General features: G+C 71.5%; 104 protein-coding genes, 4 tRNA genes and 1 pseudogene (1 of these 109 running past the window's edge). 49 read left to right on the top strand and 60 right to left on the bottom strand.

The window, feature by feature from the left end:
- The 4 genes from ABZ272_RS23895 to ABZ272_RS23880 all read right to left on the bottom strand — a co-directional run.
- Positions 1-786, bottom strand: the 5' portion of a protein-coding gene (locus ABZ272_RS23895) for an electron transfer flavoprotein subunit alpha/FixB family protein (protein ID WP_355052135.1). The gene continues 174 nt to the left of window position 1, outside the view; the window shows 786 of its 960 coding nt (coding positions 1-786); its start codon is at positions 784-786; its stop codon lies off the left edge, out of view.
- Between the two features lie 15 nt (positions 787-801).
- Positions 802-1,581 carry an electron transfer flavoprotein subunit beta/FixA family protein gene (locus tag ABZ272_RS23890; RefSeq protein WP_355052134.1) on the bottom strand — a complete coding sequence of 260 codons (780 nt, stop codon included), beginning with the start codon at positions 1,579-1,581 and terminating at the stop codon, positions 802-804.
- Positions 1,582-1,768: 187 nt separating this feature from the next.
- A complete protein-coding gene (locus tag ABZ272_RS23885) occupies positions 1,769-2,182 on the bottom strand; it encodes a hypothetical protein (protein WP_355052133.1) in 414 nt (137 codons plus the stop codon).
- Positions 2,179-2,976: a GNAT family N-acetyltransferase gene (locus ABZ272_RS23880; RefSeq protein WP_355052132.1), complete on the bottom strand. Its 798-nt coding sequence runs from the start codon at positions 2,974-2,976 to the stop codon at positions 2,179-2,181. Before ABZ272_RS23880 ends, ABZ272_RS23885 begins: the two co-directional genes overlap by 4 nt.
- 42 nt (positions 2,977-3,018) lie before the next feature.
- Between ABZ272_RS23880 and ABZ272_RS23875 the strand changes: the two genes are divergently transcribed.
- From ABZ272_RS23875 to ABZ272_RS23865, 3 genes are read left to right on the top strand one after another with little or no spacing between them, the layout of a single operon-like run.
- Complete coding sequence (locus tag ABZ272_RS23875; protein WP_355052131.1) at positions 3,019-3,411, top strand: DUF202 domain-containing protein; 393 nt, start codon at positions 3,019-3,021, stop codon at positions 3,409-3,411.
- Positions 3,408-3,713, top strand: a complete 306-nt coding sequence (locus tag ABZ272_RS23870; RefSeq protein WP_355052130.1) for a DUF202 domain-containing protein — start codon at positions 3,408-3,410, stop codon at positions 3,711-3,713. The genes ABZ272_RS23875 and ABZ272_RS23870 overlap by 4 nt, the downstream gene beginning before the upstream one ends.
- A gap of 27 nt (positions 3,714-3,740) precedes the next feature.
- Entirely contained in the window at positions 3,741-4,157 is a 417-nt protein-coding gene (locus ABZ272_RS23865) for a PLD nuclease N-terminal domain-containing protein (RefSeq protein ID WP_355052129.1), read from the top strand.
- A gap of 49 nt (positions 4,158-4,206) precedes the next feature.
- Here ABZ272_RS23865 and ABZ272_RS23860 read toward each other — a convergent pair whose 3' ends face one another.
- On the bottom strand, positions 4,207-5,829 hold the full coding sequence (locus ABZ272_RS23860) for an acetolactate synthase (RefSeq protein ID WP_355052128.1): 1,623 nt from the start codon (positions 5,827-5,829) through the stop codon (positions 4,207-4,209).
- 93 nt (positions 5,830-5,922) lie between these two features.
- Positions 5,923-6,696, bottom strand: coding sequence for an enoyl-CoA hydratase-related protein (locus tag ABZ272_RS23855; protein ID WP_355052127.1), 774 nt, complete (start codon positions 6,694-6,696; stop codon positions 5,923-5,925).
- Positions 6,697-6,794: 98 nt separating this feature from the next.
- Between ABZ272_RS23855 and ABZ272_RS23850 the strand changes: the two genes are divergently transcribed.
- The 3 genes from ABZ272_RS23850 to ABZ272_RS23840 all read left to right on the top strand — a co-directional run bounded on the left by ABZ272_RS23850 (position 6,795) and on the right by ABZ272_RS23840 (position 8,306).
- Complete coding sequence (locus ABZ272_RS23850; RefSeq protein WP_355052126.1) at positions 6,795-7,274, top strand: DUF6232 family protein; 480 nt, start codon at positions 6,795-6,797, stop codon at positions 7,272-7,274.
- 181 nt (positions 7,275-7,455) lie between these two features.
- Positions 7,456-7,938, top strand: a complete 483-nt coding sequence (locus ABZ272_RS23845) for a DUF6232 family protein (RefSeq protein ID WP_355052125.1) — start codon at positions 7,456-7,458, stop codon at positions 7,936-7,938.
- The gene (locus ABZ272_RS23840; RefSeq protein ID WP_355052124.1) at positions 7,935-8,306 is read left to right on the top strand and encodes a hypothetical protein; all 372 of its coding nucleotides are present in this window, start codon (positions 7,935-7,937) and stop codon (positions 8,304-8,306) included. The genes ABZ272_RS23845 and ABZ272_RS23840 overlap by 4 nt, the downstream gene beginning before the upstream one ends.
- Positions 8,307-8,320: 14 nt before the next feature.
- On the opposite strand, the gene ABZ272_RS23835 is transcribed toward ABZ272_RS23840, so the two are convergent.
- On the bottom strand, positions 8,321-9,907 hold the full coding sequence (locus ABZ272_RS23835; protein WP_355052123.1) for an alpha/beta hydrolase: 1,587 nt from the start codon (positions 9,905-9,907) through the stop codon (positions 8,321-8,323).
- Positions 9,908-9,997: 90 nt separating this feature from the next.
- Between ABZ272_RS23835 and ABZ272_RS23830 the strand changes: the two genes are divergently transcribed.
- Positions 9,998-10,726: a hypothetical protein gene (locus ABZ272_RS23830; protein ID WP_355052122.1), complete on the top strand. Its 729-nt coding sequence runs from the start codon at positions 9,998-10,000 to the stop codon at positions 10,724-10,726.
- An 18-nt stretch (positions 10,727-10,744) separates the two neighbouring features.
- On the opposite strand, the gene ABZ272_RS23825 is transcribed toward ABZ272_RS23830, so the two are convergent.
- Both ABZ272_RS23825 and ABZ272_RS23820 read right to left on the bottom strand, forming a co-directional pair.
- The gene (locus tag ABZ272_RS23825; protein ID WP_355052182.1) at positions 10,745-11,641 is read right to left on the bottom strand and encodes a ribokinase; all 897 of its coding nucleotides are present in this window, start codon (positions 11,639-11,641) and stop codon (positions 10,745-10,747) included.
- Between the two features lie 10 nt (positions 11,642-11,651).
- The gene (locus tag ABZ272_RS23820; protein ID WP_355052121.1) at positions 11,652-12,494 is read right to left on the bottom strand and encodes an ABC transporter ATP-binding protein; all 843 of its coding nucleotides are present in this window, start codon (positions 12,492-12,494) and stop codon (positions 11,652-11,654) included.
- A 131-nt stretch (positions 12,495-12,625) separates the two neighbouring features.
- On the opposite strand from ABZ272_RS23820, the gene ABZ272_RS23815 reads away from it, so the two are divergent.
- Both ABZ272_RS23815 and ABZ272_RS23810 read left to right on the top strand, forming a co-directional pair.
- Positions 12,626-13,636, top strand: a complete 1,011-nt coding sequence (locus ABZ272_RS23815; protein ID WP_355052120.1) for an ATP-binding cassette domain-containing protein — start codon at positions 12,626-12,628, stop codon at positions 13,634-13,636.
- Positions 13,633-14,646 carry an ABC transporter permease subunit gene (locus ABZ272_RS23810; protein ID WP_355052119.1) on the top strand — a complete coding sequence of 338 codons (1,014 nt, stop codon included), beginning with the start codon at positions 13,633-13,635 and terminating at the stop codon, positions 14,644-14,646. The genes ABZ272_RS23815 and ABZ272_RS23810 overlap by 4 nt, the downstream gene beginning before the upstream one ends.
- An 84-nt stretch (positions 14,647-14,730) precedes the next feature.
- On the opposite strand, the gene ABZ272_RS23805 is transcribed toward ABZ272_RS23810, so the two are convergent.
- A complete protein-coding gene (locus tag ABZ272_RS23805; RefSeq protein ID WP_355052118.1) occupies positions 14,731-15,906 on the bottom strand; it encodes an ROK family transcriptional regulator in 1,176 nt (391 codons plus the stop codon).
- Positions 15,907-16,070: 164 nt separating this feature from the next.
- On the opposite strand from ABZ272_RS23805, the gene ABZ272_RS23800 reads away from it, so the two are divergent.
- The gene (locus ABZ272_RS23800; protein ID WP_355052117.1) at positions 16,071-17,525 is read left to right on the top strand and encodes a glycoside hydrolase family 3 N-terminal domain-containing protein; all 1,455 of its coding nucleotides are present in this window, start codon (positions 16,071-16,073) and stop codon (positions 17,523-17,525) included.
- A 234-nt stretch (positions 17,526-17,759) separates the two neighbouring features.
- Here ABZ272_RS23800 and ABZ272_RS23795 read toward each other — a convergent pair whose 3' ends face one another.
- Positions 17,760-18,422, bottom strand: coding sequence for a GNAT family N-acetyltransferase (locus tag ABZ272_RS23795; RefSeq protein WP_355052116.1), 663 nt, complete (start codon positions 18,420-18,422; stop codon positions 17,760-17,762).
- 170 nt (positions 18,423-18,592) lie between these two features.
- Here ABZ272_RS23795 and ABZ272_RS23790 point away from each other — a divergent pair, with 170 nt between their 5' ends.
- Both ABZ272_RS23790 and ABZ272_RS23785 read left to right on the top strand, forming a co-directional pair.
- Positions 18,593-18,778, top strand: coding sequence for a DNA repair protein (locus ABZ272_RS23790; RefSeq protein ID WP_355052115.1), 186 nt, complete (start codon positions 18,593-18,595; stop codon positions 18,776-18,778).
- 137 nt (positions 18,779-18,915) lie between these two features.
- The gene (locus ABZ272_RS23785) at positions 18,916-19,434 is read left to right on the top strand and encodes a hypothetical protein (RefSeq protein WP_355052114.1); all 519 of its coding nucleotides are present in this window, start codon (positions 18,916-18,918) and stop codon (positions 19,432-19,434) included.
- Positions 19,435-19,443: 9 nt separating this feature from the next.
- Here the strand turns inward: ABZ272_RS23785 and ABZ272_RS23780 are convergent, their stop codons facing one another.
- On the bottom strand, positions 19,444-20,175 hold the full coding sequence (locus tag ABZ272_RS23780) for a Clp protease N-terminal domain-containing protein (protein WP_355052113.1): 732 nt from the start codon (positions 20,173-20,175) through the stop codon (positions 19,444-19,446).
- A gap of 133 nt (positions 20,176-20,308) precedes the next feature.
- On the opposite strand from ABZ272_RS23780, the gene ABZ272_RS23775 reads away from it, so the two are divergent.
- Positions 20,309-21,124, top strand: a complete 816-nt coding sequence (locus tag ABZ272_RS23775) for a DUF72 domain-containing protein (RefSeq protein WP_355052181.1) — start codon at positions 20,309-20,311, stop codon at positions 21,122-21,124.
- Between the two features lie 9 nt (positions 21,125-21,133).
- On the opposite strand, the gene ABZ272_RS23770 is transcribed toward ABZ272_RS23775, so the two are convergent.
- Positions 21,134-22,966 carry a glycoside hydrolase family 15 protein gene (locus tag ABZ272_RS23770; RefSeq protein WP_355052112.1) on the bottom strand — a complete coding sequence of 611 codons (1,833 nt, stop codon included), beginning with the start codon at positions 22,964-22,966 and terminating at the stop codon, positions 21,134-21,136.
- 137 nt (positions 22,967-23,103) lie between these two features.
- Between ABZ272_RS23770 and ABZ272_RS23765 the strand changes: the two genes are divergently transcribed.
- Positions 23,104-23,529: a VOC family protein gene (locus ABZ272_RS23765; RefSeq protein ID WP_355052111.1), complete on the top strand. Its 426-nt coding sequence runs from the start codon at positions 23,104-23,106 to the stop codon at positions 23,527-23,529.
- Here the strand turns inward: ABZ272_RS23765 and ABZ272_RS23760 are convergent.
- Complete coding sequence (locus tag ABZ272_RS23760) at positions 23,512-24,615, bottom strand: FUSC family protein (RefSeq protein WP_355052110.1); 1,104 nt, start codon at positions 24,613-24,615, stop codon at positions 23,512-23,514. The two genes, ABZ272_RS23765 and ABZ272_RS23760, sit on opposite strands and share 18 nt — an antisense overlap.
- A 268-nt stretch (positions 24,616-24,883) precedes the next feature.
- Between ABZ272_RS23760 and ABZ272_RS23755 the strand changes: the two genes are divergently transcribed.
- On the top strand, positions 24,884-25,333 hold the full coding sequence (locus tag ABZ272_RS23755) for a hypothetical protein (protein WP_355052109.1): 450 nt from the start codon (positions 24,884-24,886) through the stop codon (positions 25,331-25,333).
- Positions 25,334-25,350: 17 nt separating this feature from the next.
- Here the strand turns inward: ABZ272_RS23755 and ABZ272_RS23750 are convergent, their stop codons facing one another.
- Both ABZ272_RS23750 and ABZ272_RS23745 read right to left on the bottom strand, forming a co-directional pair.
- Entirely contained in the window at positions 25,351-25,920 is a 570-nt protein-coding gene (locus tag ABZ272_RS23750; protein ID WP_355052108.1) for a kinase, read from the bottom strand.
- Positions 25,921-25,942: 22 nt separating this feature from the next.
- Positions 25,943-26,293 carry a nuclear transport factor 2 family protein gene (locus ABZ272_RS23745; RefSeq protein WP_355052107.1) on the bottom strand — a complete coding sequence of 117 codons (351 nt, stop codon included), beginning with the start codon at positions 26,291-26,293 and terminating at the stop codon, positions 25,943-25,945.
- A gap of 368 nt (positions 26,294-26,661) precedes the next feature.
- Between ABZ272_RS23745 and ABZ272_RS23740 the strand changes: the two genes are divergently transcribed.
- The gene (locus ABZ272_RS23740; RefSeq protein ID WP_355052106.1) at positions 26,662-28,818 is read left to right on the top strand and encodes a DEAD/DEAH box helicase; all 2,157 of its coding nucleotides are present in this window, start codon (positions 26,662-26,664) and stop codon (positions 28,816-28,818) included.
- Between the two features lie 239 nt (positions 28,819-29,057).
- Here ABZ272_RS23740 and ABZ272_RS23735 read toward each other — a convergent pair whose 3' ends face one another.
- The 4 genes from ABZ272_RS23735 to ABZ272_RS23720 all read right to left on the bottom strand — a co-directional run bounded on the left by ABZ272_RS23735 (position 29,058) and on the right by ABZ272_RS23720 (position 31,721).
- Positions 29,058-29,744, bottom strand: a complete 687-nt coding sequence (locus ABZ272_RS23735) for a pentapeptide repeat-containing protein (protein WP_355052105.1) — start codon at positions 29,742-29,744, stop codon at positions 29,058-29,060.
- Positions 29,745-29,816: 72 nt separating this feature from the next.
- On the bottom strand, positions 29,817-30,887 hold the full coding sequence (locus tag ABZ272_RS23730) for a hypothetical protein (protein ID WP_355052104.1): 1,071 nt from the start codon (positions 30,885-30,887) through the stop codon (positions 29,817-29,819).
- 394 nt (positions 30,888-31,281) lie between these two features.
- Positions 31,282-31,357 (bottom strand) — tRNA-Lys (locus ABZ272_RS23725).
- Between the two features lie 67 nt (positions 31,358-31,424).
- A complete protein-coding gene (locus tag ABZ272_RS23720; protein WP_355052103.1) occupies positions 31,425-31,721 on the bottom strand; it encodes a DUF6582 domain-containing protein in 297 nt (98 codons plus the stop codon).
- 155 nt (positions 31,722-31,876) lie between these two features.
- Between ABZ272_RS23720 and ABZ272_RS23715 the strand changes: the two genes are divergently transcribed.
- A complete protein-coding gene (locus ABZ272_RS23715) occupies positions 31,877-33,067 on the top strand; it encodes a DUF1996 domain-containing protein (protein ID WP_355052102.1) in 1,191 nt (396 codons plus the stop codon).
- 44 nt (positions 33,068-33,111) lie between these two features.
- Here the strand turns inward: ABZ272_RS23715 and ABZ272_RS23710 are convergent, their stop codons facing one another.
- From ABZ272_RS23710 to ABZ272_RS23700, 3 genes are all read right to left on the bottom strand, one after another.
- Positions 33,112-35,802: an RICIN domain-containing protein gene (locus ABZ272_RS23710; protein WP_355052101.1), complete on the bottom strand. Its 2,691-nt coding sequence runs from the start codon at positions 35,800-35,802 to the stop codon at positions 33,112-33,114.
- Between the two features lie 324 nt (positions 35,803-36,126).
- Positions 36,127-39,111: a glycoside hydrolase family 3 C-terminal domain-containing protein gene (locus ABZ272_RS23705; protein WP_355052100.1), complete on the bottom strand. Its 2,985-nt coding sequence runs from the start codon at positions 39,109-39,111 to the stop codon at positions 36,127-36,129.
- Positions 39,112-39,308: 197 nt separating this feature from the next.
- The gene (locus ABZ272_RS23700) at positions 39,309-39,779 is read right to left on the bottom strand and encodes a S26 family signal peptidase (protein ID WP_355052099.1); all 471 of its coding nucleotides are present in this window, start codon (positions 39,777-39,779) and stop codon (positions 39,309-39,311) included.
- A 162-nt stretch (positions 39,780-39,941) separates the two neighbouring features.
- Between ABZ272_RS23700 and ABZ272_RS23695 the strand changes: the two genes are divergently transcribed.
- The 6 genes from ABZ272_RS23695 (at position 39,942) to ABZ272_RS23670 (ending at position 45,955) form a co-directional block, all read left to right on the top strand.
- A complete protein-coding gene (locus tag ABZ272_RS23695; protein WP_355052098.1) occupies positions 39,942-40,487 on the top strand; it encodes a MauE/DoxX family redox-associated membrane protein in 546 nt (181 codons plus the stop codon).
- Positions 40,488-40,553: 66 nt separating this feature from the next.
- Positions 40,554-41,078 (top strand): TlpA disulfide reductase family protein, encoded by a 525-nt coding sequence (locus tag ABZ272_RS23690; protein WP_355052097.1) that lies wholly within the window; start codon positions 40,554-40,556, stop codon positions 41,076-41,078.
- Positions 41,075-42,889 (top strand): ABC transporter ATP-binding protein, encoded by a 1,815-nt coding sequence (locus ABZ272_RS23685; protein WP_355052096.1) that lies wholly within the window; start codon positions 41,075-41,077, stop codon positions 42,887-42,889. Before ABZ272_RS23690 ends, ABZ272_RS23685 begins: the two co-directional genes overlap by 4 nt.
- Before the next feature lie 20 nt (positions 42,890-42,909).
- Entirely contained in the window at positions 42,910-43,656 is a 747-nt protein-coding gene (locus ABZ272_RS23680; RefSeq protein ID WP_355052095.1) for a BTAD domain-containing putative transcriptional regulator, read from the top strand.
- Positions 43,657-43,831: 175 nt separating this feature from the next.
- Positions 43,832-44,050: a hypothetical protein gene (locus ABZ272_RS23675; protein WP_355052094.1), complete on the top strand. Its 219-nt coding sequence runs from the start codon at positions 43,832-43,834 to the stop codon at positions 44,048-44,050.
- Between the two features lie 246 nt (positions 44,051-44,296).
- Positions 44,297-45,955, top strand: coding sequence for a Na+/H+ antiporter (locus tag ABZ272_RS23670; protein WP_355052180.1), 1,659 nt, complete (start codon positions 44,297-44,299; stop codon positions 45,953-45,955).
- Positions 45,956-46,016: 61 nt separating this feature from the next.
- Here ABZ272_RS23670 and ABZ272_RS23665 read toward each other — a convergent pair whose 3' ends face one another.
- Positions 46,017-46,574 carry a hypothetical protein gene (locus tag ABZ272_RS23665; protein ID WP_355052093.1) on the bottom strand — a complete coding sequence of 186 codons (558 nt, stop codon included), beginning with the start codon at positions 46,572-46,574 and terminating at the stop codon, positions 46,017-46,019.
- 123 nt (positions 46,575-46,697) lie between these two features.
- Positions 46,698-49,766 carry a VWD domain-containing protein gene (locus tag ABZ272_RS23660; protein ID WP_355052092.1) on the bottom strand — a complete coding sequence of 1,023 codons (3,069 nt, stop codon included), beginning with the start codon at positions 49,764-49,766 and terminating at the stop codon, positions 46,698-46,700.
- Between the two features lie 167 nt (positions 49,767-49,933).
- On the opposite strand from ABZ272_RS23660, the gene ABZ272_RS23655 reads away from it, so the two are divergent.
- On the top strand, positions 49,934-51,139 hold the full coding sequence (locus tag ABZ272_RS23655; protein WP_355052091.1) for a DUF418 domain-containing protein: 1,206 nt from the start codon (positions 49,934-49,936) through the stop codon (positions 51,137-51,139).
- 25 nt (positions 51,140-51,164) lie between these two features.
- Here the strand turns inward: ABZ272_RS23655 and ABZ272_RS23650 are convergent, their stop codons facing one another.
- Positions 51,165-51,824, bottom strand: coding sequence for a PIN domain-containing protein (locus ABZ272_RS23650; RefSeq protein WP_355052090.1), 660 nt, complete (start codon positions 51,822-51,824; stop codon positions 51,165-51,167).
- 4 nt (positions 51,825-51,828) lie between these two features.
- Positions 51,829-52,359 (bottom strand): helix-turn-helix domain-containing protein, encoded by a 531-nt coding sequence (locus tag ABZ272_RS23645; protein WP_355052089.1) that lies wholly within the window; start codon positions 52,357-52,359, stop codon positions 51,829-51,831.
- 172 nt (positions 52,360-52,531) lie between these two features.
- Between ABZ272_RS23645 and ABZ272_RS23640 the strand changes: the two genes are divergently transcribed.
- A complete protein-coding gene (locus tag ABZ272_RS23640) occupies positions 52,532-53,401 on the top strand; it encodes a hypothetical protein (protein WP_355052088.1) in 870 nt (289 codons plus the stop codon).
- Here the strand turns inward: ABZ272_RS23640 and ABZ272_RS23635 are convergent.
- Together ABZ272_RS23635 and ABZ272_RS23630 are read right to left on the bottom strand one after the other, a co-directional pair.
- A complete protein-coding gene (locus tag ABZ272_RS23635) occupies positions 53,391-53,636 on the bottom strand; it encodes a DUF4326 domain-containing protein (protein WP_355052179.1) in 246 nt (81 codons plus the stop codon). The genes ABZ272_RS23640 and ABZ272_RS23635 overlap by 11 nt on opposite strands.
- A 206-nt stretch (positions 53,637-53,842) precedes the next feature.
- Positions 53,843-53,918 (bottom strand) — tRNA-Lys (locus ABZ272_RS23630).
- A gap of 188 nt (positions 53,919-54,106) precedes the next feature.
- Between ABZ272_RS23630 and ABZ272_RS23625 the strand changes: the two genes are divergently transcribed.
- A complete protein-coding gene (locus ABZ272_RS23625; RefSeq protein ID WP_355052087.1) occupies positions 54,107-55,378 on the top strand; it encodes an Ig-like domain-containing protein in 1,272 nt (423 codons plus the stop codon).
- A gap of 252 nt (positions 55,379-55,630) precedes the next feature.
- Entirely contained in the window at positions 55,631-56,911 is a 1,281-nt protein-coding gene (locus ABZ272_RS23620; protein ID WP_355052178.1) for an Ig-like domain-containing protein, read from the top strand.
- Between the two features lie 126 nt (positions 56,912-57,037).
- Here the strand turns inward: ABZ272_RS23620 and ABZ272_RS23615 are convergent.
- Together ABZ272_RS23615 and orn are read right to left on the bottom strand one after the other, a co-directional pair.
- Positions 57,038-57,113: transfer RNA gene (locus ABZ272_RS23615), tRNA-His, on the bottom strand.
- Positions 57,114-57,221: 108 nt separating this feature from the next.
- Positions 57,222-57,812 carry an oligoribonuclease gene (gene orn / locus ABZ272_RS23610; RefSeq protein WP_308195323.1) on the bottom strand — a complete coding sequence of 197 codons (591 nt, stop codon included), beginning with the start codon at positions 57,810-57,812 and terminating at the stop codon, positions 57,222-57,224.
- Positions 57,813-57,885: 73 nt separating this feature from the next.
- Between orn and ABZ272_RS23605 the strand changes: the two genes are divergently transcribed.
- Positions 57,886-59,163 (top strand): glycosyltransferase 87 family protein, encoded by a 1,278-nt coding sequence (locus ABZ272_RS23605; protein ID WP_355052086.1) that lies wholly within the window; start codon positions 57,886-57,888, stop codon positions 59,161-59,163.
- Positions 59,164-59,274: 111 nt separating this feature from the next.
- On the opposite strand, the gene ABZ272_RS23600 is transcribed toward ABZ272_RS23605, so the two are convergent.
- The 3 genes from ABZ272_RS23600 to ABZ272_RS23590 form a co-directional block, all read right to left on the bottom strand.
- Complete coding sequence (locus ABZ272_RS23600) at positions 59,275-60,147, bottom strand: hypothetical protein (protein ID WP_355052177.1); 873 nt, start codon at positions 60,145-60,147, stop codon at positions 59,275-59,277.
- Between the two features lie 151 nt (positions 60,148-60,298).
- Positions 60,299-61,030: a YcnI family protein gene (locus tag ABZ272_RS23595; RefSeq protein ID WP_355052085.1), complete on the bottom strand. Its 732-nt coding sequence runs from the start codon at positions 61,028-61,030 to the stop codon at positions 60,299-60,301.
- A gap of 17 nt (positions 61,031-61,047) precedes the next feature.
- Positions 61,048-62,712 carry a copper resistance protein CopC gene (locus ABZ272_RS23590; protein ID WP_355052084.1) on the bottom strand — a complete coding sequence of 555 codons (1,665 nt, stop codon included), beginning with the start codon at positions 62,710-62,712 and terminating at the stop codon, positions 61,048-61,050.
- A 202-nt stretch (positions 62,713-62,914) separates the two neighbouring features.
- Between ABZ272_RS23590 and ABZ272_RS23585 the strand changes: the two genes are divergently transcribed.
- From ABZ272_RS23585 to ABZ272_RS23570, 4 genes are read left to right on the top strand one after another with little or no spacing between them, the layout of a single operon-like run.
- Complete coding sequence (locus ABZ272_RS23585) at positions 62,915-63,505, top strand: sigma-70 family RNA polymerase sigma factor (RefSeq protein ID WP_355052083.1); 591 nt, start codon at positions 62,915-62,917, stop codon at positions 63,503-63,505.
- Positions 63,506-63,537: 32 nt separating this feature from the next.
- Complete coding sequence (locus ABZ272_RS23580; protein WP_355052082.1) at positions 63,538-64,062, top strand: MauE/DoxX family redox-associated membrane protein; 525 nt, start codon at positions 63,538-63,540, stop codon at positions 64,060-64,062.
- Positions 64,055-64,771 (top strand): thioredoxin domain-containing protein, encoded by a 717-nt coding sequence (locus tag ABZ272_RS23575; RefSeq protein WP_355052081.1) that lies wholly within the window; start codon positions 64,055-64,057, stop codon positions 64,769-64,771. Before ABZ272_RS23580 ends, ABZ272_RS23575 begins: the two co-directional genes overlap by 8 nt.
- Positions 64,768-65,856, top strand: coding sequence for a hypothetical protein (locus ABZ272_RS23570; protein ID WP_355052080.1), 1,089 nt, complete (start codon positions 64,768-64,770; stop codon positions 65,854-65,856). Before ABZ272_RS23575 ends, ABZ272_RS23570 begins: the two co-directional genes overlap by 4 nt.
- A 113-nt stretch (positions 65,857-65,969) precedes the next feature.
- On the opposite strand, the gene ABZ272_RS23565 is transcribed toward ABZ272_RS23570, so the two are convergent.
- The 4 genes from ABZ272_RS23565 to ABZ272_RS23550 are packed head-to-tail and all read right to left on the bottom strand — an operon-like array spanning position 65,970 to position 68,645.
- On the bottom strand, positions 65,970-66,728 hold the full coding sequence (locus ABZ272_RS23565) for an ABC transporter ATP-binding protein (protein ID WP_355052079.1): 759 nt from the start codon (positions 66,726-66,728) through the stop codon (positions 65,970-65,972).
- The gene (cbiQ, locus tag ABZ272_RS23560) at positions 66,725-67,495 is read right to left on the bottom strand and encodes a cobalt ECF transporter T component CbiQ (RefSeq protein WP_355052078.1); all 771 of its coding nucleotides are present in this window, start codon (positions 67,493-67,495) and stop codon (positions 66,725-66,727) included. Before cbiQ ends, ABZ272_RS23565 begins: the two co-directional genes overlap by 4 nt.
- Positions 67,496-67,509: 14 nt before the next feature.
- Entirely contained in the window at positions 67,510-67,929 is a 420-nt protein-coding gene (locus ABZ272_RS23555; protein WP_355052077.1) for a PDGLE domain-containing protein, read from the bottom strand.
- Positions 67,926-68,645, bottom strand: a complete 720-nt coding sequence (locus ABZ272_RS23550; protein ID WP_355052076.1) for an energy-coupling factor ABC transporter permease — start codon at positions 68,643-68,645, stop codon at positions 67,926-67,928. The genes ABZ272_RS23555 and ABZ272_RS23550 overlap by 4 nt, the downstream gene beginning before the upstream one ends.
- 232 nt (positions 68,646-68,877) lie before the next feature.
- Here ABZ272_RS23550 and bcp point away from each other — a divergent pair, with 232 nt between their 5' ends.
- The 4 genes from bcp (at position 68,878) to ABZ272_RS23530 (ending at position 70,985) form a co-directional block, all read left to right on the top strand.
- The gene (gene bcp, locus ABZ272_RS23545; protein WP_355052075.1) at positions 68,878-69,354 is read left to right on the top strand and encodes a thioredoxin-dependent thiol peroxidase; all 477 of its coding nucleotides are present in this window, start codon (positions 68,878-68,880) and stop codon (positions 69,352-69,354) included.
- A 31-nt stretch (positions 69,355-69,385) separates the two neighbouring features.
- Positions 69,386-70,321 (top strand): HNH endonuclease signature motif containing protein, encoded by a 936-nt coding sequence (locus ABZ272_RS23540; protein WP_355052074.1) that lies wholly within the window; start codon positions 69,386-69,388, stop codon positions 70,319-70,321.
- Positions 70,286-70,368, top strand: a tRNA-Leu gene (locus tag ABZ272_RS23535). The genes ABZ272_RS23540 and ABZ272_RS23535 overlap by 36 nt, the downstream gene beginning before the upstream one ends.
- An 89-nt stretch (positions 70,369-70,457) precedes the next feature.
- On the top strand, positions 70,458-70,985 hold the full coding sequence (locus ABZ272_RS23530; RefSeq protein WP_355052073.1) for a GNAT family N-acetyltransferase: 528 nt from the start codon (positions 70,458-70,460) through the stop codon (positions 70,983-70,985).
- Positions 70,986-71,062: 77 nt separating this feature from the next.
- On the opposite strand, the gene ABZ272_RS23525 is transcribed toward ABZ272_RS23530, so the two are convergent.
- The gene (locus tag ABZ272_RS23525) at positions 71,063-72,097 is read right to left on the bottom strand and encodes an expansin EXLX1 family cellulose-binding protein (protein ID WP_355052072.1); all 1,035 of its coding nucleotides are present in this window, start codon (positions 72,095-72,097) and stop codon (positions 71,063-71,065) included.
- A gap of 96 nt (positions 72,098-72,193) precedes the next feature.
- Positions 72,194-73,012: an MOSC N-terminal beta barrel domain-containing protein gene (locus tag ABZ272_RS23520; protein WP_355052071.1), complete on the bottom strand. Its 819-nt coding sequence runs from the start codon at positions 73,010-73,012 to the stop codon at positions 72,194-72,196.
- A 247-nt stretch (positions 73,013-73,259) separates the two neighbouring features.
- On the opposite strand from ABZ272_RS23520, the gene ABZ272_RS23515 reads away from it, so the two are divergent.
- The gene (locus ABZ272_RS23515; protein WP_355052176.1) at positions 73,260-74,213 is read left to right on the top strand and encodes an LCP family protein; all 954 of its coding nucleotides are present in this window, start codon (positions 73,260-73,262) and stop codon (positions 74,211-74,213) included.
- 106 nt (positions 74,214-74,319) lie between these two features.
- Complete coding sequence (locus ABZ272_RS23510; protein WP_355052070.1) at positions 74,320-75,846, top strand: sugar transferase; 1,527 nt, start codon at positions 74,320-74,322, stop codon at positions 75,844-75,846.
- 47 nt (positions 75,847-75,893) lie between these two features.
- On the opposite strand, the gene ABZ272_RS23505 is transcribed toward ABZ272_RS23510, so the two are convergent.
- Positions 75,894-77,357 (bottom strand): glycosyltransferase, encoded by a 1,464-nt coding sequence (locus tag ABZ272_RS23505; RefSeq protein ID WP_355052175.1) that lies wholly within the window; start codon positions 77,355-77,357, stop codon positions 75,894-75,896.
- A 1-nt stretch (position 77,358) separates the two neighbouring features.
- Positions 77,359-79,164: a hypothetical protein gene (locus ABZ272_RS23500; RefSeq protein WP_355052069.1), complete on the bottom strand. Its 1,806-nt coding sequence runs from the start codon at positions 79,162-79,164 to the stop codon at positions 77,359-77,361.
- 407 nt (positions 79,165-79,571) lie between these two features.
- Between ABZ272_RS23500 and ABZ272_RS23495 the strand changes: the two genes are divergently transcribed.
- Positions 79,572-81,278: a hypothetical protein gene (locus ABZ272_RS23495; protein ID WP_355052068.1), complete on the top strand. Its 1,707-nt coding sequence runs from the start codon at positions 79,572-79,574 to the stop codon at positions 81,276-81,278.
- A 16-nt stretch (positions 81,279-81,294) separates the two neighbouring features.
- Here the strand turns inward: ABZ272_RS23495 and ABZ272_RS23490 are convergent, their stop codons facing one another.
- The 7 genes from ABZ272_RS23490 to ABZ272_RS23460 form a co-directional block, all read right to left on the bottom strand.
- Positions 81,295-82,764 (bottom strand): oligosaccharide flippase family protein, encoded by a 1,470-nt coding sequence (locus ABZ272_RS23490; protein WP_355052067.1) that lies wholly within the window; start codon positions 82,762-82,764, stop codon positions 81,295-81,297.
- Positions 82,761-83,825 (bottom strand): glycosyltransferase family 4 protein, encoded by a 1,065-nt coding sequence (locus ABZ272_RS23485; protein ID WP_355052066.1) that lies wholly within the window; start codon positions 83,823-83,825, stop codon positions 82,761-82,763. The genes ABZ272_RS23490 and ABZ272_RS23485 overlap by 4 nt, the downstream gene beginning before the upstream one ends.
- Positions 83,822-84,886, bottom strand: coding sequence for a glycosyltransferase (locus tag ABZ272_RS23480; RefSeq protein WP_355052065.1), 1,065 nt, complete (start codon positions 84,884-84,886; stop codon positions 83,822-83,824). Before ABZ272_RS23480 ends, ABZ272_RS23485 begins: the two co-directional genes overlap by 4 nt.
- A complete protein-coding gene (locus tag ABZ272_RS23475; protein WP_355052064.1) occupies positions 84,883-86,037 on the bottom strand; it encodes a glycosyltransferase in 1,155 nt (384 codons plus the stop codon). The genes ABZ272_RS23480 and ABZ272_RS23475 overlap by 4 nt, the downstream gene beginning before the upstream one ends.
- Complete coding sequence (locus ABZ272_RS23470; protein WP_355052063.1) at positions 86,034-87,260, bottom strand: glycosyl transferase family 1; 1,227 nt, start codon at positions 87,258-87,260, stop codon at positions 86,034-86,036. Before ABZ272_RS23470 ends, ABZ272_RS23475 begins: the two co-directional genes overlap by 4 nt.
- Entirely contained in the window at positions 87,233-88,243 is a 1,011-nt protein-coding gene (locus ABZ272_RS23465) for a glycosyltransferase (RefSeq protein ID WP_355052062.1), read from the bottom strand. Before ABZ272_RS23465 ends, ABZ272_RS23470 begins: the two co-directional genes overlap by 28 nt.
- A gap of 122 nt (positions 88,244-88,365) precedes the next feature.
- The gene (locus tag ABZ272_RS23460) at positions 88,366-89,748 is read right to left on the bottom strand and encodes a hypothetical protein (RefSeq protein WP_355052061.1); all 1,383 of its coding nucleotides are present in this window, start codon (positions 89,746-89,748) and stop codon (positions 88,366-88,368) included.
- A gap of 186 nt (positions 89,749-89,934) precedes the next feature.
- On the opposite strand from ABZ272_RS23460, the gene ABZ272_RS23455 reads away from it, so the two are divergent.
- From ABZ272_RS23455 to hutH, 6 genes are read left to right on the top strand one after another with little or no spacing between them, the layout of a single operon-like run.
- A complete protein-coding gene (locus tag ABZ272_RS23455) occupies positions 89,935-90,786 on the top strand; it encodes a MurR/RpiR family transcriptional regulator (protein ID WP_355052060.1) in 852 nt (283 codons plus the stop codon).
- Positions 90,787-90,800: 14 nt separating this feature from the next.
- Entirely contained in the window at positions 90,801-92,450 is a 1,650-nt protein-coding gene (gene hutU / locus ABZ272_RS23450; RefSeq protein WP_355052059.1) for a urocanate hydratase, read from the top strand.
- Positions 92,451-92,461: 11 nt separating this feature from the next.
- Positions 92,462-93,682: an allantoate amidohydrolase gene (locus ABZ272_RS23445; RefSeq protein ID WP_355052058.1), complete on the top strand. Its 1,221-nt coding sequence runs from the start codon at positions 92,462-92,464 to the stop codon at positions 93,680-93,682.
- The gene (locus ABZ272_RS23440) at positions 93,673-95,040 is read left to right on the top strand and encodes a formimidoylglutamate deiminase (RefSeq protein ID WP_355052057.1); all 1,368 of its coding nucleotides are present in this window, start codon (positions 93,673-93,675) and stop codon (positions 95,038-95,040) included. The genes ABZ272_RS23445 and ABZ272_RS23440 overlap by 10 nt, the downstream gene beginning before the upstream one ends.
- Complete coding sequence (gene hutI / locus ABZ272_RS23435; RefSeq protein WP_355052056.1) at positions 95,037-96,221, top strand: imidazolonepropionase; 1,185 nt, start codon at positions 95,037-95,039, stop codon at positions 96,219-96,221. Before ABZ272_RS23440 ends, hutI begins: the two co-directional genes overlap by 4 nt.
- Positions 96,218-97,756: a histidine ammonia-lyase gene (gene hutH / locus ABZ272_RS23430; RefSeq protein WP_355052055.1), complete on the top strand. Its 1,539-nt coding sequence runs from the start codon at positions 96,218-96,220 to the stop codon at positions 97,754-97,756. Before hutI ends, hutH begins: the two co-directional genes overlap by 4 nt.
- A 61-nt stretch (positions 97,757-97,817) precedes the next feature.
- Here hutH and rdgB read toward each other — a convergent pair whose 3' ends face one another.
- The 11 genes and pseudogenes from rdgB to ABZ272_RS23375 all read right to left on the bottom strand — a co-directional run bounded on the left by rdgB (position 97,818) and on the right by ABZ272_RS23375 (position 107,067).
- Entirely contained in the window at positions 97,818-98,435 is a 618-nt protein-coding gene (gene rdgB / locus ABZ272_RS23425; protein ID WP_355052054.1) for an RdgB/HAM1 family non-canonical purine NTP pyrophosphatase, read from the bottom strand.
- Positions 98,432-99,160 carry a ribonuclease PH gene (gene rph, locus ABZ272_RS23420; protein ID WP_355052053.1) on the bottom strand — a complete coding sequence of 243 codons (729 nt, stop codon included), beginning with the start codon at positions 99,158-99,160 and terminating at the stop codon, positions 98,432-98,434. Before rph ends, rdgB begins: the two co-directional genes overlap by 4 nt.
- A gap of 9 nt (positions 99,161-99,169) precedes the next feature.
- Positions 99,170-100,339: a glycosyltransferase gene (locus ABZ272_RS23415; RefSeq protein WP_355052052.1), complete on the bottom strand. Its 1,170-nt coding sequence runs from the start codon at positions 100,337-100,339 to the stop codon at positions 99,170-99,172.
- Positions 100,336-101,481, bottom strand: a complete 1,146-nt coding sequence (locus tag ABZ272_RS23410) for a glycosyltransferase family 1 protein (protein ID WP_355052051.1) — start codon at positions 101,479-101,481, stop codon at positions 100,336-100,338. The genes ABZ272_RS23415 and ABZ272_RS23410 overlap by 4 nt, the downstream gene beginning before the upstream one ends.
- A gap of 119 nt (positions 101,482-101,600) precedes the next feature.
- Complete coding sequence (locus ABZ272_RS23405; RefSeq protein ID WP_355052050.1) at positions 101,601-102,344, bottom strand: MBL fold metallo-hydrolase; 744 nt, start codon at positions 102,342-102,344, stop codon at positions 101,601-101,603.
- 226 nt (positions 102,345-102,570) lie between these two features.
- Complete coding sequence (locus ABZ272_RS23400) at positions 102,571-103,536, bottom strand: cysteine synthase (protein ID WP_355052049.1); 966 nt, start codon at positions 103,534-103,536, stop codon at positions 102,571-102,573.
- A 137-nt stretch (positions 103,537-103,673) separates the two neighbouring features.
- Positions 103,674-103,973 (bottom strand): annotated as a pseudogene (locus ABZ272_RS23395) (MoaD/ThiS family protein); the annotation flags it as partial.
- A gap of 66 nt (positions 103,974-104,039) precedes the next feature.
- Positions 104,040-104,528: a M67 family metallopeptidase gene (locus ABZ272_RS23390; RefSeq protein ID WP_355052048.1), complete on the bottom strand. Its 489-nt coding sequence runs from the start codon at positions 104,526-104,528 to the stop codon at positions 104,040-104,042.
- Between the two features lie 52 nt (positions 104,529-104,580).
- Entirely contained in the window at positions 104,581-105,081 is a 501-nt protein-coding gene (locus tag ABZ272_RS23385; protein ID WP_355052047.1) for a DUF2017 domain-containing protein, read from the bottom strand.
- On the bottom strand, positions 105,078-105,368 hold the full coding sequence (clpS, locus tag ABZ272_RS23380; protein WP_039905549.1) for an ATP-dependent Clp protease adapter ClpS: 291 nt from the start codon (positions 105,366-105,368) through the stop codon (positions 105,078-105,080). The genes ABZ272_RS23385 and clpS overlap by 4 nt, the downstream gene beginning before the upstream one ends.
- Positions 105,369-105,516: 148 nt before the next feature.
- Positions 105,517-107,067 carry a hypothetical protein gene (locus ABZ272_RS23375; protein ID WP_355052046.1) on the bottom strand — a complete coding sequence of 517 codons (1,551 nt, stop codon included), beginning with the start codon at positions 107,065-107,067 and terminating at the stop codon, positions 105,517-105,519.
- Between the two features lie 197 nt (positions 107,068-107,264).
- Here ABZ272_RS23375 and ABZ272_RS23370 point away from each other — a divergent pair, with 197 nt between their 5' ends.
- Genes ABZ272_RS23370 through ABZ272_RS23355 form a run of 4 tightly spaced genes read left to right on the top strand, consistent with a single transcriptional unit; the run spans position 107,265 to position 113,150 of the window.
- Positions 107,265-109,943, top strand: a complete 2,679-nt coding sequence (locus tag ABZ272_RS23370) for a LuxR C-terminal-related transcriptional regulator (RefSeq protein WP_355052045.1) — start codon at positions 107,265-107,267, stop codon at positions 109,941-109,943.
- Positions 109,944-109,959: 16 nt separating this feature from the next.
- Positions 109,960-111,246 (top strand): nicotinate phosphoribosyltransferase, encoded by a 1,287-nt coding sequence (locus tag ABZ272_RS23365; protein WP_355052044.1) that lies wholly within the window; start codon positions 109,960-109,962, stop codon positions 111,244-111,246.
- Positions 111,247-111,277: 31 nt separating this feature from the next.
- Positions 111,278-111,859, top strand: coding sequence for an isochorismatase family protein (locus ABZ272_RS23360; protein ID WP_355052043.1), 582 nt, complete (start codon positions 111,278-111,280; stop codon positions 111,857-111,859).
- 40 nt (positions 111,860-111,899) lie between these two features.
- Positions 111,900-113,150, top strand: a complete 1,251-nt coding sequence (locus tag ABZ272_RS23355) for an MFS transporter (protein WP_355052042.1) — start codon at positions 111,900-111,902, stop codon at positions 113,148-113,150.
- The last annotated feature ends 309 nt before the right edge of the window (positions 113,151-113,459 follow it).

The following is a 113,459-nucleotide window of genomic DNA, read 5'->3' as shown; positions in this document are numbered from 1 at the left end:
CGCCACGTAGAGCTGCGGGGAGACGGTCTTGCCGGTCTGACCCACCTGGAACTGGTGCGGGTAGAAGCCGGAGTCGACGGCCGCGCGGGACGCGCCGACGGCGCCACCGAGCAGGTCGGCCAGCTCCTCGACCAGCTTGAAGTTGTCGGCGTTGCCGACGCCACGACCGCCGGAGACGACGATGCCGGCCTCGGTCAGCTCGGGCCGGGAGCCCTTCTGCTCGGCGACCCGCTCGACGACCTTCGCCAACTTGTCCGCCTCACCCACCGCCACGGCGAGCTGCTCGATCGCGGGGCTGGCGGCGGCCGGGCTCGGGGTGACCGAGTTCGGCCGCACGGTGACCAGCGGCAGGCCCTTGGTGACCTTGGACTTGACGATGGTGGAGCCGGCGAAGGCGACCTGGGTGGCGGTGCCGTCGGCGTCCAGGCCGACCACGTCGGTCAGGATGCCGTTGTCGAGCTTGACGGCGAGCCGGGCGGCGATCTCCTTGCCCTCCTGCGCCGACGCCAGCAGCACGGCGGCCGGCTCAACCCGCTGGACCAGCTCGGCCAGCACGCTCGCCTTGGGGGCGACCAGGTAGCCGTCGATGTCGTCACCCTCGGCGGCGTAGATCTTCTGGGCGCCGTACTCGCCCAGCTTGGCGCTCAGCGCCTCGGCGGCCCCGGGTCCACCGAGCACCACGGCGCTCGGGGTGCCCAGCTCACGGGCGAGGGTGAGCATCTCGAGGGTGACCTTCTTGACGCCGAATTCCTTGGTGGCTTCGACGACGACGAGAACCTCAGACATGTCTCAAAGCCCCTCTCACACGAACTTCTCGGTGGCGAGGAACTCGACCAGCTTGACGCCGCCCTCGCCCTCGTCGGTGATCTTGGCGCCGCCGGAACGCGCCGGGCGCTTGGTGTGCTCGACGACGGCGCTGGTCGCGCCGTCGAAGCCCACCTCGGTCGGCGCGACGCCCAGGTCGGCCAGGGAGTACGTCTGCACCGGCTTCTTCTTCGCGGCCATGATGCCCTTGAAGGAGGGGTAGCGCGGCTCGTTGATGGTGTCCCAGACGGAGACCACGGCCGGGGTGGCGGCCGTGACGACCTCGTACCCCTCCTCGGTCTGCCGCTCGACGGTCAGCGTCGCGCCGTCGACGGTGAGCTTGCGCGCGCCGGTGAGCGCCGCGACGCCGAGCCGCTCGGCGATCATGTGCGGCATGACCTGCACCCGGCCGTCGGTGGACTCCGCCCCGCAGATCACCAGGTCGGCGTTGAGCTGCCCGAGGGCGGCGGCGAGCACCTTTGACGTCGCCACCGCGCAGGAACCGTGCAGGGCGTCATCCACCACGTGCACGGCCTTGTCGGGACCCATGGAGAGCGCCTTGCGGATCGACTCGGTCGCCCGGTCCGGACCCATGGTCAGGATGGTGACCTCGCCGCCATGCGCCTCCTTGATCTTCAGCGCCTCCTCGATGGCGTACTCGTCCATCTCGTTGATCACGTTGTTCGCCGAACCGCGGTCGACGGTGTTGTCGTCACTGCGCAGGTTGCGGTCCGCGCCCGAATCAGGCACCTGCTTGACGAGTACGACGATATTCATCGCGCTTCGACGACCCTCCTGTGTGGTGTTGCGATTGGCTCGCCCGGTCTGGGCCGCAGCCTCGCGTGTCGGTCGACGCCCGGTCAACCGCGGGCTGCTGTGCAGTTGCCCACGCGGCAATGTTACCTGCCAGTAGGTTACCGCTGCCGGGCACACAGAGTGACACAGGTCACCGGCGTGGCGCAGGTCAGACGGACTCGGCCAGCGCGCCCCGGATCCGGTCGATGACCGCGGCCTCGGCCCGGGCCACCCCGTCGTGCGCGTGAGCCACCCGGTCCGCCGCGTTCAACACCACCGACCGGTACGCCTCGACGTCGTCCGGCGACTTCTCCCGCAGGATCCGCACCGCCCGACCGAGCGCCGGCAGCACCACCGACTCGATCTCCAACTGGGAGTCCCGGGGCAGGCGGGGCAGCGGGCCGGTGGTCAGCGCCTCCTTGACCACGCCACTGGCGTCGGCCAGCGCGCCCGAGGCGGCCACGCTTTCGCGGATCACGCCCAGCATCCCCGGGTCGGCGTTCGAGACTAGGAAGACCGCGCCGAACGCGCCCGTCTTGAGGGTCAGGCGCTCCTCGTCCGTCAACCGCTGCTCCATGATCACGGAGTGTAGACGTACGGCGTGGTGGTGGTGACGGCTACGAGACCGAGTCGCTGGAGGATCGGCCGGCTGTCCTCGGAACAGTCGACCTGCACGAGCGTCCGACCCCGCTGCTCGGCCAGCCGCGCCCGGTAGTTGACCAACGCCCGGTAGATGCCCTTACGCCGCCACTGCGGCAGGGTCGAGCCGCCCCAGAGGGTGGCGAAGCCGGTGTTCGCCAGGTACCGCACCCAGCCGGCGCTCACCACCACCCCGTCCGCCTCGGCCACCACCACGGTGATCGAGTTCGGGTCGGCGTCGATCTCCTTGGCCAGACCCGTCACCAGGTGCGAACGGTCCGCCTGCCAGACCTCCTCCTCCATGGCGGCGATCCGCTCCAGGTCCTCCCGGGTGGTCACCTCACGCAGGCGTACCCCCTCGGGAACCACCGGCAGCGCGGCGGCGAGCGGCGCGACCGGCCCGACCACGACGGTCTCCCGGTCTTCCGGCACGAACCCGGCGGCGCGGAGGCGGTCCGCCAGGTCGGCGGGCTCGTCGTGCTCGTTGAGCTTCCACTCGACCGACATGCCGCGCTCGCGGAAGAACCGCACCTGCCGGGCGATCAGCTCGTCCAGCGCGTCGCCGGTCAAGCCGCCCAGATCGCGGTACGTGAGGAAACCGCCCGCGTCCAGCCCGATGATGCGGACGAGCGGTCCGTCCCGCTCCACGGTCACCCCGGCCGGGACCGGGTCGGGGATCTCCGGGCGGATCTGGTTGTCGTAGGCGGCGCGCAGCGTGTTCACATCAAGATCGGTCACCTGACCAGGCTAAGCGGCGAGGGAAGCGGATAATCTCCCAGCGTGTGGGAAGCGATCAGGCGGTGGTTCGACCCGGCGGAGGCGCGCGCCGTCGGTGAGCGACCGGACTACCGGTTCTCCCTCGCCAACGAGCGGACCTTCCTCGCCTGGCTGCGCACCGGTCTCGCGCTGGTCGGCGGCGGGCTGGCCGCCGCGCAGTTCCTGCCGCCGCTGCCGATGAGCCACCTGCGGGAGGTCATCGCGGTCGCGCTGCTGCTGCTCGGCGGCGCCGTCGCCATCCGCGCCGTCGACCACTGGGCGCGTACCGAACGGGCCATCCGGCTCGGTCAGGAGCTGCCCGCCTCCCGCTTCCCCGCCATCCTCGCCCTCGCCGTGGGCGCGGGGGCGATCCTGCTGGTGCTCGCGGTCCTGGCCCGGGCGATCGGGGAACGGTGAGCGCCGTACGCGACCCGGGGTTGCAACCGGAGCGGACCCGGCTGGCCTGGCGGCGCACCCTGCTGACGCTGACCGTGGTGACCGCGCTGGCGGTCCGGCTGGCGTCGGACGGCGGCCTGTTCGGCGCGCTCGTCGTCGGCGCGTCCGTGCTCGTCTGGGGCGGCCTGCTCGTGCTCTGCTGGCCGCGCGCCACCGGCGTCGGCGCGGCCCGTACCGGCGGCCGGACGCTGCCGCTGGTCGCGCTCGGCACGGTCGGGCTCGCGCTGCTCGGCGTGCTGCTGACGGTTCGCGGACTACGCTGACGCGACGCCGTGCGCCATGATGGGTGCATGGCCCGGCTGTACGTTCTCCTCTTCCTGGCGCAGATCGTCCTCGCCGTCTGCGCGCTGATCAGTTGCCTGTCCGCCGAGGAGGGTCAGATCCGTGCCCTGCCCCGGATCGCCTGGGTGCTGATCATCCTGTTCTTCCCCTTGGTCGGGTCGATCGCCTGGTTCGTCGCCGGGCGCGAGCCCGGCACCGCGAACCGCACGGTGTGGCCGGGTGGCCCGAGCGCCGCCGAGCGGCAGCCGCGCCGTCCACTCGCCCCCGACGACGACCCGGAGTTCCTCCGCTCGGTGCAGGACCGCGCCAAGCAGCAGGACCAGGAACTCTTCCGCCGCTGGGAGGAGGACCTGCGACGGCGTGAGGACGACCTGCGCCGGCGCGACGGTGAGCCGCCCCGCGAGGGCGACCGGCCGGAGGTGTGACAGCGCCGCCGTCGCCCCGCACGGGACGGCGGCGGCTGCCGGCTCGGACTCAGGCCAGGTTCGACGAGCGGGGGTACGCGTCGGTCGGGTCGGTGAGCACGTTGACCAGGTACGGCACGCCGGAGTCGAAGGCCCGTTGCAGCGCCGGCTGAAGGTCAGCGGCCTTCGCGACCGTCTCCCCCGCACCACCGAGCGCGCTGACCACCGTGTCGTAGCGCAGCTCCGGCTGGAGGTCGGCGGCCACGTCATAGCCGTACATGGCCCGCATCGGGTGCTTCTCCAACCCCCAGATGCCGTTGTTGCCGACGACGATCACGACGGGCAGCTTCTGGCGGACCAGCGACTCGACGTCCATCAGCGAGAAGCCGGCCGCGCCGTCACCCATCAGCACGCAGATCTGCCGGTCCGGGTGGCTGACCCGGGCCCCCATCGCGTAGCCCATGCCGGTGCCGAGGCAGCCGTACGGGCCCGGGTCCAACCAGGTGCCGGGCTGCGACGGCTCCAGGTAACGGCCGGCGTACGAGACAAAGTCACCGCCGTCACCGATGGTGATGGCGTCCGGGGCGAGCGCCCGGCGCAGCTCGCCGTAGATCCGGGCCGGCCGGATCGGGTCGGTCTCGGCGGCCATCTCGGCGGCGTCCCGGGCCTTCGCCGCGTCCTCGGCGACCCGCAGATCGGCGATCCAGTCGGCGTGGTCGGCCCGGTCGCCGGCGTGGTCGGCCAGCGCCGAGAGGATCAGGCGCAGGTCGCCGGCCGGGGCGACGGCCGGCTGCACGTGCGTGGCGCGCTGGCTGGGAGCGTCGACGATGTGCACGACCTTGGCGTCACCGAAGTCGCCGAAGCTGAGCCGGAAGTCCAGCGGCGTGCCGACCACCACGACGACGTCGGCGCCGGAGAGCGCGGCGCGGCGGGCCTTGGCGAAGGCGAGTGGGTGCTCCGGCGGCAGCGAGCCACGGCCCATCCCGTTGGTGAACACCGGCACCTGCAACGCCTCGGCAGCCTCGCGCAGCGCGGCCACGGCGTTACCGGCGTACACGTCCGAACCGGCGATGATGACCGGCCGCTGCGCGCCGGCGATCAGGGTGGCGGCGCGGCTCACCTCGTCCGGGTCCGGCTCGACCGCGTCGACGCCGGCCGGCGTGGGCAGGTCCGCGTCGGCGACCGAGAAGACCGTCTCCAGCGGGAAGTCGAGGAAGACCGGACCACGGTGCGGGGTGAGCGCGGCGGTGAGGGCGGCCCCGACCGCGCGCGGGATGTCGTCGGTGCTGAACACCGTCTCGGCGTGCTTGGTGACCGGGGCGACCAGCGGCAGATGGTCCATCTCCTGGAGGCTGCCGGAGCCCCACCGGAAGGCGGGCGCGCGACCACCGAGCACCAGCACCGGGGAGGCGTTGAAGAACGCGCTGGTCAGGCCGGAGATGCCGTTGGTGACACCGGGGCCGGCGGTGAGCACGGCGAGGCCGGGTCGGCGCTGGAGCTTCGCCACCGCCTCGGCCGCGAAGACCGCCGACTGCTCGTGCCGGACGTCGTAGATCGGGAAGTCGGCCTTGTGCGCGGCGTCGTAGAGCGGAAAGACGTGGCCACCGGAGAGGGTGAACATCTCCCGCACCCCGTGCGCCCGCAACGCCGCGAGCGCCAGTTCCCCGCCGTGACCTTCGATCCGCTCCGTCATCGCCGCTCCTTTGGTCGCAGATGGCCGACGTCACACGTTACTGGCCGGTAGGCAGAATGTGAACCGTTCTCGGTTCGCCCTCGGCCCGACCGATCAGCGGCCGGTGAAGTCCGGCTTGCGCTTCTCGACGAACGCGGTCATCCCCTCGCGCCGGTCGTCGGTCGCGAACAGCGCCGCGAAGAGCTGACTCTCCCAGGCCAGGCCCGAGTTGAGGTCCATGTCCAGGCCGCCGTCGACCGCCAGCTTCGCGGCGCGCAGGGCCTGCACAGGACCCCTGAGGTACGGCGTGACGAGCGCGACGGCCGCGTCGTACACCTCGGCGGCCGGTACGACCCGGTCGGCGAGACCGATCCGCAACGCCTCCTGGGCGTCGACCATCCGCCCGGACATGATCAAATCCTTCGCCCGCGCCGGACCCACGAGACGCGCCAGCCGCTGCGTGCCGCCCGCACCGGGAATGACGCCCAGCTTGATCTCCGGCTGGCCGAGCTTGGCGTCCTCGGCGACCACCCGCCAGTCACACGCCAACGCCAGCTCGCAGCCGCCGCCGAGGGCGTACCCGGTGATCGCCGCCACCACCGGCTTCGGGATGCGGGCGATCGCGCCGAGCGCGCTGGACAGGGCCGCAGCCCGGTCGGCCATGTCCACGTAGGACATCTCGGCCATCTGCTTGATGTCCGCCCCGGCGGCGAAGACCTTCTCCCCGCCGTACACGATGACGGCGCGGACCTCGGGATCGGCGGTGGCCGCCGTAGCGGCGGCGCGCAACTCCTCCTGCACCTGCGTGTTGAGCGCGTTCATCGGCGGCCGCTCCAGCCGGATGGTGCCGATGCCGTCAGTGGTCTCCAGCCGAACGAACTCGCCCACGCTGCCCTCACTTCCTCGTCGAAGTCGCGTGCCAACCTTACGACCCGGGTCGTTGGGGTAAGTAGTGTGGTGTCAGCCCCGCGGGCGGGAGTCCAGCCATGATCACTTTCTACGACGACAGGTCGGTACGGGTCACCTCCAACGCCGTCCAGGTCGACGGGCGCAGCTACCCCCTGGCCGAGATCACCATGGTCTGGCACCGCCGTGGCAGCCGCTCCTGGCGGGTGCTCGCCGGGCGGGGCGCGATCGGCGCCGCCCTGGCCGGCCCGCTGGTCGCTGCGGTGATCGGCATCGGCGTGGCCGTCTGGCTGCACCGCTCACCCACCGTCACGATCGCGATCGTGGGCGCCTCGGTGCTGGTCGGGCTGGCCGTCGGTCCGGTCGCCGACTTCCTCTTCGAGCACCTGGACCGTTCGTACGCCAGGGGCAGCCGCCAACTGGAGATCTGGGCCCGCTGGCGGGGCCAGCCGGTGCGCCTGCTGCACACCCGCGACGCGCTGCGCTTCGGCCAGATCTACCGGGCGGTCCAGCGGGCCATGGAGGCCAGCCAGCCCGCCCACCCCGCCACCCGCCGCTAACCCACCCCACCCCACCCCGCCCCCGCCCCCGCCCTCTGCCCCCTGCCCCGTCGATCTTGCACTTTCTGTTGCCACTAGGGGCGGCTATGCCCCTTATGCCGCAGCAGAAAGCGCAAGATCGACGGGGCAGGGTGCGCGGGACAGGACGCGCGGGGTTGCCTGGCGGTGGTTAGGCTTAGTGATGACCCTCTATTACCGGGACGACGCGGTGCAGGTGACATCCGAGTCGATCCGGGCGGGCGGTCAGGTGATCGCCCTGCCCGACGTGACGTTCGTCTGGCACCAACGGGGGCCGAAGACGCTCGCCGTACGCGGCCGGGTGCTGGGTCGCGGTGTGCTGGTCCTGCTGCTGTCGCTGCCGCCCCTCGTCGCGCTGGTCTGCGTGGTGTCGCTGGCGTGGTCGGCGCAGGACCGGGGCAACTGGCAGTTGGCGCTGATCATCCTCGCCGCCTGCGCGGTGGGGGCGTTGGCGTTGGCGCCCTTCCTGGAGATCCCCCTCGGCTGGCTGGACCGCTCCTACGAGCGCGGCAGCCACGTGCACGAACTGTGGGTGCAGCACCACGGTCAGGAGCACATGCTCCTGCGTACGCCGGACGCGCTACGGTTCGGGCAGATCTACCGGGCCGTGCAGCGCGCCGTCGAACAGCAGGGGGACCATCGATGACCACCCGACACGGCGAGGCCGTCGGCTTGGCCGGGCTGCTCGCCGCGGCCGGCGTCACCCACCTGCTGCGTCCCGGCTACTACGACCCGATCGTGCCTCGTACGCTGCCCGGTCCGGCCCGCTTCTGGACGTACGCCAGTGGCGTCGCCGAACTGGCGGTGGCGGCGGCGGTGGCGCACCCGGCCACCCGGCGGACCGGTGGGCGGGCCGCAGCCGCGCTGTTCGTCGCCGTCCTGCCGGCCAACGTCAAGATGGCGGTCGACTGGCGACACCGGCGGCCGGCGAAGCGGGCGATCGCCTACGGCCGGGTGCCGATGCAGGTGCCACTGATCTGGTGGGCGCTGCGCGTCGCCCGCGCCACCCGCTAGAGCCCAGCTCCAGGTCAGGTCAACGGCAGGGTGGTGGCGATCGGCCAGCCCAGCAGTGCTGCGCCGACGACGGCCGGTAGCCAACGCGGGGGCGCATACCGACGCAGGACGGCGGCCCACAGCACGTGCCAGCCGAGCAGTACGGCGAACAGCGGCACCACCAGCAGCACGAACCCGGGCGCCAGGCCCACCACCGCCGCCGTGCTCAGCACGACCACGGTGACCGCGACGACCAGCGCGCGACGCCACGTCCGGCCGGCCGCGACCAGCTCCACGCCCAGCAGGAACAGCAGGCACGCACCCAGCACCAGCGGAAGCAGCCACCAGCGGGCGCCGGCCGGCCGCGCCGAGGTCAGCCCGAGGTGGATCGGAAGCGCCACGGCGAGAGTCGCGTACGCCGTCAGCGCCACCGCCGCGACGGTGGTCCGGGTCGGTGTTCGCCTGGCGACCTCCGCGTCGACGGGCATCCGTGTGCCGGCCGGCAACCAGCGTTGGCCGCCGATCGTCAGGATGCCGGTGACCAGCAGGAAGCCGGTGACGTAACCGCCCACCGCGAGCGGAAGGCGGCTGGTCGGCAGGACGACCGCGACAGCCGCGGCGAGACCGCTGGCGACGACGGCGAGCCCGAGCAGGGCCCAACCGCGCAGCGCCGGCCCCACCGGCACCCGTTCGGCCCCCGGAGGCGCGACCGCGTACCGCCCGCCCGAAGCGTGCGCCGGAGCACCGCGTCCGCCGAGCGCGGGCGCCACGGCAGGCCGCCGACCCAGGAGCAGCGCCGCCAGCGGCACCAGGCCGACGGCGAACGCGACCAGCAGCAGCGCCGCGCCGGTGAGGCGGGCGAACGGGCGGGGCTGGCCGTGCCCGTCCACGCTGGGCAGCCAGCGCGCGATCTCCTCGTGGGTACGCGGGGCGAAGAGCACCGAGATGTGCTCCACCCCCGGCACCACCACGGCGGGCCGGCGACCCACCGTCGCGCCCCGCCGGGCGGCGTCGTCGGCTGCCCGCCGGAACCCCGGGAACTCCGCGCCGCCCACGATCAGCAGCAGGTCGCTCGGCCGACCGGGGGGCAGCTCGCCGGCCTCGGGCAGCGAGATCGCCACGGTCCGGGCGATCTCCGGATGCCCGGCCGCGTAGCGGGTCACCGCGCCGGCGCCCATCGAGTGGCCGACCAGCATGATCTGGGTCGGGTCCACGTCCGGTTGGGTACGCAGGTGTCCGACGGCGATGTCCAGGTCGGCGGCGAGCGTCGGGGGCGACATGCCGGTGCCGAGCCGGGCCGGGTTGGCACCGTGCCCGGCGAAGTCGAACACCAGCGCGACCGCTCCGCGACGGGCGACGGTGTCGGCGATCGGACGCATCAGCCGTGCCGAGCCGGCGAAGCCGTGTGCGATCACCACGCCGGGTCGCCGGACGTCCGGGTTCGGCGGGCCGGCGCGTACCTCGGTCATCGGCACCCCGTCGACGGTGATCTGCCGCACGGTGAGGCCGGCGTCGGCGCGTACCAGCACCGCCGTGCCGAGCGCGGCGGTGACCGCCGCGAGCACGGCGAGCAGGACGGCGATCCGGGTGCTCGGTGGGTGGCGCGGCGGTACGGCCGACATGCCGGCACCCTACCGCCGAGCATCCCGTCCCGGACCGGGCCGACAGCCGCGAACGAGCGGTTGTGGCAGGACCGACGCACACTTGGTCCCATGGCGCTTCCCCTCCCCACACCAACCGCCGTGGTCGGCCTGACCCGCTCCGCCCTCGACCAGGCGCTCGGCTCGGCCGCCTCGTTCGCCGCCGTGCCCGCCCGCGCGTTCGCGGTTCTGGACGGGGTGGAAGCGCTGCTGGCCAGGATCAACGGCGTGGTCGATCGGATCGAGACGACCCTGGACCGGACCGATGGGGTACTCACCGACGCCGAGACGGCGGTCCGTGAGGTGGCGGTGATCAGCGCCGCCGCGACCACCGCCGTCGACACGGCCACCGAGGTGGCCGCGGCCGCCGCCGTGGTGGTGAACGAGGCCGACAAGGTCGCCCGCGTCGCGGGCACGGTGGTCACCGAGGCCGACGCGGTGGCCGGCAACGCCGCGGTCACCGTGGACACGGCCGCGCGGGCCGCGGCCACGGCGGCCGAACTGCTGGCGGCGTACGAGCCGGCGCTGCGCCGGGCCGCGCCGATGGCCGACAGGTTCGTGGCGGAGCTGAGCCACGAGGAGATCACGGCGGCGATCCACCTGATCGACGAGTTGCCCAAGCTCAAGGAGCACCTGACCGCCGACATCCTGCCGATCCTCGCGACCCTCGACCGGGTCGGGCCCGACCTGCACGACCTGCTCGACGTCACCCGTGACCTCAAGCTCGCCGTGGCCGGCATCCCCGGCCTCGGCATGCTGCGTCGGCGGGGCGAGAAACTGAGCGACGAACCGGTCGACTGACCGGCGCGGAACGGGCGGTCAGCCCGGCGCGTACAACGCGTCGATCTCGGCCCGCTGCGGCAGCGCCACCGAGGCGCCGAGCTTGCGTACGCAGGCCGCGCCGGCCGCCGCCGCCCAGCGTACGGCGTCGACGACGTCCCGCCCCTCGCCCCAGCCGACCGCCAGCGCGGCGGTGAACGCGTCGCCGGCCGCCGTGGAGTCGACCACGTCCACCCGGATGGCGGGCACGTGCACCTCGGCGCCCTCCCGGTCGACGTACCAGGCCCCCGCGTCACCGAGGGTGAGTACCGCCCGGGGCACCAGGTCGAGCAGCGCCCTCGGGTCGTCCCGGCCCCGGCCGGTGAACGCCTGCGCCTCACCCTCGTTGACGACGAGCAGGTCCACGGCTTCGAGCAGCTCCGGAGGAAGGTCCCGGGCCGGTGCGGCGTTGAGGACGACCCGGGTGCCGGCGGCGCGGGCGGCCAGCGCCGCGGCGGTCACCGTGGGCACCGGGATCTCCAACTGGGCGACCAGGACGTCCGCCTCGCGCACCGTGGCCAACTCCTCGTCGGTGAGGCCGACCAGCGCGTCGTTCGCGCCGGGGGTGACGACGATGGCGTTCTCCCCCCGGCCGTTCACCATCACGAGCGCCACGCCGGAGGTGCCGTACACCACCCGCAGGTGACCGGTGTCCACGCCGGCCGCCGTGATGCGGGCACGGAGCGTCACGCCGAACGCGTCGGAGCCGATCGCGCCCAGGAAGGTGCAGGAGGCGCCGGCCCGGACGGCGGCGATGGCCTGGTTGGCGCCCTTGCCGCCGGGCACCATCACGAAGTCGGTGCCGAGCATGGTCTGGCCCGGCCGGGGCAGCGAGGGGGCCATCGCGACCAGGTCCATGTTGGCGCTGCCCACCACCACCACCCGCGTCGGCGACATGGTCACCCGCTCAGGCGGCGCGCGCGGTGTAGCGGTCGCCGGAGCGCTCGACCACCAACGGCAGACCGAAGGTCTTGGAGAGGTTGTCGCCGGTCAACGTCTCGGCCAGCAGGCCCTGGGCGACGACCGCGCCCTCGCGCAGCAGCAGCGCGTGGGTGAACCCGGGCGGGATCTCCTCCACGTGGTGGGTGACGAGCACCATGGCGGGGGCGTCCGGGTCGTACGCCAGCTCGGCCAGCCGGCCGACCAGGTCCTCGCGGCCACCGAGGTCGAGCCCGGCGGTGGGCTCGTCGAGCAGTAGCAGCTCCGGGTCGGTCATCAGCGCCCGGGCGATCTGGACGCGCTTGCGTTCGCCGTCGGAGAGGGTGCCGTAGCGGCGCTCGGCGAGGTTGCCGACGCCGAGCTGGCTGAGCAGCGCCCTGGCCCGCGCCACGTCGCCGTGCTCGTAGCTCTCCCGCCAGCGTCCGACCACCGACCACGCTGCGGTGACCACCACGTCGCTGACCTGCTCGTCGGCGGGCACCCGCGCGGCGAGCGCGGCCGTGGTGAGCCCGATGCGGGTCTGCAGCTCGTTGATGTCGGTGCGCCCGATCCGCTCACCGAGGACGTACGCGACGCCGGTGGTGGGGTGCAGCCGGCCGGCGGCCAGGTTGAGCAGGGTGGTCTTGCCCGCGCCGTTGGGGCCGAGCACCACCCAGCGCTCGTCCAGCTCGACGCGCCAGGTCAGGTCCTGCAACAGGGCGTTGTCGGAGCGGCGTACGCCCACGCTGTCGAGGCTGACCACCAGATCCGGGTCCACGGGTGCGGCGGCAGGCGCGGCGCCGGCAGCGCCGGGGATCAGGTCACCAGTCACCCGACCATCCAACCACGCAGGAGTGGCGTGCCCCCCACGGGCGGCGCTCTGGCCATAGGGTGAGGCACCGTGTCGTTGATCACCACACCCCAGGGACGGCCCATGCCCGGTCGAGGTTTGGCGCCGCGCGGATGAGCGCGGTCATCGAGATCGAGGGTCTGCGCAAGACCTTCCGCAGTCTGCGCAGCGGCAGGAGGGTGGCGGTCGACGGGTTCGACCTGCTGGTCGAGGCGGGACAGATCCACGGTTTCCTGGGGCCCAACGGCTCAGGTAAGACCACCACGTTGCGCGCCCTGCTCGGGCTGGTCCGCGCCGACAGCGGGCGGATGACGGTGTTCGGCGAGCCGTCGCCGGAGCTGCTGCCCCGGGTGGCGGGCCAGGTCGGCGCCATCGTGGAGAGTCCGCAGTTCTTCGGCAACTTCACCGGCCGTCGTACGCTGCGACTGCTGGCCCGCGCCGGCGGGGTGTCGATCTCGCGGGTGGACGAGGCGCTGGAGCTGGTGGGCCTGCGCGACCGGGGCGACGAGCGGGTGAAGGGCTACTCGCTGGGCATGAAGCAGCGCCTCGCGGTGGCGTCCGCGCTGCTGAAGGATCCGCGTCTGCTCATTCTCGACGAGCCGGCGAACGGCCTCGATCCGGCGGGCATTCGCGAGATGCGCGACCTGATGCGGTCACTCGCCGCGGCGGGGGTGACCGTGCTGGTGTCGAGCCACATCCTGGGCGAGATCCAACTGATCTGCGACCACGTCACGATCATTTCGCGGGGGCGTCGGGTGGCGACCGGCCGGGTGGACGAGGTGCTGGCTGGTCACGACCGGCACGAGTTCCTGGTCCGGGTGGCCGAGCCCGAGCGTGCCGCCGACGTGCTGCGCGCGGCGGAGCTGACGGCCGCCGTCGAGGGCGAGACGCTGGTGGTGAGCGGGGCGACCGACCCGACGGTCATCAGCCGCGCCCTCGGTGAACAGGATCTGTGGGTCGCCGAGCTGACGCCGCTGCGACCCGACCTGGAGAGCGTCTTCCTGGAGCTGACCGGGGCCGGGGAGCACCCCTCGGTGCCCCGTCAGGTCGACGAGGCGGCACGACCGGTGGACGCCGACGGCGCGCCGGTGATCGATCTCGACGTTCGGGGAGTGGACGCGTGAACCTGGTCCGGGCCGAGTTGGAGCGGCTCTCCGCACGCCGCTTCGTGCAGCTCATGATCGTCCTGCTGGTGCTGGCGTTCGGCATCACGGCCGCGACCACGCTGGCCGGGTCGCATCAGCCGAGCGCCCAGGAACTCTCCTCGGCGCGGCAGCAGGCCATCGAGGCGCGGCGGAGCATGGAGGTCAGCTACCAGCAGTGCCTGGCCCGGCGGGACGGGATCTCGACCCCCGACACCCAGGACTACCTGCCCGCCGACTGTTCCGACATGGACCCGGCCCAGCAGGACCGGTTGCCGATCGCGTCCGACTACCTGTCGGGGGTGTTCAACTTCGCCGAGCAGGCCAAACCGCTGCTGTTCTTCCTCATCGCGTTCCTGGTGCTGTTCGGTTTCCTGGTCGGCGCCTCGTACATCGGGGCGGACCTGAACTCCGGTGGGGTGGTGAACCTGCTGCTGTGGCGGCCACGCCGGCTGACGGTGCTGGGCACGAAGCTGGGCACCCTGCTGGCCGCCATGTTGGCGCTGGCGGTGGTCGCCTCGGTGGCCTACCTGGCCACCTTCTGGGTGATCGGGCAGACCGCCGGGCTCGCCGGTCGGCTCGACGGTGACTTCTGGAGCTCGCTGGGCGCCATCCACGGCCGGGGCCTGGTGCTGGTGCTGCTGGCCACCGCGTCTGGTTTCGCCATCGCGACGCTGGGCCGGCACACGTCGGCGGCGCTCGGGGTGGTCGCCGCGTACGCGGTGGTGTGGGAGCTCGGCGCCCGGCTGGTGCTGGCGATCGTCGACGCCCGGCGGCCGGAACAGTTGATGCTCTCCACGTACGTCGGGGCGTGGCTCAGTGGCGAGGTGCGGATCTGGGATTCGCAGCTCTGTCGGCGCAACTTCAGCGGCACGTCCTGCGAGGGCTTCTACACCCTCACCTGGAGGCCGTCGCTGGCGGTGCTGCTCGCGGTCGCCGGTGGGTTGACCGTGCTTGCCTTCGCCGCCTTCCGCCGCCGTGATCTGAACTGAGGGGGCAGCGGCCGCCCGGCGGCAAGAGCTTGCAGCCGGGCGGCCAGCGGTGAAATATTCCTTCACATGACCGCCGCAGCGGGCTCAGCCGACGGTGGAGCCGAACACCTCGTCACGAACGGCGTTCAACGCGGTACGCAGGGCGCCCCGCAGGATCGGCTCCTCGGTGAGGCCGGTGGGCACCACCCGCGGCCGGACCAGGGTGATCGCGGCCACCTCCCGCTGCACCCGGTCGGCGAGCGCCGCGCCGCCGGCCTGGCCGACCTCGCCGGCCAGCACGACCAACGGCGGGTCGAGTACCACGCAGGTGCTGGCCACGCCCAGCGCGAGCCGGCGGGCCAACTCGTCGAGCATCGAACCACCGGCGGCGCCGGCCGCGACCGCCGCCCGCACCGCGCCGGCGGCGTCCGGCGCGGAGAAGCCGTGCTCACGGGCCACCGAGCGCACCGAGTCACCGCCGATCACCTGCTGGAAGGCGGGCTTCGCGCGCCGCGAGACATCGCGTGGGATGGGCGCGCCGGGCACCGGCAGGTAGCCGATCTCGCCCGCCGCTCCGCTGCTGCCGTGGTGCAGCCGCCCACCCAGCATGATCGCCAGGCCGACACCGGCGCCCACCCAGACCAGGACGAAGTCCGCCACGCCCTGCGCGGCGCCGGACTGCGCCTCGGCCACCGCGGCCAGGTTGACGTCGTTCTCGAAGACCACCGGGGTGTGCAGGTCGTCCCGCAGCGCGGCCAGCAGACCGCTGTGCCAGCGCGGCAGGTTGAAGGCGAAGGTGATGTCGCCGGTCTGCGGATCGACCAGGCCCGGCGTGCCGAGCACGATCCGTCGGACGCTGCTGAGCTGCGCCTGGGCGCTGCTGGCGGCCTGCACCACGGCGTTGTGCACCACGCCCACCGGATCGTCGGTGTCCCGCGTCGACTGCTCCACCCGGCCGATGACGGCACCGGTGATGTCGGCGCAGGCGGCCACCACCCGGTCCGGCCCGACGTCCACCCCGACGACGTGCGCGCTGCTCGCGCGTACGGCGTAGAGCTGGGCGTTCGGCCCACGCCCGCCGGCCTGCTCGCCGACCCGGCTGACCAGACCGCGCTCCTCCAGGCGCTCGACGAGCTGCGAGGCGGTGACCTTGGACAGGCCGGTCAGCTCGCCGAGTCGGGCCCGGGTGAGCGGCCCACGCTCGAGGAGCAGTTCCAGCGCCGCACGGTCGTTGAGCGCCCGCAACAGGCGGGGGGTGCCGGGCAGCCGGGTCGCACTCATGCCACGTCCTCTAGTTTTAGTAAACTTTGCTAACTGTAACCGACCTGCGAACGGGTAGCCGTAGCGTAACGGTCACCCGGAGGCAGAGCGCTCGGCCAACCCGGCAGGGCGACGACCACCGCGGGTACACGTTCGTATCCACGGGAAGCGAAGGGGGAAATCTCGTGGGGCTCGATCCAGGACTGCGCCGGCTCGCGCTGGGCACGTTGCTCGCCGCGTACCCGGGAGCGGTCCCGCCGCAGTGGGCGGTCGACCTCGTGGCCGACGGCCTGGCCGGGCACACCCTCTTCGGCACGAACGTGCACGACCCCGCGCAGGTGGCGGCGAGCACGGCGGCGCTGCGCGCCGGACGGTCGGACGTGCTGATCGCCATCGACGAGGAGGGTGGCGACGTGACCCGGCTGGCCCACGCCACCGGTAGCCCGTACCCCGGCAACGCCGCCCTCGGCGCGGTCGGCGACGTGGCGCTCACCCGCCGGGTCTACCAGTCGATCGGCGCAGAGCTGGCCGCGCTGGGCGTCACCGTCAACCTGGCCCCCACGGTCGACGTGAACACCGCCGACGACAACCCGGTGATCGGCACCCGCTCGTTCGGCGCCGACCCGCTACGGGTGGCCGCGCACTCGGCCGCCGCCGTCGGTGGCCTCCAGGCCGCCGGTGTGGCCGCCTGCGCCAAGCACTTCCCCGGACACGGCGCGACGGTCACCGACTCCCACCACGAGCTGCCCACGGTGGACGTACCGCTGGAACTGCTCCGCCAGCGCGACCTGCCGCCGTTCGCCGCGGTCGTCGCGGCCGGCACGCAGGCCGTGATGACCGCGCACATCCGGGTGCCGGCGCTGACCGGCGACGGGCCGGCAACCTTCAGCCGGGCCGTCCTGGTCGACCTGCTGCGGGGCGAGTACGGCTTCACCGGCACGGTGATCACCGACGCCCTGGAGATGAAGGGCGCGGCGGTGGCCGCCGGGGGCGTCGGGCCGGCCGCCGTACGGGCGCTGTCGGCCGGCGCCGACCTGCTCTGCATCGGCGCACAGGTCGACGCCGCCCTGGTCGAGCGGGTGGCCGCCGAGATCGTCGAGGCGACCACCGACGGTCGACTGCCGCTCGCGCGGGTCCAGGAGGCGGCCGGCCGCGCCGCCGCGCTCGCCGCCTGGACCCGGGCCGCCGGCCGGTCGTCGGCCACCCCCGATCCCGATCTGGGGTACGCGGCGGCTCGCCGGGCGGTGCGGGTGGAGGGACTTCTCACCGGCCTGGACCAGCCGCTGGTGGTGCAGTTGCACACCGAGTCCACGATGGCCGAGGGCCGGGTGCCGTGGGGCCTCGGTCCGCACCTCGACGGTGGACGCGAAATCCGTGTCGTGGCCAGCGAGACCGATCAGGCGGCCGTCCGCGAGTTGGCCGGGGACCGGCCGATCGTACTGGTCGGGCGGCACCTGCATCGGCTGCCCGGCGGCCGGGAACTGGTCGACGCGCTGGCCGCCGCGCATCCGGTGACCGTCGTGGAGATGGGCTGGCCGGGGGCGTGGCGACCGTCCGGCGCACGGGCGTTCGTCACCACGTACGGCGCGAGTCACGCCAACGGACGGGCGGCAGCCGAGGCTCTCGGCCTGGCGGGCTGACCCTGCGTTACCGATCGGCTCACCAACGTCACCGTGCTTCGTCGCAGGTCAAGTCCACTATTCGACACTCCGACCCGACTGCTCGCATCTTGCAGCTTGCAGTTTCGATACGTAGCGTGATCGATATCGGATCGGCGCGTCAGTGGTACGGCCGATCGGAGAGAGCCGGGGCCTGGGGGCAGGTTGCGGACCGTGGATCCGGCCCGGGATCCACGGTCCGCGCACTGAGCCCGTTCAGCGCGGATACACCCCGTACGCCCGCCAACCCCGGTCCGGGAAGCCCGCCGCCTCCGCCACCCGGGCCGAGGCCTGGTTGTCCCTCTCGTGCAGGTAGGTCGGCACCGCGCCCTCGTCCAGGACCCGCCGCGCCGCCTGCGCCACCAGCCGACGTGCGAGGCCACGGCCGCGGGCCGCCGGCGCGGTGCCGACGGCCAGCTCGTGCCCGTACGCGTCGTGGCGTTTGATGGCGGCGCCCGCCAGGTAGGCCCCGTCGACATCGCGCACCACCAGCACCGGCCTGTCGAACAGCCGCAGCCAGGGCGGCAGCCCAGGGGTCGTCGAGGCGACCCACTCGCCCACGTCGGGCAGGGGCGCGGGCGAGAGAGTCCAGCGGAAGGGGCCGTCGTGAATGCAGAAGGCGGGCTGCCCGACGGCCTCCGGCAGTACGGCAAGCAGCCGTTCCGGCGCGCGCTCGATCAATGCCCGGACAGCGGCGACCCGGTCCGGCGCGACGGAGAGCACCCCGCTCCTGCCGGTGTCCACGGCGAGGGCCGGGCGCAGCCGGCCGTCCCAGGCCGGCAGGGCCCGTCGATGCGAGGCGACCACGTGCAGCCCGGGCCCGGACGGCCACTGGCCGAGCCAGGAGGCGAGATGCAGTTGCAACCGCCGGTCGAGCATGCGTACCTCCCGTCGCCCCACACGTCGTGATCACCGTACGCCTGGGCGGCTCGACCGGGCGGACCATCGCTCCAGCGTGGGACGCTGCCCGAGATCCGGGAATCAGCTCGCCACATCGACCGTCATAGGTATTTCCATACCTGGACACCTTTCTCTGCCACGGTATGGGCATGCCGATTCAGCCGAACGACCGTTTCCACCAGCACCCCGCGCGACTCTGGCGAGCAGGCGAGGCCGCCACGGACGCCCCGACGCAGGCGGGGTACCGCGTGGTCCGTGCGACGGGCGGGCTGCCCTGGGCGGCGCTGAACGAGCTGCCGGCCAGCTCCGGCCGGCACGGCCTCAACCGGCGCTGAGCACACCGACGCGGCAGCTGCGACGGACAGCGTCGGGGACGACACACCGCAGGAGGACCAGCGACGGCATTCGCACACCTGTCGGGTAATTTCTTGCAGGTCCGGCACCCCGGCCTACGACAGGAGAAGCTCCGCGCATGGGCAAGAAGACGATCCACGTCTCCGACTTCACCGGCACCGTTCTGCAGCAGGACGACGAGGTGGTTCGTGTCGTCGTCCTGGAGCACCCGGACCTGGTCGCCGGGCCCGTGCAGCTCGACGCCACACCGGGCGAGGTGGAGAACATCGACGACGCCGCGCTGGACGTGGCGGTGGTCGAGATCCACGACCGGCACGGCGGGGGCGAGCCCCGACGGGTCGTTCTGACGGCGAGCGAGTTCGACGCGATGGCCACCGATGTCCCGATGGCGCAGTTGTTGAAGACGGCCGAACGGGTCCGCCCGCCCAAGGCCCGCAAGAGCGCCGACAAGATCGACTATGGCACGTTGGAGCACGCCGGCAAGCCGCACCGGGGCCGCGTCACCGAGGAGGAGGCCCGGCTGGTCCGCGAGCAACTCGACGAGGTCAACAAGCGGCTCGCGGACGCGGGCGTACGCCAGATCGACCCGGCCGATCCGGAGCACGCCCTGCGCTACGGCTTCCCCGAGGCGCCCTGACCCCGGTTCCTACTGCTGGGCCACTGCGGCGGCGAGGGCGGCGGACAGGTCGGCTTCGACCGCCGCCTTGTCCAGGCCGAGGTCGGTGAGCACTCCGGCGCCGTCCTCCTGCTCCAGCAGGGCGAGCAGGATGTGCTCGGTGCCGATGTAGTTGTGCCCGAGGCGCAGCGCCTCCCGGAAGGTCAGCTCCAACGCCTTCTTGCCGTCGGCGTTGTAGGGGATCAGGTCGGGGACGTCGCCGGTGGCGGGCGGGAGGACGGCGCCGATGGCCTCGCGCACCGCCTCGGGGGTCGCGCCCCGACCGACGAGCACCCGGGCGGCCAGGCCCTCCGGCTCGGCCAGCAGCCCGAGCACCAGGTGCGCGGGGCCGATCTCGGGGTTCCCGGCGGCGCGGGCCTCCTCCTGCGAGGCCATGACCACGTTGCGGGCTCGCGGCGTGAACCTTCCGAAGCCGGCGTTGGGATCGAGCGCCCCCGCGTCGCTGGAGCCCTTGGCCACGAAGCGCTTCTGGGCGGCCTGCTTGCTGACCCCCATGCTGCGGCCGATGTCGGTCCACGACGCACCAGAGCGCCGGGCCTGGTCGACGAAGTGCCCGATCAGGTGGTCGGCGACCTCACCGAGATGATCGGCGGCGATCACCGCGTCGGTGAGCTGGTCGAGCGTGTCGGTGTGCGCCTTCTTGATCGCTTGGATCAGGTCGTCGAGCTTGACGTGGTTGCTCATCTGGAATGGTTCGGTCATGCGTCAACCATAGGTTGACGCATGCACTTCGTCAACCTATGGTTGACGACATCGATCGCCGAGCTGCCCGCTAGGGTGGGCGCGGCCGCACAGCGGAGGAGGGGCCGGCATGCGTCTGCACGTGGGGTGCGCCATGTGGAGCCACCGGTCGTGGCCGGGGCACTCGCTGCCGTCCGGAGAGCGCCTCCGGCACTACGCGAGCTGGTGCGATGCCGTGGAGGGCAACACCACCTTCTACGCGACCCCGACCCGGGAGACCGTGGCGTCCTGGGCCGCGCAGACGGATGCCGACTTCCGATTCGTCCTCAAGTTGCCCAAGGTCGTCACGCACGAACGTCGGCTCACCAACGCCGACGAGCCGCTGCACGCCTTCCTGGACGCGATCGAGCCCCTCGGCCCACGCGTCCACGCCCTCTGGATTCAACTACCGGGGTCGTTCGCGCCGACCGACGTACCCGTCCTCGGTCGTTTTCTCGCGCAGCTCCCGGCTTCCCACCGCTACGCCGTGGAGGTCCGCCATCCCGCGTTCTTCACCGAACCCCGCGCGACCCGGCTGCTCGAGGAGACCCTCACCGGGGCGTCGGCCGAGTGGATCCCCTTCGACACCACCGCGTTCTTCAGCCACCCGCCGACAAGTGACGCCGAACGCGACGCCTGGATGAAGAAACCCCGGGTGCCGCTGCGGTCCGTCGCGCTGACCGACCGCCCGATCGTGCGTTACCTGGGCCGCGACGACGACACCCGCACCGTCGAGGGGTGGCAGCGTTGGGTCCAGGTCACCGCCGGCTGGCTGCGCGAGGGGCGCTCCCCCACCATGTTCGTCCACACGCCGGACAACGCCGACGCGCCGCGGCTCGCCCGGCGGTTCCACGACGAGGTACGCGCCCACGTGCCGGGCCTCGACCCGCTGCCCGCCCCGATACCCGTCGAGCCGCTGACCCTTTTCTGACCACCCACGTCACGGCTGTCGGTCGAGCAGCGCGTCGAGGTGATGGGCGGTGCTGATCAGCGAGAGGTGACTGAACGCCTGCGGGAAGTTGCCGATCTGCTCGCCGGTGGGGGCGATCTCCTCCGAGTAGAGCCCCAACGGCGTGCTGTAGGTCAGCATCTTCTCGAACGTCAACCGGGCGTCGTCGAGCCGTCCGGACTGGGCGAGGGCCTGGACGTACCAGAAGGTGCACATGCTGAAGGTGCCCTCGGAGCCGACGAGCCCGTCGGGCGAGGCTTTCGGGTCGTAGCGGTAGACGAGACTGTCCGAGACCAACTCGTTGTCGATCGCCCGCAACGTCGACAGCCACATCGGATCGTTCGGCGCGATGAAGCCGACCCCGGGCATCGCGAGCAGCGAGGCGTCGGTGATGTCGCTCCCGTAGTGCTGCACGAAGGCCTGCCGTCCCGGATGGAATCCCCGAGCGACGACCTGCTCGTAGACGGCGTTGCGTTGGTCCGCCCACCGGGTGATGCTCGCGGGACGGCCCCGGTTGTGCGCGATGCGGATGGCACGGTCGAACGCGAGCCAACACATCATCCGTCCGTAGGTGAAGTCCTGCCGGCCGGACCGGGTCTCCCAGATGCCGTCCTCGGGCTGGTCCCAGTTGTCGCAGAGCCAGTTCATCAGGCCGGCCGTCTTGCGCCACCCCTCGTACGACGTCATCAGTCCGCTCTGGTCGGCGAGGTGCAGCGAGTTGAGTGCCTCGCCGTAGATGTCCAGTTGTAGCTGGCCCGCCGCGCCGTTGCCGATCCGCACCGGCGCCGAGCGGCGATACCCCTCCAGGTGGGGCAACACCTCCTCGGGGAGGTCCGGCGAGCCGTCGATGCGGTACATGATCTGCAGCGGCAGGCCGCCGTCGTGGGCCTCCTGGATGCGTGCTTCGAGCCACGACAGATACTTCTGGGCCTCATCGGTGAAACCGACGCTGAGCAGCGCGTGCACCGAGAACGAGGCATCGCGGATCCAGGTGTAGCGGTAGTCCCAGTTCCGCGGCCCGCCGATCTGCTCCGGCAACCCCATCGTCGGCGCGGCGACCAGGGCGCCCGTCGGGGCGTACGTCATGAGCTTGAGGGTCATGGCCGATCTTTCGACCATCTCCCGCCAGCGACCGGTGTAGGAGGTTCGTAGGGCCCACCGCCGCCAGTGGTCCCGGGTTTCGGCGAGCAGATCGCAGGCCTCTGTCGTGGTGAGCGCCCGGGGTGGGTGGGGACAGGCCGTCTCCAGCACGACCCCACCGATGTCGCCCTCGTGCAACTCGTAACGGACGCAGACTCCCTCCGCGTCCCGGTGGATCGCCGCGTCGCCGAAAAGCCGTCTCGCGTCCTTGAACGGGGTCAGGGTGAGCGAGAGGGTCGAGCTGCGAAAGACGTCGCCCTCCGGATGGACCTCCAACTCGTACGGGTCTCGCCCGTAATTGAACCGGGGCCGGCAGTCGAAGCGGAAGCGCATGCTTCCCCGAACCATCCGGACCAGCCGGATCAGCCGGTGCCGGTCGGTGGCCTGTTCGCCCGTCACAGGCATGAAGTCCAACAGCTCGCCCACGCCGTCGGCACTGTGGAAGCGGGTGATCAGGATCGGCGTGCCGGGTAGGTAGAGCTGTTTGCTCGAATACTCGATCTCGTCGGGCGAGAGTTGGAAGTGTCCGCCCTTGTCGCGGTCGAGCAGGGCGGCGAAGACACTCGGCGAGTCGAAGCGCGGCGCGCAGAACCAGTCGATCGTTCCGTCCCTACTGATCAGCGCGGCGGTCTGCATATCGCCGATCAGGCCGTGTTCCTCGATCCCCGGATATCGCGTCTGCACACTGACCCCTCTCGTCAGGCTGACGGCGACTACCCGGGAAACCGCCCGCTACACGAACGCCCACCCGACGTCCGGGCGAAGGTGTCGGTGGCCGCCGATAGCGTGACCGTTCGACGACATCGACGAGAGGACACCGGATGAGCCTGCGCGGATTCGCCACCCTCAACATCTGGGCCGACGACGTGGCGGCGGCCACCGACTGGTACGCCCGATTCCTGGACCAGGAGGCCTACTTCTCGCGGCCCGGCCCGGACGGGCGTCCCGCCTACACCGAGTTCCGCCTCGGCGACTACCAGGCGGAGTTGGGCATCATCGACCGCCGGTACGCGCCCCCGGGCACGGCGAGCGGGCCCGGCGGGGCGGTCATGCACTGGCACGTCGACGACCTCCCCGCCACCGTGGAACGGCTCCTGGCCCTGGGCGCCACCGAGTACCAGCCGATCACGCCTCGCGGAGACACTGGTTTCGTGACGGCGTCGGTGGTGGACCCCTTCGGCAACGTGCTGGGCGTCATGACCAACCCGCACTACCTCGACATCCTCGCCTCACTCCGGGCGGCCTGAGCTCGGCGTCCCCGTTTCCGCCGCTCCATCCTGGTAGCCCTGATCCACCGCCTGTCGCACCAGCGCAGCCGCCTCCTCGGCCTCCAACCCGCTGGAGATGAGCAGATCGTGGGCGGCCGTCCGGAACTCCCCCACCGCGATCATCCCGGAATAGCCCAGACGATGGGTGTGCGGGCGGGTCGGATCCCGTACGACGCCCTGCGCGCGTCCGACCAGCTCGACGCCCGCCAGAATCTGGTCGCGGGCCTCCGAGGGCTCCCCGTCGAATTGGATCACCCGGCGCAAGGTAAGCAGTGCGCAGGCCAGCAGGTCGATGCCTTGCGGAAACACCTCGGGAATGGGTTCGTCGTCCTTCAGCGCGGTCGTCAGTCGCCGACACAACGAACGGCAACTGTGCAGGCTTCGTTCCAGGTGCCGGATCGACGTGGTGTGAAAGGCCAGGGAGTCGCGCTCCCGCCAGCGCAGGGGCGCCAGCCGCGCCACCTCCTGCGCAGCACTGAGCCCCTCGTTGAGGCCGACCACACGAGGGCCGAGCTCCCGCAAGCTGCGCAGGCTCCGCTCGGCGTCCGCGAGATTACGCACCCGCAGCGCTGCGGCCAGTTCGTGGATGGCGTCGGCCGCCGGCACGACGACGGGCTCGGCCAGCCGCAGCAGCGTCCGCTGCGGGTGGATGGGCACCAGCAGCAAACCGACCGCCAGCCCGACCAGCCCGCCGACCGCCGCGTCGACGAAGCGCGGAACGGACAGTTCGCGTACCGGTGGCTCCAGCGTGGCGATGAGCACCGCGGTGCCGCCGGCCTGGGTGAGCAGCGAACCACCACCCTTGAACAGGATGGCGACCACGACCGCCAACACGACGACCACGCCGGTCTGCCAGGGTCCGATGCCGAAGAACGGCATCAGCGTGTCACCGATGGCCAGCCCCAGGGTCACACCGACCAGCAGCTCGATGGTGCGCCGCAGACGCGACCCCATCGAGGCGGCCACGATGCCGACCGCGGTCGTCGGCGCCAGGACCGGGGAAGGGTTGTCCAGGAATTGGTACCCCACGAACCACGCGATCGCCGCCGCGATGCCGGCCTGCACCGCGAGCAGACCGAACAGACGCAGCCGCCAGGCACGCGAGCGCAGGCCCTCGCGTGCCCGCGCCCGTACACGGTCGATCCGGGAGTCGCGATGGTCCGCCGGCTCGCCGGCAGCCGCCGACTCCTGGTGGGCACACATCCGCGCCGCATACCCGGCCAGCGGGAACCTATCCGGCTAGGCCATCGCCCGCTCGGAATCAATAGTTGTCGACGTCTGCTGTACTCGACAGCGAGGATTTCCCCCGGCCCTCGTCGAAGGAGGCACTGCCATGTCCACCTCCGAGTTCAGCCCCGACAGCCTGCGTACGCTGATCCGCGCCGGCGCCTGGGTCGGCCGTTCCGACACCGAGAAGGCCGCCGTACACCTGCTGACCTTCACCAAGCTGCCGGACCAACCCGGCTTCGCCGAACTGGTCGAGGTCGTGCAGATCCCCGAGTACGACGACGGCCACGACATCCAGGTGGCGGTGATCCGCGACTGGCCCGCGCTGCTCGCGCTACCGGCGGTCGAGCACCTGTCCGCCGACGACCAACGGCTGCTCGCCCTGGCCGGCAGCCTCGCCACCGGGCAGCCGGTCGACCTGGCCGCCAACGCCGCCGTCAAGGGCCACGAACACGCGGCGAAGGTCGCCGAGGCGATGGTGATCGCCGCCGGCTACCACCTGAAGTACGAGGTCACGGCAACCGAGCGACTCACGACGAGGTTCGCCAAGGCCTAGGAGCGTTGGGGGCACCTTCACGAGTACGGCGGGCCGGGTAGCACGTCGTCGTCGCGTCCGGTCTGGGACAGCCCGGACGCAGCGGCGATGGCGTCGACGGCCTCGTCGAGTCCGGTCGTCTCGGGCAGGACGAGTTCGTCAGGCCAGCCCAGGACGTCGTGTGCGGCGTACCAGCCGCTCATGTGCTCGGCGGTGAACTCACTGGCCTGCGGGCGGGCGAGGTGCCGGCGCAGGGTCTCGGCCAGCGACACGTCTAGGTAGCAGAACAACGACCGGCCACGGTGGTCGTCCCGCAGCGCGGTCAGCATGCCTCGGTAGCGGCTGGTGTGCATGATCCCTTCCAGGACCACGTGGTAGCCGTGGTCCAGCGCGAACCGCACGGTCTGCCCGATCAACGCCGGCGCTGCCCCGCCGGGCTTGTCCCGCTCGCGCAGCAGGATGCGGCGCAGGTAGTCCTGCTCGACGAGGGCACAGCCCCGACCGTGCCGCCGGCGTAGCTCACGACCGATGCTGCTCTTGCCCGAGCCGGAGTTGCCCCGGATGCAGACGAGGATCGTGTCCGGACTGCCGGTGGGCTCAGCGACCACGATGCCTCCTCGGCTCCTCACGTCACTCCCGGATCTCCATCTCGGCCACCAACCCCCGGTCGAAGCGGTACACATGCGTGACGGTGTGGTTGGCGATCTTCGCTCCGGCCTTGTCGTGTACCACCTGATGAACGGTGACGGCAATACGGCCGTCGGCCTCCGTACTGAACGCGGTCGGCGTGACAGTGGGTTCGATCTGCTCCCACTGTCGCCGCCAGTAGGCACCCACCATCTCCCGGCCGTGGACCACGCCTCCCTCCCATCCGTTGGGCCAGGAGACGTCCGGCTTCAGAGCCGTTAGCAGGGTGGGGATGTCACGCGCGTTGAAGGCCGCGTAGAGGTTGGTGAGAAGGGCCTGTGCTGGCGAGTCCATGGAACCAGCATGGCCGGTGGACCGGACCTCACCCCGTCCTCTTCGCTGTCGGCAGAAGGGCGCGAATGCCGGCCCGGGAGGACCTCAGGGCAGGGGCAGTCGTCCAAGACGCGGGCCAACTCCATGCCGGCGCAGTCGTCGTGCCTGACAGGCTGGCCGGGCGACCTCGGGGACCGAGATGATGCTTGTCTATCACCGTTCTGACACCGCGCCGTCGTTGTCTTCGCCTGCTGGCGTGACGGAGGGTGGATGCTGCGGGAGGGAGCGGACGCTTGGGCCAACGGGAGGCGGCGCGACCAGAGCCCCGAGACGCGACAGAGACATCCTTCGATCGACAAACCGCACTCGACGTGTGGCGTCGTGGACACTTGCTGCACGAGCAGCTCACTGCCTTCGGATCGGCTCGAACAGCCGCCGAGCTTGAGGCGGCAGAGCAGTACCGCCAACGACAGCATGATGCCGTGATCGAGGGATTGCGGGGCACGCCGGTCCAGGAACTCCGATCCGTACGGCCGGGTCTGCGACTCGCGCCAAGCCTGGAGCGGCGAGGTTATCGCACCGTCCTGGACGTGTTGCTAGCACCGCACGGTGATCTCCTACGACTGCCCGGAGTAGGAAGCCACAGCGCTGCGGCCATAGCCGATGCGGCGCAGACGCTCCGGCGCATTTTCGAGCAGAGCGCCGCAGTGCGCGTGGATGCCGACCGCAAGAACCCGGCCTTGGAGCCGCTGTTGCGGGCTCTGTGGGTGCTTCGCATTGTCACCGAGTTGCACGCCGATGGCAGCGCCCGCCTGGGTTCCCTCGCTGACGATCTGGACGACGCTTTGCGTAGGGCGAAGCGCGCCACACACAGGGGCGGGCTGCTGTTCGCTCGGGCAGCCACCAAGGCGGCGGCGTGGTCAGCGGTAGCGGAGGTGGAGCGACTGCTGAGTAGTCGCCAGGCAGAGGCAGCGGCGAGGCTTCTTGCCCGATGGGGCCAACTGAGCACCCAGGCGCCAACTGTCGGCCGGGATGCCCTGTGGGCCGACTTCGCACGCCACGCCGCGGTCTACAACACGCTGCTTGAGCGGGTCAGCGGTAGCACGACAGACGGTGCCGCTGCCCATGGACACCTGCCGCAGGCTCTTCAGAACCAGGCCGGGCAGATCGGGCTGGACCTGAGGAGGTTACGCGTCACGTTGCGCGGCTATCAGGCTTTCGGAGTCCGGTACGCGCTCCTGCAACGGCGTTGCATCCTCGGTGACGAGATGGGGTTGGGCAAAACGATCGAAGCCATCGCGGTCTGCGCCCACCTCGCTGCCGCCGGAGGGCGGCACTTCCTCGTCGTCTGCCCGGCCAGTGTCATCGTGAACTGGCTCAACGAAATCGCCTCCCACAGCACACTGCCCGCCCACCGGCTACACGGCCCGCAACGCGACGAAGCGATTCGCCGATGGCACGCCGACGGCGGAATGGCGGTCACCACCTTCGAAACGTTGAGCCGGCTGTCGTTACCCCAAGATCTCCGCCCCGGAGTCGTCATCGTGGACGAGGCGCAACTGATCAAGAATCCTGCGGCCCAGCGGTCCCAGGCCGTCGCCGTGCATCTCGCCCACGCGCCCCGAGCCCTGTTCCTGACCGGCACACCAATGCTGAACCGGGTCGAGGAGTTCCGAAACTTGATCCGCTACCTGAACCCCGCAGTGGCGGCCACGATCAACGTCACGGACGGATTGGCCGGTGCCGCCAGCTTCCGCCGCAAGGTCGCCAACGTGTATCTCCGCCGCAACCAGAAAGACGTCCTCGACGAACTTCCCGATCTGATCGAGGTCGCAGACTGGGTCGAGATGGGTCAGGCAGAGACGCGCACCTACCAGCGGGCGGTCGCGGCACGGCGGTTCACCGACATGCGTCGTGCCGCCGTGGTCGCCGACGGATCACGAATGCCTGCGAAGGTGGAGCGCCTGCGCGAGGTCGTCCAGGAGGCCGCGGACAACGGATGGAAGGTCGTGGTCTTCTCCTACTTCCTGGAGGTCCTGAACCGCGTACGCGTGAGCCTGCAAGAAGGCACGCCGACGTTCCTGCTTACCGGGACCGTCCCCGTCGCCGCTCGGCAGCAGGTCGTGGACGACTTCAGCGGTACGGACGGTCACGCGGTCCTGGTCAGCCAGATCGGCGTCGGCGGGGTGGGTATCAATCTGCCAGCGGCGTCGGTGGTCGTGCTCGTCGAGCCGCAGCTCACCCCGGCACACGAGGAGCAGGCCATCCGGCGGTGCTACCGGATGGGTCAGACCCGCGGTGTACGGGTTCACCGCCTACTGGCCAGAAACACCGTGGATCAGCGGTTGGTGGAGATGCTCGGACGCAAGAGCGCCCTGATCCGCGCGTACACCCACGACAGCGTTGCGAAGATGGCTGACCCGTCGGCGACTGACGGCAGCTACGTCGACCACGAACTCCTCGCCGATGAGGCGATCCCGCTCGACCGGCGGATCATCATGGTCGAGCGTCAGCGGCTTGGCCTCGACGAACGGCGGGCGTCCTGACGGCGCGGCGTTGCCGGATCCGATACCTCCTAAGTTCTGAAGCCAGGCCAGCGAGCGATCCGAGGTGATGGTGTTGGGGTGGCGCGAGGAACTCTGTTCCGTGGTCGACGTCCGGCGGTCGACGGTAGGCGGTGGTAGGTGGTAGTTGGCCGGTGGAGCCGTGAATCCTGTCTCCGGCGACCAGGCCAGTCGCTCGGTCTCATAACTTCTATCGCAACGAATGGCAGCCCGTCCCGGCGTCAACGGTCATGCCCCCGCGCTGCGTCTGTGCGGACGTCGACACTCAGAGCGTGAACCACCATCCGGGTCAGCTCGGGCAACTGCTCCCCGGTGAGGGTGACACCCCGCAGGTTGTCCAGTGGTGCCGTGAAGGCGTGCAGTCGACTACCCCGAAGGTCAGCGCCGTCAAAACGGCACGATTCCAGCTCCAGATCGCTGAGGTCGCACGACCGCAAGACAACTCCGGAGAGCCGGCAGGATGACCAGGTGCCGTGGACGAGGGTGCAGTCGGTGAAGGCCACCGAACCGGCCGCGCTGACGCGGTTCAGGGTGGCGTAGTCGAACCGGCAGTTGTCGAACAGAACGTCTTTCAGGCGAACGTCAATAAGCCGGGCTCCGGTGAAGCGTGAGCCGGTGACCGAGCACCGCTCGATGCTGACACCGGTGAGGGCCGCTCCGGACAGGTCCGTCTGGACGATCTCACAGCCGTAGAGGGCACCGCCCTCCCAGGTGATCTCACCGAGATCCGCCCCGGTGATCCGACAGCCTCGGATACTCCAGTCGGCGATCTGTCGACCTCGCCAGGAAGCGTCCTGCACGAGGCCGTCGTGAAGGTCGTCGTCGGGTAGGTCGTTGACATGGTCGAGGTCCTCCGGGTCAAGGTCGGGCAGGAGGATCGCCACGTCGCCCACGGTGGTCGTACGCATGTCCTTCCAACCTGTTCGGGCGCGGGGTGGCCACGCCACCCCGCGCGTCGACTCGAGCCGCCGGTCGGCGGGCTACTTCTTCTTGTTCCAGTTGTCCCAGCCGCGGTATGCCTTCACCGTGTCACCGAGCCAGGTGTATGTCCCGGAGAGGTAGAACAGCAGCCGCTTCGCCGGGAACCTGAACGCCACGTTGGTATCCTCGTCGCCAGCCTGGTCGAACAGCCGAAGTGCCTGATCAACGGCCGACCGCGCCTGTTCGGTGGAGCCCATCCGGGCCAGAGCACGCGCCCGGCCCGCCGCTGCCAGGGCACCCGACGACGATGCCTTCGGCGTGACCGCCAGAGCCGCGTCAGCTAGAACGACGGTTTGAGCTGGATCCCCGAAGTAATACGGCAGCATCGCCGCCTGGGCCCGCACAAGCACCCTGAAACGAGCATCCCCGCTGTCGTCTGCCGCATGGATCCCCGTGCCGTACCACCGTCGAGCCTCGGCGACATCTCCGAGCCTCATCAAGGCGTCAGCGCACATCGTCGCCAGTAACGCCGCTACCCCGGACAGCCGGAATTGGACCGCCGCCGGCTGCCGCCGAAGCGACAGCGCCTGAACCTCTCGGCAGTCGGCGGCCAGCAGCGACAGCATGATCTGCGGCGAAGCCGAGGGGTAGACCGTCATGTGCTCGCCCGCAGCTTGTTCAATCAGCTCAAGCTGCCGGGGAGCGACACTCCCCGCTGCAAGAGCCTCGTCCAGTCCCAGTCGGAGTCTGACCAGATTGCTGACCTCGACGCGCGCGGCGACACCGGCCGGCGATCGGTCCGCTTCACCATCCACAGCCAGGCGGTCGGGGTCGCGAGGCACAACGATGTCCTCGTCGCGCCCGAGTCCCATAGCCGGACGCGGAATGTTCAGACCGGCTGCGATCCGTTCCAGAACCTCGTAGGCCGTGACCTGGCGGAGGCCTTTGGCGATTTCAGCAGCGCGGTTGGGCGAGACGCCAACAAGAGTTGCAATCCGGCCGTATGACACGCCCCTGGCGTGGAGGAAGTGGAAGACCGCAGTGATGTCACGCCGCCGCAGAAACTCAGTGATCGGTCGACCGTTCCAAAGCCCCGAACGCCACCACTCGGGATCCACCTGCGCGGCCACGAGCACCTCCGACCGGACGACGACCACCTGTCAGCACAGCGCATCCGCGCCGTCACATCAAGTCAATGACGGCCGAGTCGACAGCCCATCCAGAGTCGACGCGCGGAGAAGCATCCGGAAGACCCACGATGAGCCCTCACGGTGTTCTGACGGGATCGAGCGCAGGCTTCGGGGCCGCCCCACCGCACGAGCGCTACCGCGAGAATCCAGCCCTACCTCGTCCGGTACTCGGTCGGTGGACCGGGTGGGCGAGAGCTCCCGTATCGGTGAATCGCTGAGCCATCGACTGCCCGCCTTGGGATCCTGCGGGCACCTAGCGAGCGACCGCCCACCATCGCCGTACGTGAAGAAGGCCCCAACCCGGTGTGAACCACCAGGTCAGGGCCTTGATCGTTGGTGCGCCGCCAGGGACTCGAACCCCGAACCCGCGGATTAAGAGTCCGCTGCTCTGCCAGTTGAGCTAGCGGCGCTCGCTGACAACGACGAGCACGCTAACACGCCCGCGAACCACCCTCGGAACCCATCCCCGGGCCGGGCTCAGTGCGCGGGGTTCGGCGTGTGCGGCAACTTGCCGAGTTGCTTCCAGTTCGTCTCGGCGACGTCCACGCCGTAGTGCTTGGCGGCGGCGAGGATGTTCTGAAAGGCCAGGTCGCGGTCCGCGTCGGTGACGCTCTGCACCTGGTCGAAGCGGGCGATGGCGTTGCGGACGTGGCTCGCGTCGGTCATCGGCTCCTTGCGCTTGCCGGGGAAGGCGAAGACGGTCTCCGGCAGCTCGCGCTTGTCCTTGTCGGTCAGGCCGCCGTGCTTCTCGTGGGGCTTCCAGGTCGACTTCATCCCGCACCATTACCCATTTTTCATCCAGACGTACGCCCGGACCGGCTTGATTAAGAGTGTTTAAAGACCATGTCCGACACGCGCGGCGAGTGCCTACCATACGGCGGCCCGTGACCGTTTGGGTCAGCCTGTCGTGTGTTCGTTGGGAGTGACCCGTGTCGTACGAAGGTCCGCCGCCGTCACGTCATCGCTCTCCGGGGTGGCTCGCCCACCGGAAACTCAGCGTGGTCGCGGGCGCGGTCGTCGTGCTCGTCGTCGCGGCCGGGGCCGTGTACCTGGGCAACGGCGCCGCGCAGCCCGAGCCGTCGAACGCGGCCAACGCCCTCGAGTATCCGTCGCCGTCGGCCGGGCAGGCGGAGTCGCCCGGATCAGCGGTGTCGGCCCCCACGACACCTTCGGTCTCCGCGACCCCGTCGACCGCTGCGACGCCGTCGACCGCTGCCGCACCGAAGGCCCCCACCACCGGCTGGGTTCCGATCGACCGGGCGGTCTGGAAGGCGCAGGCCGACGCGTACCAGGCGCTGAAGATCGACCCCGCCCCGGCCGGTGTCGGCGACCTTCCGGAGTTCCGGGCGGACTGCCAGTACAGCCACCGACTGCCGGACGATCCGATCGTCGCTCCCGGCCTCCCGGGCGCCTCCCACATGCACTCCTTCGTCGGCAACAAGGCCGTCGACGCGAGCACCGTCGCCGGAGACCTGACGAAGTTCACCGCCACGTCCTGCAAGCCGATCCAGGATCACTCCGCGTACTGGGTGCCCACGCTCTACGACAACGCGACCGGTAAGCCGGTCGAGACCACCGGCTTCCGGGTCTACTACCGCTCGCTCGCGAAGAACTCGACCGGCCAGATGCCCATGCCCAACGGCCTGCGCATGATCTCCGGGGACGCCAAGAAGAAGCAGCCGACACCGCGCGGGGCGACCGGCCAGTTCTACTGCGCCTTTTACGGTCCCGGCGACCTCGACGGCGTCGCCCGCAGCACCAACGGCAACTGGCCGATCTGCGGCGGGACCGCGACGCTGCACTTCATGCTGCAGTTCCCGGACTGCTGGGACGGCAAGCACCTGGACAGCCCCAACCACAAGGACCATGTGGCGTACGGCAGCGGCGGCACCTGCCCGCCCGGCCACCCGGTTCGGATCCCGGCGATCACCTTCGACATCCAGTACCCGGCCAAGGGCACCCCGGCGGGCTACTACCTCTCGTCCGACAAGGCGGGCAAGAGCGCCTCGTCGATGCACGGCGACGCGTTCGTGATGTGGGACGTCGACACGATGAACAAGCGCACCAAGAACTGCGTCCTGGGACGCCGGACCTGCGACAACTACGGCTACCAGAAGTAGCCGGGGCCGGACCGAAGAACGGCCCGGCCCCGGCTGACGACCGCCTAGCTACGCAGCGTCCACTGCTGGTTGGCGCCGCCGTTGCACGACCACAGGATGAGCTTCGTGCCGTTGGCGCTGGCCGCGCCGTTGGCGTCGAGGCAGAGCCCGGACTGGCCGTTCGTGATGGTGCCGTTGCTGTTGATGTTCCACTGCTGGTTGGCGCCGCCGTGGCAGTCCCAGATGATGACCTGGGTGCCGTTGGCCGTGCCCGCCCCCGAGGCGTCCAGGCACTTGTTGCCGTACACCATCAGCTGCTTGCTGGACGTGGAGGTCCACCGCTGGTTGGTGCCGCTGCCGCAGTCCCAGAGCTGCACCTGGGTGCCGTTGGTGGTCGAGGAGTTGGGGACCTCGACGCAGCGGCCGGACTGGCCGCCCACGAGCTGGCCGCCCTGCTGGGTGCCGCCGCCACTCTGCTGCCGGACGAGGGAGGTCGACTCGGCCGAGCGGTTGCCCTGGGCGTCGACGACGTAGAGGCGGTACTCGCCCTGGGTCGACGGCACGGCGATGGACGTGGCGTTACCGGCCGCCCGCGTCATCGTCGCCCCGGCCGTGAAGGTGGTCGTGCCCAACGGGGCCAGCCAGACCGACTTGCTCGCGTCGCCGGTGCTCCGGATCGGGATCGTCGCCGTGGCGCTGGTGACGTACGTGCTGGCCGGCAGCACGTAGTTGGAAACGGAGAACCTGCTGGCCGGGATGATGTCCCGGTAGGCGTCCTCAAGACCGGAGTTGGCCGCGATGCCGTACGCCGCCGCCGGCCAGACGTAGTCGGAGGAGACGAGGATGTCGGCGACCGTGCTGTTCGGCAGGTTCTTGTTCGACACCTTGTTGATCGGGCCGTAGATCTGCGTGATGCTCAGGTCGTGCTTCCGACCGAAGTCGTCGGAATTGATCATCCAGGTGACGTTCTTGTCGATGCTCAGGACGTTGTCCCGGAAGGTGATGTACGCCGAGCCCTCGTCGGGGTGGAGTCCGTACTTGTGGCCCGAGGGCACGCCCTGGAGGTAGTTGTTGGTGATCGTGGTCCCGGGCTGGCTGCCCAGCGTGTAGATGGGCGCCGTGTCGCTGAGGCGCTGGACCGTGTCGATGATGTGGTTGTAGCTGATGGTGTTGTTCCGCGCCGTCGTGGTCGGCCGGTTGGGCGCGATCGAGCCCGATGACCCGTCGAAGTTCCACCAGCCCCAGCCCATCGTGATGCCCGACCAGGGGGCCTTCTCGATCCGGTTGCGCTGGATCGTCAGGGTGTCGACGAAGTACGCCGAGATGGGGCTGTGCCCGTTGAACAGCACCGCGCTGTCGTACAGGTAGTTGTTCTTGATCTCGATGTTCTTCGGCAGCCCCTCGACCTGCGGGAGGTACTTCTCCCGGTTGCTCGACGTGCCGTCTCCGATGTAGACGTGCTGGGGATGGCCGACGTCGATGGCGGAGCCGGCGATGTCGTTCGTGTAGTTCCCGATCAACTGCGAGTTCTGCACGTCGTTGACCATGCTGATGCCGTCGGCGCCGGTGTGCTGGACCCGGTTGCGTTGCAGGAGGATCCCGTCGGCGTTCTGCACCTGGACGATGCCGGGCGTGACGTCCACGTTGCGGTAGTAGTAGACGTGGAAGTTGCCCTTGGCGTACGCCTGCGCGCCGAGGTTGCCCTGCTGCGCCTGCTTGAAGGACGAGCCGGCGACGTTGAACAGGTTCCAGTCGGAGTGCTGCACGGTCAGGCCGGAGAACGTGATGTTGCGGGCGTGGCTGGTAGTCGAGGTGCCGGCGACCCGCAGCACGGTGGTGACGTTGTTCGGCGCGTACACCGACGCGTTCGTCATGTCCTCGGAGCTGGCCTTGTAGTAGTAGACCGTCTTGGTGCCCTTGTCGAAGAAGAATTCACCGGGGGCGTCCAGGAACTCGTACGCGTTCATGAGTTTGTGGCTGCCGTTGATCTGGGCGTTGCCGTTGAACGCGCCCTGCGCGATGGCCGCGCCCGGCTGCTGGAACAGGGCGACCCGGTTCGAACCGTCGGTGGTCACCTGACGGACCCCGACGATGGCCGTGGTCCAGGTCGTGCCCGTCTCGATCTCGATGTCGTCCTGGTTGCGGGGGATGGCGGGGAAGTCGTTCTGGCTGTACTTCGCGCCGTCGCACTGGGAGCCCGACTCCCACGCCCAGGACGCCTGCCCGGCGGTGACGTTGTACGTCCCGTAGCACCCCGCCGAGCTGACGGTCTTGGTCGCCATCTGCGCCCGCTTGTCATTGACGTACAGCGTGCGCAGCTTGGTGCTGCGATCCAGCGGCGCCTTCCAGATGTTGCCGCTGTGCTGGGTCCATCCGGTGACCGGGACGCCGCCGTCGAGGATGGGGGTCTCACCGGGATAGGCGGCGTAGCTGATCCGGTACCCGTTGGTGCCGGAGTCGCTGGCACCGAACTCGACGGTGCTGGTGACCGGGTATCTGCCGCCGCGCAGGTACACGTTGATGTCGCCGGACATGTTCGCGTTAACAGTACGGACGACGTCCCGCGCGCGTTGCACCGTCTTGAACGGTGACGCCTGCGTGCCGGCGTTGGAGTCGTTACCGTCGGGGGCGACGTAGTACGTCTCCTGGACCGCGGCCGAGGCGGGCGATTGACTGATCACCACGGCCGGCAGCGTGGCGGCGACGAGCGCCGCCGCGAGCAGTGCCGTGCGGGTGGTGGATACGGCTGGTCTCACGTGCTGTCCTTTCTCACTTGTCGTCGACGTGGTGCCTGGGACGTGCATCGAGCGACGAGCAGGGAACAGCGACGCCACCAAGGATCGGCGGGGGGCGCGTGGTGCGGCCCGACCGCACTCTTTTGCCAATCGCTACGAAGTCTTGGGCGGAGCGTATGTCAGACGTGTGACGAATGCAATACGAGATTGGGTCTCATCTATGTCTAAATGCCGATCAAAAGTGCAAAGCAGACGGGCAGCCCGAGGCTTGATCACCGGTCATCTGATGAATCCGCAACCGGGTCGGGCCGGGGCGCACCAGCACCCCGGCCCGAGCCCTCCGGATCAACGCAGCGAGAAGTCCGCCAGCCGCAGTGGAGAGTCGAACACCAGGTAGACGTCGTGGGTCCCGGCAACCCGGGCAACCTCGGCACTCACGCTGACGTACCGGTAGTCGTCGCCGGTGCTCGGCACGGTCGCCGTACCGAGCAGTCGGCCGGTGGGCGAGCCCAGCCGAACCTGGATCGTGCCGGTGCCCGCCGTGGCCTTGGCGACCCGCGCCGTGAAGGTGTGGCCGCCCGGACGCAGGGCGGACTTCCCGAAGGAGATCCACTGACCGGCGGCGGTGGCACCCACGGCCGTACCGCGTACCTTCGTCTCGTCGACGAGCCGGACCCCCGCGTACCCGTCGAAGTTCTCGGCGCGGGTCGTCCGGGTCAGGTCCCGGGCCGGGATCGTCTCACCGCGGACCGTGACCGCCGTGCGGGCCCGGACATCGGTGGCGCTCGCGCCGACCGTCAGGTCGTACGCGGACGACTCGACCACCCACCGACTCCGGGTGACGTCCCAGTTCGCGAGGTCGGCGGCGCGCACCCGCAGTGTCACGGTGCGGGTCTGCCCGGGGGCGAGGTCGACCCGCTGGAACGACCTGAGCGCCCGGATCGGCGTCTTCACCCGCGAGGTGCGTTGGTGGCTGTAGAGCTGGACGACCTCGGAGCCGGCCCGGCTCCCGGTGTTGGTCACGTCGACGCGGGCCGTGATGGTGCCGTCCGCCGCGACCGAACGGGCGTCCGCGCGGAGCTGGCCGTACCGGAAACCGGTGTACGACAGCCCGTGGCCGAACGGGTAGAGCGGCTTCGCGGTGCTGTAGAGGTAGGTCTGTCCGGACGAGATGATGTCGTACTCGAGCAGATCCGGCGGTAGTTGCCGGTCCGAGCGGTACCAGGTCTGGGTGAGCTTGCCGGACGGGTTGCGGTCGCCGAACAGGACGTCGGCGACGGCGTGACCCGTCTCCGCGCCCGCGTGGGTGGTCCAGACGATGGCCGGCACATGCTCCTGCTCCCACCCGATCGTGACCGGGTAGCTGGTCTGCAACACCAGCACCGTCCGCGGGTTGGCCTTGGTCACGGCCTTGACCAGCGCCTCCTGGCTGGCGCTCAACGCCATCGAGGTGCGGTCGTGGGCCTCGCGCCCGTTGATGAACGGGTTGCTGCCGACGACCAGGACGGCGGTGTCGGCCGCCTTGGCCGCCGCCACGGCACGGTCGACCCCGCTGCTGATCAGCTCACGCTGGAAGTGGGTCGCGTCCGCCGCGGTGGACGCGCCGAGCTTGAGCGCGCCGTCGTCGCCGACGGTGACGTAGGTGTTGACGCCGAACCAGCTCTCCGTCGTCTCGTAGCCGGCGTAGCGCACCGCGACCGTCCCGTCCGCCTGCGGCTCCAGCGTGAACTGCTGCTGGACGTACCAACCGTTCGGCTGCTCGTCGCGGGTGACGAACGGCCCCCAGTTGTAGCCGAGGTAGCGGCCGTTGGCGGCGTTGCGCATCGTCACCACGTTCTGTCCCCAGTCGACGCTGTCGAACTGGGCCGCGAGCGAGGCGTCGGTGCCGATGGCGGCGACCGGGTCCGCGTCGGTGGTGCCGGTGGCCGTCACGTACCGGCCGGTGGACGGGTCCTTCAGGGCGATCCGGTCCGCCCCGTCGAGCCCGTCGACGCTGGCGGAGCTGCCCAGCCGCTCGCGGATGCCGTCCAGCGCGGTCACCTGGTACGGCAGGTCGGCGCCGTACCAGTCGGTGTAGAGGGTGTCGGCGAGCGGACCGAGCACGGCCACCTTGCGGGTCCGGGCTGGGTTCAGCGGCAGCGCCTGCCGCGAGTTCTTGAGCAGCACCATCGCCTCGCCGGCGGCCTGACGGGCCAGCCGCTGGTGTTCCGGGCTGTTGATGACGTCCGGGGTGATGCCGCCGTACCGGCCGCCGCCCGGGTCGAACTCACCCAGGCGGAAGCGCAGGTTCAGGATCTCGGCGATCCGGGCGTCGATGTCCGCCTCGGTGAGCAGGCCGCTGCCGAGGGCCTGCTTGATGGCGGTGACGGTCGGCTGGGCGTTGGTGTCGTCGGTGATGAAGCTGTTGAGGCCGGCCTTGATGATCGCGGCGTTCCCCTGCGCCTGCGTCGGGTAGTAGCCCTGCGAGGCGACGAGGTTGTTCGGCGCCCAGGCGTCCGTCACGTTCATCAGCGGCTGGTCGGTCCAGCTCCGTACCACCGTCGCCAGGTCCGGGTCCACCGTCGCCGGGCGGCCGTTGACCAGGTTGTAGGAGGCCATCACGCCGGTCGCCGCGTCGGCGGCGATCGCCGGCTTGAAAGCGGCCCGGTCGTACTCGTTGAGCACCCGCGGCGGGACGTTCGACGAGGTGACGTCGCGCCGGACCTCGTTGTTGTAGGCCAGGTAGTGCTTGAGGGTCGGTGCGCTCTTGAGGTGGTCCGGGTCGCCGCCGGTCATCCCCGAGCCGTACGCGGTGGAGATCTTCGCGGTCAGCAGCGGGTCCTCCGAGTAGCCCTCCTCGTTGCGACCCCAGCGCGGGTCACGGAGCAGGTTGACCACCGGCGCCCAGAGGTTGAGACCCCAGACCCGCGGATTCTGCGCGTGGTAGCCGCGCGCCTCGTCGCCCACGGCCGACCCGACCCGCTGGATCAGGTCGGGGTTCCAGGTGCTCGCCATGCCGACCGGCTGCGGGAAGGATGTGCCGCGCGCCTTGACCACCGCGCCGTTGTTGTCGATGTCGGTCGACCAGGCGACGCCGTGCAGCGCCTCGGTGCCGGTCTTGAACAGGCCGATGCCCAACCGGGGAACGGCCGGCTGGTACTGGTGCAGCCAGGAGATCTTCTCGTCCAGCGTGAGCCGGCCGAGCAGGTCGTCGACCCGGACCTGGACGGGCAGGCTGGGGTCACGGAACGGGTAGGTGGGGTCGGCGTGTGCCGCGCCGGGGACGGTCGGCAGGGCGAGCAGGGCGAGCGCGAGCGCGGTGATTCCGCGCCGAAGGCGCCACTTCCGCATGCGATTCTCCTCATGTCGTACGACGGGCGCGATTCAGCGCCAAGACCGGCGTGGCCAGGCTCGACACCCGGCTGACGGGCCTGAACGACGAATCGTCGAAGCGCTTCGACGACCCCGCCGCGCAACCACGGCCATGAATGTGGTGATCGCGCAACTATAGAAGCGCACCAATGTCGTCGCAACACCGTCGGCACACCTCAGGCGCCGGTAGCCCCCAGCCGCCGGACCATCACGCCCTCGATGTCGCGCAGCGGAACGAAGCCGAACCGGCGCGAGTCGACGCTCTCCGCGTGATCACCGAGTAGCACGGCCATGCCGGCCGGGACCTGGCCCGCCCGACCGCCGACCGCGGCAACGACGGCTGGCGGAACCCGATCGCCGGGCAGCGCGGCGACCCGCTTGACGAGCCAGGCGGACGCCTCCGACCCCGCGACGGCCTCCCGGCGCCCGCCCTCCTGGTGGTGTGCGACGACGATGTCGCCGACCCGGAACCGGCGCGTTCGACGTACCAGCAGGCGGTCACCGTGGGCGAGACTCGGGACCATGCTGTCGCCCGCGACGCCGACGACAAGGAAGCGTCGCCGCGCCACAAGGGCCGCGCCGACGAGCGCCAGAAGCGCCACGAGGACGCCCGAGACGGCGAGCAGGAATTGTGATTCGTCGGTCATACACACCCTCCCGCTGTATTGCTCTCATCTTTACGCCACCGAAGCAAGCCGTTGACAACATCGTCACACGCCGATATCCTCGGGATTCCCAGCGGAGGTTTGTGGGGCCCGCGCGAGTCGCGCCCCCTCGATCAACGAGCGCTACGGGAAACGGGGGAAATCGTGAGTGTCGCTGTTGTCGCGGCAATTTTGACGCTGGCCGGGGCTCTTGCGATATCCATCGTCGGCAAGGTCCGCAACCGGGCGAGCTTCGAGACCTTCGCCCATGCCGTCAGCGAACTGCGGGTCACCTCCACCCGCCGGTCCCGCCCGGTCGCCGCTGCCTCGATCACGGCCGAGGCCGGCGTCCTCGCTCTCGTCCTGTGGCCGGAGACGGCGACCATCGGTCTGGCAGCAGCGGTGCTGCTCTTCGGCGCTTTCGCCGTCGCGCTCACGCATGCCGTCCGGCAGGGGTCCACGTCCGGATGCCACTGTTTCGGCCCGACGAGCGCGACCGTCGCGTGGCGGCACGTCGTTCGCACCGGCCTCCTCGCCGCCGCCGCGGCAGGCGCCCTCTGGGGGGCCACGACCCTGCCCACCGTGTCACTCGGCATGCTGCCGCCAGCGCAATTCCTGGTGGCATTCACGATTGCGGCTTTCGTCACCACGACCCTGGTCAGACTCGACGACTTGGCCTGGCTCATAAATGGAGTGGCACACACTCGCTGACACTCTCACAATCGCATGCGCACCAACGCCCACCGGGCTTCCGGTGCGCCGATTAAAGGAGCCCCTGTGGTATTTCTGTCCACCGCTGTCGCCATTCTCGCGGCACTCGTCCTCGCCGATCTCGCGCTGACCGCCGCAGTTGTCCGGCGGCTGCGGGAGACGGAGATGAAACTGATTGACATGAACTCACCACCCGCTTCGGGGCTGCCGCTCGGCGCGGCCATTCCCGAGTTCACGGCACCCGGCGGCCAGATCTCCCGTGCCGATCTCGTGGGCAGCCCGACCTTGATTGGCTTCTTCTCCGCCGGCTGCCGACACTGCCCCGGCCAGGCCGCGAAACTGGCCGACCGGGCAGAGGAGATCGCCAGCGGCGGCGTACGGGTGATCAGCTTCCTCACCGCGCCCGAGGAGTCGACCGAGGACCTCGGCCCGACGCTGCGTAAGGCCGGTCTCCTCGTCATGGACGACACTCCCAGCGCGGTGATGGCCGCCTTCCAGGTGCAGGGCACCCCGACGTTCGTGATGTTCGGCGCGGACGGTCGGCTCGCCGCGCGCAGTCATGACCTGGGCGAGGTGTTGAGCAGCCGATGAGGCGCTCGGCGACGTTGTTGCGGCGCGCCTTCGGGATCTACTTCGGCGCGGCGCCCTGGGCCGCGGCGGTGGGGGTCGTGATCATGGTGGTTGGCGGCCTCACGGCGGTCGCCACCGCCTGGTTCACCCGAGCGGTCATCGACGGGCTCTCGGCCGGCGAGCGGCAGACGATCTGGCTCGGCGTCGTCGGGTTCGGCGCGCTGGCCATCGTGTCACCCGTCGTCCTGCACGTCTCCGAGTACGCGCAGCGGGACGCGGAACGTCGCGTCACGATACGAACTCAGCAGGAACTGTTCAGCGCGGTGTCGGCGCACCCGCGCCTGACCGAACTGGAGGACAGCCGGTTCCACGACCGACTCCGGCTCGCCCACGAGGCGAGCCGCTTCGCACCGACCCAGCTCAACAGCATGATCCTGGGCATCGGGCAGGCGTTGATCACCATCGCGGCCTTCGGCGTGACGCTGGTGCGCTGGTCCCCGTTGGTGAGCGCGCTGGTCATGCTGGCCGTACTGCCCACGTTGGTGGCCCAGATCCGGCTGGCCCGGATGCGGGGCGCGATGCTGGAACGCACCGTCCCGATGTTCCGCCGGCAGACGTTCTACGCGTCGCTCCTGCTGGACATGCGCGCCGCGAAGGAGATCCGACTGTTCGGGCTCGGCGCGTTCTTCCAGGGCCGCCTTCTGCGTGAACTCCGGGCGGCCCAGGCACAGGAGCGCCATCAGGACCGGCTGGCCCTGTGGGTCGACAGCGCTCTCGCGGCACTGACCGGCATCGTGTCCCTGGTCGCGCTTGCTGTCTTCGTCGCCCGGGTCGCCGACGGACACGGTTCCGTCGGTGACCTGGTGGTCGTGATCGCGGCGCTGGCCGCGTTGCAGGCATCGGCGTCGAGCCTGGTCCGGCAGATCGCCATGCTCGGCGAGACCATGATCGTCTTCGGCCACTACGTCGACATCACCGCGGTCATCGGCGAGGCCAGGCGCGCCGTCGCGCTGCCCACCGTGCCGCCGCTGAGGCAGGGCGTGGAATTCGACGACGTCTGGTTCCGGTACGCGCCCGACCACGACTGGGTCCTGCGCGGCCTCACGATGCGGATCCCCCGCGGCTCGTCCCTCGCGCTGGTTGGCGACAACGGAGCCGGCAAGTCCACGGTGGTCAAGCTGCTGTGCGGCTTCTACGTGCCGGTTCGAGGTGTCATCCGCTGGGACGGCGTCGACATCAGCACCATCGACCCGGCATCGTTGCGCGCCCGCCTCGGGGCGACCTTCCAGGACTTCATGACGTACGAGTTCTCGGCCCACGACAACATCGCGGTCGGCGACCTCAGCGCGCTCGACGACCGGGCGCGGGTACGGGCGGCGGCCTCGACCGCAGATCTCGACTCCACACTGGATGCCCTGCCGAACGGGTACGACACCATGCTGACCCGGGCCTACAGCGACGGCGACGTGCCCGGTGTGGGGGTCGTGCTCTCGGGGGGACAGTGGCAGAGATTGGCTCTGGCCCGAGCCGCGCTCAGGGAGGGCGCTGACATGCTGATCCTCGACGAACCGTCGTCAGGACTCGACGTGGCGACCGAACACGAGATCAACCGGCGTCTGATGGCGCTGCGCCGCACCCACACCAGCCTGCTCATCTCGCACCGCCTCAACACCGTCCGCGAGGCGGACAGCATCGCGGTCCTGTCCGGCGGGCGGATCCTCGAACAGGGCAGCCACGACGAGCTGATGGCATCGGGAGGCCGCTACGCGGAACTGTTCCGCCTCCAGGCGTCGGGCTACCACGACACGGTCACCACGCGGACCTCGATGTGAACGCTCACACCCTGCTCCGCGTGTCGTTGCTGGGCCCCATCGAGGCGACCGTCGGCAACCAGCCGATGCCCATCGGCAGCCCGGGACGACGCGCGATGCTGGCAGCCCTCGCCTTCAACCTGGGCGCCGTCGTCGGAGTAAATCGTCTCGTCGAGGTCATCTGGGACGAGCAACCACCGATGACGGCGACGACGAAGCTCCAGGGGCACGTCTCCGCCCTGCGGCGAAGCCTCGTCCGGCTCGGCGGCGCGGAGGCCGTGGACATCTTGCAGACCCGTCCGCCGGGCTACCTTCTCTGCGCTCGCCTCACCTCGACCGACCTCGCTCGCTTCGACGACCTGACGCAGCGTGCCGCCGCCGCGCGGCTCCCCACCGGAGCCATCGACCGGGTCACGACTCTCACCTCGGCACTGCGGCTCTGGCGTGGCGACGCCTGCGTCGACGCTCGGACCGCCGGGGTGGCGGCCCTGGCCGCGCCACTGGACGAGCGCCGATGGCGGGCGATGGAGGACCTGGCCGAGGCGCAGCTCGTCATCGGTGACCACAACTCGGTCATCGACGCGATGGAACCTCTGGTGCGGCAGTGGCCGTATCGGGAACGGGCCTGGGAGCACCTGATCGAGGCGCACATGAGGCGCGGCGACGTCGCATCCGCCCTGGCCATCCATGATCACCTTTGCCAGATCCTGGCCACGGATCTCGGCGTCAAGCCGGGTCGACGAATCAGCCGATTGATCGACATAATTCGTACTCCGAGCCAGCACTGACAGCCCACTATTGCCTACCGGCAGCCGTCCACCCGACTGCGGTCGTATTGCGCCCAGGAACAGGCACTACCGGGCCGCACACGTATTAGCGCGCCGTTAGTGCATCGTAAGTCGTCGATGAAATTCTGGACCTCGTCGATGAACCGCCGCAGGGGCGGAGAAGGAGAGAGGTCCGATGATTATCAATCGACTGAGCGACAAACTGCTGGCCGCGTTGCTGCCGAAGGCCACGGCGTCGGCGTGCAACGTCTGCTCCCTCGCCTACACGGGGTGTGGCGGCCCCTTCTGTTACTACTACTACAACAAGGTGGTCGCGGGGCAGGTCCGCTGCTACGCCAACACGTCCCGGGACTGCAACGCGTCCTACGTCAGCTACACCACCGGCTGCTGCTGATCGTCGACGGTCCGACCGCCGGCCGGATCACGCCATCCGGCCGGCGGTCGGACCGTGTGGCAGCCCGACGCGCTCGCGGTCGACGACGAGCGGGGGCGTTGATCTAGCCGGTAGGCTCGTACGTGCCGTCGCAGCCCGCGCCGCTCGTTCGTGCTCGCTGCGCCACCACCGATCGGGTACGACAGGCGGCCGACCCGAGACCCGCGCGCCGATCCAGGGGGACGACACCAGGTGAGCGCCCATTCGATGGTGTTGTTCGTGCTCGCCGCCGTGGCGGTCATCGTCGCCGTCCGGTGGGTCGCGTCCCGTACCGGCCTGCCGGCGGCCGCGCTGCTGCCGCTCATCGGCATCGTGTACGCGCTGCTACCCGGCCCCAACATCGGCCTCGACCCGGAGTTGGTGCTCATGGTCGTGCTCCCGCCGCTGCTCTACAGCGCCGCGTTGGACTCCTCACTGCTGGACATCCGCCGGAATCTGCGCATCGTGGTCAGCCTCTCGGTGGTGCTGGTGCTCCTCACCGGGCTGCTCGTCGGCCTCGGGTTCCACCTGTTCGTCGCGGGCGCGACCCTGGCCGCCGGAATCGCCGTCGGCGCCGCCATCGCCCCGCCGGACCCGGTGGCCGCCCTCGCGGTGGGCCGCCGGGTCAACCTGCCGCCGAAGATGGTCACGATCATCCAGGGCGAGGGGCTGCTCAACGACGCGACCGCGCTGACGATGCTCAGCGTCGCGGTGGCCGCCGCCGTCGGTGGCACGTTCTCGTTCCCCGCCGCCGTGGCCCAGTTCGTGCTGGCGGCGGTCGGTGGAGTCGCCGTCGGCGTCGCCGTGGCCTGGGCGAAACGACTGGCCCGCCCGCTCACGGCGGACCCGCTGCTGTCCAACGCGATCTCGCTCGCGACACCGTTCGTGGCGTACCTGCTGGGCGAGGCGTTGCACGTCTCCGGCGTGCTCGCCGTGGTGATCGCCGGACTGATCGTCGGCCACCAGACGCCCCAGGTCGGGTCCGGGGCCGCCCGACTCCAGACCAACGCGGTGTGGCGACTGGTCGACTTCCTCCTCGAAGGCTTCGTCTTCCTGCTGATCGGCCAGCAGCTCCCCGAGGTCGTCAAGGGACTGCGCCAGTACGACACGTCGACGATCGTCATCGCCGTCGCGGTGTCCGTGGGCGTGGTGCTGCTGCTGCGTCCCGCGTGGCTGGTGCTGACCCAGTCGCTCCCCCGGTCCCTGCACACCCGCCTCGGCGGTGTCTCCGAGCAGGACGACGCCGACGAGCCGAACACCGCCCGGCAGGTCGCGCGGGCCGACCGCAACGCCCGCCGGCTCAACTCCCGCGAGGTGGTGGCGCTGAGCTGGTCCGGCACGCGCGGCGTCATCAGCCTGGCCGCGATCTTCACCCTGCCGCTGACCACCGACGACGGGTCACCCTTTCCCGACCGTGACCTGCTGCTGTTCTGCACCTTCGTGGTCGTGCTCGTGACACTCGTCGGTCAGGGTCTGACCTTCGCGCCGCTCGTGCGGATGCTCGGCCTGCGCGCCAACGAAACCGACCAGGCCCGGGTACGCAACGAGGCCCGCTCCGCGGCGGTCGAGGCGGCTCTGGCCCGCCTGGACGAGGTCGCCGCCGCCGAGCCGGACAGCGCGGTGGCCGTCAACACCACACGTACCCAGTTGCTGGCCCGCCTCGCGCGCTACCGCGGCCGGCTCGACCTGCTTGAGCAGAGCGGGTCGACGGAGATGCCCACGTCACCGGAGTACGAGACGGCGCTACGGATCCGCCGTACCGCGCTCGACGCGCAGCGCGAGGAGTTGGTGCGCTGGCGCGACTCCGGGCGGCTCCCGGACGAGGAGCTGCGCGTCCTGGAGCGGGAACTCGACCACGAGGAACTGCTGCTCCCCAAGCGGCAGTAGCCGTACCACGGGGCGCACCAGTGGTCGGCCGACGGATCCGGACCTCGCCTGGCCGGCCCGATTACGAGCCGGCGCCGACCGGTGGCATCGGCCGCACGGACGCCTCGGTGGCCAGCCGTGCGGCCAACCGCTCATCGAGGTACGCCGTCACCCGCGCGTCCTCGGCCGGCGTCAGTGTCGTCCGGCACAGGTAGCGAGGCTGCTTGTCTGCGCAGTCCAGACGGTACGCCTCCCGCATCCGAACGGCGTGCGTGATCGCTGTCCAGGGCAACCGCAAGGCCACATGGGCGGTGTGCCACTCGATGGCCTCCGCGGTGAACACGTACCGCACCGGCGCGCTCAACTCGGCATGGCGTCGCAGGTACGCCGAGCCGCTGATCAGCCCTGCGACGAACAAGATCACCCCGAACGGGAGGCCGAACAGCCCGGCGAGGAGCCAGCCACCATCGGCCGTGAACGTGCCGAGACTCGTGATCGACAACAGCAGGCCCGAAATCACGAGCAGGAAAATCAGCGGCCGCAGATCTCGTCGCCGCGACCGCGTGTACCGGACGTCGGGGGTGACCAGCAGGTCGAACCCGTCCCCGACGCCCGCATCGTCGATCTTCTCGTCGCCCACCCCGTACCCCCGCCGTCGTCGACACCAACCGCGAAGAATTTAGACCCGTGCCGCCCGAGGAGTCGATCGGTGGCTGCTCAGCAGCACGCCGCCCGGCGTGTCGTACCGCTCAGCAGCCACCGATCACCGCAGCGCCAGCGTCACCCGGCCGGTCGCGGGCCCGGACGGGTCCACCAGCAGGGTGTACTCCCCGGTTGCCAGCAGCGTGGCCGCCGTGATCCCGCCAGCCCCATTGATCACGCAGCCGCTGGTGATCAGGCTGTTGTCGGGGGCGCGCAACTCCAGCACACCGCACTGGTCGGGCAGGTCGGAGGCGGTCGCGGTCAGACTCACCGACGTGCCGGCGGCGGCGGTGAAGCGGTAGCTCGTCACCGCCCCGGGCCGGTCGACGGTGGCGACGACCGGCGGACCGCCGACCGCGATCGTCGCGTCCCGGTCGCGGCTGCTGACCAGCCGCAGTGTGGTCGTGCCGGTGGTGCGTCCGGTCGGATCGACCACCACCGTGTACGTCCCGTCGGCGGACAACAGCGTGCCGTCGATCTCGCCGACGCCGTTGATCAGACAGCCGCTGCTCAGCAGCCGGTCTTCGGTGTCGCGCAGTTCCAGCGGGGTGCACTGGTTGGGAAGTGTGCTCGTGGCCACCTCGACGAAGACGCGCTCACCCTGCTGCCCGGCGAACCGGTACCGGGCCGCCGCACCGGGCTGTTCCAGGGTCGCGGTGACCTCCGGGCCGTTCGCCTGGAGCGTGCCGTCGACGTCCCGGGCCGCGTACACCCGGACGGCGGCTCGTCCGGTGTCGCCGGGCGCGGCGGTGACCCGCACGGCGTACGTGCCGGTGGTGGTGAGGTCGACGCGGTCGATGTACCCGACGCCGCCGATGACGCAGCCGGCTCCGATCAGCCGGTCGGTCGGGTCGGTGAGCACGTACGGCGAGCAGCGGTCGGCCATCCCCGGCGCGGTGACGTCGACGAAGACGGCGTCGCCCGCGCGACCCGTGAACGTCAGCGGCTCACCGCCCGGCGTGAGGCTGGCCGCCGCGATCGGAACAGCGGTGATCGACGGGACAGCGGGAGGGGCGATCCGTTCGGTGGTGGCCCCGGCGACGGCGAACTCACCACGCCCGCTGACGGCGACGTCGAAGACGCAGTCGGCGAGCGGGCCCGCGGCGGTGACGCCGGCCCACCGGCAGATCCGTTCGGCGGCGGCACGCCGGGCCGGGTCGAGGTCGGTGACGGTCACCTCCCGCTCGGGGAAGGTCCGGTCGGTGAACGTGCCGGTGTCCTCGCCGTCGCCATAGGCGAACAGCGAGCGGCCCTGGGTGAGCCGCCAACTGTCCGCGTACGACGGGTAGAGCGTGGCGAACGGCACGGGCTGGGCGAGGGCCGCGCCGCCGGCGGGGGCGATGTCGTCGGCCGGGTCGCCGTCGAAGTCGCCGAGCAGGCCGCGTACCTTTCCGGCCCGGCCGTCGGCGAGCCGGACGAGCACCCGGTAGCCGTAACGGCCGATCTGGTCCACCGCCGCCGCCGAGCCGTCCGGCCACGTCACGTCGTACCCCTCGGTTTCTCCGGTGTCGGACGGACGGCGGGTGAGGTTGCCGCCGCCGGGCAGGTCGGTCCGTTCCGGCGGCGCGGCGACGGGCGTGCCGTCGACGTGCACCCGGGTGGCGCCGTCGGTGAGGGTGAGCGCGACGCGGTGGACGCCGACCCGGAACGCGACCGCCGAGTTGACCGAGGCGGAGCGGGAGCCCGCCATCGGCGACTGCCGGACCTGGACCTCCAGCGGGTCACCGCCCGTGGCGGCGACCAGGGTGAACTCGCCGACGGCCTGGAAGTCGTAGGCGACCCGGTCGAAGGTGACCAGGTGCGGGTCGCCGTTGCTGCCGCCGCAGTCGGCGCCGTCCTCGCACATCTTCACCGGCCCCTTCGGCGGGGGCGTCTTCTTCGGCGGCTTCTTGCACTCGTCGAGGCTCTTCGGCAGCGGCTTGCCCTTGTAGTCCTTGCGCGGCGGCAGGCCCTTCGCCGCCCGGTAACGGTTCTCCGCCAACGTCGCCCGCACCTCGGCGGTGGGAATGCCGGTGCTCCCGCACTCACCGGGTGGCACCGCGTCACGGGAGATGTCGTCGGCGTGGTTCAGCTCGTGGTAGAGCGCGGCGCAGGGATCCCGGGCCACCCCGTCCTCGTACGGGTCGGTGGAGGTCGGGTTCCAGGTGACGGTGGACGAGCCCTTGCCGTCGGGGCCGTCCGGCGTCTCGAACGCGCCGGACCCACCCGGGGTGGGGATGATCCGCACCTTCGGGCTCTTCTTGTCCTTGAGCCGGGGCAGGATCCCGGACGGATCCCCGCCCGGCGCGGCGAACCCGCTCAGACAGCCGTCCACGGCGGCCTGGAAGTCGACGCCTTTGATCGGCACGCCGGAGGTCGGGTCGACCGTGTAGTCGGCCCGGGCCGGTCGGGCCCCGCCGCCGACCAGCGCGCCGACGGCTACCAGCAGCAGGACCACGGTCGCGGCGGTCGGCCGGCGGCGGACCCGCAGCAGGATCACCAGCGCGGCCAGGAGCAGCACCAGCAGCAGTCCGCCGACGGCCGGCCAGAGCCAGCGGCGACCGGACGCGCCGCCGTCGCCGACCGTGAACGTGGCGCTCCGCAGGGCCGTCGCGCCCGGGCAGGGGTCGACCGCGCCGCTGACCGGCAGAGGCACGTAGCCGGCCGTCACCTCGTACCTTCCGGGAGCGCCGACCGGCCACAGCGAGTCGAGACCGCCGCCGTCCCCGGTGGCGGCCACCGAGCGGAGCACGACCTCGCCGGGCGGGTCACCCAACCGGATCCCGGTCAGCGTCACGATCGCGGTCGCACCAGGCTCGACAGTGGTCAGACCGGCGGTGGCCGCCGCGGCGATCCCGTCGTCGTGGAAGCTGCGGGCGAGCGTGGGCGTGAGATCGCGCCCGTCTCGGCGTACCCCGGTTATCTGGACGGTGCCGACGGCGGTGGTGGGCAGCGCGCACGCCGACCCGGTGGAGTTCGTGACGGTGAGGTCCAGGCGGACCTGGTCACCGGCGCGGTAGTCCGCCTGCCCGGGCCGCAGGGCCAGGCCGAGGCCATCGCCGTCGGGCGCCGCGGCGGCGCTCGCCGCCCCGGCCACCAGGGCCGTCACGAGTACGGCGAGTCCGGTAGCCGATCGAAGCGTCCACCTCATGGTGGGGACTGTAGGGGCGCGGCGACGGGATTCCCGTGCTCTGTCGGGGACCGGTCGCTGCGGAGGTAGGGCCTGCCCCACCGGCGACAGTCCCGCTCACCGGCTGTCACCTGGACTCGCCGCTTCATAGCCTGCGAATAGGTTCTCTGTCGCTTACGGGGGTAGTCGTGAAGTTCACCAGCAAAGACCCGCCAGTCGTGCTCGCGGAGCTGCCCGGGACCTCCTCCCGGATCGCCGACGTCGACGCCCTGCGCGCCGTGGCGCTGCTGCTCATCCTGCTCGTCAACATCGCCTTCCTCGCCTCCGGCTACCCCTTCCACCTGGTTCCCGACCCCGCCCACGACTCGTGGGGTGACCAGGCGGCACTGTGGTTGGTCGAGCTGCTGTTCGCGATGAAGGCGTACCTGCTCTTCGCCTTCCTGTTCGGCTACAGCTTCACCCTCCAACTCGACTCCGCCGCCCGGCGCGGCGTCGACATCGTCCCCCGGTTCCGGCGACGACTGGTCGGGCTCTTCGTCCTCGGCGCCCTGCACGCGGTGCTGCTGTTCCAGGGCGACATCCTCACCACGTACGCGCTTCTCGGCCTGGTGCTGCTCGCCATGCGACGAGTCGCGGTCGGGACCGCGCTGCGCGCAGCCGTACTGCTGACCGCCGGGATCGGCTTCGCCCTCGCGCTCGCCGCCGTCGGCGGAACCGAACTGGTCACCGACCCGGCGGCGGCGCTCGCCGCGGGGCAGCGGTCCACCGAGGCGCTACAGGGCGGGCTCGGATCGGTGATCGCCGAGCACGTACGCCAGCTGCCGGCGATGGTCGGCACGCTCCTCGTGCAGGGGCCGCTCGCCCTCTCGGCGTTCCTCTTCGGGTACGCGGCGGGACGTCGCCGGCTACTCACCGACATCGCGGGAAACCGGCAGTTCCTGCGCCGGGTGCAGCGCGTGGGCTATCCGGTCGGCCTGGCCGGCGCCGTGGTCTTCGCCTCGGGTGGAGGCACCGGCAACCTGACCGGAGTGACGGTGGGCGTCCTGACCGCGCCGCTGCTCGCGGCCGCGTACGCCGCCACGCTCCTGGAGTTCTTCGCGACCGACCGGGGACGACGGCTCGTGACCGTGCTCGCGCCGGCCGGACGGATGTCCCTGTCCAACTACCTGGGTCAGTCGGTGCTCTGCGTACTGGTCTTCACCGGCGTCGGCCTGGGCCTCGCCGGTGCCGTCGCGCCTCCGGTCGTACTCCTCGTCGCGGTAGTGATCTACGGTGTGCAGGTCGCCGCCAGCGCGGCGTGGATGGCACGGTTCCGGTACGGGCCGGCGGAGTGGCTGTTGCGGGCCTGGACCGAGCAGCAGTGGCCACGGTTGCGAGTCGCCGACCACGTATGACGGACGGTACTCGCGCCTTGCTTGGTCACTTCGCAGCCGATCCGCGGGCGTCAAAGTGCGTCGCCGGCTCGCCAACCCGAGGTTGCGGAGGCGGCACCAGCAGATCGACCGCCGCCTGTCGCATCATCTCGACCGCAGACGTCATCCCGTAGCGGCGGTCGAGAATTTCCAAGATGTCCTCTTCGGCCTGAACCCGACCCAGCCTGCCGGAACGTTTGGCTATGGCAGCCACGGCAGCGCAGGCTCTAACCGGATCAAGGGAGACGGTATTGGCTGCGAACTCTTTGGGCGAGAGCACCTGCAACCCGCGAGGCAACTTACCCGGAGGCAGGTCCCGCACGTTAAGCGTAATGACAGCGCCGGCGTTGGCGACAACCGCGGCAGCAACGAGATGCTCATCGTCGGGGTCGGGCAGGCCGTAGGTACCTTCCAGACCCTCCCACCCACCGACCTCCGCATCGTCGAAATGCTGTCTGATCTGCTCGATGAGGTGCTGTGCTCGCTTGGCGGCCTCGTCAGCTTCATGGCCTCGCTCGATCAACTTTGCTCTCTGCTCGTATTCCAACTCCTCAAGCACGACCGAATTCCACACAGGCCGATACAAGCCCTCGATCGCAAGGGATAGAAGAAAGTCGCGTTGCAGGTCTGGCCAGAGAACACAGGTGTCGAGAAGGGCCGTGAACACTGGTCTATTCTGTCAGGCCCTTGCGGCGTCGTGCGACTGCGCGACGCGTTTCGCGCAGTCGTCGCGTCAACGCGTCGAGGTCTTCCTCGTCATCAATGTCCACTGAGGTTGCTTCAAGCGCGGCGTACTGGTCAGCCCTGCGCTGCGCCCGGTACGCAAGCAGGTCGGGGAGAAGGATGCGTCGGTGAGTCCCCAATCGCTCAAACGGAACCTTGCCCTCGTCAAGCAACTTGACGACCGTCGGTCGACTGACTCCGAGCAGGTCGGCGGCTTGCTGGGTTGTCAGCTTCAGCGTCCGCGGAGCCACAGTCACCGCAAACCCCTGCTGGAGCGCCTCGACAACCTGGCGAAGCACCCCGTAGACCTCGGCTGGAAGCTCGACGCGGTCACCTGGGGTGGCTCCGGCCAGGAAGTAACGTGGTGCCACCGGCCCCCGTCCCGTCCGCTCGTGGGCCTGGATGAAGTCGTGGACCTGGGCAACCTGCCCATCAGCTTCTGGCAGGTACGTCTCTTCCTTCAGTGCAGCCGCAGTCATGACGCCTCCTAGTCGAAATCATCGTAACCACCTTCGTTTCTTTCGTCCACGAAACGGATGAGACAGGCCGAGGGCAACCCGCGATGGACTAGCGCCAGATCCGCCGAACATGAGACTGTCTATGTGACTCAGTGCGTTCCTATAGCTACATCTAGCGATGTAGGTGGTTTCGATGGAACAGCTTCCGTTGTGGGGACCGAGCACCGACGACGAGCCAAAGTCAGTCCTGGCACGACCAGCAAGACTTCGCCTCCTGATCACAGTGAAGGCGGCCCCCAACCCCTCCGCCCGGTACGGGGAGACGGTTTGCGTCGGGGCACTGGGCCTGGACCCGCCCTGGACGGGGTGGATCCGCCTCTATCCCGTGCACTACCGGGATCTCGACGACGACAGCAAGTTCCACAAGTACGACGTCATCCACGTTGAGGCGCTGCCAGCCAGGCAAGACCAGCGGCGCGAGAGCTGGAAGCCGATCGTGGACACGATCACGACCGAGCGGCATCTTGCCAGTCGGCAATCGCGTCGGAGTCTCCTCGATCCACTCGTCGAAGACTCCATGTGCCGGCTCAACAAGCAGATCCGTGAGGATCCGAGCGGGCGATCGATCGCGTTGATTCGCGCGGTTGACATCTCAGCTCTACAGGTCAAGCGACATCCCGGCTGGTCAGCGGAGGACCGCAAGAAGATCGAGGGCTACCTCAACCAGCTCGATCTGCTGGAACCGACCAAGCGCAGCGCACTTCAAGCACCACGCTTCACTGGTGCGTACCGCTACCGTTGCGCGGACCGCCATTGCCGCGGCCACCAGCAGACTCTCTGGGACTGGGAGTTCGTCGCCCTACAACGCAGGCTGAACCGACTCACCGACGCGGAGGCTGCGGAGCAGCTGAGAGACAAGTTCCTCAACCAACTCTGCGGGGCTGACCGCGACGTCGCCTTCTACGTAGGCAACCAGGCGGCACGACCGCAATCCTTCAGCATCGGCGGTGTCTACGCACCGAGACGGCCCGCAGCTCGACACCGATCGCACGTCAACCGATGAGTTCGGCCAGCACGTCGGCATGGCACGGGTCCTCAGTGCGGCACCAGCACGCCAACTGCTTCCCCGTGAGTTCCCGCCGCGCTCGATCAACAAGAGCAGGCTGCCCCACAAGCCATTGCCGATAGAGGCGTAACGCCTCCGCCCGATCATGCTGCCGCAGGCTGAACGGATTGGCCCACGGAGAACGTCGCAACCCGAACCCCTGCCGTCCGACGTACACGGCGCCAGGCGGCACAACCGGGTGGTAGAGGTCTCCCCGCACGCGAACCCGCCGACATCCCCCCACGCCACCACCGTAATCGTCGACACCCGGCCCTCGCGAGAATGCTCGAGGAAAGTCGGTCGCTCCGGTCCATCGACTTTTCGACCCGTGCCCACCGCCCGTCGCACGCGAAAAAGGCCCCGACCCGGTAAATCAACCCGGTCAGGGCCTTGCTCGTTTGGTGCGCCGCCAGGGACTCGAACCCCGAACCCGCGGATTAAGAGTCCGCTGCTCTGCCAGTTGAGCTAGCGGCGCTCGTTCGGCAACGGAGAGAACATTAGCACCCCGCCAAGGCGGGCTCCAATCCGGTTACCCGACTCCCCCCTTCGGTCGAGCTTAACGCGCATACAGCCACAAACCAGACCTCGGGGCTGGGACGGGGGCGTGGGTCCGGCCACTGATACGGCACGATGTCCGCCAGGTACGCGAGAACAGAGGTGGGGATGGCACGGTTCACGCGAGCCGGGGCGGTGGTGGGCGCTCTGACCCTGGCGGCGTCGCTGGCACTGACCGGGTGCGGCGACGAGCAGAAGAAACCGGAATTCGTCGGCGGGACGTCGGCGGATGCGGGTACCGCACCCGACTCGGCCGCGCCGTCGACGAGCGGCGAGCCCAGCGCGCCCAGCGGGCCGGCGCTGACGCTGAGCCCGGCCGACGGCACGAAGAACAAGCCCGTGAGTACGGAGATCAGCGCCAAGCTGCCGAGCGGCGGGAAGGTGTCCGCGGTCACCCTGACCGCGGCCAGCGGCGCGACCGTGGAGGGCAAGCTCCGCGCCGACGGCTCGGCCTGGGTGCCGTCCGCGCCCCTGAAGTGGGGTACGAAGTACACGGCCACGGTGACGGCGAGCACGCCGGACGGCACGAGCAGCCAGGGCACCAGCTCCTTCACCACGATGGCCAAGCCGAAGTCGACGATCGGGTCCGGCCTGTACCTCTTCGACGACAAGAGCTACGGCGTCGCGATGCCGGTGGTGACCGAGTTCCACCCGGGCATCCCCAAGAAGGACCGGGCGGCGGTGCAGAAGCGGATGTTCGTCAAGACCGACCCGCCGCAGCCGGGCGCCTGGCACTGGGTCGACAACGGCACGCAGGCGTACTACCGGGCGCCGGAGTACTGGAAGCCGGGCACCACCATCAGCGTCCGGATCGCGTTGGCCGGGGTGCCGTTGAGCAACGGCAGGTACGGCGACATCGACCGCAAGGCCACCGCCAAGATCGGCCGGTCGTTGGTGATGAAGGTCGACAACGCCACGAAGAAGATGTCGGTGTACGAGAACGGCGCTCTGACGCGCACCATCCCGGTGAGCCTGGGCAAGAAGAGCACCCCGTCGTCCAGCGGGACGATGGTCGTGATGGAGAAGAAGGAAGCCACGGTCTTCGACACCCGTGACGATCCCGATCCGGCCAACCGCTACGTCACCGACATCCAGTTCGCCCAGCGGCTCACCTGGGGCGGCGAGTACATCCACGCCGCGCCCTGGTCGGAGCATGTGCAGGGACGGCAGAACGTCTCGCACGGCTGCGTGAACGTGTCGACGGCCAACGCCAAGTGGCTGTTCGACAAGACCCGGATCGGCGACCCGATCACGATCAAGGGCACCGAGCGCAAGATCGCCGCCGGCAACGGCTGGACGGCGTGGAGTCTGAGCTGGTCGGAGTTCATCAAGGGCAGCGCGCTGCCGGTGCCCAAGGGTGGATCCGGCCCGGCGCTCTGACCGTCCGGCGTCGTCGCGCCGGCCCTGCCGATGGCACGGGCCGGCGCGTACCCTTGCACTGCCCGCGACGTGACGACGGCGGCGGAGACCCTTCGGCTTCGGCAGGAAGACGAGCCTCAATCACGAAACGCCGGATAGTAACAAAAATCCGACATCGTGCCCGGCGTGTTCCTGCCCACCCTCGGCAACCAGGACCGGTTCTGGCACGTCTCTAAGAGACGATGGGTCAGCGACCACGACTGTGAGGACATCATGCGAGCTAGCCAGGACCAGCTGATCCGGCCCCGCGGACGACGCCGCGTGCTCGCGGCGGGGCTCCTCGCCGTGGCGTTGGCCTTCACCTCCGCCTGCACCGACGGCGACGGCGGCGGCAAGCCGTCCTCGTGGCAGGGCGGGGCCGAGACACCCGCGCCCAAGGCGGCGGCGACCATCGCCGAACCGGCGGCCGACGCTAAGGACGTCCCCGCCTCCACCGGCATCACCTTCACCACGAAGGACGCCCAGGAGACCGCCGTCGAGCTCAAGGACGCGGCCGGCAAGGCGGTCAAGGGGACCCTCGCGGCGGACGGCAAGTCGTGGTTGCCGAGCGAAGCGCTGGAATACGGCACCAGCTACACCGCCACGGTCACGGCCACCGGCGACGATGGTCTGCCGGCCACCGCGACCAGCACCTTCACCACGATGGCCAAGCCCGACAAGCAGATCCGGGTGAGCAGCTTCCTCGGCGACAACCAGCAGGTCGGTGTCGGGATGCCGTTGATCGTGAAGTTCAGCCGGGACATCCCGGAGGACTACCGCGACGACGTGCAGCGCCGCATGACGGTGACCTCGACGCCCGCCCAGGAGGGCATCTGGCACTGGGTCAGCCCGACCGAGGTCCGGTACCGGCCGAAGGAGTTCTGGAAGGCGAACAGCAAGGTCTCGTACCGCGTCCAGGCGGGTGGCCTGCCGATGGGCGACGGCTACTACGGCCGCGCGGACCTGTCGGTGGACATCAAGATCGGCCCGAAGTTGCTGATGACGGTGGACAACAAGACCAAGCGGATGACGGTGACCCGCGACGGCAAGGTGATCAAGACGATCCCGGTCAGCCTGGGCAAGAAGAGCACCCCCTCGTCCAGCGGCACCATGGTCGTCATCGAGAAGCTGCGCAAGACCGTCTTCGACACGTTCGAGGAGTTGGGCCCCGAGGACGGCTACCGCACCAAGATTGACTTCGCGCAGCGCCTCACCTGGGGCGGCGAATTCATCCACGCGGCCCCCTGGTCCGAGGGCCAGCAGGGCAGCGTCAACGTCTCGCACGGCTGCGTGAACGTGTCGATGGCGAACGGCGACTGGCTGTTCAAGAACACCGAGGTCGGTGACCCGATCACCGTCAAGGGGACCGAGCGCAAGCTCCAGAACGGCAACGGCTGGACGGACTGGAACATGAGCTGGGACGAGTACGTCAAGGGCAGTGCCCTGCCGTACGACCCGGACGCCCCGGCGGCCCCGGACGCCGCCGGCACCCCGTCGCCCACGCCGACCGCCTGATCCAGACCGACAGCGGCTTCGAGGAATCCGGGGCGTCCCCGCTGACAGGACACCCCGGATTCCTCGAAACGGAGTGATCAACCCCTGCGACGACTCAGGCCCCCTCCGAGGAGGGGGCCTGAGTATTGGGGTGACTGATGGGAATTGAACCCACGACAACCGGGACCACAACCCGGTGCTCTGCCAACTGAGCTACAGCCACCATGCCTCCGACACCAGGTCTGTCGCCCCGGGCGTCGTGCGGACCAATAATAGCCCCACCACCGCGCACGGCGTCCAGCGGGTTCCCCGCCGGCCGAGCGGCGCCGGATCAGAGCTCGGCGGCGATGCCCTTGGCGGTCTCGACGTCCGGGCCGGGCAGCGGCACGAAGATGGTGCGCCGGTAGTACTCCAGCTCGCGGATGCTCTCGCGGATGTCGGCGAGCGCCCGGTGCGCCAGGCCCTTCTGCGGCTGACCGAAGTACACGCGGGGGTACCAGCGGCGGCAGAGTTCCTTGATCGACGACACGTCGATCATGCGGTAGTGCAGGTGCGCGTCGAGGCGGGGCATGTCCCGGGCGATGAAGCCGCGGTCGGTGGCGATCGAGTTGCCGCACAGCGGCGCGGTGCGCGGGTCCTTCACGAAGGTGCTCACGTACTCCAGCACCCGGTCCTCGGCCTCGGCCAGGGTGACCGCCGACCGACGGACCTCCTCGGTGAGGCCCGACTTGGCGTGCATCGTCTGGACGATCTCCGGCATCGCCTCAAGCGCCGCCTCGTCGGCGTGGATCACCACGTCGACACCATCACCGAGCACGTTGAGGTCGGGGTCGGTGACCAGCGCCGCGACCTCGATCAGCTTGTCACTGCCGAGGTCCAACCCGGTCATCTCACAGTCGATCCAGACGAGGAGGTCAGCCACCGGGACAGCCTACGCGCAGCCCACGCCCCGCTGGTGCGCGCTCCGAAGGGGGTGGACCGCTAGGGTTTCTCAAGTGCCAGCCGAACCCATCGCACCGCCCGCCGTCACCGACGACGACCCCGGTGGCCGTACGGTCCGTCGGCTGGTCGCGATCGTGGCGCTGGTCGCCGTGCTGCCGGCGCTCTACCTGCGCAACCTGGTGCACAACTTCTTCGACCTGAAGATCTACATGTCGGCGATGGACTGGTGGACGGCCGGTCACCCGCTCTACGACTACGTCCAGCCGGACCGGGTGCAGGGTGAGTTGTACTTCACGTACCCGCCGTTCAGCGCCCTGTTGTTGTGGCCGTTCGGACTGCTCCGGCTCGGCGTGACCGTGACGATCTTCACGGTGCTCACGGTGGCGGCCGTGGTACTGACCACCAGGTGGCTGGTGCTGCCCGTGATCGTCCGGCACGACCTGCCCCGCACGTTCACCCTGACCGCCGCCGTGCTGCTGGTGCTGGCCGTGGAGATCACCCGCGAGACGATCACCCTCGGGCAGATCAACATGCTGCTGGTCGTGCTGATCCTGGCGGACCTGTTGTTCGCCGTACCGCAGGCGCGGCGCTGGGCCGGGGTCGGCATCGGGCTGGCGACGGCGCTCAAGCTCTTCCCGGGCATCTTCATCGTGTACCTGGTCGCCACCCGCCGGTGGCGGGCCGCCGTGGTGGCGAGCGTGACGGCCGCGGCGGCGACCCTGCTGGCGGCGGCGGTCGCCCCCGGGGACTCCTGGCGGTTCTGGACGCAGGAGTTGTGGGACACCGACCGGGTGGGACGCACCGACTATGTCGGCAACCAGTCGGTCTTCGGTCTGCTGAGCCGGTTTACCGCGCCGGAGAAGCCGGACCGGCTGCTGTGGTTGGTGATCGTGGCGGCGGTGGCCGGCTACGGGCTGTGGCGGGCTGCCCGGGCCGCGCGGGCCGGTGACGCGTTGACCGGCCTGACCCTGACCGGCCTGGTCGGTGCCCTGATCAGCCCGATCACCTGGACCCACCACATCTATTGGTTCGTGCCGGCGGTGGTGCTGCTCGCCGACGCCGCGCTCAGCGCGCATCGCCCGGACGAGGCACGCCGGCGGTGGTGGTCCGCCGCGCTCGCCGTGGGCACCACCGCCGTGATCGTCTACGGCGTGGTGACGTTCCAGAAATGGGGCACGGCGCCGGTCCGCACCCATGACCCGGTCGACTTCGTCCTGCAGAACCCCTACGTCCTGCTCAGCCTGCTGTTGCTGGTGGCTCTGCCGGTGCGCGCTTATCGCCAGGTCCGCGCGGAGGAAAATTCGCGCCAAATGGACACAAGTCCCCAGTAATGTCCATCGCCGCTAATCTGGACCCATCTACCTCAAGCGTCGCTCGGGTAGCACCGCTCCCCCGGTGAGAGTGGCCCTTCGCGTCGGCAGCGCGAAGGGCCACTTGCCGCGTCAGCCCTCCGGCGTCGGCCGGGCCGGCTCCGCGCCGATCGCCGAACGGGACCACTCGGACACGCCGGAGCCGACCGGGGCGAGCTGTCGCAGGGCCGGCACCGACCCGACGGGATGGGGATCGCGGACGCCCAGGCCGCTGAGCGACGTGACCCCGAGCCGGCCGGCGAGGACCGGCACCTGGTCCGGTTCGACCACGAAGACCACCTCACGCGGACGCGGTGGGCGCAGCAGAAGCAGCACCGCGCACGCCACCAGCAGCACCCCCGCCACCAGCAGTCCCCAGGCGACCGGGCCGACCCAGCCCGCCCGCAGCTCGGCGCGCAGGTCCAGCGTCAGGTCGGCACGGCCGTCCGGGCGCATCACCACCAGGCTCATCGGCTCGCCCGCGAGGTCGTCGGCGCTCCACTCGAGAGTGCCGACGCCCTCGCGTACCCAGAACGGAAGGCCCAGCGGCGGGCGGACCGCGTCGGCGGCCGGGGCCACGGGCGGGGATGCCGCGTCCGTACGGACCGGCAGCGGACCCCGGGCCAGCGCCACCCGGCGGACCGAGGCGTACGGCACGGACTCCAGCCAGGGGCGCACCTCGGCGGTCGGCGCGAGCCCCACGAACGCCGGGCCGTCGGGCGTCCGGGCGTCGAGCCGCAGACGGGTCTGCGTGCCGCGCGCGAAGGGCGCCTCCCGGCGCAGCAGCCGGTCGAGGTCGGTGACCACGACCGCGTGGCCCGGTGTGCGGACGGTTTCGAACCGGGCGGCGTAGGCCCCACCGGGATTGGCGTGCCGGGCGACCAGCCACAGCCCGCCGCCGGCGAGCAGCGCCGGAATCCCGATGACCAACAGCAGCATTCCGGCGATCGCCCGCACGAACCGCATTCGCACTGTCCCCCTCCGTAGCCAGATACCCGGCCGACCTTACCGACGTACGCCCGCTGATCAGGGGATATCCACAGCACGACCGCTCCCGGCCCCGGGACGCACGCTGGCCCGCCGGATTTTCCGGCGGGCCAGCGGGTGAGCGACGGGATCAGGACTTGGCGACCGGCTCCCGGCGGGTCCGGGCGAACGCCAAGCCGCCCAGCACCAGGCCGGCCAGGCCGGCGACGAGACCCGCGACGCCGAGGCCGATCGCGGCGCCGTCGCCCTCGTCATCGTCGTCCTTGTCGGCGACGGCAGCGGCGGACGGCGCGGCGGCCGACGCCGACGGCGCGGCAGCCGTGAGGGTGAGCACCGGGGCGGGCTTCTCCGGCTCCTCGCCACCCGGCTGCGGCTCGTCGATCCAGCGCGAGACGTTGCCGTCGGAGTACGTCTGGAGGGTCTTGAAGACCATCTTGTCGACCTTCGGCAGCGGCCCCATCGAGACGCCGAACTCCTGGAACTGCCCCGGCTTGACCGCCGCGTCACCCGTGGCCGTCCAGGTGATCTTCGAGACCGCCTCGGTGAGCTGGCTGCCGTGCACCTCGATCGGCGGCTCCACCTTGCGCTTCTCCGTGGCCACCGTCCAGCCGGGCACCGGGATGGTCGACACCGAGCCGACCGGGGCGTTCTCCGGCAGCACCACCTCCAGCTTGGTGGTCGAGGCGGTGTCGCTCTCGTTGGGCACCCGGAACGCCACCCGGGCGTAGCCGCCCTGGGTCGCCTCCTTCGGGTTCACCGTGACGTGGGCGGAGGCCGGCCCGGCGAAGCCGAGCACGGCGGTGGCGACGGCGGTGATCGCCAGGGCGGCAGCGGCGGATGCGGTACGCCGGAGTCGGGTCATGGGTGTCGTGGACCTCTCTAACGGATGGGCACGGTGGCGGTCACCGTGGCCTGGTCGATGTCGGTCGTGCGAGCGGTGATCTTCAACTGCCACTCGCCGGCGGCCGGCAGGCTGATGTCGCCGTACGCGTGGTTGTCGGTCAACGGCAGCAGCGGCACGTCGATCGGCTCGATACCGGCCGACGGCAGCGCGGCGGTCGCCCGCCACTCCACCACCGGCAGCGGCAGGTTGTCCTTGCTGTACGCGTACAGGTGCACCGAGTTGTTGCCCCGCTCGGCCGGGCTCAGCTCGACCTGCATCGAGAAGAGCGAGCTGTTCAGGGTGGTGGTGAAGAGGCCGGCCTCGACGCCGGACGACTCGGCCGCCGCCGTCCGGGCGGGCGGGGTCTGCACCAGGGTCGCGGACACGGCCAGCACCACGGCGGTGACGGCCAGCTCCACCAGGACCGCCCGGCGCACCGGCGCCGGTCGCTGCGCGGCCACCCGCCGACGGACCAACTGCCGGGAGTACGCGGCCACGGCGATCACGATCGCGAACAGCCCGATCTTGGCGAGCAGCAACCGCCCGTAGGTGGTGCTGAACAGCGCGTCGAGGGTCGCCACCTCGATCAACGCCTGCACGGTGCCGGCCAGCAGCAGGGCCGAGACGGCGAGCGCGGCCCAGCGCGACCAGATGGGCAGGATCGCGCTCAACTCCCGCTCGTCGGCCTGGCGCAGCAGGAAGACCGCGAGCATGAGCAGGCCACCCAACCAGACCGCCATGCTGCCCAGGTGGACCGCGTCGACCACCACGGACACCGCCGGCGCCGGGGAGGCCGCCGGGTGCCCGGCCAGCGGCCAGGTCAGCAGGGCCGCCCCGCCGAGCACCGCCAGGATGATCGCGTCGGTACGGCCGGCCGGACGTTCCAGCAGCGGCCGCAGCAGGAACGCCGCCGCGGCCAGCAGACCGAGCCGAACCAGGTGGGCCGCGCCGAAGGTACTGCCGAAGACGCTGCCGAACCCCGCGCCGGTCACGTCGAAGAGGCCACCACCGGCGGTGTAGGGCACCTGCAACCACAGGTCGGCGAGAGTGGCCAGCGCCGTCAGGCCGAGACCGGCCCAGGCCAGCCGGGCCGGCCCGCGCCGGGAGAGCCGCTGCGGCCAGAGCGCGGCGAGCACCAGGATCGGGCCGACCAGCAGCACCAGACCGGCGTACCCGAGGAACCGGGCCACCTTCACGGCGGTGCCCACCACCGGGTTGGCGCGGCTGTCGTTGCCGGAGTCAACCGGCGGGGTCGAGGGCGCGCCCACCGAGTAGGTGAACGCGCCGGAGACCGGGTGGCTGTCGGCGGAGATCACCCGGAAGCTCACCAGGTAGGTGCCACGCCCGGCGGCCGGATCCACCGGAATGGTCACCACCGCGCCCGCGAACGACGGCTCACCCCGGTCGGCCCGGGAGCCGTCCGGAGCGATCACCCGGACCTTGTCGGGGACCTTGCGGACCGACTCGCTGAAGGTGAGCACCACCTCGGACGGGCCGCTCGGCACCACCGAGGAGGCGGCCGGGCTGCTGCTGGACAGCACCGCGTGGGCGCTGGCCGGGGTGGCTGGCGCGATCAACAGGGCGACGACGGTGACCAGGAGGCCGGCGGCGGTAGCCAACCGGGCGGCCCAGCGGCGGGGGGCGACAGTCATGCCTGCCATGGTCGCCGACCCCAGTGGATCTCGGCGAACCGAGTCGGGCGAACGGCTCAATTCCGCTCAGCCGCCATCGCCGCGCGGGAGAGGTCGCGTGTCATGAGCAGGTAGTCGGTCGACGACGGGGAAAAGTTCCCGACGTGTCGCAGACCATCCAAGGGCCGAAGGCCCCTGACGCCACACCCGACGCCGCGTAACCTGGTTTGTCGTGATCCCCGTCCCGCGCGAGACCGGCCCCGCCGGCCCCACCGGTCCGTCCGGTGACGCCGGCCCGGACCCGGCGACCGAGTCGGCCCTGGTCGCGCGCGACGGCGACCCCACCGCCCAGGCGGTGTTCGTGCGGTTGACCCAGGCCGAGGTCTGGCGCTTCACCGCCGCCCTGGTCGGCCCGGACAGCGCCGACGACCTCGCCCAGGAGACGTACCTGCGGGCGTTCAAGGCCCTGCCGGCGTTCGAGGGTCGGTCCAGCGCCCGTACCTGGCTGCTCGGCATCGCCCGGCGGGCCTGCGCCGACCACCTGCGCACGGTGATCCGCCGACGTCGCCTCGACGAGCGGCTGGTCGCGAACGCCCACACCGACCGTCCGCACCCCGACCACGCCGGGCAGCTCGGCGCCGACGACCTCGTGCGGCGGCTGAGCCCCGAGCGACGGGCGGCGTTCGTGCTCACCCAGTTGCTCGGTCTCTCGTACGCCGAGGCCGCCGCCGTCGAGGGAGTGCCGGTGGGCACCATCCGGTCCCGGGTCGCCCGAGCCCGCGACGAGCTGGTCGCGGCGGTCGACGACGCCCGCACCGGCTGAGCCGGGAACTTCCGGCTGCGACGGGACGACAAATGAGCGTGACTGCACCCCCCACGCGGATCGGCCGTTGGGCGGCCGTCCGGCCCTGGCTCGGCACGGCGGCCCGCCTCGGCCTCGCCGCCGTCTGGCTCGTCGCCGGGGCGTCGAAGGTCGGTGACCTGGCCGCCTCGGGTCGGGCCGTGAACGCGTACCAGGTGCTGCCGTACGACGCCGCGACCGTGATCGGCGCGGCGCTGCCCTTCGTCGAGCTGGCCCTGGGCGTGCTCCTGCTGCTCGGGCTGGCCACCCGGCTCACCGCGGCGATCTCGACGGCGCTGCTGCTGGTCTTCATCGCGGGGATCTCCTCGGCCTGGGCGCGTGGCCTGGCCATCGACTGCGGCTGCTTCGGCAGCGGCGGGCAGCTCGCCGAGGGGCAGGCCCCGAGTTACCTCCCGGAGATCCTGCGGGACCTGGGATTCTTGGTACTGGCCGGTTTTCTGGTCATCTGGCCGCGTACGCCCGTATCAGTGGACGGGTGGCTGTCCGCCGAGCCCGTCGTGGAGGACGAGGATGAGTAGTCGCAAGGGTCAGCGGGACGCGGCCCGGGTCGTCCGCGAGCAACTGGCCCGCGAACGACGCCGCCGCCGCACGATCTGGGTGTCCGCCGCCGCCGTCGCCGTACTGGTCATCGCCGGCCTGATCGGCTGGGGCGTCTGGTCCAGCCAGCGCTCGGACAGCTTCACCACGCCGCCCGGCGCCAACGGGCCCGGCACCGGCATCGTCACCGGCGGCGGGCCGGTCACCGTCGACGTCTACGAGGACTTCCTCTGCCCGGTCTGCAACCAGTTCGAGCAGAGCAGCGGCGCGACGTTGGAGCAGTTGGCGTCCGAGAACAAGGCGAAGGTGGTGTACCACCCGGTCGCCTACCTCAACCGCTTCTCCAGCACCGGGTACTCCACCCGCTCGTCGGCCGCGTCCGGCTGCGCGGCGGCCGGCGGCAAGTTCCGCGAGTACGCCAAGGCGCTCTTCGCCAAGCAGCCGCCCGAGGGCAGCGCCGGGCTCAGCGACGACGAACTGATCGACATCGGCGTCGGCGTGGGGCTGGACCGGGGCTCGTTCGGCGGCTGCGTGAAGGACGGCACGTACAAGACGTGGACCGAGCACGTCACCGAGGAGGCCAGCCGCAGCGACGTCACCGGCACGCCCACCATCCTCGTCAACGGTCAGCCACTCGCCGACCGCACCCCGCAGGGCCTCACGGCAGCCGTGGCGGCGGCCGGCAAGTGATCCGTACCGTCCTGGCGCGCGCCGGCCTGATCGCCGCCGCCGCGTGCGCGGCGACGTTGCTCGGCGCGGCGCCCGCCGCCGCACACGGCGCGGACGCCCCGGACGGCACCGACTACCGCGCCCGCGTCACCGGCGTCACGCCGGCCCGGCCCGGCCTCGCGGTACGGGTCATCGAGGCGGGCGCGCGCCTGGAACTGACCAACCGCACCGGCCGGGCGGTCGAGGTGATGGGCTACTCCGGCGAGCCGTACCTGCGGATCGGTCCCGACGGCGTCTTCGAGAACACCCGCTCCCCCGCCACGTACCTGAACCGCACCCTGGCCGGTGACACCGCGCTCCCGCCCGAGGCCGACCCGGCCGCCGCACCGTCCTGGCGGCGGGTCGACGACGGGACCACGGCGCGCTGGCACGACCAGCGCGCGTTGTGGCCGGAGTCGACGCCACCGGCGCAGGTGCGCGCCGCGCCGGAGCGCGAGCACCGCGTCCGGGACTGGACGGTCCCGCTGCGCGACGGCACCGACCCGCTGACGATCGGCGGCACCCTGGACTGGGTGCCGCCGCCGGACGCGTACACCTGGTGGGCGGTGAGCATCGTCGGCCTGCTCGCGGTGGGTGCGCTCGGCCTGTTCGCCGCCGCCGCGCCCGCCGGCACGCGGGCGCTGGCCGCGCTCGGCGCGTTGCTCGTCGTCGGCGGCTCGGTCGCCGTCGCCTACCCGGTGGGACGGGAGATCGACGCGGGCGCCCAGGGGGTCGGCGGGGTGCTGTCCGGGCTGCTGTCCGGGCAGATCTGGTCGCTGCTCACCGGCCTCGGCGCGGTCGCCGCCGGCTCGTACGCGCTGCGCCGCCGCCCGGCAGCCGACTTCGCGGTGGCGTTGGCCGGGGCGTGCCTGGCGCTCTTCGCCGGTGTCGCGAACGCCGCCGTGTTCGCCCGGTCCGTCGCCCCGGTGCCCTGGTCGCCCACGGTCGCCCGGGTCATGGTGGCGGCGTTCCTGATCACCGGCGTCGGCGCGACGGCCGCCGGCGTCCTACGCCTGCGCGCAGCCTCCCGGGCCGCGACCCGAACCCCGGCCCTGCCGACCCGCTGACACCCCGCCGTCCCCCGCCTCCCCGCGATCTTGCGTTTTGTGTCGACGAATTGCGGCCTTCGAGGCATATGCGGCGACAGAAAGTGCAAGATCGCGGGGCCGGGGTGCGGGGGTCAGAGGGGCGGGGTGAAGCCGTACGGGAGCTCCAGGCGGTGCTTCGCCAGCAGGGGGGCGTCGGCGAGCAGGGTGCGGGTGGGGGCATCGGCTGCGATCCGGCCGCCGTCCAGGATCACCGAGCGCTCGCACAGCTCCGCCGCGTACGGCAGGTCGTGGGTGACCATCAGCAGGGTCACCGGCAGGCCCCGCAAAATCTCGGCCAGCTCACGGCGGGCCGCCGGGTCCAGGTTCGACGACGGCTCGTCCAGCACCAGGATCTCCGGGTGCATGGCCAGCACGGTCGCCACCGCCACCCGGCGGCGCTGCCCGAACGAGAGGTGCTGCGGGGCTCGGGCGCGGTGCTCGCTCATCCCCACGGCGGCCAGCGCCTCGTCGACCCGGGCCGCCAACTCCGCCCCGCGCAACCCCAGGTTGGCGGGCCCGAACGCGACATCCTCCGCCACCGTGGGCAGGAAGAGCTGGTCGTCCGGGTCCTGAAAGACGATGCCCACCCGGCGGCGTACCTCGGCCAGCGTCGCCCGGTCCGGAGTGACCGACAGGCCGCCCACGCTCACACTGCCCTCGGCCGGGGTGAGGATGCCGTTGAGGTGCAGCACCAGCGTGGTCTTGCCGGCGCCGTTGGGGCCGAGCAGCGCCACCCGGTCGCCGCGCGGCACCGCCAGGTCCACGCCGTGCAGCGCCACGTGCCCGTCCGGGTACGCGTACCGGAGGCCACGAACGTCCAGCGAGAGGGCGGTCTGCACGACTCCGATCATGTCAGCACGACGGCGGTCGCGGCGATGGAGGCAGCCACCACCGGCACGGTCGCCGCGACCAGCCACTGACCGGCGGTCGCGGCGCCGTCGCCCTGCCACACGGCGGGCATCCGCCCGGTGTAGCCCCGCGACAGCATCGCCAGGTAGACCCGCTCACCGCGTTCGAAGGCGCGCAGGAACAGTGCGCCGATGCCCGCGGCGAAGCCCCGTAACTGCCACAGGAAGCGCGGGTCGTCGCCCCGAGAGATGCGCGCCACCCGCATGCGCCGCGCCTCGCCGACCAACACGTCGAGGTAGCGCAGCATGAACGTGGCGATCTGCGTGAGGATCTGCGGGCAGTGCAACCGGTCCAGCCCGACGATCAGGTCCCGGGTGGTGGTGGTCGCGGCCAGCAGCAGCGACGCGAGGACGCCCAGGGTGCCCTTGGCCAGAATGTTCCACGCGCCGTGCAGGCCATCCTCGGACAGCCGCAGACCCAGCACCTCGACCCGCTCGCCCGCGCCGAGGAACGGCAGCGCGACCGCGAACAGCACGAACGGCACCTCGATCAACGCGCGGCTGAGCAGCCAGCGCGGCCCCACCCGGGCCAGCGCCGCCACCAGCGCCACCAGCAGGGCGTACGCCCCGAAGGCCCAGAACGCCTCCCGCGGGGTGGCCACCACGGCGACCGTGAAGACCACCATCGCCACGATCTTGACCTCGGGTGGGAGCCGGTGCACCGGCGAGGCAGTGTCGCGGTACAGCACGTGCCCGTGACCGGCGCCCATGTCGTACCCCCTGCTCAGTCGCTCGTGCCGGTGCGGCCGCGACCGGCGGTGACCGCGTCGCCCTCGGCGGACGTGCCGTCGTCGCCCGTGGCCGGCGCGGTGTCCCGACGGCGCAGCAGCCAGAAGCCGCCCAGGCCGATCGCGAAGGTCACCAACACGCCGAGCACCCCGGAGAGACCGGTCGAGAGGAAGCCGTTCTCCACGCCCCGCACGCCGTAGTCGGCCAGCGGGCTGTCGCCCAGCTCGTGGTCCTTGGCCTGCTGCGCCGGGCAACTGCCACCGACGATGTTGTCGTCGGCGTCCACCGTGCAGCCCTTGAGCAGGGAGGAGTCCAGCCCGTCCGGGTGCGACGAGGCGTAGTTGCTCACGACGCCGGCGAGCAGCAGGGCGACCAGCAGGCCACCGGCCAGAAAGGCCCAGGAACGGTTCTTCATCGGACACCTCCGGTGACCGGGACGGCGGGGGTGGTGGTCGGGGTACGCAGGGAACGCAGCGCGTACACCAGGTCGGGGCGGACCTTCGCGACGGTGAGCACGGTGGTCGCGGTGATCAGACCCTCGCCGATACCGATCAGCACGTGGACGCCGGCCATCGTGCCGGCCAGACCGGCCAGGTTGTTGCCCAGGTCGGTGGTGCCGCCCAGCCAGTACTCCAGGACGAAGCCCTGGGACGCGACCACCACGCTGACCAGGGCCGCGACGAACGCGGTCACCGCCAGGCCCGCCCGCGTGCGGGGCAGCACCCGCAGCAGCACCGAGATCAGCAGGTACGCGGCGGCGGTGCCGAGCAGCGCCATGTTGGTGATGTTGAGGCCGAGCATCGCCACCCCGCCGTCGCCGAAGATCAGGGCCTGTACGACGAGGACCACGGCCACGCAGAGCGCGCCGACCCACGGGCCGACCAGCATCGCGGCGAGCGCACCACCGAGCAGGTGACCGCTCACGCCCGCCGTGAAGATCGGAAAGTTGAGCATCTGCACGGCGAAGATGAACGCCGCCACCAGGCCGGCCATCGGGGCGAGCCGGTCGTCCAGGTCCCGCCGGCCACGCAGGACGCAGTAGGTGAGCGCGACGAGGGCGAGCGCAGCGAAGATCGCTGCCACGGGACCGTCGATGATCCCGTTCGAGATGTGCATCGCCAGTGTTTCCACGCGACCTCCCACGCGTCAGCGGACCCGTCCGGACCCGGCGGGGGTCAGCCTATTTCCTATGACTTGTTGTTGCCAGAGTCTGGCAACAACGCATGGCCTTGATCACCTTTACGGCCCGGCTCTTCCGATGTCGGGGTGTCCGCGGCTCCGGGACACCACGCTTTCCAGGAACACGAGCCGGCGCGCGCCGGCGACGCGGGACGCGCGCACGCCCGGCGGTAGGGTCGGGGCCATGACCGCGCCCGATCGTCTCTCCCCCGGTGACCCCGCGCCCGAGTGGACCCTGCCCACCGACACCGGCGACCAGCTCTCCCTGGCCGACCTGCGCGGCCGCAAGGTGGTCCTGTACGCCTACCCGGCCGCGATGACCCCCGGCTGCACCAAGCAGGCCTGCGACTTCCGCGACTCCCTCGCCTCGCTCCAGGCGGCCGGCTACGAGGTGGTCGGCATCTCCCCCGACAAGCCGGCGAAGCTGGCCAAGTTCCGCGACCGCGACGCCATCACGTTCCCGCTGGTGTCCGACGCGGACAAGACGGTGCTCACCGCGTACGGCGCGTACGGCGAGAAGCAGCTCTACGGCAAGACCGTCACCGGCGTGATCCGCTCCACGTTCGTCATCGACGGCGACGGCAAGGTCGAACGGGCGCTCTACAACGTCAAGGCCACCGGGCACGTCGCCAAGCTCCGCCGCGACCTCGGACTCGACTGAGAGCGTCACACCGGGCCGCTACCGTGCGTCAATGGTCCGATACAAATACACACCGGAGTTGCTCGCCGAGGCGGCCGCCGCCGCCCGCAACATCACCGAGGTGATGCGGATGCTCGGCGTACGCGTCAGCGGCGGCTCGCACGCGCACATCAGCCGCCAGCTCAAGAAGTTCGGCGTCGACACGTCGCACTTCACCGGCCAGGCGCACAACCGCAGCGCACGTCGGACGAGTTCAGCCCAGTTGCTGATTCAACTGCCGCAAGGATCCCGGCGTACGCCCGGCGTGCGGTTGAAGTGGGCCCTCGCCGACCTCGGCCTGCCGCAGGAGTGCGAAGCATGCGGGACGGGGTCAGTCTGGCGAGGCGCGCCACTGACTTTGCACGTGGACCACATCAATGGGGACTTCCTCGACAACAGACCGCCGAACCTCCGGCTTCTTTGCCCCAACTGCCACAGTCAGACCGAGACGTTCGCCGGCCGACGGAACCGGGCCCGCAGTCTCGCCGCTCCCGTCCTCAACGCGGACAGCGGCGAGGAACGCTCCGTCGAGATAGCTGGCTCCGACCGCCCGCCGACGCGGCAGGAACTCCTCGAGATGTTCGACCGGATCGCCGCGCAGCAGATCACCGCCTCGGAGGCGGCACGGCAGTTGGGCTACCCCCCGGCATATCTGCACAAGGTCCGGCGACTACTGGAGCAGGAAGGCGTGTTGACGCCGCGTCCGGACCGTAGCTGGCGTTCGAGGGCTCATCGGGACGCGGTGATACAGCAGGCGCTGGCCAATCCGGACGTCGGCCCGAAACGGCTCGCCGAGATCCTGCGTAACGCCCCCAACGGGGCATGCCGGGTGGGTCACGGCACGATCTCAGCCATCCTGAAGGAGGCCGGGCTCAACACCGCTGAAGCCAGACGCTCTAGACTCAGCGAGTTGGCGGGAGTGGCGGAACGGCAGACGCGCAGGTCTTAGGAACCTGTATCCGGAAGGATGTGGGGGTTCGAATCCCCTCTCCCGCACCGAGAACGACCACCACGCGCAGAAGCTGGTTGTCGAACGCGTCACGGTGGTGGGTCACGAGCCCGGTCGACCGGCCAGGATGGGCGCCGTGACTCTGCGCTTCGTCCTCGATCCCGAGCTGACCCCGCGGCTGCGCGCCGAGATCGTCGCCCTCTGGGTGGACGTCAGCAACGCCGGTGGCGCGGTCGGTTTCGTCCCGCCGGTCACCACCACTGACGTCCGTACGATCGCCGACCCGACGTTCGCGGGCGTCGCCGACGGGCCGGACCGGCTCCTGGTCGGGTACGAGGGTGACCGGCCCGTCGCGGTGCTGATCTTCTGCGACAACCGGTTCGGGCTCAAGGCGCACTGGTGTGTGCTGAAGCGGGTGATGGTCCACCCGGACACCCAGGGCACGGGCTGCGGGTCGGCGCTGATGCGCGAGGCCGCGCGGCTGGGCCGCGAGTTGGGCCACGAGGCGCTGCACGTGACGGTGCGCGACGGGTTGGGGCTGGACGGGTTCTACCGCCGCCTCGGGTACCGGGAGATCGGCCGACTGCCGGGCGCGCTGCGGGTGGCGCCGGGCGACGACCGAGACGAGATCCTCATGTGGCTGGACCTGACACCGACCGACTGAGTGATCGACCGTCACCAGGCCGGACCGCAGCCGGGCCGGGCCGACGCCGGGGCCGAGCGGCAACACCGGCGAACGGTTCAGCCGCACCAGCGAGCGGTCGCCCCGGCGGGTCGGGTGGAGGGCCCGTCGGCGGCCGGGGTGGCCGGCGCGTTCGCCACGGCCACCTTGTCGGCGCGGCGGGCCGGTGTCGGCGTGCCGTTGGGTCGGGCGACCGGCGGACGGGTCGTCGTGGGCGGACGCGTGGTCGCGGCGACGAGGCCGCGCTCGTACATTCGCACCACGCTCGTCTGCACCTGGCCCGGCGTCATGCGGATGCCGGAGACGGTGACCCGGTGTCCGTACACGTCGCTGATCCGCACGCTGTACGGGCCGGGGCCCGCGCCGGAGGCGAGCAGCCAGTAGTTGTAGTCCTGCCGGGCGGTTGCCCGCCACGGGCCGCTGGTGCCCTGGCGTACCTCGACGGCGCGCAGCGGGTTGCCGTGGTTGCCGATCCGGACGGCGAACCAGAACTGCGACGCGCCCTCCTTGATGCGGAAGGTCAGCGGGCCGGGCAGCGGCGGGTTGACGACCGCGCGGTAGGTGACCTGGACGAGCCCCTGGACCGGGTCGGCGATCCGGGCGAACGCCTCCTGGGACAGGTCGAGGTGTCCGGGCTCGCACTCCGGGCACTGGTCCATGATGAGGACCCGGACGGTGCCCTTCGGGCCGGTGACGTCGAGGAAACCGCCGCAGGCGGCGCCCGCGGCGTACTCGGTGGGGCCGAGGGCGACGTAGAGCCGGTTGGCCGGCGCGGCCGGGTTCGAGCAGTTGCCGCCGGTGCCCTTCGAGTCGTAGAAGGTGGCCTTGCCGCTGTGGGTGGCGGTGCCGGTGGGTGGCGCGGCGGCGAGCGTCCGCCCGGCGGCGCAGGCCGGGGTGGAGCCGGACCGCAGGGCCAGGGTGAGTCCGAGGGCCGCCGCGAGCACGGTGACGCCGGTGGCGACCAGCCAGGGCACCGGGCCGGACGAGGACGCGGGCCGATCGTCCGGAGCGCGGTCCAGGTCGAGGTCGATGTCGACGTCCTTGACGGCGAGGGCGGGATCCTCGACGCCGCCGGGAGCGCTTCCGTCGGTCACGTCGCGATGCTGCCGGAACGGCATACGGCCGGACAAGGCGGCTAAGCGAAAGCTAAGAGAGCATCGACGGACGGTGACGAGCCCGCCGCTGGACGGTCAGGGTTCGACGACGAGCGCGTCGCCGATCCGTATGGGTCCACTGTCGACGGGCACCACGTTCAGTCCGAACAGGAGCTTCTGGCGGATGTTGCGGTAGCGGCCGAGGGTACGTAGGGGCTCCTTGGCGCGTACCCCGGTCTCCTGGTCAGTGGTGGTGACCACGCAGCGGTCGCACGGCCCGGCGGCGCGCAGCCGCACGTCGCCGACGCGCAGCGACCGGCCCGCCCACCCGTCCTCGGCCCAGGCCGGCGCGCCGTCGACGACCAGGTTGGGCCGGAACCGCGTCATCGGCACCGGCTCCTCACCCGCGTCGGCGAGCCAGCCGTTGAGGGCGTCGAGGGAGCCGGTGCTGGTCAGCAACAGTGGGTAGGCGTCGGCGAAGTTGACCTGGTCGCCGGTGTCGTACTCGCGATCGGCGGCGGCCAGGTGTCGCGTCGGACTGGCCAACCAGACCAACCGGACGGGCTGGCCGAGGAGCGCGCCGAGCCAGGCGTCAGCGGCCGGGCCGGCGTGCAGCGCGGGGACCGAGGTCGTCCGGCTGCGGAAGGTCCGCACCCGCACCGGCTCGCCGCCGGCCGGTTCCGGTACGTCGAGGTCGGGCCTGGTGTCGGCGCGCAGCACCAGGCCGCCCGGGCGCACGCTGGCCCGCAGGCCGACCAGGCGGGTCGTGTCCCGCTGGGTGACGCCGACGCCGTCGGCGTCCACCACCATCCAGCGTCGGTCGCCGGCCAGGCCCCACGGTTGCACGAACGCGCCGTCGTGGTCGAGCCGGTGACAACCCTTGACGGGGTACGTGTGGATCGAGGTCAGCCGCACCCGGTAACCATGACACGCCGACAGCGTCGCGGACGATCCTCCCACCATCGGCGGGCGTTCCTGGCCGGTCGAGGGTACGCGGGGCAGAACGTGAATCAGTAGCATCGCCGGTATGGCGCGCGCAGACCAGACCGCAGAATTCAACCTCCAGACGAACGGGGGGCCGGTCGATCCTGGGCAGCCAGACGGTGGTGAGCAGGTCACCGCACCGCCGCCCCGACCCCGGCGACGGTGGAAGCGGATCGTCCTGATCATCCTCGTAGTCCTGGCGTTGCTCGTCGGTGGCGGTGTGGTCGCGGGTGGTCTCTACTACCGCTCCATCAACTCGAACATCGAACGGGTGGACGCGTTCGAGGATGTGCCGGAGGAGTCGCGTCCGGAGCCCGTGGCGACCGGTGCGATGAACATCATGATCCTCGGCAGCGACTCCCGCGATACGCAGAACACGTCGGGCTCCCGATCGGACACGATCATCCTGGCGCACCTTCCGAAGGACCGCTCCAGCGCACAGCTGATCTCCATCCCTCGTGACACGTGGGTGAACGTGCCCAAGTCCAAGGAGGGGCGCGGCGGCACGGACGCCAAAATCAATGCGGCGTACGCGTGGGGCGGCGTTCCGCTGATGGTGCAGACGGTGGAGAAGTTCACAAACGTCCGCATCGACCACGTGACAATGGTCGACTTCTCCGGCTTCAAGGAGATCGTCGACGCGCTGGGTGGTGTCGAGATCGATGTGGAGCAGAGCTTCACCTCGACCCACTCGCTGAACCCCGACGGGCGGCGCGAGTTCACCAAGGGAAGGCAGACGATGGACGGCGCGGCCGCCCTGGACTACGCCCGTGAGCGTTACGCCTTCGCCAATGGCGACTTCGCCCGGATCAAGCATCAGCAGCAGGTCATCAAGGCCATTTTGGACAAGGCGGCCTCCGGTGGCGTACTGGCGAATCCCACCAAGCTGAACTCGTTCGTGAAGGCCACGGCCAACTCGGTCGCCGTCGACCGTTCCCTGTCCCTGGTCGATCTGGCGATGGAGCTTCGTCACCTCCGGGGCGGCAACCTCGCGTTCTACACCTGCCCCACCAAGGGGACGGGAATGATCGGCAGTGAAAGTGTCGTGCTCGCGGACAAGGGCAAGGCGCAACGCGTCTTCGACGCCGTTCGCCGCGACGCGGTAGCCGACATCGCGTCCGCCGCAAAGTAGGAGACAGGAATGCCGTGCCGGCTCTGGTGGTGTAACTGACGCGGTCGTAACCTGCGATCGCCCCCTGGCTCGAATTTCGCCGGAGGGCTCACGGGGGAGGATCACCATGTCGAGCCGACCGGTCATGAGTTACCCGGGTGCGAGACGGACGGAGTTCGGCGACGCGCCGCCAACGGCGGTGCCACAGCAGCGCGACGAGAGCGGCGCCGCCACCGAGCCGACGAGGGTGTCGGCGACGGTGCCCGTACGGTCCGGTATGGACACCACGGCGGTCCTGCCGTACGCCGGTTCCCGGGCCTCGAAGCGGACGCGCTGGCTGCGGGCCTGGATGTTGACGGCGCCCATCGACGTCGTCGCGCTGCTCGTTCCCCTGCTGTTGAGCCAGGACTACTGGCGGGGGACCCTGTCCAACGCGGTGCTGGCGGTGACCATCTTCGCGTCCGGCGGGCTGTATCGCGCCCGCCGGCACGTCGGCATCCTGGATGAACTGCCGAGCATCTGCGGACGGTTGCTGGCGTCCGCCGCGGTGGTGGCAATCATCGCGGCCGAACGGCACGACTCGGTGCACTACGTGGGCGGTTTCATGCGCGGGGTCGCGCTCTCCGCCGGTCTGGTGATCGTCGGCCGGGCCTTCAGCAGGGCGTTCACCATTGTCGCCCGCAAGCGCCGGTGGGTGGAGCACAACACCATCATCATCGGCAGCGGGCCGGTCGGTCTGGAACTCGCCCGGCTGCTGCGGCGTTATCCGCAGTACGGGCTGCGATTCGTCGGTTGCGTCGACGTCGCGCCGAACGTGGGCGTCGGGTCGGTTCCGTTGATCGGCACTCTGGACGATCTCGCAAAGCTCATCGAGATGTTGGAATGCGACGTGCTGGTCATCGCCGACCCGGATTGTTCCGAGTCGGAGCTGATGGACAACCTGTTGCGGACAGTCAGTTCACGCCCCGACCTCTGGGCGGTGCCCCGCCTCTGGGGCTCCCGGTCCCTGGGTGGGTATCCCGATCACATTGGCGCCATACCAATCGTCAAGATCGGAGATACCAAACTCTCCGGCCCACGATGGGCCGTCAAGCGAGCGTCCGATGTGGTCTTCGCGGCGGTGGCGCTGCTCGTCCTCAGCCCGGTGTTGCTGCTCTGCGCGATGGCGACGTTCCTCGCCGTTGGCCGGGGCATCTTCTTCTACCAGGAACGGATCGGCCGGTACGGTAGACCATTCAAGGTCATCAAGTTCCGTTCGATGCAGCCCGCCGACGAGAGCGAATCGGAGACGAACTGGTCCATCGCGCACGACCAGCGGGTGGGCGTGGTCGGTCGGTTCATGCGTCGGACGTCGCTCGACGAACTACCGCAGCTGTGGAACATCCTGCGCGGCGAGATGAGCGTGGTCGGCCCCCGCCCGGAACGGCCGCACTTCGTGGAGAGGTTCTCGGTCGAGTACCCCACCTACGCGATGCGCCACCGGGTACCCGTCGGGCTCACCGGCCTCGCACAGGTCAGTGGCCTGCGCGGCGACACCCCGATCTCCGACCGGGCGAGGTTCGACAACTACTACATCGAGAACTGGTCGCTGTGGCTCGACATCAAGGTCGTCCTGCGTACCGTCGCCGAGGTGTTTCGGGGTGGTGGCCGGTGATCCGGGTCCGTCGGGGGTAGTTCCCCCGGACCGGCCCCGCCCGACGGTCAGGCGTCGCTCGCGGGCCGGTCCTCGGTGGGCAGGCGTTCGCCGAGCGCCACGGCGCGCAGCACCCGTGCGTGCCCGGCCAGGGAGTCGTCCGGCGAGAACAGGCCGATGGCCTCCTCGCGCAGTCGCTCGCGGTCCGCGGCCCACACCGCGCGGTCGCGGATCATCGACGACATGGCCGCGACCAGATCGGCCCGGTTGCCCTGCGGCCGATACCGCAGCTCGTTGATCACCTGCCAGTCGACGAGTTCGGCGTTACCGGCCGGGTTGGCGACCAGGTGGCCGCGCCTGCCGTTCGCCAACTGCTCCCGGGCACCACCCACGTCGGTCAGCACGACGGGCACCCCGGCCGCCAGCGCCTCCATCGACGCCAGCGACCAGCCCTCGAAGAAGGAGTCCAGAACGAAGGCGTCCGCCGCCGCCAGCAGCGCCATCGGGTTGGCGCAGTGTCCACGCAGGTGGATGCGGTCCGAGCCCGGGGTCGCCGCAGCGGCCTGTCGGGTCTGCTCGTAGTACAGCAGGTCGTCGTTGGCCCGGCCCGCCACCAGCAGGTGGGCGTCCGGATGCGCGGCGGCCACCTCGGCGAAGGCCGTCACCAGACCGTACGTGTTCTTCTGCAGACAGTACCGGGCCAGCGAGACGAAGAGGAACTCGTCGGTCAGCCCCAGCGCGGCGCGCGCCCGCTCCCGGTCCACGCGCAGGACACGTGCGCCGTCGACGCCGTTCGGCACGGTCAGCAGGCGGTCGTCGGGGTAGCCCGGGTTCCGGGCGAGGTACTGCTGACGGACGAGGTCGCTGACCGCGACCTGCGCGGTGATCTTCTGTGCCCGCAGGCCCTCCGGGGCCCAGGATTCCGGGTGGTAGAAGCGGTGCATGTCGTGCAGCGTCTCCACCCACGGGACGCCGACCCCGGCGGCCGCGTCGAGCAGCCAGTCGTCCGCGTTGTGGCCGCTGATCACGTCCGGGCGCCAGGAGCGCATCCAGTCGGCGGCGTCGTCCGGCGACACCAGGTGGGTCACGACGCCCTCGTCGGCGAGGGTCCGGGCCAGCCGACCGCCGGCACCGTCCTGCCCGGGCAGTCGCGTTCCGGTGTAGATGACCGCGGTGTCGACGGCGTGGGCCGGCAGCCGTCGGGCCAGGAAGGCGGCCACCTCCTCCGCGCCGCCGACGTCGAGCACCCCGGTGGCGATGGCGCAGCGCACCCGCCGGGAACCGGTGACGTCGACGGCACGCGGCGAGACGGGCGGGCGCGGGCCGGCGACCATCGGCCGGAGCGCCTCCAGGTCGCCCGCGCTCCGACCCGGCACCAACAGCACCGACCAGTCCTCGCTGGGGCCGGACGTCTGCTCGCCCGGGTTCGCGAACCGGCGCAGGGCACGCCCACCCACGCGGCGCAGTGGCCCGGGCACGACGTGGGCCTGACGCTGCGCCCACAGGGCCAACCGCAGGGCGCGGCGCGACATCTCACTCACCGGGCTGTCCGTCGCGCCGACCTCGACCGAGGAACACCGGGACGACGATCCCCGCGGCGATACCCAGCACCAGCGGCCACCGACTCGTCTCCGACACGAACGGCGCGGTCATCAGGCACAGCGGCGCGATCAGGCAGAACGCCGCCGCCGACCGGACGACCACGTCGCTGTCGGGATCGCGGAAGGCCTTCAGCGCCGCCAACGCCGCTGCCGCGAGGAAGACGATGACGAGCAGGGGCGCCAGGGGTCCGTACCGGAGCCAGTCCTGCAACAACTCGTTGTGGACGTACACCCGCTCGGAGTTGTTGGCGGCCAGACCCGGGAGCTGAGGTGCGAGGGGGCCCACGCCGGTCCAGAGGTTCGCCCGGACGTAGTCCCACCCGAGGCGGAGGTCGCTGAGGTGTCCGCTCGTCGACGCGGCCTGGTGCTGGGCGCTCGCCTGAGCCGGTGGGGTCTGCGCCGGCCGGCTCGGCGTCGTGGAGGCGCTGGCGGACCGGCTCGGACTGCCATTCGCGCTCACCCCACCGGCCGGGCGTGGGCTGCCGGTCACGCCCGGCGTGCCGCTGGCGCTGGGCCGGCCGGTCGATGTCGGGCTGCCGGTCGGGCTCGGCTTGCCGGTCGGAGTCGGCTGACCAGTCGCGGTCGGCCTGGCACTGGCGCTCGTCCTGGCACTGGCGCTCGGCAGGCCACTCGCGCTCGGTGCGACGCTGATGCTCGGTTTTGCGCTCGGGCTCGGTGCGCCGTCGGCCAGGTCGAAGCTGCCCGCGCTGCGCAGGCCGAGATCCGCGGCGAAGCCCGGCGCGGCCAGCACGACCACGGCCACGACCAACGCCGCGAACCCGAACTGCCGGATCATCCGCTGCCAGCGCCGCCAGGTGAGGACGAGTACGACGACGAGCGCGACCAGCGCCGCGACCCAGACGCTCCGGCGGAAACTGATCAGGATCAACAGTGGCGTGACGGCGGCCAGCGTCATGTGCCGCCAGTCCCAGCGCCACCCGTTGTCCCCGAGCATGCCGATGAACACCGCCGCCGCGATCGCCGGCAGCGCGGAGTCGTAGTAGACGAAGTAGGCGCTGAGCCGGTCGTCGGCAGCCTCGCCGAGCGGAATGGCGACGGCCGCCGCAACCAGCAGACCGACCAGCGCAGCCCAGACCGTCGGCGTGGTGATCCGCTGGTCGTCCCGCAACCACCGGAAGCTCAGGCCGATGAGGAGACCCAGCGCCAGCAGGACGAAGGGGCGGGCGTTCTGGTTGACGGCGGAGAAGACCGACTGCCCGTGGACCAGGCCGCTGCCGACGGCCAACACGATGAGGCCGGCCGCGGGCCCGAGCAGGGTGACGCCCACCGAGCGGAGCTGCGGACGGGCCGATGGCCACCACCGTACGGCGGCCGCGAGGACCGCCGTCACCGCGAGCGGCAGGATGATCGGGGCCTTGCCGGGGCTGATGAACGCCGGGTAGCCGAGAGTGGTGAGCTCGCCGAAGCGCCCGTTCGGCTTGATCTCCTGCGCGAGCACCGCCACCAGCACGATCCCGCTCAGGGGAAGCCGGCGTACGAGCAGTGGCAACGCGACGGCGAAGACGACGCCGAGGAGCGTCGGCACCGTGGCGACGATGTAGAGGGCCGACAACGCGGCACATCCCCAGGCCGCCCACCAGATGAGGCGCGGGACGCCGGTCGCGGGCGGTCGGGGACCGAGCACCCCGCCGAGGGCGCGGGTCAGGTGGGAGGCGCCGTCGGCCGTGGGCCGTTCGGGGGAACGGATGCCCGTGTCGCCCGTGCCGGAATCAGTCACAGTTCCTCTGGAACCCATCGCTGCCTTTGCCCCGAGATCGGGTTCGGCCCGCCGACGCTGACACCGAACCCTGCTGACAACAACGCCGAACCGACTGCCGTGACGACCGCGGGCGGCCACAGCCAGGGGCGGCCCGGTGACCAGCGCAGCCGTACACTGTGGTGGGTCGCGCGGCACGGCACGTCGGCCGCCGCGGCACACAGTATCAGCAGCGACGCACACGGGTGTCGCCGGAATCTCGCCCTGGACGACCCCGGCCAGCGGGGTGAAACGGGGAGCGCCGGACGGATGATTGCCGGGCCATCAGTACGATGCTTATCGTTTTCGGTCGGAGAGTTGACACGGCGTACGCCTCGTCGGCGTACGCCACCCGGTCTGGTAACCCGGGATCACCCCCGGAGCCGCAGATGATCACCCGCCGCACCTTCCTCGCCGCCGCCGGCGGCTTGGTCCTCGCCGGTGACGCCCCGCCGCCGAAGGGCACCGTTTCGCTGCCACCTCCGTCCGGGGACGACGACACGGCCGCCCTCAACGCCGCCCTGCGCGGGGCGGCGGGCGGCGTGGTACGCGGCACGGACAACGCGCACTACCGGGTCAGCGCGCCCCTCGTGGTGCCCAGCGGCACGACGCTGATCATGTCCGGGTGCACGGTCACCCTGGCGGCGGGCAGCGCCTGCAACCTGCTCACCAACACGGCGGTGACCGGGGGCGGCCGGGATCGGGACATCAGCGTCATCGGCGGCACCTGGGTCCGCGCGGGCGGAGTCGGTGGCACGGGTCCCGATCTGCACACGCTGCGCTGGCGAAGGGTCGACGGCCTGACGCTCAGGGGGCTCACGGTACGGACCGCCAGCGACAAGTACGCCATCTCGCTGGGCGACGTCGCCGACACCACCATCACGGAGATCAAGTTCGCGGTGCACTCCGACGGCGTCCACATCCAGGGACCGGCCGCACGGACCCGGATCTCGGGCATCCGCGGCTCGACGGGCGACGACACCGTCGCCATCACCCCCCGCGACTGGCAGGCGTACGACGACGTGTCGGGACCGGTGACCGACACGGTCATCGAGGACATCGGTGCCGCCTCACTCGCCGCCCTGGTCAAGGTGCTCGGCGGGTCGCCGGAGACCGCCGCGCTGCGCACGACCGTCCGGGGTGTCGCGGGGCTCGCCGGCAACAACGTCATCTGGATCGGTGACGACACCGCCGACTGGCGCACCACCGGCGGCCGCGTGGACGATCTGGTCGTCGAGCAGGTGACGGCCGGTACGCTGCCGGGCCGGGGCGGCATGGTGCACATCAACGGCTCGGCGGTGGGACGCGTACGCCTTCGCGGGTTGCGAATCCAGGGGCCGCGCGGGAACGAGCCGCTGGTGCGGGTCGCGCCCTTCCGGCCGGCCACCCTCGACGGTCTCACCGTCGAGGAGGTGAACGTCGAACAGCTCGATGCCGCGCCGCTGCTGTCGATAGCCCGGACGGCGACGATCGGTGAGCTCCTGTTGGGCGGCGTCACCGTCGCGGGCACGTCCGCCGGCACCGCTGTCGCCCAGGTCGCGGGGGTGGTGAACGACCTGACCGTGCGCGGGGTCAGCCTGACCGCGAGCGGCGACAGCTACCTGCTGGAGCTGCCCGGGTGGGCGACGCGCGCCGCCGTACGGCGGGCGAGCGTGACGGACGTGCGGATCGTCGGCCGGGGCGGGGCCCTGGTCTCCGCTTCGGCGGCCACGCACGTCCTGCCCCTGCTGACGGTCGACCGGACCCGGACGGTGGGGACGCCCTGGCTGGTCGACCTCAACACCACCACCGAGCTGTCGGTGTCGGACGTGACCATCGACGGCACGAACGGTGGAGTGGCACGGGTACGCAACTCGGGCGCCGCCGTGGTTCGCGGGGACGGGCTGCGGTTCGGGCGGGGCTCACGGGGGGCGACGGTCGCCGCCGGAGGATCCCTGGTCTCGTACGCCCTGGAGTTGGCCGTCGACGTCAGCGAACTCGTGCGGGCGGACGGTAGCCGGGCCACCAACACGAACGCCGCGTTGTCCTGCGGCACCGGGCCGGTCGAGTGCACCGGCCTGACCTGGCAGCACCTCCGGACCGGGGCGACCTGGTAACGCCCGCCGGTAGGCCTCAGATGGCCTTGCGGGACAGGACCCGCCTCAGGTCCGCCGTGGTGATCGCCCGCGTGGCCAGCACCGCCACCCCGAACAGGCCGGCGGCCAACGCGCCCTCGACCTGCCACGGAAGCCGTACCAGCCACAGCACCAGCACGGTGGCGGCGCCCACGGCGAGGACACTCCCCAACTCCCGCAGCGGAAGCCGTGACGTCATCGCGCGCGCGGCCAGCAGACACGTGGTGACGCCGATGACGAACTCGGTCGCCGCGGCGACGGCCGCCGCGCCGGTCGCGCCCCACCGGGCACAGGCCCAGAACTGCGCCGCGAGGTTGACCACCGCCACCGAGACGGTCAGCACCGCGATCGGGCGTACCAGGCCCAGCGCCGAGCAGATCGTCGTACCGACGTAGCCGAGGGTCACGCCCACGAAGGCGACCGCCAGCAGGAGCAGGGGCGTGACCGCCGGGCCGAAGTCGTCGCCGTAGAGGTAGCTGACGAGGGCGGGGGCCAACGCGATCAGCAGCACCGCCGTACCCGCGCCGATCACGACGCCGGTACGGGTCGCCAGGCTGAAGATCAGCTGTCGGCGGTGCGCGTCCATGCTGAGACTCGTCGCCACGATCGGCAGCAGCGGGGCCACCAGCATGGCCGGCCCGAGCTGGGCGACGTCGAGGAACTTGTACGCCGCCGAGTAGTAGCCCAGCTCGGCCGCTCCTTGCAGGTGGAAGAGGATCACCGAGCCCAGTCGGTAGTAGGCCATGACCGCCAGCGAGCTGATCGCGAGTGGCCAACTCAGCGCGAGGATCCGGCCCGCCTCCGCCCAGGACGGCCGGCCCAGTGGCACCAGCCGCCGGTTGATCGCGACCCCGATGCCGGTCTGCACGACCACGACGGCCACGAAGAACCACGCGAGCAGGACGACGTCCCCGCCGGTCCGGGCGATGAAGACGACCGCCACCAGCCAGAGGACGCCCTGCACGAGGGCCAGGACCGCCGACACCTCGGGACGGAAGCGGGCGGTGGCTCCCGCCGTGAGCACGGACGCCGCGGACAACGGCGTCGCGACGGCGACGACACTGACGACGGCGCTGGACTCCCCGAACAGCCCTGCGGCGGCGGCGACGAGCAGGGCGACGGTCGCGAGCAGCGCCACCGACGTACGGATGAGCAGGCCGGTCGTGAGGATGCGGCCGGCCGTCGCCTTCTCCCGGGCGATCCGGGAACTCACCGTGATCGTGGTGCCCATGTCGGCGACCTGCGCCGCCGCCGTGCCGAGGGTGAGCGCGAGGGCGAAGACGCCGTAGCCGTCGGGGTTCAGATATCGGGCGAGCACCGAGGTGGTCGCCATGCCCACGGCCATGCCGAGCAGACGGAGACCCAGTGACACGGCGGTGGCGGTACTGAGCCCGCGCGCCGACCGGGTGGCGTCCGCCGGGCCGGTCGCAGCGAGATCCTCGGTCGTCGTCTGTCCGGGTGAGGTCATCGGAGGCACTCCCCGAAGGTCCGTTCGTACGCGTCGAGCCACCTGTCGCGCCCGTGCCGCTGCTCGACGTAGGCGACACCGGCCCCCCGCCGCTGGAGCATCGCCGACACCGCGTCGGCCGTCAGCTCGGCCGGCCCACCGAGTACGACGCCACCGCAGTGCGGAATCAGCTCCGTGCCGGGATCACCGCGGAACGCCACGATCGGCAGCCCACCGGCGGCGGCCTCGAGGACGCAGGTGGGCGTGCCGTCCGTCCCCGCGCCGCAGTAGACGTAGAAGTCGCTGGCCGCGAGGAGGTCGGGCACGTCATCACGGTGGCCGGTGAAGTGCACGTCGCCGGTGCCGGCGGTGAGTCGTTCCAGCCGCTCGCGGTCCGGGCCGTCGCCGACGACGACCAGGGCGCTGCCGCTGGCGAGCGCCGCCGCGATCGCCCGGTCGTGCCGCTTGGCGGGGTGCAGCCGCGCCGCGAGGACGGCGACCCGGCGGTCGTGGAAGCGGCTCGGCAGCAGCCGCTGGCGCAGGGCCGCCCGCGTCGCGTCCGGAGGCGCGGCGTACCGGTCGGTGTCGATGGCGTTGGGAACGACCACCAGCTTGTCCCGCCCGACCACCGGTTCGAGGTCGGCGGCGACGGCATCGCTCACGCAGACCACCCGCGAGACGTGCTCGGCCGCGCGTGCGTAGCCGGCGAGCAGCAGGCGACCGACCGGTCCGCCCATCCACCGTCCGTGTTCAGTCCACACCACGGGCGCCCGGCGCGACAGCGGCGCGGTCAGTGCGATCTGTTCCCGCTTGAACTGCATGTGGTAGACGGAGGCGTCGGCGATGACCTGGGTCCGATGCCGTTCGATGGGCACCCGCAGCAGCCCGGCGGCCATCGTCCGACGGGACCACTTCGGGCCGAGACGGATGTCGCCTCGGACGAGACCCTGCTCCTCCCACCCCGGGCACCGGCCGTACAGGGCGACGTCGTGGCCACGGTCGCGCAGCCCGCGACCGAGCGCGACGGTGTGCGCCTCGGCGCCTCCGGCGGTGTCCGACACCGACACCATCGTGACGATCATGACGTCCGACCCTGCTGGGCAGCGGTGTACGCGGCGAGGAACCGGGCCGGGGCGTCCGTCGAGTCGACCGGCTGCACGCCGCGTTCGTGGGCGAGGGCGATGGCGGCCGCGATCGCCTCGATGCCGGTGTCCCGGGCGACGGCGGTGGCCAGCTCGCCCAGACCACCACAGGGGGCCACTGCGGTGGGCACCCCCAGTCGGGCCGCTACGGCGAGCACGCCGGACTGGCTGGCGACCTCGTACGGCGCGACGACGACATCGGCCGCCGCCACCAGCGCGGTGAACTCGTCGACGCTCAGGTAGCGGTACGCCGTCGTCACCGCCGCGCCGGTCTGTTCGACGAGCGCGTCGACCCGCCGGCCCGGCCCGAGGTCCTCCCCGACCACCGCGCCCCGCCAACCAGGCAACTGGGCGACGGCCCGAACGAACAGCTCGGGGTTCTTGTCCGCCCGCACCTGGCCGGGCAGCAGGGCGAGCTTCACCGAGCCCGGATTCAGCTCGGCCCGCCACCGGTCGACGAGCGCCGGCTGCGGAGGCGGCGTCCACTGCGTCAGGGGCACCCGGTCGACGTTCGCCACACCCCGGTCGAGGAGGCGTCGCCGGTCGGCGTCGGAGTAGACGAGCACCCGGTCGGCGTCCCGCAGCGCACTTCGTAGCGCCCGCCCGCCGCCGGGGGCGTTCGACCGGACGAAGGTGTTGTGCGGGCTGGTGACGACCGTGGCGCGACGCCGCCGGGCGATCGAGATCAGCTCCGGGGTGAGCGCGAACAGCCCCTGGACGTGCACGACATCCTGTGGGTCGATCAGCCGGCGCAGGTGCGGCAACGTGCGCAGCAGATAGCGCGTCGACGTCCGGGCCTGGCGCACCCGTCGGTGGGGCGAGGCGCGGTGCCAGGTCACGCACCGGCAGAGGGTCACCGAGGTCGGTGCCGCGTCGCAGTCGTCAGCGGTGTGCACGACCGCGTCGACGCCGAGTTCGCGCAGGCCGGCGGCGACTTCGACGGTGTGGTTGAAGACCCCGCCGCGACCGCCGGACTCGATGAGGTGGACGCGGCGGATCACGATGCGGCCGTCCGTTCGGCGAGGACGCGGATAGCGGCGGCCAGCTCGCGGACGGTCTCGGGCCAGCCGAGGGCGGCGGTCCGTCGCCAGCCCGCCAGCTCCCGGGGATGGCGGGTGGACGGGTCCCGCAGGGCGTCGACGACCGCGTCCGCGAAGGAGCGCGGGTCGTCGGCCACCCGGTGGGAGTCGGCGTCGCGTACGGCGGCCGGCAGGCCCTGCGCCGCGAACGCGCTCATCACGACGCTTCGGCCCCGGGACATCGACTCGGTCAGCTTGAGCTGGGCACCGCCGCCGGTGGTGGCGGGAGCGACCGTCACGGCAGCGCCGGCGTACGCGTCGGCCACGTCGTCGAGCGTGCCGAGGACCGAGACCCCGGGTGCGTCGGCGCACTCCCGCGCCAGCGCCTCGCTCCGCCGGCCCGCCACCACGAGCCGCGCCACGGGGAGCGCGGCGCGAACGAGGGGCCAGGTCTCCCGCAGGAACGTCCGGAGCGCGCGCACGTTGGGCTCGTAGTCGTAGGACGCCAGCGCGAGGACGTACCCGTCGGCCGGCGAGGGTTCGTACGGCCAGACGTCCACACCGTTGGGGGCGAGGACGACGTCGCTGGCCCACCCCCGCAACACGTCCAGGTCCGGTGCGGACAGCGCGACGCACAGGGCGGCACGGGCGGCCACCCGGGGTTCCCAGAAGGCTGCCTTGGCGGCCTCGGCGCGGCGTGCCACGCGCTGCCAGCCGTGGGCCGAATCCACCATCGTCGCGAGTCGTCGGCTCTCGATGTTGGCGAACTCGACGACCTGCGGCACCTGCCGCGCCGCCGGGGGCGCCCAGGCGGCCAGGTAGGAGTGCGACCAGTAGACGACGTCGGGCCGGAACTCGTCACACAGCTCCGCCAGGGGGTCGGCGATCGGCGCGAGGTAGTGCCCGCCCAGGTGGGGCCGGCCCGACGCCCGGGTACGGACGGCCGGCGGTGGCGACCAGGGCAGCGGGCGGGTGGCGACCGGTGCGTCCGGCTGCCGATCGCCGTGGTCGGGGAAGGCGACCAGCACCTCGGCGTCGCGTCCCAGCGCCTCGGCGACCCGCGCCGTGCGGATTCGGCCGCCGTGCTGGGCCGGCCAGGGCGGCTCGACGGTCACGACCAGTACGCGGGTCACGGCGCTACTTCGGTCCGCAACAGGTCGCGCAGCAGCGCGCCACGCCCCTCCCACCCGTGTTCGGCAGCGCTCGCGATCCGGGCGTCGACGACGGTGTCGGTGACCGGTTGCAGCAGGCCGGGCAGGTGGGCCGGCAGGTCGTGCGCGTCGTCCACGGTCACGTGGGGATTGGCCCGCGCGAGTTCGACCACCGCCGGCAGTGGGCTGCTCAGCACGGCCAGCCCGGAGGACAGGTACTCGTAGCACTTGAGCGGGCTGACGCCCCGGGTGTAGTCGTTGATCGCGTACGGGATGACACCCACGGCGCACGCGCCGGCCACCTCGGCGAGTTGGTCCGGGGAGAGGACGCCGAGGTGTCGGGCGCCGAGGGCCTCCAGGTGCCGCAGCTCCGCGTCGAAGCTGCCCCCGCCGGCGGCGAGCGGCCCGGCCAGCAGCAGCTCGCCCCGACCGCGTACGGCGGTGGCGATCGATTCGAGGAGTCGCAGGTCGAGCTTGTGGACGGTGAGGTTGCCGGAGAAGAGGACGTCGGGTCGGCGCTGCGCGGCCGGCCGGCTCGCCGCCGTGAAGACCGACACGTCCGCGACGTTGGGCAGGAGTTCGACGCGGGGGAAGCCGACTGCGGCGAGATGCTCCCGCACGGCCGCGCTGGTGGCGACGGCGACCGCGGTACGCGTCGACAGCGAGCGCTCGCCCCGGCCCACCGCTACGGCGTCCACGCCGGGAAAGGTCGCCAGCAGATCGACGCAGTGGTAGATGACGAGGTCGGCGGCCTCTTCCAGGCCGTAGGTAACCGGCGTGAACGTCCAGAGCACCCGGGGACGCGCGCTGCGGAGCCAGTCGCCGGTGGCCCGACGCAGCAGGGCGCGGTTGACCGGATAGGTGGGCGTGCGGTGCACCGGCAGCACGAGCGGAGACACGATCCGCGTTCCGGCCGGGCGAGGTCGCTGCGCCGGGAGCTCCTGGTCGCCCAGCGCACGGCGAACCCGGGACGCCATCCGGACGACGTCGTCGCGGCGCAGCGTGGGCCGGCGCAGGCCCAGTGACTCGACGAACGTGACGTTCGCGGTGCGGGCCAACTCCCGCGCGACGTAGTGCTGGTTCGTCGCGATCGGAGAGTCCCACTCGGCGGTGCCCAGCATCAGCACGTTCGCCACGGGAGCTTCGCCCGCCGGCGGATGTGTCGACGTGGAGCCGGTCACGATGACGCCTGCTCGGCCAGCCACCCGGCCATGGTCTCCCGGAAGACCTGCGGCGTGAACCGTTGGGCGTTGGTCATCGCCGCCTGCGTCGGCAGCCGCGACGCCTGGCGGATCGGATCCACGTACGCGCCCGGGTCGTCGGCGTCGAGGAGGAAGCCGGTCTCGCCGGTCAGCACGGTCTCGAGCAGGCCGCCGCGCGCCCAGCCCACGACGGGTGTCCCGCAGGCCTGGGCCTCGACCGGGATCATCCCGAAGTCCTCCAGAGCGGGGTAGAGCAGCACGCTCGCGCCCCAGTACAGCTCGCGGAGCCGCTCGGTGGTGGGTCTGACCTCGAACTCGACCGGCACGTCGACGCGGGCCGCGAGCCGACGCAGATTGGCCTCCTCGGGACCTCCGCCGGCGATCACGAGCGGCAGCCGGGCCGCCGCCGCGATCTCGATCATCAGATCGAAGTTCTTGTACGGGATCCAGCGGCCGACGCCGAGCAGGTACCGGCGTTCCTGGTCGCGGACGGCCGGCGGGGCGGACGCGAAGTAGTCCACCTCCACCGGCGGGTTGATCACCGTGGCGTCCCGTCCCCAGTAGCAGCGGATACGGGCCCGCACCTCCCGGGAGTTCGCCGCGTAGCCGTGCACGTGACGGCTCAGCCGCCGGTCGCCGGCCTGGAGGGCGGCCCGCATCGGCGCGAGCGCGGCGCTGGCGCCCCGCTGGTCGAGGCCGGGGCTCCAGACGTAGCGGGCCGGCGAGTGGACGTAGCTCAGATGGCGGGTGCGCTCCGGGTCGCCGATTTTCACGGTGTGCGCGAACGCGTGGCTCGACGAGAGGACCACGTCGTACTTCTGGCGGGTCAGCGTCCGCCAGGTCAACGGCATGAACGGAAGCGCGAGGGCCTTGCTGTGCCGCAGCGGAGTCTTCGCCAGCCAGGACTCGTGGACGTCCCCGTCCACCGTCGCGTCGTGGTCCTTCCAGAGCACGAAGCGATCGGCGTGCGGCACGAGTTCGGCCATCTGGAGGAACACCTGCTCGGATCCGCCAGTGGCGCCGAACCACTCATGGACCAACGCGACCGACCGACCGGCGAGCGGTCGAGGATCGGCGTCCGTTGTGGACGCCTCTCCGCTCGACCTGGTCAAAAGACGACCACGTCACGGATGTAGCTGGCGAAGCGCCGGAGCTGGTACGCCTCGGGCACGGGCGAGGTCATACGGATGACGAGCTGCCGGTTGATGGCTCCGTCCTCGCCGCTGCGGAAGTAGGCGACCACGACGAGGCCGTGCCGTTGCGCGCCGTCGGCCTCGATGATCTGCTCGGCGTAGCTCCCGTACAGGCCACTGCGGATCCACTGCGCGCCCCACGCCTCCTCGACCGAGCGCATGGCGTTCTGCCACTGGTCGGTGCACGGCTGCGGGCACTCGCGCACGATCACGTCGCCGCCGACCGCCTGGTTGCCCGAGGCGGCGGTGCCGCACTGGTACTTGACGAACCCCTCGGCCCGCTCGGCGAGCGTGCACTGCCAGGTCGTCGGGACCTTCACCGGGAAGCCCAGGCCGTCGAGATCGGTGAGCGTCCGCACGGTGTCCCGCTCGGTGAACCGTGGCCACTGCGTCGGCCACGCGCCCGGCTTGGGCGGCTCGATACCCGGCGACTGCGGCGGTGTGGTCGGGATGGCCGGCGACAGGATGCTCGTGGTGGGCGCGGTCTGCGGCGCACCGGGATCGTCCGATCCGCCCCAGAGCACCAGGCCGCCCGCCGCGGCGATCACCACCAGGACCAGCGCCGCGACGCCCACCCACAGCCGGGTACGCGGTGGTCGTGGCTCGGAGGGCTTGATGCGGCGTACGGGCGCGGCGAACGGGTCGGCCGGCGGCACCACCGGGCGGGTCTGCGCGATCGGCGGCGCCGGGACCTCGACGGGGTCACCCGCGGTCGGGTCCGTCGCGGGGGGCGACGTGGGGGCGCCGGAGACCGGTTGCGGGGACGCGGACACCGGGTTCGCGTGCACGGCCCAGGGCGCGTGCGGCATGTCGGACACCGGGCCGGACGCGCCGGAGACCGGCGGCGGGCTGGACACCGGAGTGCCGGACACGGGGGTACCGGACACGGGGGTGCTGGAGACCGGCGTACCGGACACGGGCATACCGGAGACCGGCGACGTCGACACCGGGGAGGCGGAGACCGGCGGCGCGGAGACCGGCGGCGCCGGGGCGGGCGTGTACTCCACACCGAGGGCGCGGAACAGTTTCTCGGCGCCGGGGCCCGCTTCGGCCGGATACGCGACCCAGGGCGCGGTGGCCGAGAAGTCGGCGTACGCGAACGACATCGCTCCGGGGCCCTGGGCCAGGGAGTTGGCCGTGCCGGCGAACGCCTCCCGCCAACCCGCGGTCCCGGCGACGGCGGCGTCGAGCACCGCGACCGTCACAAGTCGACCGTGTTCGTCGATGGCAGCCCACGCCTTGCCGACCGGAGATCCGCCCAGCGCGTGGGTGAACCGGTAGGGGCCTTCCGGCTGCATCCGCAACTCCTCTGTCCAACCGCCGTGCGGATCCTACAATCACCGCTCCAGCGCGGTACGTCACCGTTGGGACCACCAACCAGGGCAATAACCATCGAATCGGTTGATGTCACGTCCTCGATAGTCGGCGATGTGTCCGACCGGTCGAGCATTGCCTCTGAAAGTTTTCATGCATAGAGTCCAAGTGTGAATGACAGCGCTGCCGAGGCGACGGCCGAGCAGGTCCTCGACCTGTTCGACGGGGTACGGCTCACCCCGACCCAGCGCCGGATCGCGCACTGTCTCGTGCAGCACGCGCCGACCGTCGCGTACCTCTCCGCCGCGGAGGTCGCCGAGCTGGCCGGGGTAAGCCAGCCCTCGGTCACCCGCTTCGCCGTCGCGCTCGGCCACGACGGCTATCCGGCGCTGCGCCGCCGCCTGCGGGACCTCACCGCCCGCACGACCGGCGGCCCGGCGGACACCGCCAACGAACTCCAGCAGGCGGTACGCGCCGAGATGGGCAACCTGGACCGGTTGGCCGGACAGCTCGCCGACACCGATCGGATCGCCGACACCGGGCGGCTGCTCGCGTCCAGCCGGCCGCTGCCGGTGCTGGGCCTGCGGGCAGCCGCGCCGCTGGCCGCGTACTTCGCCTACTTCGCCGCCAAGGTCCACCCGGACGTGCGGGTGCTCAACGACGGCGGCAGCCTGCTCACCGACCGGCTGGAGCAGGCCGCCGAGGCCGGGGCGTCCGCCGTGCTCGCCTTCGTACTGCCCCGCTACCCCCGGGAGACCCTGGACGCCCTGCGCGACGCGCGTGCCGCCGGGCTGACCGTCGTGGCGATCACCGACTCGCCGGTCAGCCCGGCCACCGAACACGCCGACGTGGTGCTGCCGGCCGCCGTCGGCGCCCAACTCGTCTTCGACCTGCACACCGCCCCGATGACCCTGGCGATGGTCCTGTTGCAGGCGATCTGCGACGCCGCGCCGGCCGACACCCAGCGCCGCCTGGAGGCGTTCGAAGCCTCCGCGGCCCGCCGACAGTTGTTCCTCGGATGAGGAGGAGACCGGAGATGACCCAGCCCATCCGTGCCGCACGGGGCAGCCAGCTCACCACCCGTGGCTGGCAGCAGGAGGCCGCCCTGCGGATGCTGATGAACAACCTCGATCCGGAGGTGGCCGAACGCCCCGACGACCTGGTGGTCTACGGCGGGACCGGAAAGGCGGCGCGGGACTGGCCGTCGTACCACGCGTTGGTGCGTACGCTGACCGACCTGCGCGCGGACGAGACGATGCTGGTGCAGTCCGGCCGGCCGGTCGGTGTGATGCGTACGCACGAGTGGGCGCCCCGGGTGCTGCTGGCGAACTCCAACCTGGTCGGCGACTGGGCGACCTGGCCCGAGTTCCGCCGCCTGGAACAGCTCGGCCTGACCATGTACGGGCAGATGACGGCCGGCTCGTGGATCTACATCGGCACGCAGGGCATCCTCCAGGGCACCTACGAGACGTTCTCGGCAGTGGCCGCCAAGAGGTTCGGCGGCACCCTGGCCGGCACGCTGACGCTCACCGCCGGTTGCGGCGGAATGGGTGGCGCGCAGCCCCTCGCGGTCACCATGAACGACGGCGTCTGCCTGATCGTGGACGTCGACCGCACCCGCCTGGACCGCCGGGTGCACGACCGCTACCTGGACGAGGTGGCCGACTCCCTGGACGACGCGGTCGCGCGGGTCCGCGCGGCGAAGCGGGACCGGCGCGCGTTGAGCGTCGGGGTCGTCGGCAACGCCGCCGAGGTCTTCCCGGAGCTGCTGGGCCGGGGCGTCGAGATCGACATCGTGACCGACCAGACCAGCGCCCACGACCCCCTGGCGTACCTGCCGGTCGGGGTCGAGCTGGCCGACGCGCGGGACTACGCCGCGGCGAAGCCCGCCGAGTTCACCGATCGGGCCCGCGCGTCGATGGCGCGGCACGTCGAGGCGATGGTCGGCTTCCTCGACGCCGGTGCCGAGGTCTTCGACTACGGCAACTCGATCCGGGGCGAGGCGCAGCTCGGCGGCTACCAGCGGGCGTTCGACTTTCCGGGTTTCGTGCCCGCGTACATCCGCCCGCTCTTCTGCGAGGGGAGGGGCCCGTTCCGGTGGGCGGCGCTCTCCGGCGATCCGGCCGACATCGCCGCCACCGACCGGGCCATCCTGGACCTGTTCCCGGAGAACGAGTCCCTGGCCCGCTGGATCAAACTGGCCGGCGAGCGGGTCGCGTTCCAGGGCCTGCCGGCCCGGATCTGCTGGCTCGGCCAGGGCGAACGCGACCGGGCGGGCGTGCGGTTCAACGACATGGTGGCCTCCGGCGAGCTCTCCGCCCCGGTGGTGATCGGCCGGGACCATCTGGACACCGGCAGCGTCGCGAGCCCGTACCGGGAGACCGAACAGATGGCCGACGGCAGCGACGCGATCGCGGACTGGCCGCTGCTGAACGCGCTGGTCAACACCGCCAGCGGGGCCTCCTGGGTGTCCATCCACCACGGCGGTGGTGTCGGTATCGGCCGGTCGATCCACGCCGGGCAGGTCTGCGTGGCCGACGGCACCGCCCTGGCCGGCCAGAAGATCGAGCGGGTGCTCACCAACGACCCGGCGATGGGCGTCATCCGGCACGTCGACGCCGGCTACGACAGCGCCCGCGAGGTCGCCGAGCGCACCGGCGTCCGAATCCCAATGACCGAGCAGTAAGGAAGGGCCCCTTGTTATCGAATTCTGTTGTAAAAGGGTCCCTTCCTAACAGATTCCGGGAGCTGTGGGACGAGATCGCGCCGGTCGGGCGGGACGCCGACAGCGGCGGCTACCTGCGGTACGCGTTGACCGAGCCGGAACACCAGTTGCGGGCCTGGTTCCACGGGCAGGCCGACCGTCGCGGCCTGCCGGTCACCGAGGACGGCAACGGCAACCTGTTCGCCCACTGGGGTGACCCGGAGGGCGCGGACGCCGTGCTGACCGGCAGTCACTTCGACTCGGTGCCGCACGGCGGGGCGTACGACGGGCCGCTCGGCATCGTCAGCGCGTTCCTCGCCGTGGACGAGCTGCGCGCCGCCGGTGTCACCCCGGTCCGGCCGCTGGTGGTGGCCGCGTTCGTGGAGGAGGAGGGCGCGCGCTTCGGCGTACCCTGCCTGGGGTCGCGGCTGCTCACCGGCGTGCTGGCGGCCGACCGCGCGGCCGGCCTGCGCGACGCGGCCGGGGTGAGCTTCGCCGACGCGCTCGGCGGGCGGCCGGCGGGCGCCCGCCCGGAGCTGCTGGGCCGGTTCGGCGCGTTCGTGGAGCTGCACGTCGAGCAGGGCCGCGCGCTCGTGGACGCGGACGCGCCGGTGGGGGTGGCGAGCGCGATCTGGCCGCACGGCCGCTGGCGTTTCGACGTGGTCGGTGAGGGCAACCACGCGGGTACGACGCGGATGGCCGACCGGCGCGACCCGATGCTCACCTACGCCTTCGGGGTGCTGGCCGCGAACAAGGAGGCCCGGCTGCGCGGCGCGCACGCCACCGTGGGTCGGGTCGCCGTGGAACCCAACGCCACCAACGCGATCCCGTCGAGGGTGACCGGCTGGCTGGACGCGCGCGCGGCCGACCCGGAGACCCTGACCGGGCTGGTCGACGCGGTCCGGGCCAAGCTCGCCGAGCGGTCCCGCCGCGACGGCACGGAGGTGCTGGTGACCGAGGAGTCGGTGACCCCGCTGGTCGCCTTCGACGGCGACCTGGCCGCCCGGCTGGCGACGCTGCTCGACGCTCCGGTGCTGCCCACGGGCGCGGGACACGACGCCGGGGTGCTCGCGGCCTACCTGCCCACGGCGATGCTGTTCGTGCGCAACCCGACCGGGGTGTCGCACTCCCCCGCCGAGGCCGCGAGCGACGACGACTGCGCGGCGGGGATTCGCGCGCTGGCCCGCGTGCTGGAGGAGCTGACATGCCGCTGACCGCCACCCGCTGGCTCGCCGAGTACGCCTGGCTCCCCGCGCACGCCGAGCCCACGCCCGACGTGCTGATCGAGGTCGAGGACGGCCGGATCAGCGCGGTGACGCCGCTGACCCCCGGGAGCCGGCCGTCGTCCGGGGTCGACGTGTACGCCGACGCCGTGCCGCTGCCCGGCCTGACCCTGCCGGGCCTGGCGAACGCGCACTCGCACGCCTTCCACCGGGCCCTGCGGGGGCGCACCCACGACGGGCGGGGTGACTTCTTCTCCTGGCGGGACCGCATGTACGCGGTCGCGGACCGGCTCGACCCGGACACCTACCTGGCGCTGGCCCGGGCGGTGTACGCCGAGATGGCGCTCGCCGGGATCACCTGCGTGGGCGAGTTCCACTACCTGCACCACCGGCCGGACGGCGGCGCGTACGACGATCCGAACGCGATGGGCGCGGCGCTGGTCGAGGCCGCCGCGCACGCCGGGGTCCGGCTCACCCTGCTGGACACCTGCTACCTCACCTCCACGGTGGACGGTCAGCCGCTCGCCGGACCGCAGCGGCGCTTCGGCGACGGTGACGCGGACGGCTGGGCGCGACGCGCGGCGGCGTTCCAGCCGACGGACTCCCACGTGCGGGTCGGCGCGGCCGTGCACTCGGTCCGGGCGGTCCCCGCCGACCAGCTCCGCACGGTCGCCGACTGGGCCCGCGACCGGCGGGCCCCGCTGCACGTGCACCTCTCCGAGCAGCCCGCCGAGAACGACGAGTGCCGGGCCGTGCACGGGCGTACGCCCACCGCGCTGCTCGCGGACCACGGAGTGCTCGGGCCGGACACCACGGCCGTGCACGCCACCCATCCGACCAGCGCGGACCTGACCCTGCTCGCCGACAGCCGGACCGGCGTGTGCCTCTGCCCCACCACCGAGCGGGACCTCGCCGACGGCATCGGTCCGGCCCGCCGGATGGCCGACGCGGGTATCCGGCTGAGCCTGGGCAGCGACAGTCACGCCGTGGTCGACCTGTTCGAGGAGGCCCGCGCCGTGGAGCTGGACGAGCGGCTACGCACCCGCCGGCGCGGCCACTTCACCCCGGTCGAGCTGTTCACCACGGCCACCGCCGCCGGGCACGCCGCGCTGGGGTGGACCGACGCCGGTCGGATCGCCGCCGGCGCCCGCGCCGACCTGGTGACGGTACGACTCGACAGCGCCCGCACCGCCGGCGTACCCCCGGTGGGGGCGTTCTTCGCGGCCGTCGCGGCGGACGTCGACCAGGTCGTGGTGGACGGCCGGGTGGTGGTGGCCGAGGGCCGGCACCTGAGCGTCGACGTGCCGGCCGAGCTGTCGGCGTCGATCGAGGCGGTGACTCCCTCATGAGCAGCCTGCTCGTCGACAACATCGGGGAGCTGGTCACCAACGGCATCGGCGCCGATCCGCTGGGCATCCGCCGCAAGGCGGCCGTGCTCGTCGAGGAGGATCGGGTGGCCTGGGTCGGGCCGGCCGCGTACGCGCCGTCCGCCGACCACCGGATCGACGTCGGCGGGGCCGCCGTGCTGCCCGGCTTCGTGGACAGCCACGCCCACCTGGTCTTCGCCGGCGACCGGGCCGCCGAGTTCGCCGCGCGGATGGCCGGCGAGCCGTACACCGGCGGCGGCATCCGGACCACCGTGGGCGCGACCCGGGCTGCCACCGACGACGAGCTGCGGACCACCGTGCGCCGGCTGCGCGGGGAAGCGCTGCGCCAGGGCACCACGACCATGGAGATCAAGAGTGGGTACGGGCTGAACGTCGCCGACGAGGCCCGCTCGCTCCGGATCGCCGCCGAGACCAGCAGTGAGACCACCTTCCTGGGCGCGCACGTGGTCCCCGCCGAGTACGCCGACCGGCCGGACGACTACGTCGGGCTGGTCTGCGGGCCGATGCTGGCCGCCGCCGCGCCGTACGCGAAGTGGATCGACGTGTTCTGCGAGCGGGGCGCCTTCGACGTCGACCACGCCCGCGCCATCCTCGCCTGCGGGCAGGCCGTCGGGCTGGGCGTACGGCTGCACGCCAACCAGCTCGGCCCCGGGCCGGGCGTGCAGCTCGGGGTCGAGCTGGGAGCGGCCAGCGTCGACCACTGCACCCACCTGAGCGACGCCGACGTCGACGCGCTGGCCGGCACCACCCTCGACGACGGGTTCGGGACCACCACCGTCGCCACCCTGCTGCCGGGCGCCGAGTTCTCCACCCGCTCGCCGTACCCGGACGCCCGCCGGCTGCTCGGCGCGGGCGTCACCGTGGCCCTGGCGACGGACTGCAACCCCGGTTCGTCGTACACCTCGTCGATGCCCTTCTGTATCGCCCTCGCGGTCCGCGAGATGCGGATGACCCCGGCGGAGGCGGTCTGGGCCGCCACCGCCGGTGGCGCGCGGGCGCTGCGCCGCGACGACATCGGCGTGCTCACCCCCGGCGCGCGGGCCGACCTCGTCGTCCTGGACGCGCCGTCCTACCTGCACCTGGCCTACCGGCCCGGTGTCCCCCTGATCCGCCAGGTAATTCGCAACGGAGTACCGCAATGACGCACGTGACCATCCAGCCCACCGGGATCACCGCCGACGACGTGCTCGCGGTGGCCCGCGGCACCGCCACGGTGGTCCTCGACCCGGCCGCCCGGGACGCGATGGCGACCAGCCGCGCGATCGTGGACGGCATCGAGGCCGCCGGACGACCGGTGTACGGCGTCTCGACCGGGTTCGGGGCCCTGGCGAACACGTTCGTCGCCCCCGAGCGGCGGGCCGAGCTGCAACACGCGCTGATCCGCTCGCACGCCGCCGGGGTGGGCGCACCGATGCCCCGCGAGGTGGTACGCGCCATGATGCTGCTGCGCGTACGCTCGCTCGCCCTGGGCCGCTCCGGGGTCCGGCCGCTGGTCGCCGAGGCCCTCGTCGACCTGCTCAACCACGACATCACCCCGTGGGTGCCGGAGCACGGCTCGCTGGGCGCGTCCGGCGACCTGGCGCCGCTGGCGCACTGCGCGCTGGTGCTGCTCGGTGAGGGCTGGGTGCTCGGCCCGGCCGGCGAGCGGCAGGACGCGGCCGACGTGCTGGCCGCCAACGGGCTCAAGCCGATCGAGCTGGCCGCCAAGGAGGGGCTGGCGCTGATCAACGGCACCGACGGCATGCTCGGCATGCTGCTGCTGGCCATCCACGACGCGGCGCACCTCTTCGCCATGGCGGACGTGACCGCGGCGCTGGCCATCGAGGCGATGCTCGGCTCGGAGCGGCCGTTCCTGCCGGAGCTGCACGCCATCCGGCCGCACCCCGGTCAGGCGGCGTCGGCCGCGAACATCCACCGGCTGTTGCAGGATTCGCGGGTCATGGACTCGCACCGCGACGACCTGGCGCACGCCGTGCAGGACGCGTACTCGATGCGCTGCGCGCCGCAGGTGGCCGGCGCGGCCCGCGACACCCTGGACTTCGTCCGCACGGTCGCGGCCCGGGAGCTGGTGTCCGTGGTGGACAACCCGGTGGTGCTGCCGGACGGTCGGGTCGAGTCGACCGGGAACTTCCACGGCGCTCCGCTCGGTTTCGCCGCCGACTTCCTCGCCATCGCCGCCGCCGAGGTCGGCGCGATCGCCGAGCGGCGGGTGGACCGACTGCTCGACGTGACCCGCTCCCGGGAGCTGCCGGCGTTCCTCTCCCCCGACGCCGGGGTCAACTCCGGGCTGATGATCGCCCAGTACACGGCGGCCGGCATCGTCGCCGAGAACCGGCGGCTGGCCGCGCCCGCGTCGGTGGACTCGCTGCCCACCAGCGGCATGCAGGAGGACCACGTCTCGATGGGCTGGGCGGGGGCCAAGAAGCTGCGTACCGTGCTGGACAACCTCACCAGCCTGCTCGCGGTGGAGCTGCTGGCCGGAGTACGTGGCCTGCAACTGCGCGAACCGCTGGTGCCGTCGCCGGCCGGTCGGGCCGCCGTCGCCGCGCTCGGTGCGGCGGCCGGCGACCCCGGCCCGGACGTGTTCCTCGCCCCGGTGATGGAGGCGGCCCGTGCGGTCGTCGCCGGCCCCGAGCTGCGCGCCGCCATCGAGCGGGAGATCGGCCCGCTGGGCTGACCTCCACGGGTCGCTGTCGTCCGCCGCGGGTCAGGCGGCGGGCGGCAGCACCTCGCGCGCGTCAGGCGGCGGGCGGCAGGACCTTGGCGACCAGCTTGGCCAGCTCGCGCAGCGCCTTGCCGCGGTGGCTGACCGCGTCCTTCTCGGCCGGGGTCAGCTCGGCGTTGGTCCGGTCCTGGCCGTCGCCCAGGAAGATGGGGTCGTAGCCGAACCCGCCGTCGCCGCGCGGTGCGCGCAGCACCCGACCGGGCTGCCGGCCGTCGACCAGGTGCTCCTTGCCGCCGGGCAGCACCAGCGCCACCGTGCAGACGAAGGACGCCGCCCGGTGCTCGTCCGGCACGTCGGCGATCTGGTCCAGCACGAGCTGGAGATTTGCCTGGTCGTCGCCGTGCTTACCGGCCCACCGGGCACTGAACACCCCGGGCATCCCGTTCAGCGCGTCCACCGCGATGCCCGAGTCGTCGGCGATGGTCGGCAACCCCGTCCGCCGGCATCCCTCCCGCGCCTTGATCAGCGCGTTCTCACCGAAGGTGAGGCCCGTCTCGGGCAGCTCCGGGTACTCTTCGACGTCGTCGAGGCCGAGCAGGGCGATCCGGTGCGCGCCGAGCGCGCCGTCCAGGATCCGCTGAAGCTCCACCAGCTTCTTACGGTTCCGGGTGGCCAGCAAAACCTTGTTCATGAGGAAAGCGCCTTCCGCTGGGCTTCGGCCAACTCGGCGCAACCGGCCACGGCCAGGTCGAGCAGGCTGTCGAGCTGGTCCCGGGCGAACACGCCCGCCTCACCGGTGCCCTGCACCTCGACGAAGTCGCCCGTGCCGGTGCACACCACGTTCATGTCCACCTCGGCGGCCACGTCCTCCTCGTAGCAGAGGTCCAGGCGCGCCTCACCGGCGATGATCCCGACGCTGACGGCGGCCACCGAGCGGTGCATGACCTTCTCCGGCTTGCCGGCGAGGGACTTACGGGCCGCCAACCAACCCACCGCGTCGTGCAGCGCCACGTACGCGCCGGTGATCGCGGCGGTCCGGGTGCCTCCGTCGGCCTGCAACACGTCGCAGTCGAGCACGATCGAGTTCTCGCCGAGCGCCTTGAGGTCGATGCAGGCGCGCAGGCTGCGACCGATCAGTCGGGAGATCTCGTGGGTACGGCCACCGACCCGACCCTTGACGCTCTCCCGGTCGGAGCGGGTGTTGGTGGCCCGGGGCAGCATCGCGTACTCGGCGGTCACCCAGCCGAGCCCGGAGCCCTTGCGCCAGCGGGGCACGCCCTCGGTGACGCTCGCCGTGCAGAGCACCCGGGTGCCGCCGAACTCGACGAGCACCGACCCCTCCGGGTGGGTGCTCCAGCCTCGGGTCAGGGTCACCGGTCGAAGTTGAGAGGGCCCTCGCCCGTCAGGTCGCGCCATCCCTGCACCCTATGCGGTGCGGGGATCCACCTCGCCCCGGGTGCCCTGCGGCACGTCCGCGCCGTGTGCCGCCAGGAATCCGGCGACCGCCGCCGGCCACCCGAACTCCTCGGCCCGCGCCCGGGCGGCCCGCCGCCGCTGCGCCTCCGGACGGGCCACGAGGCGCAGCACGGCCTCGGCCAGCGACGCCCCGGAGCCGTACGCGGCGAGCCCCGCCGAGCCGACGACCTCGGGCAACGCGCTCGCGGCGTTCACCACCACGGGAGTGCCGCAGGCCAGCGCCTCCAGCCCGGCCAGGCCGAAGGTCTCCACCGGGCCGGGCGCCAGCACCACGTCCGCGCTCGCGAGCAGCGCGGCCACCGCGGCACGGTCGGGCAGAAAGCCGGTGAACGTGACCGGCAGGCCGGCCGCCCGACGGGCCAGCGACGCGCGCAGTGGGCCGTCCCCGGCCAGCACGAGCACCGCCGGCACACCGGCCCGGCGCAGCTCGGCGAGGGCTTCGACCGCCAGTTCCGGCCGCTTCTCCGGAGACAACCGCGCGCAGTGTACGAGCAGCAGCTCGGTCGGGTCGGCATAGCGTTCCCGCAGCCGCGGGTCGGCCCGCTCCGGTCCGAAGGTGTCCAGGTCCACGCCGAGCGGCACCAGGTGGACGTTGTCGGCCCCGATGCGCGCGAACTCCTCGGCCGCCCACCGGGTCGTGCACACGATCCGGTCGTACGCCCGGCTGGTGGCCCGGTTGAGCCGGTCGGCGGTCGGCCGGCGCAGCACGTCCGGCACCCCCCACTGGCCGAGCAGGCCGGTCAGCGACTCGTGCGAGACCATCACCGACGGCACCCCGTGCGCCTTCGCCCAGGCCCCCGTCCAGCGCAGCGAGGACCGGTCGGACACCTCCAGCCGGTCCGGTGTCAGCTCGGCGAGCACCCGGGCCAGCCGCTGCCGGCCGGCCAGCAGCCGGTAACCACCCGTGCCCGGCAGCTCCAGGCCCGGCAGGGTGACCACCCGACCCCACGGGTGCCACTCGTGGGCGCTCCGTCGGCCGGGCACCACCAGCACCGGATCGTGTCCCGCCGCGCGGTAGCCCTCGCCGAGGTGCCGCAGCGCCGTACGGAGGCCGCCGGAGCGCTCGGTCACGAAGTTCGCGAGCCGGACGATCCGCAGCCCACCGGCCGTCACCGTCACGACGCGGCCGGCAGGGCGACGGTGGCGGCGCTGGCGCGTACCGCGTGATAGTGCCCGACCAGCTCGTCGCCGACGGCCGCCCAGCTACGCCGGCGCACCGCGGCGCGGGCCGCCACCCCGTACGCCCGACGTCGGTCGGCGTCCCCGGTCAGCTCGGCCACGGCGGCGGCCAGCGCGTCCCCGTCGCCGGGCGGCACCAGCAGCCCGGTCCGGCCCGAGTCGACCAGGTCGACCGGCCCGCCGCTGGCCGGAGCGACCACCGGCACCCCGGACGCCAACGCCTCCTGCACGGTCTGGCCGAACGTCTCGTGCGGACCGGTGTGCGCGAACACGTCCAGGCTGGCGTAGAGCCGTGCCAGGTCCTCGCCGTGCCGCACACCCAGGAACGTGACCCCCGGCAACGCCCGCTCGAGCTGACGACGGGCCGGGCCGTCACCGGCCACCACCACCCGTACGCCCGGCAGCCGGGACGTCGCCGCCAACAGCTCGACCCGCTTCTCCGGGGCCAACCGGCCCACGTAGCCGACCAACAGCTCCCCGCCCGGGGCGAGCCGACGCCGCAGGTCGGCGCAGCGCTTGGCCGGGTCGAACCGGACGGCGTCGACGCCCCGGCCCCACAACCAGATCCGCTGCACGCCGTTCGCGATCAGGTCGGCCGCTGCCCGGGTCGACGGCGCGAGCGTCCGTTGGGCCAGATTGTGGATCTCCCGGAGTCGCCGCCACGCGGCCGCCTCACCCCAGCTCACCCGGTACGCCCGGGCGTAGGCGGCCACGTCGGTCTGGTAGACCGCCACCATCGGCAGCCCGTACCGGTCGGCGAGGGTGGCCGCCCGCGCGCCGAGAACGAACGGGCTCGCCAGGTGCACCACGTCCGGCGCGGCCGAGAGCAGTGCCCCCGCCAGCCGGGTACCGGTCGGCACGCCCAGCCGGAAGCCCTGGTAGCGGGGCAACGGCACGCTGGGGATACGCACCACCGGGTACGCCAGACGGTCGACGCCCCGCCGGTCCGCGCCGGAAGGCGCGGGTGCGATGACGACCGGCTCGTGGCCACGGGCCAGCAGGTGTTCGGCCGTACGCACCACGGAGTGCGCGACGCCGTTGACGTCCGGCGGGAACGACTCGGTCACGATGGCGATCCGCATGTCCACACCGTGCGGGTGCCGGGGGTGCGCCAGACGACCAGCCGCTGACCGGCCGGCGAACAGTACGGCACAACACCGGGCCATCGACACCCACGAAGCGCCGGGTGGCCGCGATGCGGTCAGATGTCGTAGCTGGCGCCTGCCCGGACCACTTCGAGCGGCCCGTTGTACGCGGCGGCCGCCGACTCCAGCGTGTGCGCCTCGCTGCCCCAGGCCACGACCAAGTGGGTCAGCAGCAGACGACCCACCGCCGCCTTCGTCGCGATCTCACCCGCCTCCCGGCCGGTCAGGTGCAGATCCGGGGGATTGTCCACGCCGTCCAGGTAGCTGGCCTCGCACAGGAACACGTCGGCGTTCTGGGCCAGCCGCAGCAACGCGTCGCACTCGGCGGTGTCCGACGAGTAGCACAGCGACCGCCCACCGTGCTCCAGCCGCACGCCGTACGTCTCGACGGGATGGTTGACCCGGTCGACGGTGACCGTGAACGGCCCGATCGGGAACGTGCCCGGCTGGAGGGCGTAGAACTGGTAGACGTCGTCCACCGTGCCGTCGTCGCCGTAGGCGGCGCTGAGCCGGTCCGGGGCGCCGGCCGGGGCGTACACCGGCAGCGCCGGGTAGGGGCCCTCGGGGGCGTACCGGCGGACCACCACGTACGTCACCGCGTCGAGGATGTGGTCACAGTGCAGGTGGGTCAGCAGGATCGCGTCCGGAGCGTGCAGCCCCACGTACCGCTGGAGGCTGGACAACGACCCCGAGCCGAAGTCGACCAGGAGACGGAAACCATCCGCCTCGACGAGGTAGGCGGAGCACGGTGACTCGGGGCCCGGGAAGCTGCCGGCACACCCAAGGACAGTCAGTCGCATCGGGTTTTCTCACTGTCACTGTCGGTAGTATCTCTGCCGGCGGTCGTACCGGCCATGATCTCTACCGACGCGTACGCCACGCTGCGCAGCCTACGCCGGGGTACCCGAGGACAAGAATCATCCGTTGGAAGTTGTCACGAACGTGACACACGCTCACGGCGGGCCGAGACGCGGAACGGGCCATCGACGCACACGTCGACGACCCGTTCGCGCGGGGACCCGGCCCTCAGGCCCAGAGCTGACCTTCCAGCGCGTCCTCTGCGTCGCTGAGGGTGCCGCCGTACGCGCCGGTGGACAGGTACTTCCAGCCGCCGTCGCACACCACGAACGCGACGTCGGCACGGCGGCCGGCACGGACCGCCTCGTGGGCCACCGCCAGCGCGGCGTGCAGGATCGCGCCCGTGGAGAACCCGGCGAAGATGCCCTCCACCTCCACGAGCTGACGGGTACGCAGCACCGCGTCCCGCGTGCCGACCGAGAAACGCCGGGACAGCACCGAGGCGTCGTACAGCTCCGGCACGTACCCCTCGTCGATGTTGCGCAGCCCGTAGACCAGCTCCCCGTAGCGCGGCTCGGCCGCCACGACCTGGATGCCCTCGACCTTTTCGCGCAGGTAGCGCCCGGTGCCCATCAGGGTGCCGGTGGTGCCCAGTCCGGCCACGAAGTGCGTGATGGTGGGCAGGTCGTGCAGCAGCTCCGGGCCGGTCGTCTCGTAGTGCGCCCGCGCGTTGGCCTCGTTGCCGTACTGGTACAGCATCACCCAGTCCGGGTGGTCGGCGGCGATCTGCTTGGCCGTCGCGACGGCCTGGTTCGAGCCGCCCGCCGCCTCCGAGAAGATGATTTCCGCCCCGTACATGCGGAGCAGTTGAACCCGCTCGGTCGAGACGTTCTCGGGCATCACGCAGACCAGCCGGTACCCGCGCAGCTTCGCCACCATGGCCAACGAGATACCGGTGTTGCCGCTGGTCGGCTCCAGGATGGTGTCACCAGGCCGGAGCCGGCCCGCCTCCTCCGCCGCGCGGACCATGAACATCGCCGCGCGGTCCTTGATGCTGCCCGTCGGGTTCCGGTCCTCCAGCTTGGCCCAGAGCCGCACCGGCGGTGCCCCGTCGGGCACCGTCGGAGAGAGCCGGGGCAGCCCGACGAGCGGCGTACCTCCGCACGCGTCGAGCAGACTGTCGTACCGCGCCACGACGGCCGCCCTCAGCGAGCGGCGACGGCGTCGCGAGCCGTTGCCGCGCTGTCCCGGCTGATGCTGTGCGAGCTGATCGCCGCTGCGGCGGCGCTGTGCGAGCTGATCGCGGCTGCCGCCGCGCTGTGCGAGCTGATCGCGGCTGCCGCCGCGAAGCCGAACGCGCCGCCGGCCACGGCCGGCAGGATGGTGACGCTGTCGCCGTCGGAGAGCTTGGCGTCGAGCGCGCCGAGGAAGCGCACGTCCTCGTCGTTGACGTAGACGTTGACGAAGCGGTGCAGCGCCCCGGCGTCGGTGACCAGCCGGCCGCGCAGGCCGGCGTGCCGGGAGTCCAGGTCGGTGAGCAGGTCCGCCAGCGTGTCGCCGGCGCCCTCGACGACCTTGGCGCCGCCGGTGTAGCTACGCAGGATGGTGGGGATGCGAACTTCGATGGCCATGATGTCGTGCTCCTTGATCGGGTGTGCCAACGGTGACGGGAGGAAACGGGTGCGGACGCTGACGGGTCAGCGGCCGGAACACTCGTAGTCGACCGTCGCCGGGCTCTGCCCGAACATGTAGGACTGCACGGCGTGCGGGTCGACCCCGGCCTCCACGATCTGGACCGGCTCCTCGGTCACCACGCCGTCGACGATCCGGAACGAGCGGATCTCCTCCGAGTCGGGCTCGCGGGTCGAGACGAGCAGGTAGTGCGCGTTCGGCTCGCCGGCGAAGGACACGTCGGTACGCGACGGGTACGCCTCGGTCGCGGTGTGCGAGTGGTAGATGACCACCGGCTCCTCGTCGCGGTCGTCCATCTCCCGCCAGACGCGCAGGTGCTCCATCGAGTCGAACTCGTAGAAGGTCATCGACCGCGCGGCATTGTCCATCGGGATGTGCCGGGTCGGGGTGTCGCTGCCGACGGCACCGGCGACGACGCCGCACGCCTCGTCGGGGTGGTCCCGGCGCGCGTGGGCGACGATCGCGTCGATGATCGACCGGTCGATGCTCAGCACGTGCACCAGCCTAACGCCTCCCAGGCAGGGCCTGAAGTGGTGCGGGTCACGCCTAGTCGATCAAGGCGTTGAGCAGCGACTCCTGGAGATATCCGAGATACGCGTAGACCGACAGCTGGAACACCCGGCTCGACCCCGGATCCTCGGTCACCGCGTCGTCCAACTCCTCGCCCAGGTCCGTGCCGTCCTTGATCTCCAGCCGTACGCCCATCGCCAGCCGTGCGTCGTTGAGCGCCCGCAGCCACGCCTCGGCCGCCTCGGCGTCCAACCGCACCTCGCCGCCGGCATCGTCGGGCAGCGCGGCCAGGATCGCCCCGGCCTGGTCGATCTTCGCGGTCTTCAGGTCACCCTCGGTGTAGCGGCGGAACTCCGCGGTGCTGGCCGCGTCCTCCGGGTACGCCTCCGGAAACAGCCGGCCGACGACCGGGTCGGTGTGGTCGAAGCCGTCGGTGAGCAGACCGACCACCTCGGTGGCGACCTTGCGCAGCACCCGCACCTCGTCGACGGCGAACGTGGCGACGTAGCGGCCCGCCTGCCGCCGGAACATGCTCATGAGCGATCCACTGTTGCCCACAGCCCGTACGCGTGCAACTGCGACGCGTCGTGCTCCATGCGCTCGCGGGCGCCCGTCGAGACCACGGCGCGGCCCTTGTGGTGCACGTCGAGCATGAGCTGCTCCGCCCTCTCCCGGCTGTAGCCGAACAGCTTCTGGAAGACCCAGGTCACGTACGTCATCAGGTTGACCGGGTCGTCCCACACGATCGTCACCCATTGCCGGTCGGGCGCCGGCACGTCGTCAGTGGCCGGCGTCTCGACCGGTGCAACCTGTGGAGCCGCCATGCCCCCCATCGTGCCACCGGTTTCCCGGAACCGAGGAACCGGAACGCCGGACGAACCCGGATCGCCCGTCGTGCGCGCCGCGAAACCGCCTCGCACCTCGGCGGAGGCGAGACGCGGGGCGAGGTCGAGCCGCACGGCGGGCACGCTGTCAGGCAAGCAGGATGCCGTGGTCGATCGCATCGGACAGCACCACGCCCAGCGAGAGACGGATCACCTCGAACCGTCGGGAGATCTCGCGGGAGAGCTCCAACTCGACCTCCCGCAGCGCTCGCTGCGACCAGGCCCGCGCGGCGCTGTGGTCGTCGTTTCCCGGCGTACGCCACTGCTGCCAGCATCCGCCGGAGAGCGCCACCGCGATCGGCGGAAGCACCTCGTCACGGGTTGCCGTCGGATAACCGGCGAGCGCGTCGATCGCCTCGACGCCGGTCAGTCCGGCCACCCCCGCCGTACTGGTGACCAGCAGAACCCGGTCCAGGTCACGTCCCGTGCGGTGGTCGGCCAGGCCGTACTGGACGGCCGTGGCGATCCGACGGCGTACGCCCTCCGTGGGCGGTGTGCCGAGCACCTGGGCGGTGCTGTCGGCCACGATGCCCCGCACCGCGCGGTCGCACTGCGCGGTGGCCAGCAGCGACAGTGCCGCCATCTCCCGGTCGAGCAGATCGGGAAGGCCGGGACAGCCGACCCCGAAGACGATCTCCTGAACGGCCCGCAGATGGATGTTCGCCAGTTCCAGGGCCAGGTGCTGGCGGATCCGCTGGGCGCAGGAGCGGGCCTGCCGGTCGAGCCGCTCGGACCAGTCGCCCGGGTCGGCGGCCACCGCCACCCGGTCGTGCTGCCCCGGCAGAACGGGCGGTTCGGCGCTGGCCCGCTGCAACCCCTCGGTCGCCGACCATCCCACCAACGCCCGGCGCAGGTCGGCCGCGGTGTCGACGCCGTCGACCGGGAACCAGCGCGCGGCGGCCAGGGCGGGGACGGCGGCCAACAGTGCCGCGCGGTGCGCCGCGACGGTCACCGCGATCGGGTCCACCTCCCCCGAACGACCGACCGCCGGCGGGACGGACGCCCTCGCGTCCTCCGTCGTCGCCGTGCCGTCGGCCAGCGGCGCCCAACCGGCCGTGCCGGGCGTCACCGCGAAGACGACCTCCACCGGGGCCGCGGCCACCTCGGCGAGCAGGTTCAACTCCTGGGCGGTGAACGCCTGATCGGCCGCGATCACGAAGAGCAGCGCGCCGGCCCGGCCGACGGCGTCCCGCAGCACCCGGACGCCGGCCACACCGAGCGCGCCGGTGTCCGGCGTGTCGATCAGGGTGAAGTGGCGCAGCAGCGGCTCGGGCACGCTCAGCTCGACCCGTCGGGGCGGACGGGCCAGTGCCGGGCCGGCCGCGTCCCGGTCCGCGCCGTACGAGTGCGGCTGGCGGTAGCCCGGGACGAACGCCGCCCGCGTCGGCACCTTGGCGTGCCGGACCACCAGCCAACTGCCGGCCGGCACGGTGAGCATCACCGGGTCGAGACCGACGAGGGTCGCGAGCACGGCACGCCGGTCGGCGCCGGCGGGACCGACGGCGACGACGCCGAGCGGCTCGTCCGACCGGGGATCGGGAACCTCGAGCTCGGTGGGCAGCGGGGCGCAACTCGGCGGGTCGGCTGAGCTGGCCATGTCGCCGGGCGAGTCGAGCGAGGGGAGAGGGCCCTGCTGCATCGGGTGGCCTCCCGGGGCTGACGACCGGCACGCCGGTCGGTTGGAAATTCCGGTGACACCACCCGGATGACCGAAGCGTACGTGTGGCCTGCCGACCAGGCGGAATACCGCGGGTACTCACGGGTAATTGTGCGACTACTCAACTTCGGTGCGTGACGGTGCGGGCGCAGACGGAATTCGATGGATATGCTGCGCGGATGAGTCGATGGAAGTTCGTCGGCCGGACCGATGAACTCAACCGCCTGCTGGCGGCGGTTACCGGCGAGGCCGGCCGGGGGCTCTTCTTCAGCGGCAGCGCCGGCATCGGCAAGAGCCGGCTGTTGCGGGAGGGCGTCAACACCCTGCCCACCGACCGGTACGCCATCTGGTCCATCGCCGCGAGCGCCACCACCGCGGCGCTGCCGTTCGGCGGGCTGGTGCAGGTCCTCCCGGCGGAGCAGCCCCAGGGGCTCTCCCCCGCCGGCATCCTGCGCTGGGCGCTGGGCGTGCTGCAACAGCAGGCCGCCGGCCGGCGGATCGTGCTCGCCATCGACGACGCGCACCTGCTCGACCCGCCGTCCGCCGCGCTCGTGCACCTGGTCGCCCGCGCGGACAACGCCACCGTGGTCGGCACCCTGCGCGACGGCGAGCAGATCCCGCTGCCGATCCGCGCGCTGTGGACCGACGACCTGGTCGAGCACGTCGAGCTGACCCCGATGCCACCCTCGGAGACGGCCGGCCTGCTGGCGGCGATCCTGGGCGGGCCCGTCGACGCCAACTCCGCCGACCGGCTCGGGCGGCTGTCGGCCGGCAACCCGCTGCTGCTGCGCGAGCTGGTGCATGCCGCCAACGGCAGCGAGGAGTTGAAGCGCACCTACGGCCTCTGGAAGTGGACCGGGCGACTGGAGCTGGCGCCCAGCCTCACCGATCTGATCGACACCCGCGTCGGGCAGCTCACCGACGGCGTCCGTACGGTCGTCGAGCTGGTCGCCTTCGGCGAGCCGCTCGGGCTGCACCTGCTCAACCAGGCCGCCGAGCAGTCCGATGTGGAGTGCGCCGAGGAGCGCGGGCTGATCACCGTCGTCCAGCACGACCGGCGGACCAACGTACGCCTGGCGCACCCGCTCTACGGCGAGGTGATGCGCCGCCGATGCCCGGTCAGCCGCACCCGGCGCCTCCAGGCGCACCTCGCCGAGCTGCTGGAGCAGGTCGGCAAGCGCCGCCGCGACGACCTGCTGCGGGTGGCGGTCTGGCGGCTCGACTCCGGCACCGCGCAGGACGCCGCCCTGCTCGTGGACGCCGCGATGCAGGCGTTCACCCGATACGACGTACCGTTGGCGACCCGCCTGGCGCGGGCCGCGCTGCACGCCGACGGCGGCTCGGACGCGGCGGAGCTGCTGGCCACCATCCTGATGTTCGCCGACCGACCGGACGAGGCGCTCAGCGTTCTCGACGCGGTGACCCTGGAGCCCGGCGACGAGCGCCGCCTCTGCCGATGGCTGACCGTCCGTGGCATGGTCAGCTACTGGGGGCTCAGTCGGGAGTCCACGGTGGAGGAGATCGCGAGTCGCGTCGAGCAACTCGGCGACTCCGCCGACCGGGCTCGGGTGCACGCCTTCGAGGCGATCATGCGGTTGCACCGACTGGACACGGCGACCGCCGTACGGCTCAGCCAGACCGTACTCGACCGGCCCGCGGCCAGCATCGCCGCCCGCGAGCTGGCCCGCAGCACCATCGCGTACGTCCAGGCCGCCGAGGGTCAGCTGACGCGCAGCGGCGCGGCCATCGCGCAGGTGCACTCGGCCGCGGCGAGTTGGCGCACCGACATGCCGTACCTGCAACTGGCCCTGGAGTTGGCGCGCGGCACCCGGCTCATGCTCACCGGCGACCTCGTCGGGATCGATGCGATCGTGGCCGACGAGTTCGCCGACCTCGCGGGGGCCGGTGACTTCCGGCTCGGCACCGGCTACCTGGCGATCCTGGCGGCGTACGCAGCGCGGCTGCGGGGTCAGAGCGACGCGGCCATGCGTACCTCGTTGGGCGCCTGCGCGGTGCTGGCCACCAGCCGGGTCTACGCGGGCCTGGCCCAGGCCGAACGGGCCCAGGCGGCGGCGCTGCGCGGCGACGCGGCGCAGGCCACCGAGGCGATGGCCGAGGCCGACCGCACCCAGGCGCCGGGGATGGCGGTGCTCTACCCGTGGTTGGAGCAGGCCCGGGGCGCGGTGCTGGCCGTGTCGGGTGACCTGCCGGGCGCGGTGAAGCACCTCAGCGACCTGGCCGACCGGCTGCGCGCGGACGGCTTCGCCGGGCACGAGATGCACGTCCTACACGACCTGGTCCGGCTGGACCAGGCCGGTGCGCCGATCGGCCCCACCTGCTCCGACGGCGGGCGGCGGACCGTGGCGCAGCGCCTCGCCGAACTGTCCGAGCGGGTGGACGGGGTGTTGCCGCCGCTGCTGGCCCGGCACGCCCGGGCTGCGGTGACCGACTCGGCCCCGGACCTGCTGTCGGTCGCCGACGACTACGCCGCGCTGGAGCTGACCGTGTTCGCCGCCGAGGCCACCGCCCAGGCCCTGCACCTGCTGCGTCAGCAGCACTCGGTGGCGGCCGGCGAGGCACGCGAACGGCTCGCGGGGTTGCTCGGGCGGTGCAACCTGATCCGGACGCCGGCGCTACGGGCCGGAGCGCCGGTGCTGACCGAACGCGAGTGGCAGGTGGCGCGCCTCGCCGCGCACGGCGCGACCAGCAGGGCCATCGCCGAACGGCTGTACCTCTCCGCCCGCACCGTGGAGAACCATCTTCAGCGGATCTACACCAAGCTCGGCGTGACCGGCCGGGCCGAGTTGTGGGCCGCACTGCGGTCGATCCCGGGCCACGAGGGCGACGACTCGGCCTGAACCTTAGGCTGGGACGGTGAGCACCCTCCGCCCCGCGCTGCTGACCGACCACTACGAGCTGACCATGGTCAGCGCGGCACTCAAGGACGGCACCGCCGACCGCCGTTGCGTCTTCGAGGTGTTCAGCCGCCGGCTGCCCAGCGGCCGACGCTACGGCGTCGTCGCCGGCACCGCGCGACTGATCGAGCTGATCCGCGACTTCCGGTTCGATCCGGCCGAGGTCGACTTCCTGCGCCGCACCGGGGTGGTCGACGACGCGGCGGCGGCCTGGCTCACCGACTACCGCTTCACGGGCGACATCGACGGGTACGCCGAGGGTGAGTTGTTCTTCCCCGGTTCACCGATCCTGACCGTCTCCGGCGGCTTCGCCGAGTGTGTGGTGCTGGAGACGGTGGCGCTCTCCGTGCTCAACCACGACTGCGCGGTGGCGGCCGCCGCGGCACGGATGGTCACCGCCGCCCGGGGTCGCGCCCTGATCGAGATGGGGTCACGTCGGGCACACGAGGAGGCGGCCGTGGCGGCGGCGCGGGCCGCGTACCTGGCCGGTTTCCGGTTCACCTCCAACCTCGCCGCCGGCGAGCGCTACGGCATCCCCACGGCGGGTACGGCGGCGCACGCGTTCACGCTGTTGCACGACGACGAGCGGGCGGCGTTCGCCTCACAGGTCGCCACGCTGGGCAAGGACACCACGCTGCTGGTCGACACGTACGACATCTCGCAGGGCATCCGCAACGCCATCGCGGTGGCCGGGCCGGAGCTGCGGGCGGTCCGGATCGACTCGGGCGACCTGGCGGTGATCGCGCAGCAGTCCCGGGAACTGCTCGACTCCCTGGGCGCGACCGAGACCAAGATCATCGTCTCGGGTGACCTCGACGAGTACTCGATCGCCGCGCTGGCCGCCGAGCCCGTCGACATGTACGGCGCGGGTACGGCCGTGGTCACCGGCTCCGGAGCGCCGACGGCGGGGCTGGTCTACAAGCTCGTCGAGGTCGACGGCCGGCCGGTGGTGAAGCGGTCCGAGCACAAGGCCACCATCGGGGGGCGCAAGGTGGCCGTCCGCCGACACAAGCCCACCGGCACCGCCACGGAGGAGATCATCGTCCCGCAGGGCGTGCCCGACCGGCAGGCCAACGACCGGATGCTCCAACGCTCGTACGTGGTCGACGGCGAGGCCGTGGCCCTGCCGACCCTCGACGAGTCCCGGGAACACCTGCGTGAGTGCCTCATCTCCATCCCGTGGGAGGGTCTGAAGCTCTCCGCCGGTGACCCCGCCGTGCCGGTCACCGTCGTACCCGCCGGCTGAGCCCGCCGATCCGACCTCGAAGGGACCCCCGATGGCCAACGCGCTGATCATCGTGGATGTGCAGAACGACTTCTGTGAGGGCGGCTCGCTGGCCGTCCCGGGTGGGGCCGGGGTGGCCGCCGGGATCTCCCGGTTGCTCGCCACCGAGCCGGACCGGTGGCGGCACGTGGTCGCCACGAAGGACTACCACATCGATCCGGGGGCGCACTTCGGCGATCCGCCGGACTTCGTGGAGTCCTGGCCGCGGCACTGCGTGGTCGGCACCAGCGGCTCGGAGTTCCACCCGGAGCTGGAGACCGGAAGGGTCGATGCGATCTTCCACAAGGGTGAGCACGCCGCGGCGTACTCCGGCTTCGAGGGCCACGCCGACGACGGCGAGTGCCTGGCCGACTGGCTGCGCCGGCACGACGTGGACACCCTCGATGTGGTCGGCATCGCCACCGACCACTGCGTCCGCGCCACCGCGCTCGACGCCGCCCGGGAGGGCTTCGCCACCACGGTCCTGCTGGAGCTGACCGCCGCGGTCGCGCCGGAGACCACCGACGTGGCGCTGCGCGCGATGGACGGCGCCGGCGTGGTGCTGCACGGCGAGCCTGTGATCAGGGCCGCATGAGGCGGTAATTGGTTGGCCAACGGTCCGCGACCCGTCGAGGATGTCGCCGGAGGTACGGACCAACATGAACATCAAGCCTTACCGGACAGCGCTCGCCCTGCCCGGCCTGCGGTCGCTGCTGCTGGTCGCCGTCCTCGCCCGCATTCCGCTCACGGCCACCGGGGTCACCCTGACCTTCCACGTGGTGCTCGACCTCGACCGGGGTTACGGCGCCGCGGGTCTGGTGGGCGCCGCCATCACGATCGGCGCGGCGATCGGCGGCCCACTGCTCGGCCGCCTGGTCGACCGGCGCGGCCTGCGTCCGGTGCTGGTGCTCACCGGGATCGCCGAAGCGGTGTTCTGGACCACCGCGCCCTCGCTGGCGTACCCGCTGCTGCTGCCGGCCGCCTTCGTGGCCGGCTCATTGGCCCTGCCGATCTTCTCGGTGGTCCGCCAGTCGATCGCCGCGCTGGTCCCGGAAGATCAACGTCGACCGGCGTACGCGCTGGACTCCATGTCCGTCGAGCTGTCCTTCATGATCGGCCCGGCGCTGGCGGTGGCCCTGGTCACCGCGATCTCGGCGCAGACCACCATGTACCTCGTCGGGGGCGGCATCGTCGCCGCCGGGGCCGCGCTATGGCTGCTGAACCCGCCGATCCGTGGCGCCGCCGAGCCGCTCGGCCCACGACGCCAGGTGTCCCGCCGGGAGTGGCTGACGCCCCGGCTGCTCGCCGTACTGGCGCTCAGCACCGCCGCCACCCTGGTCCTCGGGGGTACCGACGTCGCGGTGGTCGCCGTCCTGCGGGCCAGCGGCGAGGCCGGCTGGACCGGCGTCGTGCTGGCCGGCTGGGCGATCGCCTCGCTGGTCGGCGGCTTCGCCTACGGGGCCGTGCACCGCTCGCTGTCGCCGCTGGCGCTCACCGCGGCGCTCGCGCTCTGCACCATCCCGGTCGGGCTGGGCGGCGCACACTGGTGGCTGCTCTCTCTCGCGCTGATCCCGGCCGGCGCGCTCTGCGCGCCGACCATCGCCGCCTCCGCCGACGCCGTCAGCCGGCTCGCCCCGGCCGAGGTACGCGGTGAGGCGATGGGCCTGCACGGCTCGGCCGTCACCGTCGGCATCGCGGTCGGCGCGCCACTCGCCGGCGCGGTCATCGACGCCAGCGCGCCGCTGTGGGGCTTCGTGGTGACGGGGGCGCTCGGCGCCCTGGTCACCGTGGCCGTGCTCCCCGTCGAGCTACGCCGCCGCCGCAACGCCGACGCGGTGACCCCGCCGATGTCCACCGAGCAGGAACTAGCAGCCACAACCCGCTAACACCCCGACACCCCCGGCACCCCCGGCACCCCCGGCACCAAGATCCACGCAACTTCCCTGATGTTGCTGCTTCGCGAGCGTGGAAGACAGCAACATCCCTGATGTTGCGCAGATCTTGCCGCTGGACCGCGCTCACGAGCGAGCGGCCCAACCTTCCCCGCGCCGATCTTGCAGAAACTGTCGCCGTTTTGCCAGCTTTGCCCCCGTTGGTGAGCACAGAAAGTGCAAGACGCTTCTATGTCTGTGGTGATCGGTTCGGCTGGTTGCCGTTAGGTTCGGCGTCGATGATCGCTTGGGTGACTCATTGTC

Origin of the sequence: Micromonospora sp. NPDC005979, assembly GCF_040614415.1 — a bacterium.
GTDB lineage: Bacteria > Actinomycetota > Actinomycetes > Mycobacteriales > Micromonosporaceae > Micromonospora.
The sequence above is the reverse complement of the archived record's forward strand: the minus strand, read 5'-3'. Positions and strand labels throughout refer to the sequence as shown.

What these genes read in the sequence shown, in the direction of transcription:
- ABZ272_RS23590 (WP_355052084.1), bottom strand. Translation starts at nt 62,712, where the DNA reads ATGGCAGGCATGACTGTCGCCCCCCGCCGCTGGGCCGCCCGGTTGGCT.
- ABZ272_RS23865 (WP_355052129.1), top strand. Translation starts at nt 3,741, where the DNA reads ATGGCCCGGCTGTACGTTCTCCTCTTCCTGGCGCAGATCGTCCTCGCC.
- ABZ272_RS23755 (WP_355052109.1), top strand. Translation starts at nt 24,884, where the DNA reads ATGTCCACCTCCGAGTTCAGCCCCGACAGCCTGCGTACGCTGATCCGC.
- ABZ272_RS23745 (WP_355052107.1), bottom strand. Translation starts at nt 26,293, where the DNA reads ATGGACTCGCCAGCACAGGCCCTTCTCACCAACCTCTACGCGGCCTTC.
- ABZ272_RS23370 (WP_355052045.1), top strand. Translation starts at nt 107,265, where the DNA reads ATGAGTCGATGGAAGTTCGTCGGCCGGACCGATGAACTCAACCGCCTG.
- ABZ272_RS23595 (WP_355052085.1), bottom strand. Translation starts at nt 61,030, where the DNA reads ATGACCCGACTCCGGCGTACCGCATCCGCCGCTGCCGCCCTGGCGATC.
- ABZ272_RS23840 (WP_355052124.1), top strand. Translation starts at nt 7,935, where the DNA reads ATGACCACCCGACACGGCGAGGCCGTCGGCTTGGCCGGGCTGCTCGCC.
- ABZ272_RS23600 (WP_355052177.1), bottom strand. Translation starts at nt 60,147, where the DNA reads ATGCGGTTCGTGCGGGCGATCGCCGGAATGCTGCTGTTGGTCATCGGG.
- ABZ272_RS23440 (WP_355052057.1), top strand. Translation starts at nt 93,673, where the DNA reads ATGCCGCTGACCGCCACCCGCTGGCTCGCCGAGTACGCCTGGCTCCCC.
- ABZ272_RS23625 (WP_355052087.1), top strand. Translation starts at nt 54,107, where the DNA reads ATGGCACGGTTCACGCGAGCCGGGGCGGTGGTGGGCGCTCTGACCCTG.
- ABZ272_RS23685 (WP_355052096.1), top strand. Translation starts at nt 41,075, where the DNA reads ATGAGGCGCTCGGCGACGTTGTTGCGGCGCGCCTTCGGGATCTACTTC.
- hutU (WP_355052059.1), top strand. Translation starts at nt 90,801, where the DNA reads ATGACCCAGCCCATCCGTGCCGCACGGGGCAGCCAGCTCACCACCCGT.
- ABZ272_RS23890 (WP_355052134.1), bottom strand. Translation starts at nt 1,581, where the DNA reads ATGAATATCGTCGTACTCGTCAAGCAGGTGCCTGATTCGGGCGCGGAC.
- ABZ272_RS23555 (WP_355052077.1), bottom strand. Translation starts at nt 67,929, where the DNA reads ATGAAGAACCGTTCCTGGGCCTTTCTGGCCGGTGGCCTGCTGGTCGCC.
- hutI (WP_355052056.1), top strand. Translation starts at nt 95,037, where the DNA reads ATGAGCAGCCTGCTCGTCGACAACATCGGGGAGCTGGTCACCAACGGC.
- rph (WP_355052053.1), bottom strand. Translation starts at nt 99,160, where the DNA reads ATGGCGCGACCTGACGGGCGAGGGCCCTCTCAACTTCGACCGGTGACC.
- ABZ272_RS23830 (WP_355052122.1), top strand. Translation starts at nt 9,998, where the DNA reads ATGGCGCTTCCCCTCCCCACACCAACCGCCGTGGTCGGCCTGACCCGC.
- ABZ272_RS23510 (WP_355052070.1), top strand. Translation starts at nt 74,320, where the DNA reads ATGTCGAGCCGACCGGTCATGAGTTACCCGGGTGCGAGACGGACGGAG.
- ABZ272_RS23850 (WP_355052126.1), top strand. Translation starts at nt 6,795, where the DNA reads ATGATCACTTTCTACGACGACAGGTCGGTACGGGTCACCTCCAACGCC.
- ABZ272_RS23720 (WP_355052103.1), bottom strand. Translation starts at nt 31,721, where the DNA reads ATGAAGTCGACCTGGAAGCCCCACGAGAAGCACGGCGGCCTGACCGAC.
- ABZ272_RS23645 (WP_355052089.1), bottom strand. Translation starts at nt 52,359, where the DNA reads ATGACTGCGGCTGCACTGAAGGAAGAGACGTACCTGCCAGAAGCTGAT.
- bcp (WP_355052075.1), top strand. Translation starts at nt 68,878, where the DNA reads ATGACCGCGCCCGATCGTCTCTCCCCCGGTGACCCCGCGCCCGAGTGG.
- ABZ272_RS23485 (WP_355052066.1), bottom strand. Translation starts at nt 83,825, where the DNA reads ATGATCGTCACGATGGTGTCGGTGTCGGACACCGCCGGAGGCGCCGAG.
- ABZ272_RS23495 (WP_355052068.1), top strand. Translation starts at nt 79,572, where the DNA reads ATGATCACCCGCCGCACCTTCCTCGCCGCCGCCGGCGGCTTGGTCCTC.
- ABZ272_RS23360 (WP_355052043.1), top strand. Translation starts at nt 111,278, where the DNA reads ATGGCCAACGCGCTGATCATCGTGGATGTGCAGAACGACTTCTGTGAG.
- ABZ272_RS23405 (WP_355052050.1), bottom strand. Translation starts at nt 102,344, where the DNA reads ATGCGACTGACTGTCCTTGGGTGTGCCGGCAGCTTCCCGGGCCCCGAG.
- ABZ272_RS23675 (WP_355052094.1), top strand. Translation starts at nt 43,832, where the DNA reads ATGATTATCAATCGACTGAGCGACAAACTGCTGGCCGCGTTGCTGCCG.
- ABZ272_RS23565 (WP_355052079.1), bottom strand. Translation starts at nt 66,728, where the DNA reads ATGATCGGAGTCGTGCAGACCGCCCTCTCGCTGGACGTTCGTGGCCTC.
- ABZ272_RS23790 (WP_355052115.1), top strand. Translation starts at nt 18,593, where the DNA reads ATGCCGATTCAGCCGAACGACCGTTTCCACCAGCACCCCGCGCGACTC.
- ABZ272_RS23815 (WP_355052120.1), top strand. Translation starts at nt 12,626, where the DNA reads ATGAGCGCGGTCATCGAGATCGAGGGTCTGCGCAAGACCTTCCGCAGT.
- ABZ272_RS23825 (WP_355052182.1), bottom strand. Translation starts at nt 11,641, where the DNA reads ATGTCGCCGACGCGGGTGGTGGTGGTGGGCAGCGCCAACATGGACCTG.
- ABZ272_RS23860 (WP_355052128.1), bottom strand. Translation starts at nt 5,829, where the DNA reads ATGACGGAGCGGATCGAAGGTCACGGCGGGGAACTGGCGCTCGCGGCG.
- clpS (WP_039905549.1), bottom strand. Translation starts at nt 105,368, where the DNA reads ATGGCGGCTCCACAGGTTGCACCGGTCGAGACGCCGGCCACTGACGAC.
- rdgB (WP_355052054.1), bottom strand. Translation starts at nt 98,435, where the DNA reads ATGAACAAGGTTTTGCTGGCCACCCGGAACCGTAAGAAGCTGGTGGAG.
- ABZ272_RS23540 (WP_355052074.1), top strand. Translation starts at nt 69,386, where the DNA reads ATGGTCCGATACAAATACACACCGGAGTTGCTCGCCGAGGCGGCCGCC.
- ABZ272_RS23670 (WP_355052180.1), top strand. Translation starts at nt 44,297, where the DNA reads ATGGTGTTGTTCGTGCTCGCCGCCGTGGCGGTCATCGTCGCCGTCCGG.
- ABZ272_RS23775 (WP_355052181.1), top strand. Translation starts at nt 20,309, where the DNA reads ATGTGGAGCCACCGGTCGTGGCCGGGGCACTCGCTGCCGTCCGGAGAG.
- ABZ272_RS23805 (WP_355052118.1), bottom strand. Translation starts at nt 15,906, where the DNA reads ATGAGTGCGACCCGGCTGCCCGGCACCCCCCGCCTGTTGCGGGCGCTC.
- hutH (WP_355052055.1), top strand. Translation starts at nt 96,218, where the DNA reads ATGACGCACGTGACCATCCAGCCCACCGGGATCACCGCCGACGACGTG.
- ABZ272_RS23835 (WP_355052123.1), bottom strand. Translation starts at nt 9,907, where the DNA reads ATGTCGGCCGTACCGCCGCGCCACCCACCGAGCACCCGGATCGCCGTC.
- ABZ272_RS23785 (WP_355052114.1), top strand. Translation starts at nt 18,916, where the DNA reads ATGGGCAAGAAGACGATCCACGTCTCCGACTTCACCGGCACCGTTCTG.
- ABZ272_RS23705 (WP_355052100.1), bottom strand. Translation starts at nt 39,111, where the DNA reads ATGCGGAAGTGGCGCCTTCGGCGCGGAATCACCGCGCTCGCGCTCGCC.
- ABZ272_RS23355 (WP_355052042.1), top strand. Translation starts at nt 111,900, where the DNA reads ATGTCGCCGGAGGTACGGACCAACATGAACATCAAGCCTTACCGGACA.
- ABZ272_RS23465 (WP_355052062.1), bottom strand. Translation starts at nt 88,243, where the DNA reads ATGGCCGAACTCGTGCCGCACGCCGATCGCTTCGTGCTCTGGAAGGAC.
- ABZ272_RS23660 (WP_355052092.1), bottom strand. Translation starts at nt 49,766, where the DNA reads ATGAGGTGGACGCTTCGATCGGCTACCGGACTCGCCGTACTCGTGACG.
- ABZ272_RS23700 (WP_355052099.1), bottom strand. Translation starts at nt 39,779, where the DNA reads ATGACCGACGAATCACAATTCCTGCTCGCCGTCTCGGGCGTCCTCGTG.
- ABZ272_RS23410 (WP_355052051.1), bottom strand. Translation starts at nt 101,481, where the DNA reads ATGCGGATCGCCATCGTGACCGAGTCGTTCCCGCCGGACGTCAACGGC.
- ABZ272_RS23845 (WP_355052125.1), top strand. Translation starts at nt 7,456, where the DNA reads ATGACCCTCTATTACCGGGACGACGCGGTGCAGGTGACATCCGAGTCG.
- ABZ272_RS23575 (WP_355052081.1), top strand. Translation starts at nt 64,055, where the DNA reads ATGAGTAGTCGCAAGGGTCAGCGGGACGCGGCCCGGGTCGTCCGCGAG.
- ABZ272_RS23620 (WP_355052178.1), top strand. Translation starts at nt 55,631, where the DNA reads ATGCGAGCTAGCCAGGACCAGCTGATCCGGCCCCGCGGACGACGCCGC.
- ABZ272_RS23795 (WP_355052116.1), bottom strand. Translation starts at nt 18,422, where the DNA reads ATGCTCGACCGGCGGTTGCAACTGCATCTCGCCTCCTGGCTCGGCCAG.
- ABZ272_RS23735 (WP_355052105.1), bottom strand. Translation starts at nt 29,744, where the DNA reads ATGCGTACGACCACCGTGGGCGACGTGGCGATCCTCCTGCCCGACCTT.
- ABZ272_RS23490 (WP_355052067.1), bottom strand. Translation starts at nt 82,764, where the DNA reads ATGACCTCACCCGGACAGACGACGACCGAGGATCTCGCTGCGACCGGC.
- ABZ272_RS23640 (WP_355052088.1), top strand. Translation starts at nt 52,532, where the DNA reads ATGGAACAGCTTCCGTTGTGGGGACCGAGCACCGACGACGAGCCAAAG.
- ABZ272_RS23460 (WP_355052061.1), bottom strand. Translation starts at nt 89,748, where the DNA reads ATGCAGCCGGAAGGCCCCTACCGGTTCACCCACGCGCTGGGCGGATCT.
- ABZ272_RS23385 (WP_355052047.1), bottom strand. Translation starts at nt 105,081, where the DNA reads ATGAGCATGTTCCGGCGGCAGGCGGGCCGCTACGTCGCCACGTTCGCC.
- ABZ272_RS23505 (WP_355052175.1), bottom strand. Translation starts at nt 77,357, where the DNA reads ATGTCGCGCCGCGCCCTGCGGTTGGCCCTGTGGGCGCAGCGTCAGGCC.
- ABZ272_RS23765 (WP_355052111.1), top strand. Translation starts at nt 23,104, where the DNA reads ATGAGCCTGCGCGGATTCGCCACCCTCAACATCTGGGCCGACGACGTG.
- ABZ272_RS23375 (WP_355052046.1), bottom strand. Translation starts at nt 107,067, where the DNA reads ATGCAGCAGGGCCCTCTCCCCTCGCTCGACTCGCCCGGCGACATGGCC.
- ABZ272_RS23780 (WP_355052113.1), bottom strand. Translation starts at nt 20,175, where the DNA reads ATGACCGAACCATTCCAGATGAGCAACCACGTCAAGCTCGACGACCTG.
- ABZ272_RS23580 (WP_355052082.1), top strand. Translation starts at nt 63,538, where the DNA reads ATGAGCGTGACTGCACCCCCCACGCGGATCGGCCGTTGGGCGGCCGTC.
- cbiQ (WP_355052078.1), bottom strand. Translation starts at nt 67,495, where the DNA reads ATGGGCGCCGGTCACGGGCACGTGCTGTACCGCGACACTGCCTCGCCG.